100 protein-coding genes and 1 tRNA gene (2 of these 101 only partly in view) are annotated in these 115343 nt (G+C 37.9%); 48 read left to right on the top strand and 53 right to left on the bottom strand.

Features of this window, described 5'->3' with window-relative positions:
• The 5 genes from paaZ to IPK35_01395 form a co-directional block, all read right to left on the bottom strand.
• Positions 1-1644: the 5' portion of a phenylacetic acid degradation bifunctional protein PaaZ gene (gene paaZ / locus IPK35_01415; GenBank protein ID MBK8051956.1), read on the bottom strand. 396 nt of this gene lie to the left of the window's left edge; the window shows 1644 of its 2040 coding nt (coding positions 1-1644); it begins with the start codon at positions 1642-1644; its stop codon lies off the left edge, out of view.
• Positions 1645-1890: 246 nt separating this feature from the next.
• Positions 1891-2286 carry a hypothetical protein gene (locus IPK35_01410; GenBank protein MBK8051955.1) on the bottom strand — a complete coding sequence of 132 codons (396 nt, stop codon included), beginning with the start codon at positions 2284-2286 and terminating at the stop codon, positions 1891-1893.
• A 3-nt stretch (positions 2287-2289) separates the two neighbouring features.
• A complete protein-coding gene (locus IPK35_01405) occupies positions 2290-2745 on the bottom strand; it encodes a DUF1801 domain-containing protein (GenBank protein ID MBK8051954.1) in 456 nt (151 codons plus the stop codon).
• 59 nt (positions 2746-2804) lie between these two features.
• Positions 2805-3317, bottom strand: coding sequence for a DUF4199 domain-containing protein (locus tag IPK35_01400; protein MBK8051953.1), 513 nt, complete (start codon positions 3315-3317; stop codon positions 2805-2807).
• A 122-nt stretch (positions 3318-3439) separates the two neighbouring features.
• Complete coding sequence (locus IPK35_01395) at positions 3440-3916, bottom strand: response regulator transcription factor (protein MBK8051952.1); 477 nt, start codon at positions 3914-3916, stop codon at positions 3440-3442.
• Positions 3917-4209: 293 nt separating this feature from the next.
• On the opposite strand from IPK35_01395, the gene IPK35_01390 reads away from it, so the two are divergent.
• From IPK35_01390 to IPK35_01375, 4 genes are read left to right on the top strand one after another with little or no spacing between them, the layout of a single operon-like run.
• A complete protein-coding gene (locus tag IPK35_01390) occupies positions 4210-5031 on the top strand; it encodes a DUF3108 domain-containing protein (protein MBK8051951.1) in 822 nt (273 codons plus the stop codon).
• 26 nt (positions 5032-5057) lie between these two features.
• The gene (gene rsmA / locus IPK35_01385; protein ID MBK8051950.1) at positions 5058-5846 is read left to right on the top strand and encodes a ribosomal RNA small subunit methyltransferase A; all 789 of its coding nucleotides are present in this window, start codon (positions 5058-5060) and stop codon (positions 5844-5846) included.
• Entirely contained in the window at positions 5843-6289 is a 447-nt protein-coding gene (locus tag IPK35_01380) for a GatB/YqeY domain-containing protein (GenBank protein MBK8051949.1), read from the top strand. The genes rsmA and IPK35_01380 overlap by 4 nt, the downstream gene beginning before the upstream one ends.
• A gap of 18 nt (positions 6290-6307) precedes the next feature.
• Positions 6308-7090, top strand: coding sequence for a class I SAM-dependent methyltransferase (locus IPK35_01375; GenBank protein ID MBK8051948.1), 783 nt, complete (start codon positions 6308-6310; stop codon positions 7088-7090).
• 21 nt (positions 7091-7111) lie between these two features.
• Here IPK35_01375 and IPK35_01370 read toward each other — a convergent pair whose 3' ends face one another.
• Together IPK35_01370 and IPK35_01365 are read right to left on the bottom strand one after the other, a co-directional pair.
• Positions 7112-8290 (bottom strand): ImmA/IrrE family metallo-endopeptidase, encoded by a 1179-nt coding sequence (locus IPK35_01370; GenBank protein MBK8051947.1) that lies wholly within the window; start codon positions 8288-8290, stop codon positions 7112-7114.
• Complete coding sequence (locus tag IPK35_01365; protein ID MBK8051946.1) at positions 8278-8577, bottom strand: helix-turn-helix transcriptional regulator; 300 nt, start codon at positions 8575-8577, stop codon at positions 8278-8280. The genes IPK35_01370 and IPK35_01365 overlap by 13 nt, the downstream gene beginning before the upstream one ends.
• Positions 8578-8774: 197 nt before the next feature.
• On the opposite strand from IPK35_01365, the gene aceB reads away from it, so the two are divergent.
• The 3 genes from aceB (at position 8775) to IPK35_01350 (ending at position 13760) form a co-directional block, all read left to right on the top strand.
• Complete coding sequence (gene aceB, locus IPK35_01360) at positions 8775-10367, top strand: malate synthase A (protein ID MBK8051945.1); 1593 nt, start codon at positions 8775-8777, stop codon at positions 10365-10367.
• A 55-nt stretch (positions 10368-10422) separates the two neighbouring features.
• The gene (gene aceA, locus IPK35_01355; protein MBK8051944.1) at positions 10423-11691 is read left to right on the top strand and encodes an isocitrate lyase; all 1269 of its coding nucleotides are present in this window, start codon (positions 10423-10425) and stop codon (positions 11689-11691) included.
• Positions 11692-11936: 245 nt separating this feature from the next.
• Positions 11937-13760: a wax ester/triacylglycerol synthase family O-acyltransferase gene (locus IPK35_01350; GenBank protein MBK8051943.1), complete on the top strand. Its 1824-nt coding sequence runs from the start codon at positions 11937-11939 to the stop codon at positions 13758-13760.
• On the opposite strand, the gene hutH is transcribed toward IPK35_01350, so the two are convergent.
• Positions 13761-15269 carry a histidine ammonia-lyase gene (hutH, locus tag IPK35_01345; GenBank protein MBK8051942.1) on the bottom strand — a complete coding sequence of 503 codons (1509 nt, stop codon included), beginning with the start codon at positions 15267-15269 and terminating at the stop codon, positions 13761-13763.
• A 668-nt stretch (positions 15270-15937) separates the two neighbouring features.
• Here hutH and IPK35_01340 point away from each other — a divergent pair.
• On the top strand, positions 15938-16456 hold the full coding sequence (locus IPK35_01340) for an OmpH family outer membrane protein (protein MBK8051941.1): 519 nt from the start codon (positions 15938-15940) through the stop codon (positions 16454-16456).
• A gap of 38 nt (positions 16457-16494) precedes the next feature.
• On the top strand, positions 16495-17022 hold the full coding sequence (locus IPK35_01335; protein ID MBK8051940.1) for an OmpH family outer membrane protein: 528 nt from the start codon (positions 16495-16497) through the stop codon (positions 17020-17022).
• Between the two features lie 146 nt (positions 17023-17168).
• Here the strand turns inward: IPK35_01335 and metF are convergent, their stop codons facing one another.
• A complete protein-coding gene (metF, locus tag IPK35_01330; protein ID MBK8051939.1) occupies positions 17169-18119 on the bottom strand; it encodes a methylenetetrahydrofolate reductase [NAD(P)H] in 951 nt (316 codons plus the stop codon).
• 285 nt (positions 18120-18404) lie between these two features.
• Complete coding sequence (locus tag IPK35_01325) at positions 18405-19064, bottom strand: carboxypeptidase-like regulatory domain-containing protein (protein MBK8051938.1); 660 nt, start codon at positions 19062-19064, stop codon at positions 18405-18407.
• Positions 19065-20175: 1111 nt separating this feature from the next.
• Here IPK35_01325 and IPK35_01320 point away from each other — a divergent pair.
• Positions 20176-20249: transfer RNA gene (locus IPK35_01320), tRNA-Ile, on the top strand.
• Between the two features lie 72 nt (positions 20250-20321).
• Positions 20322-21389 carry a peptide chain release factor 1 gene (gene prfA, locus IPK35_01315; protein MBK8051937.1) on the top strand — a complete coding sequence of 356 codons (1068 nt, stop codon included), beginning with the start codon at positions 20322-20324 and terminating at the stop codon, positions 21387-21389.
• An 8-nt stretch (positions 21390-21397) separates the two neighbouring features.
• Here prfA and trmB read toward each other — a convergent pair whose 3' ends face one another.
• Positions 21398-22087 carry a tRNA (guanosine(46)-N7)-methyltransferase TrmB gene (trmB, locus tag IPK35_01310; GenBank protein ID MBK8051936.1) on the bottom strand — a complete coding sequence of 230 codons (690 nt, stop codon included), beginning with the start codon at positions 22085-22087 and terminating at the stop codon, positions 21398-21400.
• A 197-nt stretch (positions 22088-22284) separates the two neighbouring features.
• Here trmB and IPK35_01305 point away from each other — a divergent pair, with 197 nt between their 5' ends.
• Positions 22285-23139, top strand: coding sequence for a PorT family protein (locus tag IPK35_01305; protein MBK8051935.1), 855 nt, complete (start codon positions 22285-22287; stop codon positions 23137-23139).
• A 16-nt stretch (positions 23140-23155) separates the two neighbouring features.
• Here the strand turns inward: IPK35_01305 and ligA are convergent, their stop codons facing one another.
• The 12 genes from ligA to IPK35_01245 all read right to left on the bottom strand — a co-directional run bounded on the left by ligA (position 23156) and on the right by IPK35_01245 (position 34517).
• A complete protein-coding gene (gene ligA / locus IPK35_01300) occupies positions 23156-25279 on the bottom strand; it encodes an NAD-dependent DNA ligase LigA (protein MBK8051934.1) in 2124 nt (707 codons plus the stop codon).
• A gap of 489 nt (positions 25280-25768) precedes the next feature.
• Positions 25769-26047 (bottom strand): hypothetical protein, encoded by a 279-nt coding sequence (locus tag IPK35_01295; GenBank protein ID MBK8051933.1) that lies wholly within the window; start codon positions 26045-26047, stop codon positions 25769-25771.
• A complete protein-coding gene (locus IPK35_01290) occupies positions 26035-26232 on the bottom strand; it encodes a hypothetical protein (GenBank protein ID MBK8051932.1) in 198 nt (65 codons plus the stop codon). Before IPK35_01290 ends, IPK35_01295 begins: the two co-directional genes overlap by 13 nt.
• Before the next feature lie 240 nt (positions 26233-26472).
• Complete coding sequence (gene atpG / locus IPK35_01285; GenBank protein MBK8051931.1) at positions 26473-27372, bottom strand: ATP synthase F1 subunit gamma; 900 nt, start codon at positions 27370-27372, stop codon at positions 26473-26475.
• Positions 27373-27416: 44 nt separating this feature from the next.
• Positions 27417-29000 carry a F0F1 ATP synthase subunit alpha gene (locus tag IPK35_01280; GenBank protein ID MBK8051930.1) on the bottom strand — a complete coding sequence of 528 codons (1584 nt, stop codon included), beginning with the start codon at positions 28998-29000 and terminating at the stop codon, positions 27417-27419.
• Between the two features lie 24 nt (positions 29001-29024).
• Positions 29025-29585: an ATP synthase F1 subunit delta gene (atpH, locus tag IPK35_01275; GenBank protein ID MBK8051929.1), complete on the bottom strand. Its 561-nt coding sequence runs from the start codon at positions 29583-29585 to the stop codon at positions 29025-29027.
• 30 nt (positions 29586-29615) lie between these two features.
• Positions 29616-30128 (bottom strand): F0F1 ATP synthase subunit B, encoded by a 513-nt coding sequence (gene atpF, locus IPK35_01270; GenBank protein ID MBK8051928.1) that lies wholly within the window; start codon positions 30126-30128, stop codon positions 29616-29618.
• Between the two features lie 115 nt (positions 30129-30243).
• Positions 30244-30453 carry an ATP synthase F0 subunit C gene (atpE, locus tag IPK35_01265; GenBank protein MBK8051927.1) on the bottom strand — a complete coding sequence of 70 codons (210 nt, stop codon included), beginning with the start codon at positions 30451-30453 and terminating at the stop codon, positions 30244-30246.
• A 58-nt stretch (positions 30454-30511) separates the two neighbouring features.
• A complete protein-coding gene (gene atpB, locus IPK35_01260) occupies positions 30512-31813 on the bottom strand; it encodes a F0F1 ATP synthase subunit A (protein ID MBK8051926.1) in 1302 nt (433 codons plus the stop codon).
• 136 nt (positions 31814-31949) lie between these two features.
• On the bottom strand, positions 31950-32720 hold the full coding sequence (locus IPK35_01255; protein ID MBK8051925.1) for a glycosyltransferase family 2 protein: 771 nt from the start codon (positions 32718-32720) through the stop codon (positions 31950-31952).
• A complete protein-coding gene (cysQ, locus tag IPK35_01250) occupies positions 32717-33526 on the bottom strand; it encodes a 3'(2'),5'-bisphosphate nucleotidase CysQ (protein ID MBK8051924.1) in 810 nt (269 codons plus the stop codon). The genes IPK35_01255 and cysQ overlap by 4 nt, the downstream gene beginning before the upstream one ends.
• 64 nt (positions 33527-33590) lie before the next feature.
• Positions 33591-34517, bottom strand: coding sequence for a hypothetical protein (locus IPK35_01245; protein ID MBK8051923.1), 927 nt, complete (start codon positions 34515-34517; stop codon positions 33591-33593).
• Between the two features lie 492 nt (positions 34518-35009).
• Between IPK35_01245 and IPK35_01240 the strand changes: the two genes are divergently transcribed.
• Complete coding sequence (locus tag IPK35_01240; protein MBK8051922.1) at positions 35010-35192, top strand: hypothetical protein; 183 nt, start codon at positions 35010-35012, stop codon at positions 35190-35192.
• Between the two features lie 262 nt (positions 35193-35454).
• Here IPK35_01240 and IPK35_01235 read toward each other — a convergent pair whose 3' ends face one another.
• Complete coding sequence (locus tag IPK35_01235; GenBank protein ID MBK8051921.1) at positions 35455-35619, bottom strand: hypothetical protein; 165 nt, start codon at positions 35617-35619, stop codon at positions 35455-35457.
• Between the two features lie 373 nt (positions 35620-35992).
• Complete coding sequence (rpsA, locus tag IPK35_01230; protein ID MBK8051920.1) at positions 35993-38302, bottom strand: 30S ribosomal protein S1; 2310 nt, start codon at positions 38300-38302, stop codon at positions 35993-35995.
• A gap of 743 nt (positions 38303-39045) precedes the next feature.
• Here rpsA and IPK35_01225 point away from each other — a divergent pair.
• The 7 genes from IPK35_01225 to IPK35_01195 all read left to right on the top strand — a co-directional run bounded on the left by IPK35_01225 (position 39046) and on the right by IPK35_01195 (position 45701).
• Positions 39046-40206, top strand: coding sequence for a hypothetical protein (locus IPK35_01225; protein ID MBK8051919.1), 1161 nt, complete (start codon positions 39046-39048; stop codon positions 40204-40206).
• A gap of 252 nt (positions 40207-40458) precedes the next feature.
• On the top strand, positions 40459-41820 hold the full coding sequence (locus IPK35_01220) for an FAD-dependent oxidoreductase (GenBank protein MBK8051918.1): 1362 nt from the start codon (positions 40459-40461) through the stop codon (positions 41818-41820).
• Positions 41821-42382: 562 nt separating this feature from the next.
• Positions 42383-42859: a TonB family protein gene (locus IPK35_01215; protein ID MBK8051917.1), complete on the top strand. Its 477-nt coding sequence runs from the start codon at positions 42383-42385 to the stop codon at positions 42857-42859.
• A gap of 51 nt (positions 42860-42910) precedes the next feature.
• Positions 42911-44158, top strand: coding sequence for a competence/damage-inducible protein A (locus tag IPK35_01210; protein ID MBK8051916.1), 1248 nt, complete (start codon positions 42911-42913; stop codon positions 44156-44158).
• Positions 44159-44443: 285 nt separating this feature from the next.
• Positions 44444-44935 (top strand): 30S ribosomal protein S6, encoded by a 492-nt coding sequence (gene rpsF / locus IPK35_01205; GenBank protein MBK8051915.1) that lies wholly within the window; start codon positions 44444-44446, stop codon positions 44933-44935.
• Positions 44936-44965: 30 nt separating this feature from the next.
• Complete coding sequence (locus IPK35_01200; GenBank protein MBK8051914.1) at positions 44966-45235, top strand: 30S ribosomal protein S18; 270 nt, start codon at positions 44966-44968, stop codon at positions 45233-45235.
• 19 nt (positions 45236-45254) lie between these two features.
• Positions 45255-45701: a 50S ribosomal protein L9 gene (locus tag IPK35_01195; protein ID MBK8051913.1), complete on the top strand. Its 447-nt coding sequence runs from the start codon at positions 45255-45257 to the stop codon at positions 45699-45701.
• Positions 45702-46233: 532 nt separating this feature from the next.
• Here the strand turns inward: IPK35_01195 and IPK35_01190 are convergent.
• From IPK35_01190 to IPK35_01170, 5 genes are all read right to left on the bottom strand, one after another.
• Complete coding sequence (locus tag IPK35_01190; GenBank protein ID MBK8051912.1) at positions 46234-46785, bottom strand: hypothetical protein; 552 nt, start codon at positions 46783-46785, stop codon at positions 46234-46236.
• 37 nt (positions 46786-46822) lie between these two features.
• A complete protein-coding gene (locus tag IPK35_01185; GenBank protein ID MBK8051911.1) occupies positions 46823-48055 on the bottom strand; it encodes an alanine dehydrogenase in 1233 nt (410 codons plus the stop codon).
• An 81-nt stretch (positions 48056-48136) separates the two neighbouring features.
• Entirely contained in the window at positions 48137-48589 is a 453-nt protein-coding gene (gene tsaE, locus IPK35_01180) for a tRNA (adenosine(37)-N6)-threonylcarbamoyltransferase complex ATPase subunit type 1 TsaE (protein MBK8051910.1), read from the bottom strand.
• A 193-nt stretch (positions 48590-48782) separates the two neighbouring features.
• Complete coding sequence (locus IPK35_01175; GenBank protein MBK8051909.1) at positions 48783-49487, bottom strand: gluconate 2-dehydrogenase subunit 3 family protein; 705 nt, start codon at positions 49485-49487, stop codon at positions 48783-48785.
• A 2-nt stretch (positions 49488-49489) separates the two neighbouring features.
• The gene (locus tag IPK35_01170) at positions 49490-51229 is read right to left on the bottom strand and encodes a GMC family oxidoreductase (GenBank protein ID MBK8051908.1); all 1740 of its coding nucleotides are present in this window, start codon (positions 51227-51229) and stop codon (positions 49490-49492) included.
• 271 nt (positions 51230-51500) lie between these two features.
• On the opposite strand from IPK35_01170, the gene IPK35_01165 reads away from it, so the two are divergent.
• The 3 genes from IPK35_01165 to IPK35_01155 all read left to right on the top strand — a co-directional run bounded on the left by IPK35_01165 (position 51501) and on the right by IPK35_01155 (position 54330).
• Positions 51501-51992: a dihydrofolate reductase gene (locus IPK35_01165; protein MBK8051907.1), complete on the top strand. Its 492-nt coding sequence runs from the start codon at positions 51501-51503 to the stop codon at positions 51990-51992.
• Positions 51989-53290 carry a DUF2851 family protein gene (locus IPK35_01160; protein MBK8051906.1) on the top strand — a complete coding sequence of 434 codons (1302 nt, stop codon included), beginning with the start codon at positions 51989-51991 and terminating at the stop codon, positions 53288-53290. Before IPK35_01165 ends, IPK35_01160 begins: the two co-directional genes overlap by 4 nt.
• A 92-nt stretch (positions 53291-53382) precedes the next feature.
• Entirely contained in the window at positions 53383-54330 is a 948-nt protein-coding gene (locus IPK35_01155; protein MBK8051905.1) for a beta-lactamase family protein, read from the top strand.
• A gap of 250 nt (positions 54331-54580) precedes the next feature.
• Here IPK35_01155 and IPK35_01150 read toward each other — a convergent pair whose 3' ends face one another.
• From IPK35_01150 to IPK35_01135, 4 genes are all read right to left on the bottom strand, one after another.
• Complete coding sequence (locus tag IPK35_01150; GenBank protein MBK8051904.1) at positions 54581-56137, bottom strand: serine hydrolase; 1557 nt, start codon at positions 56135-56137, stop codon at positions 54581-54583.
• 32 nt (positions 56138-56169) lie between these two features.
• Positions 56170-57102 carry a metallophosphoesterase gene (locus tag IPK35_01145; GenBank protein MBK8051903.1) on the bottom strand — a complete coding sequence of 311 codons (933 nt, stop codon included), beginning with the start codon at positions 57100-57102 and terminating at the stop codon, positions 56170-56172.
• 79 nt (positions 57103-57181) lie between these two features.
• Positions 57182-58264, bottom strand: a complete 1083-nt coding sequence (locus IPK35_01140) for a LacI family DNA-binding transcriptional regulator (protein ID MBK8051902.1) — start codon at positions 58262-58264, stop codon at positions 57182-57184.
• A gap of 100 nt (positions 58265-58364) precedes the next feature.
• Positions 58365-59048 (bottom strand): hypothetical protein, encoded by a 684-nt coding sequence (locus tag IPK35_01135; protein MBK8051901.1) that lies wholly within the window; start codon positions 59046-59048, stop codon positions 58365-58367.
• Positions 59049-59396: 348 nt separating this feature from the next.
• Between IPK35_01135 and rlmF the strand changes: the two genes are divergently transcribed.
• Positions 59397-60395: a 23S rRNA (adenine(1618)-N(6))-methyltransferase RlmF gene (gene rlmF, locus IPK35_01130; GenBank protein ID MBK8051900.1), complete on the top strand. Its 999-nt coding sequence runs from the start codon at positions 59397-59399 to the stop codon at positions 60393-60395.
• A gap of 1029 nt (positions 60396-61424) precedes the next feature.
• Here the strand turns inward: rlmF and IPK35_01125 are convergent.
• On the bottom strand, positions 61425-63041 hold the full coding sequence (locus IPK35_01125; protein ID MBK8051899.1) for a hypothetical protein: 1617 nt from the start codon (positions 63039-63041) through the stop codon (positions 61425-61427).
• A 229-nt stretch (positions 63042-63270) separates the two neighbouring features.
• On the opposite strand from IPK35_01125, the gene IPK35_01120 reads away from it, so the two are divergent.
• Positions 63271-63822 carry a DUF2075 domain-containing protein gene (locus tag IPK35_01120; GenBank protein MBK8051898.1) on the top strand — a complete coding sequence of 184 codons (552 nt, stop codon included), beginning with the start codon at positions 63271-63273 and terminating at the stop codon, positions 63820-63822.
• Between the two features lie 537 nt (positions 63823-64359).
• Here IPK35_01120 and IPK35_01115 read toward each other — a convergent pair.
• From IPK35_01115 to scpB, 5 genes are read right to left on the bottom strand one after another with little or no spacing between them, the layout of a single operon-like run.
• Positions 64360-65466 carry an NADH:flavin oxidoreductase gene (locus tag IPK35_01115; protein MBK8051897.1) on the bottom strand — a complete coding sequence of 369 codons (1107 nt, stop codon included), beginning with the start codon at positions 65464-65466 and terminating at the stop codon, positions 64360-64362.
• A 40-nt stretch (positions 65467-65506) separates the two neighbouring features.
• Positions 65507-66847 carry an alpha-L-fucosidase gene (locus tag IPK35_01110; GenBank protein MBK8051896.1) on the bottom strand — a complete coding sequence of 447 codons (1341 nt, stop codon included), beginning with the start codon at positions 66845-66847 and terminating at the stop codon, positions 65507-65509.
• 52 nt (positions 66848-66899) lie between these two features.
• Positions 66900-67814 carry a lytic transglycosylase domain-containing protein gene (locus tag IPK35_01105; protein MBK8051895.1) on the bottom strand — a complete coding sequence of 305 codons (915 nt, stop codon included), beginning with the start codon at positions 67812-67814 and terminating at the stop codon, positions 66900-66902.
• Positions 67815-67843: 29 nt separating this feature from the next.
• Positions 67844-68365: a DUF2480 family protein gene (locus IPK35_01100; protein MBK8051894.1), complete on the bottom strand. Its 522-nt coding sequence runs from the start codon at positions 68363-68365 to the stop codon at positions 67844-67846.
• A 7-nt stretch (positions 68366-68372) separates the two neighbouring features.
• Positions 68373-68987: an SMC-Scp complex subunit ScpB gene (scpB, locus tag IPK35_01095; protein MBK8051893.1), complete on the bottom strand. Its 615-nt coding sequence runs from the start codon at positions 68985-68987 to the stop codon at positions 68373-68375.
• 811 nt (positions 68988-69798) lie between these two features.
• Here scpB and ruvA point away from each other — a divergent pair.
• Positions 69799-70392 carry a Holliday junction branch migration protein RuvA gene (gene ruvA, locus IPK35_01090; protein ID MBK8051892.1) on the top strand — a complete coding sequence of 198 codons (594 nt, stop codon included), beginning with the start codon at positions 69799-69801 and terminating at the stop codon, positions 70390-70392.
• A 191-nt stretch (positions 70393-70583) separates the two neighbouring features.
• On the top strand, positions 70584-77948 hold the full coding sequence (sprA, locus tag IPK35_01085; GenBank protein MBK8051891.1) for a cell surface protein SprA: 7365 nt from the start codon (positions 70584-70586) through the stop codon (positions 77946-77948).
• Between the two features lie 65 nt (positions 77949-78013).
• Here sprA and IPK35_01080 read toward each other — a convergent pair whose 3' ends face one another.
• Positions 78014-78493: a peroxiredoxin gene (locus tag IPK35_01080; GenBank protein ID MBK8051890.1), complete on the bottom strand. Its 480-nt coding sequence runs from the start codon at positions 78491-78493 to the stop codon at positions 78014-78016.
• Positions 78494-78708: 215 nt separating this feature from the next.
• Here IPK35_01080 and clpB point away from each other — a divergent pair, with 215 nt between their 5' ends.
• The 5 genes from clpB (at position 78709) to IPK35_01055 (ending at position 86568) form a co-directional block, all read left to right on the top strand.
• Complete coding sequence (clpB, locus tag IPK35_01075) at positions 78709-81438, top strand: ATP-dependent chaperone ClpB (protein MBK8051889.1); 2730 nt, start codon at positions 78709-78711, stop codon at positions 81436-81438.
• 392 nt (positions 81439-81830) lie between these two features.
• Positions 81831-83186: a Gfo/Idh/MocA family oxidoreductase gene (locus tag IPK35_01070; protein ID MBK8051888.1), complete on the top strand. Its 1356-nt coding sequence runs from the start codon at positions 81831-81833 to the stop codon at positions 83184-83186.
• A gap of 28 nt (positions 83187-83214) precedes the next feature.
• On the top strand, positions 83215-83955 hold the full coding sequence (locus IPK35_01065) for a DUF1080 domain-containing protein (protein ID MBK8051887.1): 741 nt from the start codon (positions 83215-83217) through the stop codon (positions 83953-83955).
• Between the two features lie 103 nt (positions 83956-84058).
• Entirely contained in the window at positions 84059-85420 is a 1362-nt protein-coding gene (locus IPK35_01060; GenBank protein MBK8051886.1) for a transglycosylase domain-containing protein, read from the top strand.
• On the top strand, positions 85366-86568 hold the full coding sequence (locus IPK35_01055) for a hypothetical protein (GenBank protein MBK8051885.1): 1203 nt from the start codon (positions 85366-85368) through the stop codon (positions 86566-86568). The genes IPK35_01060 and IPK35_01055 overlap by 55 nt, the downstream gene beginning before the upstream one ends.
• 6 nt (positions 86569-86574) lie before the next feature.
• Here the strand turns inward: IPK35_01055 and IPK35_01050 are convergent, their stop codons facing one another.
• The 6 genes from IPK35_01050 to IPK35_01025 all read right to left on the bottom strand — a co-directional run bounded on the left by IPK35_01050 (position 86575) and on the right by IPK35_01025 (position 94032).
• A complete protein-coding gene (locus IPK35_01050; GenBank protein MBK8051884.1) occupies positions 86575-87201 on the bottom strand; it encodes a VOC family protein in 627 nt (208 codons plus the stop codon).
• The gene (locus tag IPK35_01045; GenBank protein ID MBK8051883.1) at positions 87198-88235 is read right to left on the bottom strand and encodes an LLM class flavin-dependent oxidoreductase; all 1038 of its coding nucleotides are present in this window, start codon (positions 88233-88235) and stop codon (positions 87198-87200) included. Before IPK35_01045 ends, IPK35_01050 begins: the two co-directional genes overlap by 4 nt.
• 108 nt (positions 88236-88343) lie before the next feature.
• Entirely contained in the window at positions 88344-90041 is a 1698-nt protein-coding gene (locus IPK35_01040; protein MBK8051882.1) for a DUF885 domain-containing protein, read from the bottom strand.
• A 3-nt stretch (positions 90042-90044) separates the two neighbouring features.
• Positions 90045-91205, bottom strand: a complete 1161-nt coding sequence (locus IPK35_01035; GenBank protein ID MBK8051881.1) for a hypothetical protein — start codon at positions 91203-91205, stop codon at positions 90045-90047.
• A 16-nt stretch (positions 91206-91221) separates the two neighbouring features.
• On the bottom strand, positions 91222-92454 hold the full coding sequence (locus tag IPK35_01030; protein ID MBK8051880.1) for an MFS transporter: 1233 nt from the start codon (positions 92452-92454) through the stop codon (positions 91222-91224).
• 225 nt (positions 92455-92679) lie between these two features.
• Positions 92680-94032, bottom strand: coding sequence for a histidine--tRNA ligase (locus IPK35_01025; GenBank protein MBK8051879.1), 1353 nt, complete (start codon positions 94030-94032; stop codon positions 92680-92682).
• A 554-nt stretch (positions 94033-94586) separates the two neighbouring features.
• Here IPK35_01025 and IPK35_01020 point away from each other — a divergent pair.
• From IPK35_01020 to IPK35_01000, 5 genes are all read left to right on the top strand, one after another.
• Complete coding sequence (locus IPK35_01020) at positions 94587-96083, top strand: hypothetical protein (protein ID MBK8051878.1); 1497 nt, start codon at positions 94587-94589, stop codon at positions 96081-96083.
• Positions 96080-97384 (top strand): hypothetical protein, encoded by a 1305-nt coding sequence (locus tag IPK35_01015; protein ID MBK8051877.1) that lies wholly within the window; start codon positions 96080-96082, stop codon positions 97382-97384. The genes IPK35_01020 and IPK35_01015 overlap by 4 nt, the downstream gene beginning before the upstream one ends.
• Positions 97385-97412: 28 nt before the next feature.
• A complete protein-coding gene (locus tag IPK35_01010) occupies positions 97413-98456 on the top strand; it encodes a tetratricopeptide repeat protein (GenBank protein ID MBK8051876.1) in 1044 nt (347 codons plus the stop codon).
• Between the two features lie 21 nt (positions 98457-98477).
• A complete protein-coding gene (locus IPK35_01005) occupies positions 98478-99350 on the top strand; it encodes an aldo/keto reductase (GenBank protein ID MBK8051875.1) in 873 nt (290 codons plus the stop codon).
• Between the two features lie 255 nt (positions 99351-99605).
• Positions 99606-100283 carry a hypothetical protein gene (locus tag IPK35_01000; protein MBK8051874.1) on the top strand — a complete coding sequence of 226 codons (678 nt, stop codon included), beginning with the start codon at positions 99606-99608 and terminating at the stop codon, positions 100281-100283.
• Between the two features lie 80 nt (positions 100284-100363).
• Here IPK35_01000 and IPK35_00995 read toward each other — a convergent pair whose 3' ends face one another.
• Together IPK35_00995 and mdh are read right to left on the bottom strand one after the other, a co-directional pair.
• On the bottom strand, positions 100364-100891 hold the full coding sequence (locus IPK35_00995; GenBank protein MBK8051873.1) for an AhpC/TSA family protein: 528 nt from the start codon (positions 100889-100891) through the stop codon (positions 100364-100366).
• A 113-nt stretch (positions 100892-101004) separates the two neighbouring features.
• The gene (gene mdh / locus IPK35_00990) at positions 101005-101931 is read right to left on the bottom strand and encodes a malate dehydrogenase (protein ID MBK8051872.1); all 927 of its coding nucleotides are present in this window, start codon (positions 101929-101931) and stop codon (positions 101005-101007) included.
• A 456-nt stretch (positions 101932-102387) separates the two neighbouring features.
• Here mdh and mce point away from each other — a divergent pair, with 456 nt between their 5' ends.
• The 8 genes from mce to IPK35_00950 all read left to right on the top strand — a co-directional run bounded on the left by mce (position 102388) and on the right by IPK35_00950 (position 108617).
• Positions 102388-102792, top strand: a complete 405-nt coding sequence (gene mce, locus IPK35_00985) for a methylmalonyl-CoA epimerase (protein MBK8051871.1) — start codon at positions 102388-102390, stop codon at positions 102790-102792.
• 48 nt (positions 102793-102840) lie between these two features.
• Entirely contained in the window at positions 102841-103575 is a 735-nt protein-coding gene (locus tag IPK35_00980) for a sulfite exporter TauE/SafE family protein (GenBank protein ID MBK8051870.1), read from the top strand.
• Between the two features lie 65 nt (positions 103576-103640).
• Complete coding sequence (locus IPK35_00975) at positions 103641-104843, top strand: serine hydrolase (protein MBK8051869.1); 1203 nt, start codon at positions 103641-103643, stop codon at positions 104841-104843.
• 27 nt (positions 104844-104870) lie between these two features.
• Entirely contained in the window at positions 104871-105692 is an 822-nt protein-coding gene (locus IPK35_00970; GenBank protein MBK8051868.1) for a sterol desaturase family protein, read from the top strand.
• 180 nt (positions 105693-105872) lie between these two features.
• Entirely contained in the window at positions 105873-106529 is a 657-nt protein-coding gene (locus IPK35_00965; GenBank protein MBK8051867.1) for a hypothetical protein, read from the top strand.
• 3 nt (positions 106530-106532) lie between these two features.
• Complete coding sequence (locus tag IPK35_00960) at positions 106533-107084, top strand: hypothetical protein (protein MBK8051866.1); 552 nt, start codon at positions 106533-106535, stop codon at positions 107082-107084.
• Between the two features lie 3 nt (positions 107085-107087).
• Complete coding sequence (locus tag IPK35_00955; protein ID MBK8051865.1) at positions 107088-108197, top strand: hypothetical protein; 1110 nt, start codon at positions 107088-107090, stop codon at positions 108195-108197.
• A 90-nt stretch (positions 108198-108287) separates the two neighbouring features.
• Positions 108288-108617 carry a tRNA-binding protein gene (locus tag IPK35_00950; GenBank protein ID MBK8051864.1) on the top strand — a complete coding sequence of 110 codons (330 nt, stop codon included), beginning with the start codon at positions 108288-108290 and terminating at the stop codon, positions 108615-108617.
• Between the two features lie 38 nt (positions 108618-108655).
• Here IPK35_00950 and IPK35_00945 read toward each other — a convergent pair whose 3' ends face one another.
• The 4 genes from IPK35_00945 to IPK35_00930 form a co-directional block, all read right to left on the bottom strand.
• Positions 108656-109930 carry an HlyC/CorC family transporter gene (locus tag IPK35_00945; GenBank protein ID MBK8051863.1) on the bottom strand — a complete coding sequence of 425 codons (1275 nt, stop codon included), beginning with the start codon at positions 109928-109930 and terminating at the stop codon, positions 108656-108658.
• Between the two features lie 72 nt (positions 109931-110002).
• Positions 110003-110203 (bottom strand): LPS export ABC transporter periplasmic protein LptC, encoded by a 201-nt coding sequence (gene lptC / locus IPK35_00940; GenBank protein ID MBK8051862.1) that lies wholly within the window; start codon positions 110201-110203, stop codon positions 110003-110005.
• A complete protein-coding gene (locus tag IPK35_00935; protein MBK8051861.1) occupies positions 110185-110580 on the bottom strand; it encodes a hypothetical protein in 396 nt (131 codons plus the stop codon). The genes lptC and IPK35_00935 overlap by 19 nt, the downstream gene beginning before the upstream one ends.
• Entirely contained in the window at positions 110580-112733 is a 2154-nt protein-coding gene (locus tag IPK35_00930) for a gliding motility-associated C-terminal domain-containing protein (protein MBK8051860.1), read from the bottom strand. Before IPK35_00930 ends, IPK35_00935 begins: the two co-directional genes overlap by 1 nt.
• A gap of 210 nt (positions 112734-112943) precedes the next feature.
• Between IPK35_00930 and rsmI the strand changes: the two genes are divergently transcribed.
• The 3 genes from rsmI to IPK35_00915 form a co-directional block, all read left to right on the top strand.
• Positions 112944-113648, top strand: coding sequence for a 16S rRNA (cytidine(1402)-2'-O)-methyltransferase (rsmI, locus tag IPK35_00925; protein MBK8051859.1), 705 nt, complete (start codon positions 112944-112946; stop codon positions 113646-113648).
• Entirely contained in the window at positions 113638-114882 is a 1245-nt protein-coding gene (locus IPK35_00920) for an insulinase family protein (GenBank protein ID MBK8051858.1), read from the top strand. Before rsmI ends, IPK35_00920 begins: the two co-directional genes overlap by 11 nt.
• A 208-nt stretch (positions 114883-115090) precedes the next feature.
• Positions 115091-115343, top strand: the 5' portion of a protein-coding gene (locus IPK35_00915) for a glycogen/starch synthase (protein ID MBK8051857.1). The gene runs 566 nt beyond the window's last position; only the first 253 of its 819 coding nucleotides appear in the window; it begins with the start codon at positions 115091-115093; the stop codon falls past the right edge of the window.

Raw genomic sequence — 115343 nt, 5'->3', positions numbered from 1 at the left:
ACGTTTGTGCGTGATGAGCGTTTCGCCGATTTCCAGCTCTTCAAAATATTTTTTAAATGGGTGTTTGTTGTCCTCAATGTACCTGGCACCGTACTGATACTGGCAAGTTACAGTTGTAATACTCGAAGGAGTACCCTGGATGGCACATCGTTGCATGTAGTGTTTGACCCCGCGCAATCCTCCCATCTCCTCGCCACCACCGGCACGTCCCGGTCCACCATGTACAAGCAAAGGCATCGGTGATCCATGACCGGTGCTTTCTTTGGCAGATTCCCGATTTAGTACAAGGATTCTCCCGTGATGGGTGGCCGCATTGACTACATATTCACGAGCAATATTATCATCAAACGTTACGATAGAGCTACACAATGATCCTTTACCTTTCCTTGCAAGTTCCACCGCTTCATCCATATCCTGATAAGGCATCAAGGTAGAAACAGGGCCAAAAGCTTCAATTTCATGCGTGGATGTTTGTTCAAAAGGTCGGTCATTTCTCAACAAAACAGGAGCCATGTAAGCTCCTTTTTCTTTCGAACCATGCGTGACTTCAAATCCTTCAGGATCGCCATACACCAACTGAGAATCAGACATAAGTTCTTTCAGCTTATCTTTGACTTCTGTGACCTGATCCTGGCCTGCCAGCGCACCCATACGTACACCTTCTGTCCGAGGATCACCGATAGCAATTCCCGTCAATGCTTTTCCAATTGCGATTTGCAAATCATCCATATAGTCAGCAGGGACAATAATCCTTCGTACAGCAGTACATTTTTGCCCGCATTTTACGGTCATTTCTTTGCGGACTTCTTTTACAAATAAGTCGAACTCAGGAGTGCCCGGGGCAGCATCACGGCCCAAAATGATACTATTCAGTGAGTCAGCTTCCATGTTGAAGGGCACTGATTCTCTCAGAATATTAGGATGTGATTTTAATTTCAATCCGGTAGATGCTGAACCAGTAAAAGTGACCACATCCTGGTAGTTGACATGGTCCAGGAGGTCGCCGGCACTACCACAAATGAGTTGAAGGGCTCCTGCGGGTAAAATACCTGAATCTATGATATCTTTTGCTACTGCCTCAGTAAGATAACTGGTCAGTGTGGCTGGTTTGACGATGGCAGGAACACCTGCAAGCCAGTTGACTGCACATTTTTCAAGCATACCCCAAACCGGAAAATTGAAGGCATTAATATGTACCGCAACACCTTCTTTGGGTACCAGGATATGATGCCCCATAAATGTACCTCCTTTGCTGAGACCGATGGGCTCTCCTTCGGCAAAATATGGCAGATCAGGTAATTTTTTCCTGAGACTGGCATATGCAAACAGATTGCCTATCCCTCCTTCGATATCTATCCAGGAGTCTGATCTGGTTGCCCCTGTTTTGTAACTGACGTCATAATATTTTTCTTTTCGCTCCATGAGATACATTGCCAGAGACTTTATCATTCTCCCTCGTTCCTGGAACGTCAGTTTGCGCAGGTTTTTATTGCCCGTTTTCCGGCCATAATCGAGCATGTGAGCGAAATCCAATCCCTTACTTGTAGCGATGGCAACTTCTTGTCCGGTACTGGCATCCACTAACAATTGGCCTGTACCTTCTCCTTCCATCCACCTTCCGGCAGCATAATTTTTAAGTTTCATATTGAGCTGGGTTAGTACATGCGAAGGTAGGGATTATTGGATATTATTAGTATATTATTTGATATAAGATACCAAATTTTATGGTTGATAAAATTTATTAGTGCCTCATAATAAACAAATTTTAATCTGAATTTTTATAATTAATCGACCTTCAAATTTCCGTGAATTCGATGATTTTTTAACAAGATCGAAGATCTCTATGAAGTGATTTATGTGCATGTTTTTAAATCACAACACAGTTTGCTATCATTTTGTAAGCTTATAACCCAAAAAACAGCCAAGAAATTTAGCACTGTTTGCTATTAAGAAAATTACTAAAAAGTCAGCCCATTTAACATCTGCCAGTACTAAAACTATGATGTCTATCAAAACATATGTTAATGGGAAAAGGAAAACTAAACTAGCAATATTATCGTACTTCTTTTGATTCCAAAACCTGGCGACTAAAAAGAAAATAATAAAACCAAATATACCTGAAACATACGGCGCAGACTGACTTGCGTGGGTTTCATAAACAGTTATTTCCTGGCCTGGGTTTATGAGATGAGAATAAACTGCTACTTCAAGAATGGAAATACTGACCAGGATTATCATCGTCAATATTGCCAGTCCGATTAATTTAGGTATCAAATATTTTTTCATAGTTTACTTCTTTAATTTTGTTTCATAAATATTGATCCACTCATTGACACTCAATCTTTTCATTAATTCGCCTATGAGTTCATAGGGTATTTCGTCAAATTTTTTGAATCTGATACAACTTTTACCCATATCTAATTTCTGCTTGGTGTGCTTCGGATATTCAGATATAAACCATTGCAGCAAGGCATCATCAGCATAAATACCCATATGATAAAAGTTTATTGTATGCTTTTGAGAAGCTATCGCTGCAAAAGGAAGAGGTTCAGTTGGTTTACAATGATAACCTGCAGGATATATGGAATGTGGAACAACATAACTTAAGGCACCATAACTTATTGTTGGTTCAAAACCTTTTGGGAGATTATTTAATATAACATCATGTAATTTGTTAAATGGTTCTACCCTGTCCGGAGGGAGGTTTGTCAGAATTTCATTGACTGTCGTGCCAAGCGATTTCATATAATAAAATATTTTGGTGTCATTTAAATTTGTTTTATACTATTACATTTGTGTTTTGATTATTTTCTTTTTAATATCGCGGCACTAATCAAAGTAACAATTAATCCAACAGGAAGGATTTCAGCAAAAGTAATCATCGCATTGAAAAAAGGGTTTTTATACATCTCTGCAAAACTGGCCATATCTCTAGTCGTTGTATCGATGATTTCCTGAGCGGCACCTTCGTTCTTCAGTTTTGTGATGGTTTGTTCTGCATATTTTTCCATAAAGTCGGGCATAAAATAATAATAATCGATGAGCCATGTGATCACATAAATCGTGGGGGCTATCAGGGTAATTAGAAAACCCATCTTAAAAGCCGTTCCAAAAGTAATTTTGCCTTCACTGTTTTGGTCTCTGTATTTTTTAATTCCAAAAAATATCAAAGAAAACGCCAATAACATGCTGGCATATCCATAAATGGCTCCTCCTTCTATATTGCCGGATTGATGATATATTGTGGTGGTGATGATCAACATTAATGCCACCACCAATCCTGCGATGATTCCATAAGTAAGTACTAACTTTTTCATTCTAATATTTATTTAATTGGTGAATTAATGTCGCAAAATTGAATAATTCGACTTTATCGGCGGTCATACTTTTGTGTGATTTTGGTTTTTTGACAGATATTCACCCTTTAGAATGATAAAATCTACTGTATCACGCGAAGTCTTTTTGCTTTTTCAATAGCTTGTGTTCTCCTTTTTACATCCAATTTTTCAAACACCCGCGAAGTATGCGTTTTGATAGTATTCAATGAGACGTATAATCTTTCAGCTACTTCTTCATTACTCAACCCTTCAGCCATCAGTTGCAGCACTTCCAGTTCTCTTTTACTCAATCCGGTTTTTTCTATCTCTTCCTGATTGAGCATTAAATTGGGTTCATTCTCCAAATAAACCGTTTTTTCAACTATTCTGGTTTCAGTATTACGATTTATCAATTTAAATGAAAGCCAAATTCCCAAGCCTGTAAAGATCAGAGCTATAGCACCCACATAGATTTCCAAAGCATGGTCTATAATAATAAATCTTATCTCCAGCCACCTTAGAATAAATAACAAAATAGCCAGACTCAATGAGTATAAAATCACGTCTTTATAATAAGAAAACTTTGTTAAGATACCCATGTGCTGAAATGATGAAATTTATTGCCAGTGTTATTCGGCACAAGATAAAAATTGATGGGTACATTGGACAAAAATATTTTGTTTTTCAATGAATAGGTAAGATGACAAATTATTTTTAAACTATGGTACCCGGGAGCTGTTAATAGAACTTATCTTATAGTGAACAGAAAATATTCTCGAAAATATTAATCATAATGTATTGTAAATTTAATATTTAGGTAACAGATCAATTCCATCACTCCAATGCCTAGTGAATTTTGAAGATATAAAAACAAGTAAAAAGACAGATAAAAATGCTTTTAACCACATGGATAGTACTTTTATCAATGGCATTAAAACCTGATTTTAATACCATTGATCATGTTCATCAGCCATCTGATCACTGTTATATCCACAATTCAGCCATTGCTGCCGGAGAAAAACTGGTATTTAAAGCTTATTACAACTGGAAATTTATATGGATTCCGGCTGGTGAAGCTGAGTTTTTATTTACAGAAACGGATGATTCTTTTGAAATAACTGTCAAAGGAAAAACATATAAAAGCTATGACCCTTTTTTTAAGGTACGTGATTATTTTCATAGTGAAATAGACAAAAAGACCATGTATCCCCGTCGGTTTACCCGTATCGTGGAAGAAGGAAATTACAGGAGATTTGACAGTTTGGTTTTTGATCAGATCAAAAGGAAAGGAGTAAGTTTTAATGGACCGACACGTGCTACAGCAGTCAGAAAAAGTATCACCCTTCATGATTGTACACACGATTTACTTTCTGTCTTGTATTTTTTACGCAATATTGATATCTCACGGTATCATCCAGGGGACTTCATCCCGACAAAGATACTTTTTGACGAAACGATCTATCCGATAAAAGTACGCTATGACGGAGTTTATGACAATTTTCATGTAAAAGGATTAGGTACATTTAATACTATAAAAGTCGTACCTGATCTGGTCACAGGCAATGTATTTAAAGATGGTAACCGTATGAATATTTGGGTGACCAATGACGGAAACAAACTTCCTGTACTCATCGAATCTCCGCTATCTGTAGGCAGTGCAAAGGCTGTTTTGAAGTCTTACAAAGGATTGCGACATCATTTACCGGGAAAATAGATACCTTTGGGTTTTGAATTCAACCAATGAAAGCTAAAAAGTCATTTGGACAACATTTTCTGGTCAACGAGCATATAGCTGAACAAATAACAGAAGGCTTCACTAAGGTCACTGCAAATGCTAATGTACTGGAAATTGGTCCGGGGAAAGGCGTCCTGACCAAATATTTAAGTAAAAAGGGGTTCCATCTTAAAGTAGTGGAAGCCGATCAGGATATGGTTTCATACCTGATAAAAAATAAAATTGTACATGAAGACGACATCATCTTTCTGGATTTTCTTAAGCTCAATCTTTCCAAAGTATTTGACCATCAGGAGTTGTTTTTAATAGGCAATTACCCCTACAATATATCTTCGCAGATTTTGATAAAAATGATCAATTCGAGGGAGTTGGTACCCGAGATGGTAGGTATGTTTCAGAAGGAGGTAGCTGACAGAGTTGTTGCGCCGCCGGGTTCAAAGACTTACGGAGTCATCAGTGTATTGGTGCAGGCACACTATGATGGGGTCACTATAATAGATGTACCACCACACAACTTCAGCCCTCCACCGAAGGTCAATTCAAGTGTGATCAGATTGGTCAGAAAGGAAAATTATGAGTTGCCATGTGATGAAAGACTTTTCAGAAATGTCGTGAAAACATCCTTCAACGGACGAAGAAAAATGTTGCGGAATACATTGAAACCACTATTCAAACAGTCAGATATCCTTGAAGATGTATTTTTTACCCAACGACCGGAGCAACTCTCTGTCAGTGATTTTGTTGATATCACTATAAAATTGTCTAACATAAATAATAATAATTCAGAAATATGAGCCTTGAAGTAAAAATCACCAATGACCTCAAAGAAGCCATGAAAAATAAAGATCAGGCTACCCTTCGTTCTGTTCGTGCTATAAAAGCAGCTATTCTATTGTTCAAAACCGATGGTAGCGGCAATGCGCTGGATGAAACTGCTGAAATCAAAATCCTGCAAAAATTAGTCAAACAACGTCAGGATTCTCTGGATATTTACACTAAACAAGGAAGAGAAGATCTGGCAGTGACAGAAAGAGAAGAAATTGCTGTCATACAAAAGTATCTTCCTGCACAGATGAGTGTGGAAGAGATGAAAACAACAATTCAAGCCATCATAGCAGAAACAGGAGCCACATCAGCCAAAGAAATGGGCAAAGTCATAGGCCTTGCCAATCAAAGACTTGCAGGAAAAGCGGAAGGCAAGGTCATCGCCGGCATGGTAAAGGAATTGTTAAGCTGATTTCGCCTCTCTTCTTTTATGGACATAAATGATATACCGCACACACGGGGAAATGCGATCAAATTTTTCAAGGCTCTGACAGATACCAGGAAAGATACACTGAGAGGTAAAAAAGTGTATGATCTTTCTGCCGGAAGCGGATATATAGCCAACCTTTTTTATGAGTGTGGCAGCATCGTCAAAGCATTGGATTTATTTCCTGAGCACAATCAGTACAAACATTTGGATGCAGGAAATATAGATTTGAGTAAAGATTTTGATATTGGCGATGGGATGGCCGATATTGTAATTCTTTCGGAAACATTTGAACACTTACCCGATCAATACCACTTCTTTAGGGAAGTATCCCGAATTCTTGATAAAAATGGATTGTTCATTCTGACTACTCCAAATCCTTCATCTTTGAGGAGCAGATTTTCTCAGTTTGTAACAGAGAGTGAGCACTACTCCAATCCCTTGCCGGATGAAACCAATGCTTATGTGCAGTGGCCGGGAACCGGCAACGGATATTTCAACAAAATCTTTATTTCAGGTATTCTGAGAATCAGGGTACTGGCTGCCATCAATGGTTTAAAAATCAAAACTATCCATCAGTCAGAAGCGACCAGTACGTCTGCTCTATTGATGATATTCTACCCTTTGATCTGGTTTTTTAGCTGGAAAAACTATCGTAAACAGATAAAACAGCACATTGAAAATAAGCATATTTATCGACAAATCTATGATATCAATACGTCTGTAAAGATACTGCTCTCAAAACATTTGATCATAGAGTTTGAAAAAAACGAAGTGAATAATTAATTAGGAAAATCAAACATAACACTAGCATAGATTAGACACTGCTTTGAGGAGCGTGTCATTTTTCTCCTTATTAAAAATGATGGTGGGTGGCACTACACGTTCTGTACAATCCATAATATTGCAACGCTCGCATGTAGTATGCACTATCTTTTGCTGAACCTTTGGGTCGTCTACCATCTTAAAGTGGGCTCTCAGATGATTGTCCATATAAAAACCAATAGTGATGCTCGTATAATCGAAAACCGGATTTCTTTGCTCCTTATATGCTACCGTAATACAAAAGTATGAATTCGGGGTGTCGTTGTATTGCGATATCTGCGCATCTATCAATATGTCGTGATCAGCACCTTTTTGTTTCAATTCTTCAACCAGTCCTACCGAAAGCCATCTCCTGCAATAGTGTTCATCCATCTCACTGCTGTATGGATTGTGCAATCGGGACAAGTGGATTTCTTTGCTCATTCTGTAATACTTTCTTTCAGTATTGTGGTGCAAGCGTATAAAAAACAGAGAATTGATGCCAAAGTGACCTGAAACAATGTTGGTTATCCTTTGCATCAGCATTTCCGGTGTGACCTTGTACTTTTTCAGCATTTCGAAAAAAAGATCAGGAGACCATCTGGATTGTGTTGTCACTTTACGAATGTCACTGATCATGTTTTTTTCCGGCATCAGGCATGCAGAAGCAAAATAAGAAGATTTAAAATTGTTCAATATCTTTTCAAAATTGTCGGTTTCCAAAATAGTAGTAAAATATGGCCGGGTTTTTATTTGTAAATACTGAAAGGCGATCTCCCTCAATAATAGAAACATAATTCTTTCATCAGACAGTTCATTATTGATATATAGTTTATTGTATTTTACACTATAATATGAACGCAATCCTTTCAGATCGACATATGCATTGATCTGGTCCATGTCAGTGCTCACTCCATAATTATCATAAAGGAACTGCTTAAGAACATTTGTTGACATTTCTTCCTGATCAAGATTTTTTATAAAATTTGTGGCTGCTATTTCCAGTTCGCCAAAATAATTATCATAAAAGTCCTGATAAGAACGTAGTGCCGCAACATAAAAATTTTCTTTTGATACAGAGTATGTACGCGCTATTTTAAACAAGGTACTTATGAATGCATTGATTTTATCAGGCATTTCAGTAAATAAGTCAAAGAGGGCCGACGGTGTCAGTCCAAACATCTCCATGGGAAAATCTGAAAAAAATCACTGGCGATCAAATCAACAATAGGTTGCAATCTCTTATCTACTGTCGTGGATACAAGTTCGTCATAAGGCATACCCAAAGCACTCGCCAATGCATTTATCTTAGAAGGAGTTGGATATTTTTTAGCTTTTTCAATATCATGAAGGTAAGAAAGTGAAATACCGGACTTTTCTGACAACTCCTGATAAGAAGCATTTTTGATGGTCCGATAATACTTTACCTTAAATGCAAAAATCAATTTTATAATCCGGTCTTGTTCCATGTTGATCAAAAATATGTAAAAAAATAGTTACAAAATTAACAAAATATCTGTAAAAAGCGTAAAAAACACAACTTTAAAAGTAATATTCTAAAAAAGAAATAATTTTTATCAGCGAAAAATACGCTAATAAAATATTATTCGTACATTGCGCAATATTTGCTAAATACATGTTTTTATAATCAATAAAAAGTACTATCATGTTACTGGAAACACAACAAATTGAAATTTGCAACAGCACCAATGACCAATACATGGCTGTTCTGACTGATGAAGCATTGGAATTTTTATCCCTGCTTCATCAAAAATTTAATCATCAAAGGGTCGAACTACTCAACCAAAGAAAGAGAAAACAAAAAGAAATTGACTCAGGTATTATGCCTAACTTCTCAGATACTACAAAAAAGATCCGTGAATCTGAGTGGTATATTGCACCGCTGCCCCATGATTTGCAGGATCGAAGAGTAGAAATCACCGGACCTGTAGACCGAAAAATGATCATCAATGCCCTAAATTCCGGCGCAAAAGTATTTATGGCTGACTTTGAAGATGCAAATAGTCCTGTATGGTCCAATGTCATAGAAGGTCAAATCAATCTCTACGACGCCATAAGACGCCAGATTTCGTACACAGACCCTGTATCCAATAAAGCATATACCTTAAATGAAAAGACTGCCACATTATTGGTTCGTCCCCGAGGATGGCATCTCGAAGAGAAAAATTTGTACATTGCTGGTCAGCCATTGAGTGGAAGTCTTGTGGATTTTGGCCTGTACTTTTTCCATAATGCTGCCGAACTGATCAAAAGGCTTTCGGGCCCGTATTTTTATTTGCCAAAGCTCGAGAGTCACCTGGAAGCCCGACTTTGGAATGATGTCTTTGTATTTGCACAGGATTATCTCAGGATACCACAAGGAACTATAAAAGCTACCGTCCTTATTGAGACAATACTGGCTTCATTTGAAATGGATGAAATCTTATATGAATTAAAAAATCACTCTGCAGGGCTTAACTGTGGGCGTTGGGATTACATATTTTCTTTTATTAAAAAATTTAAAAACTTTGAAGGTTTTGTACTTCCTGATAGGAGCCAGGTTACTATGGCCACACCATTTATGGAATCCTACTCAAAACTGGTCATCGACACCTGTCATAGCAGAAAAGCACCTGCTATAGGTGGTATGGCAGCATTTATACCTATAAAAAGTGATGAAAAAGCCAATAATGCAGTCATAGAAAACATCATTCAGGACAAGCTCAGAGAAGTCAAAAATGGCCATGATGGCACATGGGTAGCTCATCCGGGACTTGTGCCTGTGGCTATGAAAGTATTTGATGAACACATGACTTGTCCGAATCAAATCCATATCAGACATAAAATTGACCCCATCACTTCCAAACACTTACTCGAAATTCCGAAAGGAACCATCACAGAAAAGGGATTGAGAACAAATATCTATGTCGGAATAAGATACCTGGAGAGTTGGTTGAGAGGAAACGGAGCAGTAGCCATACGCAATCTGATGGAAGATGCTGCTACAGCAGAAATTTCCAGAACACAACTATGGCAATGGATAAAAAATAAATCTCACCTTGACGACGGGCGCATTATCACAAGAGAGTTGTACCAACAATTAAAGAAAGAAGAAATCGAATCTATCAAAGTTGAGTTTGGAGTAGATCAGTACCCCAATTTCAAATTTAAAGATGCCATTGAAATTTTTGACAACTTAGTGCTTGATGAAGAGTACAAAGACTTCCTTACACTACCTGCGTATAGTTATATTTCTTAATTATAAAATTTCCAAACTAAATATTATCTTATCTAACCATTAAAATTATTTCATAATGAATGCACAACGAATAGAAAAAATCAAACAAGATTGGGCAACTAACATCAGATGGACGGGTATCAAAAGACCATATACAGCTGAAGAAGTACTTGCCCTGAGAGGGTCATATGACATTGAGTACACCATTGCAAAAATGGGAGCTGAAAAGTTATGGCATAAACTCCACCATGAGCCTTATGTCGCCGGATTGGGTGCGCTTACAGGCAATCAAGCCATTCAGGAAGCTATGGCAGGGCTCAATGCTATCTATTTGTCAGGATGGCAAGTAGCAGCTGACGCAAACCTCAATGAGGATATGTTTCCTGACCAGTCAATATATCCTGCCAACTCAGTTCCGTCAGTAGTACGCAGAATAAATAACGCGCTTCTCAGACGTGATCAGATCGAAAGCACAAGAGGTAAGGTCAATATCGACTATATGTTGCCTATCGTGGCAGATGCAGAAGCCGGATTTGGAGGAAATTTGAACGCTTATCAGTTGATGAAGCAAATGATCGAAGCCGGTGCATCAGGAGTACATTTTGAAGACCAACTTTCATCAGCAAAAAAATGCGGTCACTTGGGCGGAAAAGTACTGGTACCCACTCAGGAGGCTATAGACAAACTCATAGCGGCCAGACTTGCTTCTGATGTATGTGGTGTACCCACAGTACTTATTGCACGAACGGATGCTGAAGCTGCAGACCTGCTTACCACTGATGCTGACCCGAGAGATCATGCATTTATCACAGGAGAAAGAACTTCTGAAGGTTTCTTCAGAGTGAAAAATGGTTTGGAGCAATGTATTTCCAGGGCACACTCCTATGCACCTTATGCTGACCTTATCTGGATGGAGACTTCCAATCCGGACATTGGACTTGCAAAAGAATTTGCAGAAGCTGTCCACGAAAAATTCCCCGGTAAATTGCTGGCTTACAATTGCTCTCCTTCCTTCAACTGGGCAAAATATCTCAATGAAGAACGTATGCTGTTGTTCAGAGACAATCTGGCAAAATTAGGGTATAAGTTCCAGTTTATCACATTGGCAGGCTTCCATGCACTGAATCTATCGATGTTCGAATTGGCAAGAAATTACAAAGAAAGGGGCATGCTGGGGTATTCAGAATTACAGCAGAGAGAGTTCAAAATGCAGGAATCCGGATTTGAAGCCATCAAACATCAGGGATTTGTAGGTACAGGTTACTGGGATTATCTTCAAAATGTGGTCAGAAAAGATTCTTCTACTACTGCCCTTGCAGAAAGTACAGAAACTGCGCAGTTCTAATAATTAGTCTTAAAATCCTTTAAACTAAAGTCCCGGATGAGATTTCAACATCTTGTCCGGAACTTTTTATGTATAAACTTATGTTTAAAAAACATTTCGCAAACATAAAAATCTTAAAACAACTCTCCGTAAGATTTTAGGATAATGCAATTTTTAAAAATTTAATTCAATTTAGTTCCAATCCTGCAATTTGATATACACTTTTACTTATTTTTACAGTTTTATAGGATTGTAAATTATTATTTATGCTAGACAAAATATTAGAAGGGTTGGCAAAAGAAACACTCACTCCCATTTCGGGAATGGATGCCACTTTCCTATATACAGAGACACCTACGAGTCCGATGAATATAGGTTCAGTTATAGTCATTGAAGGATCTATTGATTTTCAGACATTTAAAGATACGGTGCATTCCAGAATTCATCAGTTTCCGAAATTGCATCAACGGCTCATCTACGTACCTATGTCGATCGATTACCCATATTGGGTGGATGATCCTAATTTTGATATAGACCTTCATATAAAACATATTGCCTTACCTAAACCAGGTAGCTGGAAGGAACTCCGTAAGATAGCTTCACAGATATTCAGCGAACCGTTTGATCAAAACAGACCACTGTGGTCTATGGTTTTTGTAGAAGGTTTGGACAATATGCCTCAGGTTCCTCCCGGCTCAGTGGCAATTATATCCACCATTCATCATGTGGCTATAGATGGAGTGGGTGGCGCCGGATTGATGAGCCTGTTTCTGGACTTTACCCCTGAAAAAAAAGAAATTCCACCTCCAAAACCTTATAAGCCATCTCCACTACCCAATCACATCGAACTGCTCATCAACAGTACCATGAGCTTTGCCCGGGATCCTTTTAAGTTTCCAAAGATCATCACTGATGCACTCAAAGCAACTGTGAGGGCTGGTGTGTTATCAAGAATGCAGGGAAGCGAATTGCCAACTGCACCTTTCACAGCGCCTGCTACTCCTTTAAATGGTATTATATCGGGAGTCAGAAAATGGAATTCAGCTATTTTGTCACTACCTCGCGTCCAGAATATCAAAAACATCATGGGCACTACGCTCAATGATGTATTGCTGGCTATTTGTTCCGGGGCATTGAGACGATATCTAGATGAAAAAGGAAAACTTCCTGAAAAATCATTGGTTTCATTAGTACCGATTTCCACTAGAAAAAAAGATGAAGGAAGTACAGATAACCAGATTTCTGCTATGTTGGTGCAAATTGCGACCAATGTAGAAGATCCGATCGAAAGACTTGAAACCATCCACGAAAACAATAACAGAGGCAAAAACTATCAGGGAGCCATCGGGGCCAAAACACTCTCTCAGATGGCGAACGCCATTCCATTTGGCATTGCCAATCAGGCAGCACGACTTTACTCCCGCTACAAAATCTCTGAATTCCATAAACCGATGTTTAATGTGACCATCACCAATGTACCGGGACCTCAGATGCCGCTATATGTCAGTGGCCACAAGATGATCACGATCATGGGATCTGCACCCATCATAGACGGAATGGGCCTGATCATCACTATCCTCAGTTATGATGGTCATATCACCATTAGCCCTGTATCTGATACCAACTCTATGCCGGATTTGGATCAGTTTACTGTGTATCTGCGCGAATCTGCCAATGAACTTGAAGCTGCAGCTCTTGAATATCAAAAGAAAAAGAAAAAAATTGTCAGAAAAAAAGCAGTCAAACCGGAATCTGATAAATTGTTTGAAAGTCTGGGCACATTTTTAAAATCTCTTCCTGACAATGGAAAACCCAAAAGTGGCAAATTTCAATTTATCATCAATGGCGAAGAATCAACAGAGTGGGTGGTCGATATCAGTGTCTATCCCGGCAAGGTGACAAAAGGAAAAGATGAAAGTGTGGATGCCACATTTACCGTCAATGAAGAATATCTCCAGAGAATAGCATCAGGTAATCTGGATGTACAAACCGCCTTTATTCAGGGTAGGTTGAAAATCGATGGTGACTTCGAACAGGCTATGCGCATGGGTAAGTTGTTGGGCAAGATGCTGGCTGCTCAGGCCAAATAATTATTGGTGGTTTAGACAATATTGTACTATCCAGTTTTGGATGATATTTTCAGCGATAATTATATCATCATGCATTAATCTGTCCTCTTCGAGAATAGGTACCTTACTTCTCACCTCTGTCATCACTGCTTCAAGTGGTTCTGATGATTTTAAAGGCCTTCTGTATTCAAATGCCTGTACGGCTACAAGCAGTTCTATCGCCATTATTGTTTTTACATTGTTGAGTACTTTGAAGGCTTTGGTCGCAGCATTTGCTGCCATGCTGACATGGTCTTCCTGACCTTTGCTGGACACTATGGAGTCCACTGATGCCGGCGTACAGTATTGTTTATTTTGAGATACAATAGAAGCAGCGGTATATTGCGCAATCATAAAACCTGAATCCAGACCCGGATATTTTGTCAGAAATTCAGGAAGACCTCGCTCACCGTTGATCAGTTGATAGATTCTTCTTTCAGAAATACTTCCAAATTCAGCGATGGCGATACAAATATAATCCAAAACCAATGCCAGCGGTTGAGCATGGAAGTTGCCGCCACTGAGAATTTTGTCATCATCGTCAAAAATATTGGGATTGTCGGTCACTGCATTTATTTCGGTATTGATCACATCGCTGGCATGCAATATAGCGTTTAAGCCCGCTCCATGCACTTGCGGTACACATCGGAACGAGTAAGGGTCCTGAACACTATATCTTTTTTTCTTTCTTATCCCGCTCCGGACCAGATAACTAAATATTTCTTCTGCTGCAACTATTTGTCCTTGGTGAGGCCTTATGTGATGTATCAATGGATCAAATGGTGAGATATCACATACAAATGCATCCATAGATAAAGCTGCTATCTTATTGGCAATATGAAAAATCGCTTTTGCTTCTGCAGCAATCACTCCGGCGTATGCCAATGAAAACTGCGTTCCGTTCAGCAGTGCCAATCCTTCTTTGGATTTTAGAGTGATTCCTGAGATTCCACACTTATCCATAACTAATCGGGAAGGCTGTATATTTCCTTCAAAATACACCGTGCCCTGACCGATCAGAGGAAGCGAAAGATGTGCCAGAGGAGCCAGATCGCCGGATGCCCCAAGTGATCCCAATTGAAAAATAACAGGATAAATGCCGGCATTATACAACTCAATCAACTTTTCAATGAGTTCAGGCCTGATACCCGAATACCCAAAAGATAGATTGATGATTTTGAGCAATAATATCATTTTGCAAATCTCTTGAGGCACCAACTCGCCTACACCACATGCATGTGACAGAACCAGATTTTCCTGTAGTTTTTCCAGATTAGCATCAGATATTTTGACATTGCACAAAGCACCAAATCCAGTATTGATTCCATAAATGATCTGATTTGGGTCTTCAAGTACCGTCTCAAGATACCTACGGTTTTTTGATATCTTTTCTCTCACTTCCTCAGATAAGGTAAGCTTTATGTCACCGGAAGCAAGCAGATATATATCTTCAATTTTCAGTTTTGTACCGTCGATAACAAATCGGGGCATACATTATAGCATTTAATGATTTGGCTGCAAATATAATTCTTTTACAAGAAGTTCATGATGTTGTAAAAACTATTGTGTGTATAACACATTGCACAATTACTTATTCACCGCTACCCCTGCCTAAGTAGGCCTAAGCAGGCAGGCTTATTCCCAAAAAGGACGCCTCACCCAATAACTCTTCCTTCAGCGGGCTGATCTCCCCTTTAGGGCTGGGGGTATGTGGAGGGAAATGGCGAAAACTAATTTCATTTCGTGGTTAACATAACAGTAATTATCTTTTTACAAAAAAGTGCAATTTGTTACATTCACAAACTATTAGAGCCATTTACTGTGATGAATGTCAAAAAAAAACTTTGATTTGGCTTATTTTTAGAGCGCTCTTATTTTTTCAATACTCAAATGATTTTTATAACTTCCACACTAAAAAAATCATTTTGCGTATAACAAAATACATAAATCGGTCGTTAAACTAAAGTTAAATATAGTTATACAGCATCAATATAATCGTATTTAATATGTTGTATTACAGTATTTTATATAGTTTTAAATAAAGCTTAAAGTTTTATATTATGTAACTTTTACAGCATCGGAATTGTCTTAAATGCAGTAACATTGTGATAATGTTGTACTTTTGGCAAAATTTTTTAAAAATCTTTCAATTATTCAAAATGAAAACAAAAAATTTTATATTTTCAATATTAATTATTCTGGTTGCGTCGATGAGTGTACATGCTCAAAAAATAGCTTTGGTAGATATTAATGATGTTCTATCAGCTATGCCGGAGTACCAGAATGCTCAGACAGAATTAGACAAAATAGCTGCAGGGTGGAGACAAGAGATTGCTCAGGAATTTGATAAAGTAAAAAGTATGTACAATAAGTTCCAGGCAGAACAAGTGCTCCTGAGTATGGATGATAAGACAAGAAGGGAAGAGGAAATCATCAAAAAGGAAAATGAAGTACGTGAAATGCAAAAAGCAAAATTTGGACCCGAAGGTGCATTATTTAAAAAAAGACAAGAGATGGTAGCACCTATTCAGGAAAAAGTATTTGCTGCTATAGAATCTTATGCTGCTGACAGGGGATATGATATCATATTTGATAAGGGCGGAGCAACAGGACTTTTATTTTCAAATGCCGAGTATGACAAAACAGCGGATCTTAAGAAGAGACTCAATATTAAATAACAATATTTTTTAAAACAAACCAATCAACTTTTCATCAAATGAACAGAATTTATTCCATTATGTCTTTCCTGTTTTTAACCTTGGCAGCTACAAATGCCCAAAAAATAGGATACATCAATTCGCAGGAAATATTGGCGTCCCTGCCCGAAGTAAAACAAGCCAATTCAGATATTGAAGTGATGAAAACCATGTTTCAGAAAAAAGGTGAAGACATGGTCAAAGAACTTCAAACTAAGTATCAGGACTTACAGAAAAAACAACAATCCGGCGAACTCGCTCCTGTAGAAATCGAAAAACAATCTGCTCTTCTAAAACTCGAAGAGGCAAAGCTCGGTGAATTTGAGAAATCAAGTCAGGACAAAATTTACGCTAAAACAGAAGAGTTACTAAAGCCTATTCAGGATAGGGTCAACAAAGCCATCAAGGATGTGGCTACAGAAAATGGATTTTTGTATATCTTTGATTCCGGTATGGGAGTTATCCTTTACTCAGATCCTGCATCTGATGCTACAAAGATGGTTAAAGATAAGCTAGGAATTACAACGACGGCCGTCGCACCTAAGTAAGTAATTTTGATCAGGTAAATCTGATTAAAGTGTAATAGAGAGAAGCCATTTCAAAGATCTGAAATGGCTTCTCTCTATTTTGAGTAAGTTCAAACTTTTATTCCTGAACGAGATTTTTTTTGCGCAAACCTTTACTCTTATCTGCCTTATATCTTCTCCACTATCTTATATGTGGTGTCTGCATCTCCCATAGTATAAAAATGGATGCATGGTACACCTGATGCTTTCAGTTCCTTACACTGTGCGATGCACCATTCGATGCCAATCTTTTTTATATCTTTATCTTCAGTTTTATTGACTTCTTTGACAAGATCTTCTGGAAAATTGATAAAAAATTTCCTGGGGATAGATGATAACTGATATTTGCGGGTGATGGGTTTTAAACCCGGTACGATGGGTACGGTGATACCCGCTTCGATGCATGCATCTCTGAATTTGAAAAAATTGGCATTGTCAAAAAACATTTGAGTCACTATATAGCTGGCACCTGCATCTATTTTTTTCTTCAGATATTCTATATCCATAGCAAAATTAGGAGCTTCAAAGTGTTTTTCCGGATATCCTGCCACACCAATACAAAAATCAGTAGGAGTTCCTTTTTCAATATTACTGTCCAAATAGATGCCTTGATTCATATGTTGTACCTGTTTTACAAGATCAACGGCATATTTGTGTCCATTTGGCTCAGCTATAAATTTGTCCTCAAACTGACGGGCGTCTCCTCTAAGTGCCAATACATTATTGATACCAAGAAAATTCAGATCTATCAGGGCATTTTCTGTCTCTTCTATACTGAATCCTCCGCAGATAAGATGGGGAATGGCGTCGATACCATATCTGTGCATAATGGAGGCACAGATGCCAACTGTTCCTGGTCTTTTTCTGATTGCAGTTTTTTCGTAGTACCCGCTTTCTCTTTTATTGTAGACGAATTCTTCTCTATGATAGGTTACGTCTATAAAAGGAGGCTTGAATTCCATCAATGGGTCAAGTGTATTAAAAATATCAGACATGCTGCCGCCTTTCAGAGGTGGCAATACTTCAAACGATACAAGGGTATTTCCTTTAGATTTATTAAAATATTCTGTAATTTTCAATTTTTCCTGTTTTAATTTGGCGGCAAAGGTAAGGAATCTGGTTACATATATCCAAATCAGAAAAGTAGGATTAACTGGCTATTTTCCTGAATGGACAAGTAAACATGTATAGGTTATACTGACGAGAATTTATTTTTCTAAAGACGATGGTACTCATGTCTTTATTTTAAAAATAATTCTATCGCCATTTTCCTCAAAATGAATACAATAGTAGATGAATTTTTCGCAAACCAATTTATTTTGAGTATATATATTGAAAGACCCTTAAAATGGGAAAAGAAAAATTTACTTTTTATCTTTCTTTTTGAAATCTCCTCTTCTCCAGGCATCTATAAATTTTTTCCAGGCAAGTGGATTAAATATATTTTGAGGTCTCATCTGACCAGTGTAGACATAATCATTTGCCTGCTGCTTGATGACCATAGACGATGCTTCTTTGCCATCAACAGGTACTGAATATCTGAGTTCTCTCATTTTTTCTTCAGCAAGATTAGCGATGGCATTTTCTCTTAATTCATTGGTGATATCGATTTCCAAAAACTCCTGTTTAAAGTGCTCTTTACTCGGCCAAGGAAAAATCACCGCTTCAGGCAGAAGAATGTTGTCCTCAGACATGGGTTGCATCCACTTATATTTTTCTGAATTGAGAGTGTCAGGAACTATGACTTCTACTGTTTTATACCCTATCCTGGAAAACACAATCGTTTCTCCGGCAAGGGCAACAAATGAGAAAAAGCCATTATTGTCTGCTGATGCACCTCTGCTTGTACCTTTCACAGCAACGTTGGTATAAGGAAGAGGTATGGGAGTGCCGTTTTTATCTTCTTCAAATACAATCCCGGAAAACTCAATCACCTTGATGGGTTCAGTTTTTTTCTGGGCGGAAATATGTAGTACGCTCAAAAATATAATTGAAACTAATATGGATAGAGTTCTAAGATTCATTTTAGTCGGTTGATATGAATTTTTAATTTGATCCTTTCAGGACATTATTTTATAACCCAAAACGAAAAAACCTGCACAAAAATAATCTATTTTCTATATTTAACATCGTTTTAACGCCTTATGTGTTATACTTTTTACCCAATAATATCACCTAACACTTCATAAATTAAAAAAAAGAAACAATTACTCTTGAAATAATAATAAATCTTCCTACTTTTGCATCCGCAAATCCTGAAAGCAGGATGCAAAAATAAAAAATCGGGCCTATAGCTCAGTTGGTTAGAGCATGAAGCTAATCTTGATGGTCCCAGGAGCGGTGGCAGATTAAAAAACTCCTGAAAGCAGGATGCAAAAATAAAAAATCGGGCCTATAGCTCAGTTGGTTAGAGCATCAAGCTAATCTTGATGGTCCCAGGAGCGGTGGCAGATTAAAAAACTCCTGAAAGCAGGATGATAAAAAAGTAAAAAATCGGGCCTATAGCTCAGTTGGTTAGAGCATCAAGCTAATCTTGATGGTCCCAGGAGCGGTGGCAGATTAAAAAACTCCTGAAAGCAGGATGATAAAAAGTAAAAAATCGGGCCTATAGCTCAGTTGGTTAGAGCATCAAGCTAATCTTGATGGTCCCAGGAGCGGTGGCAGATTAAAAAACTCCTGAAAGCAGGATGATAAAAAGTAAAAAATCGGGCCTATAGCTCAGTTGGTTAGAGCATCAAGCTAATCTTGATGGTCCCAGGAGCGGTGGCAGATTAAAAAACTCCTGAAAGCAGGATGATAAAAAAGTAAAAAATCGGGCCTATAGCTCAGTTGGTTAGAGCATCAAGCTAATCTTGATGGTCCCAGGAGCGGTGGCAGATTAAAAAACTCCTGAAAGCAGGATGATAAAAAGTAAAAAATCGGGCCTATAGCTCAGTTGGTTAGAGCATCAAGCTAATCTTGATGGTCCCAGGAGCGGTGGCAGATTAAAAAAACTCCTGAAAGCAGGATGATAAAAAAGTAAAAAATCGGGCCTATAGCTCAGTTGGTTAGAGCATCAAGCTAATCTTGATGGTCCCAGGAGCGGTGGCAGATTAAAAAACTCCTGAAAGCAGGATGATAAAAAAGTAAAAAATCGGGCCTATAGCTCAGTTGGTTAGAGCACCTGACTCATAATCAGGTGGTCCCAGGTTCAAGTCCTGGTGGGCCCACAAGTTTCCTAAAACCCTTGTAGTTTTTTACAGGGGTTTTTTGTTAATAATACATCTCTTTATTATTCAAAAATGCTGGACAAACTCGAAACAATACAGGACAGGTACTACTATCTGGAAGAAAAACTTTCAGACCCTGAAGTATTGGCAGACATGAAGCAGTTTGCCAAAATCAATAAAGAATATAAAGACCTCACTGAAATCATAGAGACTTACAGAGAGTATAAAATGATTGTTGAGCATATCAGCAATGCCAGGGAGATGCTCAAGGATGCTGATCCTGAAATGCGTGAAATGGCTGAATCGGAGCTTTCAGACCTTAACCCACAACTTGAAGAACTTCAGGAAAAAATCAATTATCTACTCATTCCAAAAGACCCCGAAGATAGCAAGGATGTAGTTTTTGAAATTCGCTCAGGAACAGGTGGAGATGAAGCCAGTATTTTCGCAGGAGACCTTTTCAGGATGTATTCCAAATATTTTGAAAGTCAGGGCTGGAAAACAGAAGTCATCGACGAAAATCCCGGGTCTGTAGGTGGCTACAATAAAATAGTGATGGAAGTCTATGGAGCTGATGTCTATGGCAAACTGAAATTTGAATCAGGCGCACATAGAGTTCAGAGAGTGCCAAAGACCGAATCACAAGGTCGCGTCCATACATCAGCAGCGACCGTCGCCGTAATGCCAAAATTTGAAGAGGAAGAAATCGACATCAGAAAAGATGATTTGAAGACAGATACATTCAGGGCACAGGGTGCAGGTGGACAGCACGTCAACAAAACTGAATCCGGAGTAAGATTTACCCATATCCCTACAGGAATAGTGGCAGAAAGTACGGATTCGAGGTCCCAACACAAAAACCGCGAAATCGCCCTCCAAAGACTCTACGTAAAAATCCAGGATGCCGCCAAAGAAAAAAGTTATCTGGAACAAAAAGATAAAAGAAAATCTCTGGTCGGTACAGGTGATCGCTCAGATAAAATCAGGACATACAATTATCCTCAAAACAGAATCACCGATCATAGAATTAATCTGACGATATATAATCTGGATTCTGTAGTGGAAGGTGATCTTGAAGAAATTATCCTTGCACTACAGCGTGCAGAAAATGCAGAAAAAATGGGAGTTGGCACCGAGTAAAATTGAGGTTAATTGATAGTAAATCTCACATATTTAATTTTCCTTCCATCAGCCAAATGACTTTTTTCATAGTAGGTTTTGTAAGCAAGTTCAGGATATGGTAGCTGAGCTGAATAAATGTCTTCATTATGGTAAAGTACACGAGCTCCCTGATAAGTTGATAAAGTATCCAACGTAAACTGATAAAGTGTAGGGTCATCCGTTTTGAGATGCAAGATACCTCCTGGTTTCAGAATGTTTTTATACATATTGAGAAATCTTGGCGATGTTAGCCTTTTGTTTTCTTTGCTTTCTCTGAGAAACGGATCTGGAAATGTAATCCATATGCTATCCACCTCATCTTTTCCCATAAAAAGGTCTAATTGCTCAATTCTGGTTCTGAGAAAGGCAGCGTTCTTTAAACCTTTATTCAATGTATTGGTAGCCCCTTTCCAGATTCTGGCTCCTTTTACATCCACTCCTATAAAGTTGATGTCCGGATACGCCTCTGCTAATGCTTCTGTATACTCACCTCTACCGCATGCAAGCTCCAGGATGATAGGCTGCCCATTTTTAAAATGTCCCTGATTCCAATTATTTTTTAAGTCTACAACTTCGTCTTTTGAACGGATTAATTTGGGATGTTTTGGGTCATAATTTTCATAAACATGAGGAAAATCCAATATAGCTTCAAATTTTTTTAATTTATTTTTGCTCATATAACCTTCAGCGAATGATTTAGGTCGCAAAACTACATATTTATACCTCAAATAAAAAATGATCAACATTTAACATTTTTTTGTGAAAACTTAGGCTTGCATTTACTAATAAGTTTCGTTTTATTTCTGAGTATCTCCTGTAATTGGTGTATTATTAATACCTTTGTAGCCATTTTAAGTATAATAGGCAGTTTTGTATGAACAAAATATTCGTTTTAGCATGTTTTTTATTGACCTTTCAATTTGGATTCAGCCAGAGTTTTGGCATCCGTGCGGGTCTTAACTATACCAAGTTTTCAGGACCACTTGAGACCGGGGTCAATGAAGAATTTAAGCTCGCCAATGGGTTTCATTTTGGAGTCAATTATGCTTATAATTTTGCTGACAGACTTGCTATCAGGGGAGAGTTTTTATATTCACAAGTAGGCTCAAAGTATAACTATGACGGAGATTCATTTTATAAGATACCCTTGGGTAATGCATTTATTTATGAAAAAGGAAAGTCCACTATTGAAATGAAAATTTCTAATGCCTATCTTACTATTCCGGTAACTTTACAATGGCAAGCTACAAAAAAAATTGAGATATCAGCGGGATTATATGCTTCATATCTGATAGGGCCAAGAGGCAACGGCACTATATATTTCGAAAAAAATAAGGACAGTCTTTTCTTCAAACAGTCCTTGGTGCACAATTACTACAAGGATGAGGCAGGCGGAATAGCAAACAATGCATCGGGAGCTTCTGTTTGGGTAGACGGTATAGTCGTTACATTGGCAAGGGATGCAGGTGCTTATTATAATTATGCGTCTACAGAAATGGATGGCAAATTGTACAATAGATGGGATTTCGGGCTTACCGGCGGTATTTCATATTTTATCAACAGAGGATTCTATTTTGGTTTGAGGTACGATTTTGGGCTTAGGGATATTTCAAATAATAAAATGGATTACTTGAGAAAAGAAATAGACAAAACCACTGGAAAAGGTATCCTGAGTAACCACTTTGACCGCAATGTAGGATTTCAGGCCTCTTTTGGCTTCAGATTTTAGAAATATCCACCTATCCTCAGGTTAATTTCACTTTTGCCAAAAACTCCTCTTCTGTTAATATTTCAACAGTACCGAGTTGTTGCGCTTTTTTAAGTTTAGATCCTGCATTTTCTCCCACTACGAGTATATTGAGATTTGAACTGACAGCTGAAATGTTTTTTGCACCTGATTTTGCCGCGAGTTCTTCAGCTTCTTTTCTACCCATAGTCTGCAGTGTGCCGGTAAATAGTATGGTTTTACCATAAAATACACCTTCTTCAGATACCTTCAATGGTTTGTCCTCTTCGGTTTGGGTGAGATTCACACCGGATGCTTCCATTCTCCTCAGCATTTCCACATTTTTCTGTACTGAAAACCAGGCTTTTACATTTTCAGCGACAACAGGTCCGATGTCTTTTATTTCAAGAAATCGCTCGACTTCCCAATGGATCAAATCCAACACATGATCAATTTGCTCTGCAATGAGTTTACTGGCTTTTTTACCCAAATGATGGATGCTCAGTGAGTGCAGCAACCTTTGGATAGGGTTCTGTTTTGCTTTCTCGATAGAGTTTTTGATATTTTCAGCTGATTTTCTTCCAAAACCATCGAGCGTGGCTATCTTATCATAATCCAGATTGTAGATGTCACTGATGTCTCGTAACCATCCCAATTCAAAAAATCTTTCTACATATGACTTTCCAAACCCGTCAATTTCCATGGCATCTTTAGAGACATGAAATATCATTTTCTGTAAATCCTGTGCTCCACAAACACAATCAGGGCATCTCCAGGCTGCTTCTCCCTCTTCTCTCAAAAGTTTTACAGGAACACCGGTCTGATTTGACGGGCAAAACTCCGGAAATTCTATCACGACTTCATTACCACTACGAAGCTCAGGAAAGGATTTTACGATGTAAGGGATGACATCTCCCGCCCGTTCTACCAATACAGTATCACCAAGCCGCAAATCTTTCGACTTGATAAATTCTTCATTATGGAGAGAAATGGACGACACTGTAACTCCTGCCAGATAGACGGGTTCAATTTTGGCGACCGGAGTAATGGATCCTATTTTCCCTACTTGATATTCGACTGACAATAGTTTGCTGGTCGCTTGTTTGGCTTTAAATTTAAAAGCAATTGCCCACCTTGGATGATGTGCTGTCGATCCGCACCTTTCCTGGAGCAGAAGGTCATTGACCTTGATCACCATACCATCTATTTCATACTCATAGTCATCTCTTTTCTTTTCCCAGTATCTTACAAACTGATGCACTTCCTGTATATTGGCACAAACTGACTTTTCATCCTTTGGAGTCTTAAATCCGATGTTTTCAAGCATTTCTATTCCTGAAAAGTGAGATTTCAAAGTGGGCAATACAGAATTGCCATCCTTATCTACAGCATAAGCCAATTGGTAAACAAAGGCTTCAAGTCCTCTTTTTCGGGTTTCGTTGGCATCTTTGGTCCTGAGTCCACCAGTCGCTGCATTTCTTGGATTGGCAAATAGTGTCAAACCTTCCTTCTCTCTTTCCCTGTTGATGCGTTCAAAATTGTCTTTTCTGATCAATGCCTCTCCTCTTACTTCTGCTTTGACGATACCTTTGGCTGAAAATGATGCTCTGAGCGGAATACTTGGAAGCGTGCGGGCATTGGGAGTCATTTCTTCACCATATGTACCGTTGCCTCTCGTGGCCGCTCTGACTAACACATCATTTTCATATACAAGTGCGATGCTACCACCATCATATTTGGGTTCTACGCAGTATGCAATATCTGCATCTGCCGAAAGTCCACACAGTTTCTTGACAGCAGCATCAAAATCATTGAGGTCGTCTTCATTGTAGGAGTTGTCCAGAGACAACATCGGTACAGTGTGTGGTACGGACTGAAATTCCCCGGACAAATCTGTACTGACCCTCTGAGTGGGCGAATCAGCCGTAATGAGGTCCGGATGATCTTCTTCGATTTGAACCAACTGTTTGTATAGTTGGTCGTATTCAAAATCCGAAATCAGAGGATTGTCTTCGATGTAATATTTTCTTTCATGAAAAGTAAGTACATCTCTGAGTTCTGTGAGATCTTTAACAGTAGCCTGTTTTTGGAGAAAAATTTTGGATTGATCTATATAGTATTGTTGTTTCTCAGGTGTGTACATCGGAGCAAAAGATTAAAATTTTTATGAAATGACAAATTTAATGATTCCGGATAATAATTGTAGTGAAACTGGCTACTGGTTTACCCTAATCAACTCAACCCGCTCTTCAGGGTAGTCTTTGAATCATGTATTGAAAAATGGTCAAAGGCTTGCCATCTATGGATGACAAGCCTTTGTGATTTTTATAAGCAACACATTAATAAGTGCTTATAAAATTAATTTTTGATACTTTAAAATTCATTAACAACTTTACTAAAACGATTGTTCATCAGGTTTATTGTGAAATTGAAAATATTTTTTGAAGTTTCCAAAATCAAATATTTATTCAAACAAAAATGCCAGTATAGATTTTGAATTCCATACCGGCATTTCTGTTTGTTACTTATTTTGATTAACTGTTGGTAGAAAGATATCAAACTTAAGTTATAAAAGCGGTCTATTCGTTGAGTACGTTAATATCCTGCATATGATTGTTGGTAATATGTGTGATCAAAATAAGATTTTCTTGTGTGGTAAAAAAAATATACCAAGTGGTTCGCTTATTGGCTTTGTAACAAACATATTTTTTGATCCAAAATTTTTTATTTTGTGTGGGGTTGTTTTATGAGGAAGATTATATAATTCAAATTCAATAAAATCATATATATCTTTAACACAAAGCTGTGCAGATTCCTCAAAACTAAAGTATTCTTTTTCAAAAAGAATTTTGATCAGTTCATTAAGATATCCAATAACTTCTATGGAAATTTCAATTTTTACTTTTTCCAAGGTAAATTTTCTACAAATTCTTTAGATCTTTTACGAGCTTCTTGAATAGATACAACTTTTGAGATTTCCGTATCAAAGGTTATCTTTTCTTTCCTTTTAATGGCTAAAACTTCTTCCAAAGTTGATTCGTCGGCTAACATTGTAATCCAATTAATTAATTCCAATTTTTGAGATGCTACGTCCATAAAGTTTAACTATTTCATAATAACATAATATAAATTAAAATCGTTTAAAAATTTATGGCAGACTATAACTTTTTCACTTATTTACTTCTTATTTGGTAATTCCAGTCTCGCTTTACAGGGAGACTCATTGCCTGAAAAGAGAAAAATTAATTTGATGGAGAATCAAATATTAAACAAAAATGCCGGTATAGATTTTGAATTCCATACCGGCATTTTTTATGATTACTTATTTTATGTCGATTATCCGTTTAAGGCTGCAGCCCCTCCGACGATCTCAGAAAGCTCTTTGGTGATGGCTTCCTGCCTTGCTTTGTTGTAATTGATTTTTAGTTCTTTCATCAATTCTTCAGCGTTGGTGGTCGCATTGTCCATCGCAGTCATCCTGGCCCCATGTTCTGAAGCGTGGTTGTCCAGTACAAATTTTTGAAACGAAGTCTGGAGGATGCTTGGAATCAATTCTTCCAATAGCGTTTCTTTATTCGGTTCAAACAAATAATCAGCTTTGGATGATTTTTTTACTGTACTTTCTTTTTTTTCTATCGACTGTACCGGAAGATATCTCACTGCTATCGCTTCCTGGACAGCAGCATTTCTAAACTGTCCGTAACATACATCAATGATATCATAATCTCTGCTGTTGAACTTATCCATCAGCATTTGAGAGACTTTAGATACGTTTTCAAAACTCAAGTCAGAAAAAAGATCTACATACTCTGCATTAATGGTACAATCAGAAAAACGCTTTTTCAGTACATCATAGCCTTTTTTACCTACAAAAATTAATGAAAGGTTTTTGTCAGCCCTCTGTGATCCATATACACCTTCGACTTTCAGGATGGTCTCTTTGATGATATTGGTATTGAATGCACCGCACAAACCTCTGTTGGAAGTAATGACTACGATAGCTACTTTTTTAGCCTCCCTTACTTTTACATAAGGAGAGTTGATATCACCTTCCAGATTGGCAACGATGTTTTTCATCATTTTATCCAATCTGTTGGCGTAGGGTCGCATCTCAGTAATAGCTTGCTGCGCTCTCCGGAGCTTTGAAGCAGACACCATTTTCATAGCTTTGGTGATCTGCTGAGTGGATTGCACTGACTTTATCCTTTCTCGTACTTCTTTTAGTTTACCGGACATGTGCTTTTATAATTGTGATGATATCTTAATTAAGATGGAATAATTTATTTAAACTGAGCGGACACTTCAGCACCCACTCTTTTTAAAGTGGCTAATACTTCATCAGAAAGATTTCCTTTTCTGATAGCATCCAGTGTCGCTGCATCTGTTCTTTCAAGGGTTGTCAGGAATATATCCTCAAACTCCCTGACTTTGTTTACCGGCACATTTCTGAGCAAGCCTTGATTACCTAGATAAATGATAGCTACCTGCTTCTCCACTGATACAGGAGAGTACTGTGGTTGTTTAAGGATTTCAACATTTCTTTTACCTTTTTCAAGCACTGATTGAGTAGCAGCGTCAAGATCCGAACCAAATTTTGCAAAAGCCTCCAATTCTCTGTACTGAGCCTGATCCAGTTTCAATGTACCGGCTACTTTTTTCATGGATTTGATCTGCGCATTTCCTCCTACCCTTGATACAGATATACCAACGTTGATAGCAGGTCTGATACCGGCATTAAACAAGTTGGATTCGAGGAAGATCTGACCGTCAGTGATCGATATTACGTTGGTAGGGATATACGCTGATACGTCACCTGCCTGTGTCTCGATGATAGGTAGTGCTGTCAATGATCCACCACCTTTTACTTTTCCTGATTTTCTGAGCGACTCGGGAAGGTCATTCATATTACGTGCTATATCATCGTTGTTGATGATTTTAGCCGCTCTTTCGAGTAGTCTGGAGTGAAGGTAGAATACATCGCCCGGATAAGCCTCTCTTCCGGGTGGTCTCTTGAGAAGCAATGATACTTCCCTGTAGGCCACAGCTTGTTTGGAGAGGTCATCATATATGATCAATGCCGGCCTGCCTGTATCTCTGAAAAACTCACCTATAGAAGCTCCTGCAAATGGCGCATAAAACTGCAATGGTGCAGGATCAGAAGCTGATGCTGATACAATGGTAGTATAGGCCATAGCACCTCCATCTTCCAGTGATTTCATCACTTGCGCTACAGTAGATGCTTTTTGACCTGAAGCTACATATATACAATATACAGGTTCTCCTCGGTCATAAAATTCTTTTTGGTTGATGATGGTGTCGATGGCTATGGCCGTCTTACCTGTCTGTCTGTCACCGATGATCAACTCTCTCTGACCTCTTCCGATCGGAATCATAGAGTCGATGGCTTTGATACCTGTTTGGAGTGGTTCGTTTACAGGTTGTCTGTAGATAACACCAGGTGCTTTTCTTTCGATAGGCATCTCATATACCTCTCCGGTGATAGGACCTTTACCATCTATAGGAAGACCAAGTGGATTCACTACACGACCTATAAAACCTTCTCCTACTTTGATGGAAGCGATTCGGGCTGTACGCTTTACAGTTGAGCCCTCTTTGATACCGTCACCTGAACCGAGCAATACCACACCCACATTATCTTCTTCCAGGTTCAGTACTATGGCCTGAACACCATTATCAAATTCTACAAGCTCTCCTGCCTGTGCTTTTGTCAGACCATACACTCTGGCTATACCGTCTCCCACCTGAAGCACGGTTCCTACTTCTTCGAGTTCTGTTTCTGTTTTAAATCCCGATAACTGTTGTTTCAGTATTGCGGATATTTCATCAGGTTTTACATCAACCATAACTATATTTATTTATAATTTTTATTAAAATGTTTTTACAAATTGATTACCAGAAAGGTTCTTTTTCATCTCTTCGAGCTTGTGGGCGATGGACGCATCATATAACTTATCTCCTGCTTCTATGATAAATCCACCGATAATGGACGGGTCAACTTTTTCTGTAACTTCCAGTTTTTCCATAGTGATATTACTTGCGAGAAGTTTTGATTTGATATCATTCATTGCATCTTGCGATAATGGAGAAGCTGTTGTGATTTTTATCGTGGATATTTTGTTGTATAATTTATACTGGCCTATAAAATCTGCAGCAATTTCAGGAAGGTACATTTCTCTGCCCTTTTTGATGATAATTTCAAAAAAAGCCATGGTCGTGCTACCCACTTTATTTCCAAAAACAGTTTTGATAATGCTAAGTTTTTTACCTGCATTGATAATAGGGCTCTTGAGCAAAAGATATAAGTCTCTGTTGCGCATGGCGTCAGTAAAATATAAAATGTCTTTTTTAATAGCTTCAAGCTCATTTCTGTCCAATGCCAATTCCATGAGTGACTTGGCGTATCTGGATGATATTCTGCTTACGGACATGATTTAATTTTTAAATGATTATAAAGCAGATTAGTTTAAGTTTACTTCTTTTACAAGAGCATTGACAAAAGCTTGATGGTCGGCATTGCTTTTCAATTCTTTTCTTATCACTTTTTCAGCAATATCGAGAGCAATAGTTCCTAATTCATTTTTTACTTCAGTAATCGCTGCTTTTTTCTGATTTTCGATATCATGCATAGCATTACTGATCACTTTAGAAGCCTCTTCCTTGGCTTTTTCCTTAGCTTCGGCGATCATTTCATTTTTGATTTCTTTCGCTTCCTGGAGAATCTTTGATCTCTCCTCTCTTGCCTGAGCCAATAATTTTTCATTTTCAGCTTTCATATTTGCCATTTCTTCTCTCGTTTTTTTGGCCTGATCTATAGCATCCTGAATATCATTTTCTCGTTTGTAAAGAGCTTCAGCTATCGGTTTGAATGCCACTTTTCCTATTATAACCCAAAATAGCACAAAGATGATGACCCCCCAGATTGCCAGACCCGGAGAAGGAATAAAAGGATTAAAACTTAGAAGTGAAAACATATTTTTTGGTTGTTTATTATTTTAATGATTTTAATCTACAATTTTTGTTGCTGAAAAAACAGCCATGCTCCGCCAACCGCATTGCGATGGCTGTTTTTCGTTTTGTCTGTCAGTATTATCCGGCCATGAATATGGAAAGAAGGATAGCAATAAGTGCTGCACCTTCCACAAAGGCTGCCATAAGAATCATACCTGATCTGATATCTCCAGATGCTTCAGGTTGTCTTGCTATAGCTTCCATTGCTTTTCCACCTACCATTCCGATACCGATACCAGCTCCGATTACGGCCAATCCCGCTCCTACTGCTGCTAATGTTCCAGTCATGATGTTAGTGTTATTATATGGATTAAAAAATATATTTACAAAAATAATTATTTACCTATCAATGGTGTCCTTCGGCATGGTGATCAGCATGGTGATGCTCCTCAATAGCTGCACCAATATATGAAGCTGTCAATATAGTAAACACAAATGCCTGAACAAATGCCACTATCAATTCTATAGCCATCATAAAAAGAGTCAATGGAACAGCCATCATCGTACCAATTGCGCTGCCGCCCATACTTGCACCCGATTTGCCAAATATGAATATCAAACCTATAAAACTGAGGATAGCTATATGGCCTGCTGAGATATTTCCGGCAAGACGCAGCATCAGTGTGAGAGGTTTGATAAACATGCCCATCACCTCGACAGGGGTAAGGATCACTTTTACAAAAGCCGGCACATCAGGCATCCAGAATATGTGTTTCCAGTAATCTTTTTTACCGTTGAAATTAACCACAAAAAATACAATAAGTGCCAGAACCATGGTCAGAGTCAGGTTTCCTGTCACGTTGGTGCTGCCAAAAAATGGAACTTGCCCAAAAAGATTTAAGCCTAAGATGAAGAAGAATATACTCATCAGCAAAGGCAAAAACTTCATATACTTATCTTTACCTATAAATGGTATTGCTACTTCATCTCTTATGAACAGGAATATGGGCTCCAATATGGCTTGCACACCTTTTGGTGCCCGATTGGGATTGGTTTTATAAGCATTGGCAGCTTTTCTGAATATCCAGAACAAAAAGAGAGATACCAGAATCATGGCTAATACGTTTTTCGAAATAGAAAAATCGTAAAAAGAGGTAATCCCGCCTCCAAGAATACCTCCGTCCAGTGTTGATCTGGCATCTAATCTATATTCTTTACCTTGATAGGTAACATATTTTACTTCGGTTTTTTTGCCATTTACTTCTTCATCTTTATGAGAAAATGCATGATGGCCAAGATCGACACTACCTTCCTGTGGGAACGAAGGGTCCACAACTCTGTGAACACTTCCGTGATTCAATACATATCCGTTGTAGGCATAATGACCATCTTCATGATGTCCGGCATGAAATTTTCCTGAGCTGAAAAAATCCCATCCTTTGTCAGGAGCATATAGCATCATTGGTAACGGTATTCTTACTGCGTCAAGAATGGAATATACATTGGCATCACTAATGTGGTGTATGGCTGTGGCAGCAGGATCATAGGGTTCCTGTGCGCCATGATCGTCATGAGATGCGCTGTGATCATGCCCTTCATGAACTGTTGACTCTACCGAATGAGTGCTGTCGGTAGATGTTTCATTTGCAAAAGAAGGCAAACAAAGGATTTGGAAAAGTATATAGGCAATTAAAATTCTGTTTATCATCTAAAACGGTATTACCTGTTTTTAAAAATTTGGCGCAAAGGTAACAAAACCTTAAATTATGTCAAATTATTGATAGTCTTTTATTTAATAGGAGTGTAAGATTTTTCCAATTCTTTGGACTTTTCTGTCCGATCTTTCAGTTTTTTATCTTTATCTTTTGTTTTTGGTAATAACCGAGCTCTTTTCTTTTAAGGAGATACTCGTTTTTTGCTATGGTATAACCTATCATTCCATCCAGAAAACCCAGCTTAATGATATAAGTCCTGAAAAATCTGAAAGAAGGCCCAAAAACAGATTTAAGCATTGAAGGTGTTTTATTCGCAGATACCCATTCACTTGCCCTCATTTGTGCATAATGGTCAAATTTTCTGATCATATGGGCTTCATCCACAAAGCTAAAGTGTTCTATGATACCATCGACCCTCTTGACTTTCAGGGGATGGACAGACTCCAGTTTTTCGTGTACCTGATTACCATTCCAGGACATGGTTTTTTTATTGTACAGCCTGATATTCCAGTCAGGAAACCATCCGCAATGTTTTACAGGATAATCTCCAAACCATGTACGTATATTCATTTCATAAACGGAGTTTTCATCCGGATGAAGAGATCTAATATTATGAATCAGTACATCATTCAGTATTTCATCAGCATCAGGGCAAAGGATCCAGTCATTCTGCGCCTTTTCAACTCCAAAATTTTTATTGGCAGAAAATCCTTCCCATTTTTTTTTGTAAATGATCGCACCCAATTTCTCAGCTATCACATAAGTATCGTCATCTGATCTGTCATCCAGCACTACGATGATATCATCAGTAATTTTTTTAAGTGCTTCAATACATTTTCGTATGGTTCTGGCTTCATTCCGTGCAATGACGACAGCACTGTATGTGGCTCTTGAGTTCATTGGACGATTCCTGAAGCTATAAAATATGGATTTATAAGAGATTGTTTGTTGTATTCAAGTGGTTTGCCTGTAAGCGCATCTTCAAGTTTTCCACCTGCTTCTTCGATGAGGATTTGACCTGCAGCAGTATCCCATTCCATGATGTGAATCATACGAGGATAATAATCAGCTTCTCCACTCGCAATACTTATAAACTTTAAAGCACTTCCCAGCGCTATTTTTTGTGGTTGGCGCAGTCTTTCGATTTCAAATCTGGTCAGTGGGTCCATATGGCTTCTACTTACAACCACTTTCAAACCCACATCCTGCAGGCCGAATTTACTGCAATTCAATTTTACTGATCCTTCTGGTGTCCATTCGTAAGACCCTTTACCTGCATAGGCATAGTATAGTTTTTCTTTTGCAGGAAGATATATATATCCGGCTACAGGCTTCCTATGATGTATAAGCGCCAGATTAATGCAAAATTCACCGGTTTTGGCAAGAAACTCTTTGGTGCCATCCAGTGGATCAAGTATCCAGTTGTATTGAAATGTTTTTCTCACCTGATATGGAGGAAGATCATCTTCTTCTGAAATCACCGGTATGTCAGGAAAAAGACGCAATAAACCTTCTTTAACGATACTGTTTGAATCCAAATCAGCCGCGGTCACTGGACTGTTATCAGACTTGTAATTGATGTCAGTCTTTGAAATCGTATGGTAATGCCGCATAATTGCATCCCCTGCATTTCGCAAAATACTGAAGATCTGATTTTCAGCATCGCCCACCGATAAAGTCTCTGTTGTTTTGTTTTCTATACTCAATGATTTCTTTTATTTTTACTTTTATACTTACGTTTACTTTTTTTCGAGGCTTTTGTTTAGCTTATCACTCAAATCTTTCACAATACTTTTTCAAATTATAATCCTTCAGCATGTTACTATTTGGTGCATCAGATTGAAAATAACACAACATCATCCCTCCTCCACCTGCTCCACATAGTTTTATATAGTAATCATCCGATTTCAATCCATCTTCCCATAAATGTATAACATCTTCAGGTATCATTTCCCTGAAGTGTTTAAACTCTAAAGCACTGATCACTTTTATATCCTTGGTAAGTGCTGACATATCATGATGTATCAAATGAAAGATGGCATTTTGATTGGCTTTTCCCAATAAATCGATGTTGACTTTAAAATCAGGATCTTTATCCATTTTATCTTTGAAAATCCTTACCAAAGGGGCTGTTTTTCTCTCCCTGCCAGTATCTAAAAGGTGAAATCCAAAATCTGCAATATTCAATTTCATAGTTGAAATGATATGCCCATCATCCATCTTTATGGCACTATTAAGATAGGATACTGTCGGGTCGATACCTGAACTGGAACCATGAAAAGCACTTTCTGTCTGTGCTAAAATGTTTTTAAGTTCTTTAATGTTCTTAGATTTGCTAATCGCAAACCGATCATAAAATGCAGCCACCAAAGCACCGCTGCTCCCAAGTCCGTAACCTTCAGGTATGTCGGAATCAAAAAACAAGCCTTTATCCAGATCATCCCTGAAATTGTCTGTATTATACACCGAACGAAGTAGTTTTTCTGACTCAATATATTGTAAAAGATGTTTCAGTCCGTGAATATGTTTTGCTTCAACATTTGTTCCATACATCCATTGACCACCATACCCCATATAAGGTACTGCTAATGCACTATACCCTGCAGTAACAGTGTATTCACCAATTAAAAGTACTTTTGAATAATATTTTTTTGTGATTTCAGGCAAAGTATTGGATACAATTATTGGAATTTTCATATCTAAAATCCTACATTTGCAGGGCAATTTAGATTTGAAAACACAAAATTAATTAATTGAAATGACAAGTTCTTCCGATTCTGTTAGAATATATTGGATTTACACCCTTTTATCTTTAGTTGGGATATTTTTATTCCTGTTGTTCAAGCCTGAATGGTTTTGGGTGATGCTGCCTCCGTTTTGCACTTATTTTGTCAAAGCTATGCGTTGGATGTAAAATCGATCCTGTAGCACTTATAAAAAATGACTTGTATTTCTTGGGCAGACCCAACCTTAATGAATACAAAAAGTCTGTCGTTTGAATAAAATGGCAGGCTTTTCTTTTTAAATGTCAGCCACAAAATCTTTGATACATAATTAGCTTGCACTACTTAGGGTCTGCTGAATGCTTATTAAATTATTGATTATCAATTTAATTTAAATGCAAATCCACCTGCTTTGCAGGTGGTAATGTCCTGAGGGCTATGCCATAAAAAGAATTATCTTTGCAGAATGAGCCAAAATAAAGAGCAAGCGCATGTAGTATATAAATGTGATTATCACATAGTTTGGACGCTAAAATATCTCAAAGGGCAACGATTTGTTCAACAACAACGAACAGAAGGATTGAAAAACGATGGGGGCTATGCCCCTAAATTTATAATAAATCCACCTGCTTTGCAGGTGGATGTTTAATATAAATTTATTTAGGATTACCAGTGCGCGGTTTTTTGTGCATTTTTATAAAACCATTTGCACTTGATCTTGGCTTGCCCTATGCGGGCAGCAGTTACTTTTTTGCATCTTTTGCTCTCACATATTCCTTTGGAATGCTTACCCAGAAAAAAGTAACCAAAAACGCTAGTTCAAAAAAAGGTAACTGAATGGTGCGGCTTCGCTGCATTTGAGTGATACGAAATCACTCAAAAATGAAGGCACTGATTTAAACTTAAATCAGCTAGGTGTCATAATGTTCATTTCCGACCTGCCCACCCCTTTCGGGTTCCTTCACTTCTCGCATTGTCATGGCCCACCCATCCGTTTCACGGTTCTCTACGTCAAAGGCACATGCCTTTGGTACTTTGTACTTTACTTCGTTCAGCTTACAGGATCGTTCAGTCATGCATTATTCTATCGCCTTAATTCTCAATCGTTTAACTTTAATGTTCTACTTTGGCGATAGACGCACTTTTCCTGCCCATCCGCAAGCGGTTCACTCCGTCAAAGGCTCATTGCCTTTGGTGCCATGCACTTCACTCCGTTCATATTCACTATCGCTTGTTTTTTGAACGGATCCATTGCTCACCACATTTCTAAAATTAGTCAATTTTGACATATTCAGCAGACCCTACTTAGGACTTAATGATTATTTTGAAGTCAGGTTTATAATATATTGATTTTAGGGCAATAAAAATTTAAATACTCTTAAACAAAAAAGCCCCTGATATTTAAATGTATCAGGGGCTTTTTAACGTTTTATAATCAATAGGGAAATATTAATCCTCTATTTTTCCGCCTTTAGCATTATCTTGCCACTCTTTCAGCTTATCCCAATCACCATTTGCAGCCATTTCTGATTGCATAGGCCAGCTGGAAGGATCGTGCATCTGATATCTTGAACCGGCAGCATGAAGTATTTCTTTTAATACAGCAACATCAGCTTTTGCAAGATCAGAAAAAGTAACTATACCTGCATTGTGAAGCAACTCTTCAATTTTAGGCCCTATACCTTCAATCTTTTTAAGATCATCTCCTTTTGCAGACTTTTTCTGTGGTTCTGCTTTTACTTCCGGTATCACTGCAATCACCTCTTCTTCAACTTCTACTACAGCAGGTGCTTCAACTGATGACTCTACAGGAGCTTCTGCAGGCGTCTCAACTTGTGTTTCAACTTTTACTTCTACTGCTTTTTTAGGAGCTGACTCCGGTGATTTTGTGGCTGCCATCTGTTCCTTCAGTTCAGAAAATCCTGCTATATCTCCAAAGGTTGATAGTTCGACTTTGGACTGAGTAGCTTTGATGGTCTTTTTGACTTCATCCCTTTCTTTATTCTTTTCGGCATCAACAAGTTGATCTGCTTCTTTTTTAATATCTTCAAGGTATCTGCTGTGTGACACTATGATTCTCTTATCATCTCTGTTGAATTCTATCACTTTAAATGTAAGAGTTTCTTCATTACCTGCTGTTGAACCATCTTCTTTTTTGATATGTTTCAACGGCGCGTAAGCTTCAAGACCATAAGGAAGTTGTACTACTGCACCTCTATCGTCTTTTTTCACGATTGTGGCTTCATGGTATGATCCTACAGGGAAGACATTTTCAAAAGTATCCCATGGATTTTCTTCCAGTTGCTTGTGACCGAGTGAAAGTTTTCTTGTTTCTTCATCTACTTCAAGGATAGAAACATCTATTTTTTCACCTACTTTGGTAAATTCTGATGGGTGTGAGTATCTCTTGGTCCATGAAAGGTCAGAAATGTGTACCATACCTCCGATACCGTTTTCAAGTTCGACAAAAACACCATATGGAGTAAGATTTTTCACTTCACCTACGTGTTTTGTGCCCACTTTATATTTTGCAGCAACGATGCTCCAAGGGTCTTCAGTGAGTTGTTTGATACTCAAAGACATTTTTCTCTCGTCTCTGTCTATGGTCACTACTTTGGCATCCAGTTCCTGACCCAACGTAAAGAAGTCTCGTGCATTGACAGGCTGACTGCTCCAGTTAACTTCAGATACGTGTATCAAACCTTCTACACCAGGTATGATCTCAAGGAATGCTCCATAGTCTTCTATGTTTACTATTTTGCCCGTGATAGTGCTTCCTTCAGCTATAGTATTGTCGAGTACTTCCCATGGGTGAGGAGTAAGTTGCTTAAGACCAAGTGAGATCCTTTTCTTATCTTCTCCGAAGTCAAGTACAACAACATTGATCTTCTGATTGAGAGAAAGCACTTCATTAGGATGATTGATTCTACCCCAGCTGATATCAGTGATATAAAGTAAACCATCAACACCTCCTAAATCCATAAATGCACCAAAGTCAGTAATATTTTTGACCACACCCTCGAGTACCTGACCTTTTTCAAGTCCTGAGATGATTGTTTCTCTTTGTTCAGCAAGGTCGCTTTCAATAAGAGCCTTGTGCGAAACAACAGCATTTTTGATGGCCTCATTGACTTTTACTACTTTGAATTCCATGGTTTTACCTACGTACACATCATAATCTGTGATAGGTTTCACATCGATCTGAGAACCAGGAAGGAATGTTTCTAGGCCTAAACAATCGACGATAAGTCCACCTTTTGTTTTGCTCACTACGAGACCTTTGATGATAGTACCGTTTTTGTATGATTCTACCAGATTGTCCCAGGCTTTCAGTAACTTGGCTTTTCTTCTTGATAAGATCAACTGACCTCTGATGTCTTCTTTGTTTTCAACATATACATCCACGTAGTCACCAATTTTGAGATCAGGCGTGTCTCTGAATTCTGATAAAGATACCAGACCATCAGATTTATAGTTGATGTCCAAAACCACATCGCCGCTGTGTATAGCTGTAACTCTGCCTTTTACAACTTCAAGTTCAGATACTGAATTAAGGGAATTGTCGTACTGTTCGAAGTACTTTTTATGTTCGGAATCATCATACTTCACAGTATTTCTTTTTCCTATATTCCAGTCGAAATCATCATGTGCAGAGGAAAGTGATTCCTGAACCGGTTCTAGTTGAATATCAGAGATATCTTCGACATCTACTACGATTTCATCTTTTTGGTCTTGTTCAAGACCTTGATCTTCTATCATTTGTGTTAAAATTTGTATGTTGATTACTGTAAATCAACAGAGGTTAATTAATGAAATTTTTAAAAATGGCTGCAAAGGTAAGGTTTTAAATAATAATTAAGTGTTTTCAAACAAAATAAATTTACTGCTTGTGCCTTTAAGCCAGAATACGTCATCAAAATCATAATTATTTAATTTGCTATAAAGTATGATTTAAATTTTTTGCAGAATATTTTCTGTTTACTATAAGTATATTGAAAAGTTAAATTTGCTTTAAAGAACCTCAAAAAGTGTTACTTTTGTAGATACATTTTAGTTTTGGAATTAAGATGTTTAAATTTTTATGTTTGAATGAAAGTAAGAAAATTTAATTTTGGACAAGATGACTGAGTGGTCTCGTCAATGATGAGGATCGAGTAAAAAACTTTACTCGATAACGAAGGAACTGCAATAGCCACCCATCCAATCAAATGTGAATAGGGTGGGTCGTTTCAAGCATAGCTTGACACGCACTTTAGGGAATGAGGGTAGCGGGTTTGATTGGTTCCTTTCATTAAATCGTGATTTCTATCACGATTTTGCGTCGCATCATTCAGTAAGGCTCGCAGCGAATACTTAATATAGCCGGAAGTTCAAGCGTAGCTTGACGCGGTACGGCGAAAAATATAACGCTGGATAAAATTAAATTTGCCGCTTGGAGCCAAATGATAAAAGTTTAAACATACTCTAAGAGCATATTTTTCAAAACATCAAAAACCAATATTATGAAAACATTATTTTACACACTGATCATTGTTGCTACGTTTTCTTCTTGCCGGTCCGTTGAAAAAATGGTGGATAAAGGAGAGTATGACAGGGCTTTCAATTATTCCATCTCGAAGCTGCAAGGCGAAAAAAACAAAAAAACGGAGTATGTAAAAGCACTTGAGAAGGCTTATTTTAAACTTAACAGTGCATCTGCCAGAGAAATCGAAAGGCTGAATGCTCCGATAAAACCAGAAAACTGGAGTAAAGTACTTCATCTGTATCAAGCCATGGAAGATCGTCAGGAAAGACTGGAACCTCTTTTGCCTTTGGTGAGCGAAGACAGATACAAGGCTACTTTTGATTTCAAAAATTATAGAAATGAAATAAGTAATGCTGAAGAAAATACCTGCCTGTATTATTATAACAATGCCTTAGGACTCTTGGAGAGAACAGAAAGAACAGGAGCTAAGGTTTATGCAAGAGAAGCTTATGATGACCTTCGAAAAATAGATACTTACATCAGAAATTACAAAGATACAGACAGACTAAAAGAAAAAGCTCTGAAGCTTGGCCTGAACAGGATATATGTTGACATCTTTAATGATTTGAGAGATTTTCAAAGTAACAATATTGAGCAGGAATTGCGCAATCTGCCTGTAGCAAGGCTGAATGATGTATGGAATGAATACAGCATCAATTTTGATAGAAATAACGCAGACTATGTGCTCATCATAGAACTTAACCAAACTTTTTTCAGTCCCGAAAGAGAGAGAGTCAATACATACTCTGAGTCTAAAGAGATTCTTGTAAGAAAAGACAAAATCAAAGAAAGAAGAGACTCAGTGGATGTATGGGTAGAAAAAGAAGTGTATGAGAGGGTAAGGGCCGATATTTCTGAAATATTCAGAGAAAAACAATCAGAATTGAGAGGTATGATCAAATTGATGGACACCGGAACGAAAGAATATATCAAAATAGTACCAGTCAATGCATTTCATAACTTCAATGGATATGGATGCAAGTATATAGGAGATGAAAGGGCTCTGACAGATGCCACAAGAAAAAAGATGGACAATTTTTGTGAGATATTTCCTACTGATTTCGACATGGCTTATGATTTGGCAGAGGTGTTTAAAAACGTTGTGATAGATGAGGCAAGGAAGATAAAATTGAGGTAATGAAGCAGTATTTTCCCTTCGCTAATATCATCATTTGTTAAAATTCATCATAAAATCACGGGAACAAAAATATAAAAATGAATTTTCTGTTACATCATAAGGATGAAAATGTAAACATGCCTTTAGATAATTAAAGAAAAACAAAATTGTTTAGGCAAATTAAGGTCACAACTGTTGGGTTAAACCAACAGTTTCCAAACAATTGGAAAGTCCGCATAATTTTACAAAGAATTAAGTACGAATAAACAAAATATGCAAAGAAGAATCTTCATTAAGGACACCATAACCGGATTACCGGCACTGATGTTGATGCCATCACTACTGTCTTTATCATGCAATAATAATGGCGGCAGCGAACCGAACGGAAAAACTGTTATTGTCATTGGTGCCGGGATTTCCGGACTTTCAGCAGCCAAAAAACTCAAACAAAAAGGTTTTAATGTCATCATTTTGGAATCTCAGGAAAAAGCAGGCGGGCGATTAAGAACCAACAGAAGTTTAGGTGTTGCATTTGATGAAGGTGCAAGTTGGATACATGGAGTAAATGGCAATCCCATAACAAATCTGGCTCAGCAAGCCGGAATGAACACTTTTGAAACTTTGGATGAAAGCAGGAAATCTTATGACGTGGGAGGCAAATTGAGAAGTAGTTCAGTTTATGACAATGCAGAAGATGAACTGTACGCCATTCTAAATAAGATGATGAAAAGCGGAAAATCAGATCAAAGTTTTCAAACTGTATTCAATACATTATATCCGGAAAAGGTCAACGACAGATTATGGAAATTTTTACTTTCGACCTATGTAACTTTTGACTTGGGTGATTTGGACAAACTATCATCATTATTGTACAACGAAGGAGAAGTGTTCGGAGGAGCAGAAAAAATTGCAACAAATGGATATGATACGATCGCCAATTATCTGGCCAAAGATCTGGACGTCCAACTCAATCAAAAAGTTTCGAAAGTTGATTATTCAGGTCCAAGAGTAAAAGTGACACACAACGGAACTATAAGTGAAGCTGACTATGTCATTGTCACGGTACCATTAGGGGTGTTAAAAGCCAATGTGATTCAGTTTTTACCGGATCTGCCTGCTGCCAAAACAACAGCTATTCAAAAGGTAGGAATGAATTGTGTAAATAAGTTTTTACTGACCTGGAATACAGCATTTTGGGACGATGTACAATACATTTCGTACACACCGGAGATTAGGGATAAATTTAATTACTTTGTAAATGTGAAGAAGTTTCACCCTACGGTAAATGCATTGATGACATTTGCTTATGCAGACTATGGCAGACAAACAGAAACGATGACAGATACTCAAATTGTGGACGAAATCATGTTGCACTTAAGAGACATTTATGGCAACAATATCCCGAACCCAACCAACATTCTGAGAACTAAATGGCAATCCAATGAAAATTCGTTTGGTGCATATTCATTCACAGCCGTGGGTACAGAAATGCGACACTTTGATGATTTAGCAAAAGAAGTCAGTGACAAATTATTTTTTGCAGGCGAACACACTGAAGCAGATTATTTTTCGACTGTACACGGAGCATATCTGAGCGGCATCAGAGAAGCTGATAAGATAATTGATTTAGGATGACATGATATTAAATGTGGTTCTTTTTCCAAATATCTGCGTTAAAGATCCTAGTGTTATATTAAACCTAAAAATCTAAAATGAATTTCCTATTACAGCCCAAAATTACTGCAAAATCATTCACTGCGTACACCTTTGACTTCGCACCAAAGTGATGACTACAGCATAGCTGCACACAGTATGATTTGTCGTCAAAAGTGTTGATTTTATTGTAATTTTGGCCTTCATAACGGAATCATTTTAGATATTTAGGTTAAAGTTAAATTGACAGATATACCAAAAAGAAAATTAATAAATTTACAATCATAATTATTTAATTTACAAGACATTATGATTTAAATTTTTAGCAGAATATTTTCTGTTTACTATAACTTATTGTATCATTTCCATTTACTCTTCGTAGACGAACCCCTTCCTTATCAACGGCTAAGGTCGGGAACCTTGATCAAAAGAAAAATCTACTAATAATTGATCCGCAATTCAACACTTCACATAACATTGGAAGTATTCGTAAACATAGATCAATATATCATGTTTATTTTCAAATGCTAAGAAGTATATTTAAATGAAAAGGAAAAAAGCTGAAGACAATTTTATCAAACAACCCTTTTATGAAGGTGGCGACAAAGCGATGAAAGAATTTATATCAAGCCACCTCAGATATCCGGAAATATCTGCTAATCTTGGAGTGGAAGGTGATGTTCATCTAAGATATGATATTGATTATAAAGGTAGTGTCACTGATGTAAAGATTATTGGGGGCCTCGATACATTCTGTAACGAAGAGGCTGTCAGAGTCGTTAAATTACTTCGATTTGTGGTGCCAAAGATACCCAGGCACTTAAAAGTGACTTTCCATAAAAATATCACCATACATTTCAGAACAAAGGGTGCATTGCCATTTGCATCATTTGAAGAAGACAGCACAAAATCAGAATCTGGAAATCAAAGTGCCTTAAAATTATCTTATACCATAATCCCGTCATCTGGCGCCGAAGTCAAAAAGAATGAAATTACCTATTCTTACACCTTAAAAACATAACTCCTAATCCCCAATCCGAATCATTTTAAAATACACTTTTTAGAAAATTTTATGGAAGCAATCATATTGACGATAGGTGATGAAATACTCATCGGGCAGGTAGTAGATACAAACTCAGCCTGGCTTGGTCAAAAGCTATCAGAAGCTGGTATAAGGGTAAAAAAAATATTGTCTATCAGTGATGATTACCACGAAATTATTTCCACACTTCAAAAAACAACCGAAGAAGCAGACCTGATTATCACTACCGGTGGACTTGGACCTACCAAAGATGACATTACAAAAAAAGCCATTGCCGATTTTTTAGGTACAAAACTATACTTTCACGAGCCTACTTATGAAAGGATAAAAAAAATATTTGAAAAGCTGGGAAGGCCTATGTCTCCTGCTCACAATGATCAGTGTCTCATGCCGGAAGGCGCAGAAATACTTCGTAACTCTATGGGTACTGCGCCAGGTATGCTGTTCAATTTTCAAGGTACAAAAATCATATCACTTCCGGGAGTACCTTATGAAATGAAAGCCATCATGGAGGAAGAAGTGCTTCCAAAAATATATGAATCATCACTGATTACCATAGTGCATAAAACAATCCTGACATGCGGTAATGGTGAGACGGTAATAGAAAATCAAATATCTGAAATTATTGACGAATTTCCTGAGAATATCAAAATAGCATATCTTCCTGCATTAGCTCAGGTGAGACTCAGGATTACAGGCACAGGTTCAGAAAAAACAGGAGTAGAACAATTAGTTGCATCTTTTACAGACCGCATTGCAAAAAGATTGGACGATATGGTCTATGGATATGATGACTCATCACTGCCAAAAGAGCTGTTTACACTATGTAGCACAAAAAGCATCAAAGTAGCCACTGCAGAAAGTTGTACCGGCGGGCTGATAGCATCAAAAATAGTTGCTGTACCGGGATCTTCCAGTTACTTTCAAGGTGGCATTGTAGCATATTCCAATGAAATTAAAACAAATATCCTGAATGTAAAAGCAGAAACTTTGCTAAACAGCGGTGCAGTCAGTGAGACAACGGTGATAGAGATGGTAGACGGTGCCATTGACGTATTGGGAGTGGATGTAGCTGTAGCTGTTTCGGGCATTGCCGGACCGGATGGAGGGACTCCCGAAAAACCGGTAGGTACGATCTGGATATGTGCAGGAAATAAAGACAGCAAGTCCACATTTTTATTACGGGCAGGCAAAGACAGAACAAAAAACATTGAAATTGCAACTATCTATGCGCTTGATTTGCTCAGAAAATTTATATTAAAACATTATAATCAATGATGAAAGTAAAAGCGTATTTTTATAAATATCAACACATATTTGATTAAAAATCAGATAAAGATATTTGCTTTATTAGTTAAAATAGATGTGGGAAGGTAAAAAATTATGCCTATTGTTTTGAAAATCAAACTTTTGTATTACCTTTGCAGCCCGAAATTGTATAAGGGTATTTTTACTGGTTAAGATATTAATTTAATCTATTAATTTTCAACTGGTTAAAGTAGTCATGTATATTTTCGTTTTTGAAAAATTTATTATTTAATCCAAATTACTTCAGTAAAAAATATGAATCATTATGAAGTTACTTTCATCATCGATCCCGTACTGTCAGGTGATGAAATAAAATCGACAGCAAGCACATATGAGTCACTGCTCAAAGACCAGGGGTGTACCATCGTGCATGTACATGAAATGGGGTTGAAGCAACTTGCTTATCCTATTAACAAAAAATCTTCAGGCGTCTATTATTGTATTGAGTTTACTTCACCATCAGGTGTTGTGATCACAAAGTTGGAGTTGTCTTTGAGAAGAGATGAAAGAATCATGCGATTTCTTTCTATCAAATTGGACAAATACGGCATCAAATACAATGAAGACAGACGTTCAGGTAAAATCAGTCCTTACAAGAAAAAGGAGGCAAAGAAAAAAACTTTTGACACAGGTGCTCCTGTAACGCCTGCAGCTCCGATAGCTCCGGTAGCGCCAGTAGTTAAAGAGGAGGTAGCTATAGTGGAAGAAGAAATCATTGCACCGGTGATAGTTCAGGAAGAAGAATAAATCAAATTGTTAAACCCATAAAAAAGAAAAATAATGGCATCAAGAGACGATATAAAATTTCTTAGCAATCCTTCCATTGGGCAGCAAAGAAAAAAATATTGCCGATTCAAAAAATACGGCATAAAGTACATAGACTATAAAGATTCTGAGTTTTTACTACAGTTTATCAATGAGCAGGGTAAACTTCTACCAAGAAGGATAACCGGTAACTCACTGAAATATCAAAAACTCGTGGCTGTGGCAGTAAAAAGATCCAGACACCTGGCTATCTTGCCTTATGTTGCAGACTTATTAAAATAATCTTTAAAAATTTTAAAAAATGGAAATTATTCTTTTAAAAGATATAGATACACTGGGCGATAAACACGAAATCGTCAAAGTAAAGCCGGGATATGGCCGCAATTACCTTATTCCACAGGGATTGGCAGTCAATGCCAATGCAGTAAACCGCAAAAAAAGGGATGCCATCATATCAGAAGAAGATGCTAAAGAATCGGCAAGACTTGACGAATACAGAGAAATGGCCGCTAAACTTGAAGGACAAACTCTAAAAATTGCTGTAAAAGCAGGTACTTCCGGCAAAATCTTTGGAAGTGTTACTAATGTTCAGATCTCACAGGCACTTAAAGATCAGTTGGATATGGAAGTGGAACGTAAGAAGATACATCTGCCTGAAGAGGTAAAAGAGATGGGTATTTATACTGCTGATCTTCACCTTCACAAAGAGTTGCATGCCAAGGTACAGTTTGAGTTGGTTCAGGACTAATTAGTTTTTTTAGTGGATAAATAGAAATAAAAGGAGCCTTGTGAGAAATAAGGCTCCTTTTTTTATAAAGAGAATTTGATAAAACGTTACCGATAAACTATTCATTCGAAAGAAAAAACTACTTATTTAACATGAATTCGGGATAAGGTATTTTATCGTACTTTTTTTACTGATTTAAATAAATAGGGGCGTAGCTCTGTTATCTTTGTAATCGGAGTGCCAAAACTTAAAATCAGGGGCGTTAGCCCTGTAATCTTAAAACAATTTCAGTATCATTAAAGATGTCAAGGCTACGCCCCTTATTATCAATTAGTTAGTTCTTTTTACAAAGATATCAGAGCTAACGCTCCTTCTTTTAATAAAACTACTTAATAAATTAACTCGCTACCTTAATTTTTCTCTAATAGACTTGAGAATATACCACATTTGCTTCAATTCTCTTAACCCGAATTCTCGTTATTTAAAGAAGCAGAAGAACCATAAAAATCAATTATCAAAAAAATCTTCAAAAAACTGTCAGCGGTTTCATTCTCTAACCTGCATTAGATTGTTCAGCTGCATTGAAGCCAATAGGATTAAATCCAATGGCGGCAGGTTTCTGCTCTTCATCATCAAAGTCTTCCCAGTCAGTGATATCTTTTATAAATGTCTCCATATGACGAATGATAAATGGTGCCTTGATCTCATCAGGTCTCAATATTTCAAGAGTCAAAGGAGGTTTGGGTTGTCCGTATCCTTCTATATGAGGACTCAGCAGCATAACCATGATTTTACCGTTAAATAGTTGCTGATACATCAGAGAACCATTGGATTTTATCATGGTCCTTTTTACACCGGAGTCCTCTACATTCTCAGAAATACCGCTACTAGACCTTCCCAAATCAAGGATGACAGCTTCTAAATTTTCTATGTTATCCCTGACTATCACCTCTGCTTTGGGTAAGTCGGCTTGTTGTAATATTTCATTGATTGTTTTAGTGAGCATTGGTTTCACTTCATCATGCCATGCCTTTCTGTATTTCTGGGTATTGTCAAGCACTTGTTTGTACTTGTTGACTTTTGATATGAGTGTACCTGTATCCATGATGTTTTTGTTGATCTTAATTTGGTTTGATATAATACTATGATTTGCTGGTCATGAGGAGGTCGAGACTAGTGTATTTGAGTCCGAAACGTCGGCTCAGGTATTCGTTGGTAATACATCCTTTGTAGGTATAGCATCCGTTTCTTATACCTTTGTGCTCATAAAGCAGATTGTCAAAATGAAGGTTTGCGCTCATCTTCAACAATAGAGGTGTTATGATATTGCTGACTGCAAGAGATGAGGTCCGACTCACTTTAGATGCAATATTTGGAACACAGTAATGTATCACTACGTGTTTAATAAAACTGGGATCATCCAGTGTGGTCATATGTGATGTTTCGATACATCCGCCCTGATCAATGCTGATATCTACTATAACGGCACCGTTTTTCATTTTTGACACCATCTCTTCTGTCACGATAATAGGTGTCCTACCGCTCTTGGAGTGTATAGCACCGATCACTACATCGGCACTTGTAAGCTGATATGCCAGATAAACGGGATTGATGGAAGATGTGTGTAAATGCCTGCCAACAGCGGTCTGGAGTCGCATCAGTTTTGTTATGTTATTGTCAAATACCCGAATGGACGCACCCAGACTTAACGCTACTTTTATGGCTGATTCGGCTACAACTCCGGCTCCTAAAATAACTATCTTGGCAGGAGGAACACCTGAAACTCCACCCAAAAGTAGTCCTCGACCACCTTCCCGGGTATTGTTGAGATATTCTGCAGCTGTAAGAACGGCACTCATTCCGGCAATTTCACTCATGATCCTTACTATCGGGTAACTTCCGTCTTCTGATTGAAGATATTCCATAGCCAGTGCGGTGATCCTTTTTTTCTTCAATTTTTCCAAATAGTCATCATTCAGGACCGGAAGTTGTAATGGTGAGATCAATATCTGTTCAGGCTGCATAAGGTCAATCTCTTCAGAGGTAGGAGGCGCAATTTTTACAAGTACCTGAGATTTAAAAACCTCCTCTTTGCTATGCGAGATATGAGCTCCGGCTTCTGAAAAATGGTGATCAGTGAAACTGGATTTTATGCCTGCACCCGACTCAATGACAACTTTATGCCCGTAGCCGCAAAGTGTTCTGATGGATTGGGGAGCTAAAGATACTCTGTGCTCACTCAGGATGATTTCTTTGGGCACACCAATAGTGAGGCTTTTTTTACTTTCGCTGACTGCAAGTGTTTCTACCTCAGTTTGATATTGTCCTTCCGTAAAAAAATCTGAAAAAATAATAGGTTTGGCAGGATTACTCATAAATTGGAGTTAATAGAATTTTTGAACTTGAGCAAAAGAATACAAAACTAAAAAATTATATTAGAACTTTTATTGTAATTATCAATATTTTGAATTTAGTTTTTCTGCTCCCAACTCTGACATTAGATTTATTTCAATATTTCTGCTTCCTGATGGTCCTATATGTATTGTAATGGAGTAGTAACTGATATCAAGCAATGGTAAGGCAATCTCGGGCCATTCTATAAAACAGAAATTTCCACTGAACAAATACTCCTCAATTCCGAAATCTAATGCTTCTTCAATACTATTGATTCTATACAGGTCCATATGATAGACCGGTCCCTGAGACGATAAATACTCGTTTACTATCGAAAAAGTCGGACTGTTGATATCATCCTGATTACATCCTAAGGATTTACAGAGAAATTTTACAAATGTCGTTTTTCCGGCTCCCAGATGACCTGTGAACGTAAATATTCTGCTCTGTGTATATTGTGCCAGGACTCTTTTTGCCAGGTTCTGGAGTTCAGCAAGGGTATTTATCTCATACATCACATTCCAAGGATTTTACCTAAATATCTAAAATGAGATTCGTAGTGAGAGCTTCAAATACAAGAAAATAAGCACTTTTAGCGACAAATCATAGTCACCACTCTGGTGCGAAGCTAAAAGTGAGCAAAGCGACTGATTTTGAAGTATTTGGAGGTCGTAATAGATTATCATTTTAGATTTTTAGGTTTTACACTTATCCGATAATATTTCCTTCTGCATCCCATTGTATGATTTTATGCTGATCTTCTATTTTCAGACATTGAGTAAGTGTCTTTTCGTCATATGAAAAGCCATATTTTTGCATTACTTCCGGAGGTACTCCATCCCATTGGTTGGGTCTGTTGCCCAGATAACCAATGTCTTTTATACCTTCTTTTGAAGTAAAGAATCCTGTACAAGTCAGATTTCTCATCACATTAAAAAATTTGACTCCGGGCTTCATAGCAGCTTCGGCTTTATCCGGCCAGGCTATCTGGTCGATGAGTACTATTCGCTGATCCGGAGTTATTTCATCAAAGGATTTGTCAAAAGTGGCCAATGAAAAGTTTTCCAACCACATCAACCCACCTCGCACTGGCACCTGAAGCTTTTTGTCATCTTTCATCATAAACTCTATAAAATCGGGAACTCCGGCTTCATTAGCGCTACAGGATACATCGTCCGCAGGAATGATGATGTCTGATAAGATTTCCACCATTTTCCGTTCTTTTTCGGTAAAAAATGTTTCTGACAAAAGTTTTTTATCCACTGCCTCTTCTTCTGGTGTCCTTCCATACAAATACGTTTGAGTAGTGGATTGGTTTGTTACCTCTTTGTCATCTTTGCAGCCAGTGCTGATGAGCAAACCGGTGGCTACCGTTCCTGTGATGAGTACTTTAAGGTTTTCTCTTCTGTCCATGGTCAGATGTTTTGTTTTTTGAGTTGATCTATGATATAATCAGATGTACGCCATGCGAGTGCCAGAATCGTCCACGTAGGGTTTTTGTCGGCTTGGGACACAAATGATCCGGCATCAGTCACAAAAAGATTTTTACACTCATGTGCCTGTGCGTATTTATTCAAAACTGAAGTTTGGGGATTGTCACCCATACGGGATGTACCCACTTCATGGATGATACGACCCGGGGAATGCAAGCCGTTTTGTGTGCTTTCGTCAGGTTTTTTGCCCAGGATGATTGCGCCCATGCCGGTCAGGATCTCTTCAAATGTATCATGCATATGTTTGGACTGCTTTAATTCATGATCAGTCCATTTGTAATGAAACTTGAGCACTGGAATGCCATATTTATCCACAATTTCCGGATCAATCTCGCAGAAATTGTCATATTGGGGTATACTTTCACCCCGACCGGACATACCGACAGTTGTCCCATATATTCTCCTGATGTCTTTCTTTAGACCTGCTCCAAAACCACCATTGGGAGAAGGATTGCCGAACTCATCTTTGATATATGATCTCATAGTTTCCATACCAAACCCAAATCCATAAGAAGGCATAGACATGCCGCCCCAATACTCCAGATGATATCCACGAGGAAAGTTCAGTTTTTTGTTGTCGAGCCACCAGGGAGAATACACATGCATACCACCGACACCATCTTCGTTGTACCTTGGTCTGTCTATCAGCTCAGGCAGTATTCCCATTCTGTCAGCACCGGTACTGTCGTGCAGATATCTTCCCAATACCCCGGAACTGTTTGACAGACCATTCGGATGTATTTTTGACTTGGAGTTGAGCATAATTCTGGCGGTCTCACATGCTGAAGCTGCGAGTACGACCACTTTTGCACCTATCCTGTACTCTTTAAGGTCTTTTTTGTCAATATAGATAAGCCCTGTTGCTTTGCCCGATGTATCAGTGATCACTTCTCTGACCATAGCCAAAGTATATAAATCCACTGATCCGTTTTTCATAGCCGGTTGTATCAGACAGGTACCGGAAGAAAAATCAGCATATACCTGACAAGCCCGATTACATTGTTTACAGAAGAAACAAACTCCCCTGTCATTATTAATTTTTCGTGTCAGTATAGACAATCTGGCAGGGATGACCGGAACTTTGGCTTTTGCAGCACCTTTTTGAACAAATAATTCGTGCAGTCTTGGTTTGGGTGGTGGCAGGAAAAACCCGTCAGGATCATTGGGCAAACCTTCATTAGTGCCAAAGACACCTATGAGCTTATCGACTTTATCATAATAAGGTTTTACGTCTTCATAAGTTATCGGCCAGTTATCTCCCAAGCCATCAATGTCTTTTCGTTTAAAATCTTTGGGTCCGAATCTTAATGAAATCCTGCCCCAGTGATTGGTCCTTCCACCGAGCATCCGAGATCTGAACCAATCAAATTTTGTACCTTCGGCCCTTACATAGGGTTCGCCATCTATCTCCCATCCTCCCCAGGCAGCATCAAAATCGCCAAATGCCCGCTGAGTATTTGCTCCTCTTCTTGGTGACTCCCACGGCCATTTTAGTTGAGTCCGAAACTCTTCCTTGGCAGGATCAAAATCGCCGCCGGCTTCAACTACAGCGACTGACAGCCCAGCCTCCGAGAGTACTTTGGCGGTCATGCCACCTCCTGCTCCCGAACCTACTATGACGACATCATATTTTTTATCTTGTTCTCTGATCTGAAAGCTCATACAGTGTTTACCATTTTGTGTGGTAAATATAGCAGAATATCACCCATGAAAATAAATTTTGTGAATTTTTTACCTAATTCGATTACTTTTGTACTATTAAGAGTATGTTTAAAATTTTTCTTAGTTGTAAATCAAGAGATTATGGTTCTGGCAATAAAATAATCAACGCATTTAGCGAGCTAAATAAGGCGATTATTTTGAAGTCAGGTTCATAATACATTGATTTTAAGGCAATAAAAATTTAAACATACTCTAACTTCAACAATTTGATATGATCATTTCGTGTATAGTGGCATTGGCTAAAAACAGAGTCATAGGTAAAGACAATGATATTCCGTGGTATCTTCCTGCAGACCTGCAATATTTTAAAAAAACCACTATAGAACACACGGTGATCATGGGCAGAAATTGTTATGTTTCTATTGGAAAACCACTACCAAAGAGGACAAATATCATCGTCACGAGAGATCCGTTTTTTATTTCGTCCAACTGTCTGATAGCAAGATCGATACCTGAAGCATTGCATATGGCTCATCAGGCAGGAGAGAAGGAAGTATTTATCATAGGCGGTGGTCAGATTTATGAGCAAACTACTGAACTATGGGATAAGATATACATTACTGAAGTCGATACGGATGTAGAAGGAGATGTGTTTTTTCCTGATATTGACATGACTGAATGGCGTCTTGTGTCTTTATCAGAACATAAAAAGGATGATAAAAATCTGTTTGATTATACCTTTAAAGTATTTGAAAAAGTATGATGCTTACGCCTATAAAAGAAGACTTTCTGCACTATCTCTGGAGAACAAAAAAGGTGCCTCTCCATCATTTTGAAACAACTGATGGCAGGAGTGTCGAAGTCATCGACTACGGGATGTACAATGTAGATTCAGGACCGGATTTTTTTAATGCAAAAATCAGGATCGGTGATACCATCTGGGCAGGAAATATAGAGATGCACGTATTCAGTTCTGACTGGAATAAACATCGGCACCAACATGACAAAGCCTATGAAAATGTAATCTTACATGTAGTGTATGAAAATGACAAGGAAATAAAACCGGCAAATAGTGATTTTGACATACCTACCATAGAGCTAAAAGGTAAAATACCGGGTATTTTTCTGAATCAATATTTGTATCTGATGCAATCTCAGGACGAAATTCCCTGTGCAAGACTCCTGAAAAATGTGGATCACGAAAAAATACACTTTTGGAAATACGGCTTAGTTGTGGAGCGATTATTTCAAAAATCAAATGTCGTAAATATCATTCTGGAACATACGCAAAACGACTGGGAAGAAACCTTATACATCCTGCTGGCAAGATATTTTGGTGCAAAGGTCAATGCCGAACCTTTTGAAAGAGTAGCCAAAAGTCTGCCTTCATCCATACTTGCCAAAAACAAAGATAAACCATTGGCTATCGAAGCATTGATTTTCGGGCAGTCCGGTATGCTTCTGGCTGACTATAAAGATGAGTATTTTCAGAGCCTGAAAAGAGAATATACTTTTCTAAAACATAAGTACCAGCTTCAAAACATCGATGCTGTATCCTGGAAATTCAGTAAATTGCGACCTGTAAATTTTCCAACTATCCGCCTTGCTCAGTTTGCTTCATTGATAGCCGGCAATTCGGGGATTTTCAGTATGATAAAAGAAACTGAAAGTCCTGCCGAAATAAAACGCATTTTGAAATCCACTGCAAGCGCATATTGGGATACCCACTATAAATTTGATTCTGAATCCAAATATCAGAAAAAAGTAACAGGAAGCGACTTTGAAGACATTTTACTGATCAATGCCGTTTGTCCTATCCTGTATTTTTACGGAAAGTTGAATGATGAAGAAAAGTATATCGAAAAAGCCATCAATATCCTGGAACACCTTGCGTCAGAAAACAATAATATCACAGATATGTGGAAGTCTTACGGCCTGCATTGTAAGTCTTCATTTGACTCTCAGGCACTGATACATCTGAAAACTCAATATTGTAAAGAGTTCAGGTGTCTTCAGTGTACCATAGGAAATGAAATCATCAATAAATCCAAAATAACATGAAGCTGACGATTAATACTGTGTTTTTTATGCTGTTTTTATTAATCCGCCTCTGTGGACAAACTGACAGTATAGATATAATTATCAAAAATCATATGGAAAAGCAAAAAATTCCGGGACTTTCTATCGCCATCATCCAAAATGGTAAAACTATCGTAAATAAAGGTTTTGGTTACTCCAATCTCGAGCATAGTGTACCTGCGACTGAAAAAACGGTATTCAGACTTGCTTCCATCAGCAAACAGTTTTTCGGAACCGCGATCATCAAACTTGCGCAAGATGGAAAATTATCGCCGGATGATCATTTGAAAAAGTATTTTGTTGATGCACCTGAATTCTGGAGAGGAATCACGATCAAACATTTGCTGACCCATACTTCCGGGCTGGTACGGGAAGCACCCGGATATGAAAATTTTATGGTAAAAAGTGAACTTGATGTGATCAAATCTGCATATAGTGCGCCATTGGAATTTCCTACCGGCACAAAATACCAATACTGCAACCTGGGTTACTTTATTATAGCTGAAATCATCACTCAGGTGAGTAAGATGCCATGGCAGGAGTATATCAAAAAAGAATTGTTCGACCCTGCGGGCATGCAGGAAACGTATCTGACCGAATACTACCCTGTGATACCTCATCGTGCAGACGGATATGTGTATAACAATGGAACATATGTCAATGCAGAGCCGATGATAGCCATCCGGCCATCCGGTGGTTTTCTGTCCACCACATCAGATATGGTCAAATGGGAGCAAGTCCTGCTTCAAAAAAACATCATTCTAAGTCCTGAAAACTGGGATAAACTCTGGTATCCACATTTCAGGACTTCAGAGAAACAAGAGACCTTTTATGGATTTGGTTGGGTTATAGATACGATAGATGGTCATAAAACGATAGGTCATAGTGGCGGCAATATTGGTTTCAGGACGCATTATCTACGGTATGTGGACAAGGGATTATCGATCATCGTCCTCACCAATTCCAACAATGCTGCTCCAATCGATATTATTAAGGAGGTGGGTAGGTATATGTTAAAGTGATTTATTATTTTTGATACTTAAAATTGCTTTGACAGATAAATTTTATCTATTAGTTTTTTTTATTAGTGCAAAATATAATATCATCCATCCAAAACCTGCTATGAGCCAAATATGTACTGGACTAGTAATTTTAATAAGTTCATTATTGATGTAATATTTGCTGAACATTTCGAAGACCCAAATCAAAAATGAAACAATCATTAAATTCTTTACATATTTTGGTTCCATTTTTGAAAATTTATCTATTTAATCAATTTCTAACCCTCACCGGATCAAGGTCGTGAAAATCAAAACTGAAATCAATATTGGGTGAAATGCCATTGATCTTCATTCGGTTGGCGATGCCGGTTTTGTTCTTTAAAAATGTTACCAAAGCATCAGCATTCATATCCTGATATTCCCATTTGACGGCAAAGGTATCAGTATCATAGTATTGGAGTTCCCCATTGAGTTTAGGAGATCTCAGACATTGGATATACAACTTGCCTTCTTTATGAAAAACTTCTATTTTTCCAAACCATTTGTCTTCATACATTCCAGTAAAGGTGGGTATTTGGGGGTTGATATTTTTTGAAGATGCAACTTTTTGCCATACTGCAGTAGTGACAGAGTCTCCGGTGTGAAGCATGGTTTTCATCCGGGATATGTAATAAGACTGCCAGTCGAATTGATCAAGTTTGAGATACTTGTCCATAATCGTTTGTGTAATTGTTGAAAACATGGCTGCCCCACCTGGTTCGGTATTGGTAAGCACCACAACACCTGCATTAAGGTCTGGCAACAAAAGTGTTTTGGACAACATGCCAGGCAAACCACCTGTATGTTCTACTACCATTTTTCCAACCTTGTCTGAGAGAAACCAGCCTAGACCATAGCCACTAAAATGGGAATTGTATCTTTTGTTTCTGGATGCGGGTATAGTGGTGTGAATCTGCCACATATCCCGATGACTATTTTCGGAAAAGAGTGTTTTACTTTTATCTTCTCCATATTTGCCTTGTTGCAATTGTGTGATCATCCATTTTGACAAATCACTGACATTGGAAAGTATCCCGCCTGCTGCCCCATTGGCAGTATGGTGAAAATGTGGAAGAGCTTTGAGCTGACCATCAGCAATACCATGCGGAAAAGCAATGTTTTCATCCTTAAATCCACGTATTTCGTCACAAAAAGTATGCTCCATACCCAGCGGTAAAATGATCTTTTCATGTAAAAATTCATGCCATTTTTTACCTGAGATTCTCGCTATCACTTCTCCTGCCACAAGATAAAGCATGTTGTCATAGTCATACTGAGTTCTGAATGCAGACACAGGTTTGAAGTGCTGAAAAGAAGTAGCGATATCTTTTATAGTAAAGTCAGTCCCATCAGGAAACATCATCAGGTCTCCCACTCCCAACCCAAGTCCACTCCTGTGAGTCAGTAAGTCTTTGATATTGAAATTTTTAGTCACATAATCGTCGTACATCTTAAACTCAGGTATGTATGTGATCACTCTGTCTTCCCACTTTAGCTTGCCTTCTTCTATCAATATCGCAAGGGCGGCGGCTGTAAATGCTTTGGTGTTGGAAGCGATGGCAAAGTTGGTATGCTCATTGACGGGTTCTTTGGATTGAATATTTTTATATCCATATCCTTTAGAATGGATCACTTTGCCATCCTGTACCACTGCAATTGCAGCACCTGCTACATTGAACGATTTCAGGCATGATTCTGCAAGTGAATCTATAAATCCTGAAGTTACCTGAGCATTCAGATGATATCCGGATATCGAAATGTAGAAAATAAAAATGTAAATAAATCTCATGCCTTTCAATTTTAAAACAGTTTTAATGCTAATTATGGTTTATCATACTCAATGATTTCTCTTCTGATGGTTCCGTCTTTATGAAACTCAAATAGCGCATAGGCAGGCTCAAAGTCCTGAAATTCCCCTTTCCACCATTTTCCGCTGATGGCGCCATTGCAAAAATATTGAACTCCCAGGTATGTCACATGATCCTGTAGATGGATATGACCACTCAGACATGCTTTAATGTTGGAATGTTTTTTAAATAAATTTTTTAAACGACGCGCATCGGTATGGAGTAATGCCCTGGATAATTTCCAGTCGCCATTGGGCAGCATATCATCAAAAAACATGGCACTGCAAAATGAAACTATCGGTATATGCGATATGATACAAATGTGTTTATTTGCCGGGATACTGTTTAGTTCCGTTTCCAGCCATGTGTATTGTGCATCATCTAATCTGGCGATATAACCACCATTGTTTTCCTGAGCACTGTCCAAAACGATAAAATGCCATTCAGATTTTTCAAAACTGTAATATCGCCCGGGCATATTCAGTACCTTGATGGCCCAGTTTTTATCGTAAAGCGGGTCAGATTTGATGCTTTCGTCCTTCACTTGCCAACCCCAAACATCATGGTTGCCTATACAGTGATACACCGGCAGTTTGTTGTGTGCAGAGAGGATTTCAGTCCAGATTTCCCACTGTTTGGCAGTTTTGGTTTTATCAGCTGCCAGCGCATCCATGATACTGTCTCCACCATTGATGATAAACGAAGGTTTGGTTTTCAGTTGATTGATATGAGTCAGCGCTTTTGCCATACCAGCCTTTGATATTTCATCATCTTTCACATGAACATCACTCATGAACACGGCTCTGAATGATGGCTTTTTATTTTTGGAGAGAACATCTTGCTCAGGCCTCAGGGCTGAAAAAGCAGATATAACGGCGCCGCTTTTAATAAATTTTCTTCGATCCATGTTTTTAAAGTCTTTGGTCTATGGCAAAGTTTGACTTCATTTGGTTGGTTTGAGCTATAAAATTATTCGACTGAAAAAATTAGCCCTTAACCATAGAGCCATTATGAAAATTATCAATGTAAAAATCCACATTTTCCTTCAAAACGATATCCAAAGGCAGGTATTGGGTTTTTTTAACTTCTTTTTTGAGTACAAAGTGATTGACAAAATTCATGATGCCTGTGTATCCCTGCAAAATTGGGTTTTGATTGATGATAAAGTCTATCTTATCTTCTTTGAGATATTGGATATTTGGCCCGATCATATCGAATCCTACTACATCATATTTTTTAACATCATCTGTGGTAAAAAACTGTGCGATTCTGTATGCTCTTGAATTGGTGAAGAATATTCCTTTCATTTTTGGATGTTGGCTTCTGACTCTTTCCCAGAAATCTCTTAATTTTACTTCATCCAAAAACTGATCAAATTCATACCAGATAACAGGATTTTCAAACATATTATGTTCTGCAAAATATGCTTTGAGTCCTTCAACTTTATCAGAATAATGTTGAGCGTTAGTAAGGGTGTGCCCCAAATTGAAGGCGATGATTTCATCCCCTTTTTTTAACCTAAGGTGAAAAAGTCTGGCTGCCAGATAGCCACTGTTGTATGAATTTTGTCCTACATAACAGAGTATGCCGGGATGTTCTATCTCTGTATTGATTGTGATGAAGGGAATTCCCAATTTTTCTGCCGCTTCAAGATGTTCAAGGGATTCAGTGGTAAATGCAGGGGCAGTAAGGATAGCATCAGGTCTTGATTTGATAGCATTGTCCATTTGCATATTAAATTCATCTTTCCTGAAAAGATCAAAATCGTAATACTCTACCTGAATTCCATAATGTCTTACGAGTTCGAGTGCATTGATCATACCCTCACGCGGTTGCTCCCAAAAGATGTCACTGTTGGGATCCGGGCTGACTATTGCAATTTTATAGACCTTACTGGAAGCAAGTGCACTGGCCATGAGGTTTTTTTCATACCCAAGCTCATCGGCAATTTTTATAATTTTTTTTTCAACGTCTTCGGCAACATTGCCTCGTTCATTGATCACTCGATCCACAGTACCTCTGGAGACACCTGCGATTCTGGCTATATCTTTTATTGTTACCTTCTTCATCAAGACAACAAATATATTATGCTTTGATTAAATATAGAAATTAAAATGCAAATTATTTGTGTGTACGGGCACGAATTTTTAAAGATCGAAATCTGCTCCGTCAGACATTTTGAACAATAGCATCTAAAACGGACGGATTTGCACCCATTCCAAAATGGCTGCTTCTTATTTCTACATTGAGATGGTGTTCATCTGTAATTTTATCCATACAGGCTTCCCAAGGCACAATTCCATCTTTTTTGGAATAAAAAGCGACAGATGGCATACTTACAGGCGATGACAGTCGCAGCACCAAAGTATGGTCAACATCGTAATCATCATTCAATAGTTCGAAAACCCACTTTGCATTGTTGGGAGCCTGTATATCTCCGAAAGGACTACCCAATGTCATGACTTTGGATATAAGGTCTGGTCGCTGGTGGCTCACTTCGCGGCTGAACAAGCCCCCCATACTCCAGCCAATGAGAATAATGGGCTGATTGTGTCTGATTTTTATAGCTTCAATTTTTGAAATGAGTTCAGGTAATTTTTCCATTCGACCCAGATTGGTGCCCATTTCCCAGCCATATACCTGAAATCCTTTTTTAGACAGATATTTCCTCAGAATTACTGTCCAGAAATCAGATGTCAACAGTCCCGGGACCACCATTACAACTTTGCCCTGCCCTATATTTTCCTTTTTTGCAAAAAGCAGGTAAAAGAAGCCCCTGATAGTTTCAATCAGTGATCTGAAAATCTCAGTAAGATGAAGAAGTTGAGATGGTTTTTTGATGTTGTTTTCCATAATAGGTATAAGTCATTCCATAAAATCTGAAAGTTATTAAATCTGAAAGTTGAGCACAAATGTAAACAATAGTAACCAAATTGCTTTTATAATAACAATAAGAATCATCTTTATTGTACTCTGGGTTAAAGTAATACCATGAAGGATGTATTGAAATTTTTTGTTTTTAGAAAAGGTAAAATAGAAATACGGGTTATTTCAGAAGACCATCTCTCATAGAATGACATGAGAAGGAGTTATCTTTGCGAGATATTAATAAAGGAAATTCGGTAATCCCTTATGACAACTATGTCTTCAAAAATTTTATTCGCCAATTCTAATTTTACATTCGTAATTTTTTAAAAAAAAATGCACATTAATCAACCAAAATCTCATGCAGACAAGCGGGAACACCCGGCTGAAAAAACGAGACTGCACCATCGCAACATACACCGTGAGCGATATGATTTCGATGCACTGAAGGTATCATATCCGCCGCTTTGCCCATTTATCACTAAAAATATATATGGGGATGATTCTATTGAATTTGCTAATCCCAAAGCAGTTCGTGCACTTAATACATCCCTGATGATGCATTATTATGGTATACAATCATGGGATATACCCGAGGGATATCTATGTCCTCCCATACCGGGCCGAGCTGATTATATACATCATACCGCCACCTTGCTGTCTCAATCCAATTATGGAAAGATAACCAAAGGAGAACACATCACGGTGCTGGACATAGGGGTGGGTGCTAGTTGTGTCTACCCTGTCATCGGCGTAAGTGAATATGGATGGACGTTTATAGGCAGTGAGATAGACACTGCTGCTGTCACTTCAGCACAAGCCATCATTGATAAAAATCCGCATTTGGCTGGAAAGGTTATCTTACGCTTCAATCCGGACGCCGGAGATATCTTCACCCACATTATTAAACCTGATGAATATATAGACATGACGATTTGCAATCCTCCATTTCATACATCTGCTGCAGAGGCTCGGTCAGGAACAATGCGAAAGTTGAAAAATCTTAATCCTACGAAGCCACCTGTGCAGGTATTAAATTTTGGTGGGACATCTACAGAATTATGGTGTGATGGCGGCGAAGAGCGATTTGTTAAAGATATGATCACACAAAGCAAAGCATTCGGGGACAGAGTATTGTGGTTTACTACACTGATATCAAAGCAATCCCTTGTAAGAAGAACACAAACAGCGCTCAGAGATATCGGTGCCAAAGACATCCGGATCATCCCTATGGGACAAGGCAACAAGACCAGCAGGATATTGGCCTGGACATATCTCAATCCGGGACAACAACGAGAATGGACCGGAAAAAGATTTGGAGAAGCGAAGAAGTAGGCAGGGTATTGGCATCATTAGTTTTGGAATATCCAACATTATCCGAGTGCTATAATGGGAAATAAATGCCCATATAGTAGTTATAATGGAAAATAAGCGACTATTTTGGTCAATAAAGACCGTTTTATGGAAAATGAGTAAACATTCGACCAGATGATGAAATTTTACGCCCATGATAATTTTCATTAAGAAAAATTATGTCTTCATAATGCTCAAAATCAGGATGTTGGTTAAGCTATTTTTCGCAAACTAATATATTTTGAAATATACTTAAAATACTCTTAATGGCATTGGCTATGTTAAAGTATATATATGATAAGAAAAATGTAGGTAAGTGCGCTCAGTTACCTGTTATAATTCGAAGACGGTGGTTGAGCGCATCCGCCGCGGCGGAGAAGCCGAAACCACTTGAGGAAGCTTATTTTCGGAGACAGGTTTCATGAAGTATAGAGGATTTATACTCAAAATAAATTGGTTTGCGAAAATTTAATTTATCAATTTATTCATTTTCAGTAAGGACGAAGCGAAGCTTGTCTTTAAAGACATTTATCGTCTTTATAATGGCGACAGAATTATTTGCAAAATAAATTCTCGTCGGTATAAGTCAACTAATACCTAAATATCTAAAATGAGATTCGTAGTGAGAGCTTCAAATACAAGAAAATCAGCACTTTTAGCGACAAATCATAGTCACCATTATGGTGCGAAGCTAAAAGTGATCCGCCGCGGCGGAGACTGATTTTGAAGTATTTGGAGGTCGTAATAGATTATCATTTTAGATTTTTAGGTAATAGTAAAAATCTAAGTTCAAATCTCCTCTATTTGTATCTAAATATCAGAATTATTACTATTAATCATATATTAAAAATAACACAGCCATGGTATTTTAATCTCTGCATAAAATCATAAAGATTCGAGTTTTTATTGGAAGTTTATATCTTCACCTGGATTAATTCCATAAACTGTCTTTATTATATACAGATAACATTTTTAAATGTACTTCAAATTTTTAAATTTTAAGCTTTGACACTACCATTGGCACCACCTATTGGCATATTCTGCCATATTGTTACGTATGGAAACAACTGATGAATAAGCCTGATTTACTGTCATTCTTCTTCTGAGATTTTTAAGTAGGATATCAAATGATACAATTGGAAAACCGCAATTGGAAGCATTTAGGCGCGCCGGCTCAAGTACGTTATTGATTAAATAGTATTTATCTCCATTCTGCCAGCTATGGACTTCAGCAAAACCAAGTTGGTATCCAAGCATATAAGCATACCATGGATTGGTAAGTACTCCACCACAGTTGCAGTTTTTACTTATAAACCGACCTGTATTTTCCCTGGTCACAGATATTTTTGAATATAATAGTCCTGATGCAGGATATTTTTGAATTTCATTTAGAACATCGTCAAAACCGTCTGTAGCTAAACCAATAGAAATTGCATATTGTCTGGCAGAGTTTACGTTATCTGATATATAATTGACGTCCCCGCGTTTGTAGGCGACATACTCTGCATAGCCAAGATAAAGGCCCAGATAAAATATGTTTTGCATATAAACCGGATTTATCAAGCCTGCTGATCCCTTTTGCTTTACTGTAATTGGTAGTACCATTGAAGCAGATTTACATCCTTCTTGACTTACATGTACTTGAAGAGGGAGTTGCTGTGGTTGTGCAGTAATTCTTGCTGAAAAATATAACGCAAATCCGTGTTCGGGCCGGTTCATGTTGGGAGGCCACGCACTTCCATCATTTACAACTACAATGCCTCCGGGTACCGATCCCCAATTATCTGTGACTTGTGGTAAGGTGAGAAATACCCTTTTATCGGAATAATTCCAACCCTTTACATAAAAGTTACAAATCTTACTTACTTCTCCTGGTATCAGTTCAAGTGAAGCACAATCACTGCGAATGCTCAATTGACAGTTCTCATCAGCAGGGTTATTATTGTTGTTATTCTGATCTATGATATTACACGAGTAATTTTGAAGAGAAGTGATAAAGATTTGAGCTATCTCCAATGCCCATTTTTCTCCTGCAGCTCTGCATGCTTCAATCACATCGGGCTTAACTCTGGCACCATGTGCACCACTCGCATAAATTGATATTCCAGCGCGAACGGTTATGGTAGCACAAGGAAGCACCACAAAAACCCTTCCAGTACCTTCATACGGGTCTCCGCTCACATTAGGATCCCAGGTTCCTGGATTTGCATCCGATCCTACACAGGAATTATTTCCCATAGCACCAACCCTTAGATTATTTTTGCCAACAGCAAACAAAACATTATTATCGTATTCTTGGCGCATTACTTCTTCAGAGCGTGTTCTGGAAAATAATTCAATTTCCCAGCTTGTATTAAAATCGATTCTTGCAGGCTCACTAAAATTAACGGATCCATTGGCCTTCATGTTACCATAGTTAAACTTAAGAGGATCTCCAATTGCCTTTCCTTCCTTGTTCGATTGTGCAAAAAAAGGCAAAGTTGGAATCACTTCCCGCAAATTTTGTTTTGCTTTTTCAAATCTTTCCTGGTAAGGATTTTGAACTTGTGTGAAGGATAAAAAGGATATTGACCATAATAAACTAAACAATATAATTTTTAACTTTAAAATAAAATTTATTATTTTCATGGCATATAATTATGTAAATCAAATATACTGAAAATAAATAAAAGTATAAGTGATCATTATCATATAGTACTATGATATTGCTTATCTCAGTCAGACCCTATGAGTTGAAGAAAATAAGTGCTTTGAAAACATTGCTTACGGCGCCAGATCGTCGCAGCATCCGCTTGCTAAAGCGGAAGAATTTTTAGAACTTTGCCTCAAGCATAAAAATAGCCAACTAAAATGTTGAATTATTACTATAAACAAGATATTAACATTAAAAGGAAAGTACCCAATTGTACTTACTAGAAATCTGCAAGCAGTAAAAAAATGGTTAAAAGAAAAAGCCCGAGGTTCCAAAAGGTATGGCAAAGTAGTATCTTCACAAGCTTATAGACTTAAACCCTACGCCATAGATGTAAAATCTCCCATGAATCCAGTAAACTGGTTTTTGGATGGTAAAGATGATATTAGATCTTCATATTTTTTGGAAGATGTTGCTACAGAATTCCAGGTTCAAGGCCTAGAACTTGATTGGACTTGCGTTATGTGGGACGGTGATTTACGTTATACAGAAAATGGCTGGAAATCTTTTTCTTTTGTGGGTAACAAATGGCAAAATATAAAGAAAGAAGGGCGAAAAAAATACCTAATTAATGCATATCGAGTTTTACTAACCAGAGCAAGGCAAGGAATGATTATTGCAATACCAGAAGGTGATTTTGAAGATCATACAAGAAAACCAGAATTTTATGACCTTACTTATGAATTTCTAAGCAAAATAGGCTTTGAAGTTATCTAACGCATAAAAAGAAAAAGAAATCATGAGCGTTTCAATTGAGTATATGTATCGGGATAGAGCAAAATATAAGCAATATTCTATTTTAGTTATTCCAAATAAAACCGATTGATACACTGAATTTATTAAAAAACCGATTTATCAATCTTTATTGGATGGTAAATATTTTATTCCGAGCCAATGGGGCTTCCAAGTTTACATAAATTTGAATATGATCCTGAACTTGACCATGAATTCCATGAAATTGTTGATATAAAATACTCAAATGGAACACCTGAGATTGAAAAAGATATTTTTGAAATACTGCAAAAAATTAATCATAGGTAATATAAAGGAAAGATCATCTTTTTCTGAAATGTTCATTAAAACCTACGTCAATACCCTCCTACTCCCGCACCCAAAAAACCCTTTCATTGACGCCCATCGATTGGACAAATCCCGGGATGTCCTTGCGTAAGGAGCGGCTATATTTTTGTCATAATATGATCAATGTCGTAAATATATCATCCTTACCTTATTTCCTCTATCCTCTCTACCAAATTATCCGACAAAACCCTGCCATCTCCTCATGTAATCAATAAAAGTGTCACTCAGGTCACAGGCTCGAAGATACTCAGGTGTATATGGGGGATATCCGGGAACAAATGCCTGATCCCGAGCTCTGGCAGGCCAGTCAGGGATGCCAATAGCAGCTCTGCCCAGTGCTATAAAATCCGCCCCTAAATCCATAGCTTTTGCACCATCATCTGAACTCCAAATCTCTCCGGCCACCATCACAGGCACATCCACAGGCAGAGTATCCCTAAACCACGTAATCAATGCTTTGTCACCTGATGGATATTTGTCCGGTTTTTTAAAAGCATTCCATGGAGAGAGATGAATATAGTCCGCACCCAGTTTGGCCAGTCTGGAAGCCAGTGCCACACTTTCGTCAAAGTCTATGCCTTTAAACGTATATTTGTCTTCAGGAGATATTCTGACTCCTACTATGAAGCGATCATCCACCTGATCTCTTATACCCGTAAGAATATCCTCAAGAAACCGGCTTCGGTTTTCGGCACTTCCACCGTATCGGTCAGTGCGGGTAATGGTCTCAGCACTTAAAAACTGATGAATCAGATAACCGTGAGCGCCATGCAATTCAACACCATCCATACCAGCTTCCTTAGCCCTGACTGCCGCCCTGATAAAATCTTTTGTAACACGCAAAATGTCATGTTCTGTTGCTCCCCTGACATCGATGTTTTTGCTACCTGTGGTATAGATGAGTGGTGATGCACTCCAGGGTTGTGTACCGGTAAGATGTTCGGGCGACCGTGCTCCACCATGAAAGATTTGAACCAGAGCCAATGACCCGTATTCGTGTAATCCGTTTGCAAGTCGTTTGATGCCTGAAATATGACTATCGTCCCAAATCCCGAGTTCTCCCGGCCATCCCTGACCATCTGCCGAAACATGAGCCGCGCAAGTGATGATGACACCAAAATCTTCTTTGGCCCGTCTTATGAGCCATCTGTATTCATCATCTCCCAGGGTACCATCAGCATGACTCTGGCCATTGGTCATAGGTGCGAGTGTGATTCGGTTTTTAGCGGTAAGTCCTGACCTGGTAAATGTATACGGTTGAAAAATATTTGTATCTTTCATGAAGCATTAAAATAGATATTTGGGGTAAATATTGTGAAAGCTATATGCCCAATCCTCCTGATCCTCTGTACAATCTTACAGGTTTTTTTAGCTCTATCTTGAGTACAGTCAGATATTTGTCATGACTCGTTGCCGGCACATTGATATATACGAGGCCGGGAACCTGACTCCAGGAGATTTTGCCGACTATCTTCCAGGGTAGAGCAGTATTGCTTCCTACGACACTGATACTTTTTATATCATCAAACAATCCTTTTACAACGGTCTGCTCTTTGGGATTGCCCTGCAAAAAAAGGTAAATACTGGTACTGTCTTTGGATAAGGTGGTCGGGCCATAAAAATGACCTTGTGGCAATCCTGCCGTAGTGCCGAAGATGGCTTCGCTGTGTTTTTTATTCCATGCACCCAGTTCTTTCAATACATTGATCTGTTCAGGAGGTATGGTACCATCTTCTTTTGGTCCGATGTCAAGAAGCAGATTTCCACCGTGTGAGATGGCATCAGCAAAAATGGTAATCACTTCATAAGGTGTCTTCCAGCTTTTGTCGTGTATCTGAAATCCCCAGCTATCATTGATCGTCATGCAAAGTTCCCACCAGGGGTATTTAGGTTTGGTCACAGGAAAATTCTGTTCTGGAGTATCATAATCGCCATAACCCTGCAACCTGCCATTGATGATGGATTGAGGATTGCGGGATAAGATCATTTGCCGTACTTTTTCAGATTCCCATCTTTCGGCACTGTGTTCCCAGTCGCCATCAAACCACCATAAATCAGGATTAAATTGCTTAGAAATTTCAGAAATCTGTCCCTGAAAAAATGTCCTGAAACGATTCCATCTGGCATAATCATTTTCCACTTTGTATCGCGAACTATCTTTCAAAAATCCGGGATAGTCATCATATGTCCAGTCGATCAGCGAATAATATGCACCACATTTGATATTTCGTTTTCTCAGAGCACTAAAAAAGGGTGTGATCATATCCTTTTTTGAAGGGGTGGCTTTTACTGTGCTAAGATTATTGAGTGTCGTATTGTAGGTAGCTACTCCATCATGGTGTTTTGTAGTAATGACAGCATACCGGGCACCGGATTCTGCTATAAGATCAGCCCAAAATTCAGGGTTGTAATTTTTCAAAGTGAAGCCATTCAGTTGCTTCATGTAGTCGGTATGGCTTATCTTTTTGTTATGGAAGCTCCACGACTCATCGATGCCGTTGACTGCATAAATACCAGTGTGAATAAAAATACCAAGCTTAGCATCTGAAAACCATTGCATTTTGTCCCTGATTTCTTCAGGTTTTATTTTAGTCTGCGCGTGACTGCTCCATTGGATATTCAATAGTGCTATACAAAATAAAATAAATCTTATGGTGTTCATTTGTTTGTGTTTTGAAAAGTTCAGTGTATCCTTATGTTGAAAATAGTTTTTTCTATTTTTCAGGTACTTTAATAGTATACTCTTTGCCCGGGGTGATAGTCAGTTTTTTACTGATGAGCCATGGGTTGTAGTATTTGAGCAGTCTGTAAGTGGTACCATGCTGATGTGCGAAATCAGCGAGGTCGGGAATGGAAGACGTCATCTTTAAAGTTTTCAGATTACCTGCATGATTGTACTTATGATGATCCTCAAGAAAATAACCAAAATCACCCGGGTTTTTGACTATTTCCTTGATAGCTATGATTCTGAAAAGATATCTTGATGTCTCCTCATTGATATTTACATCGTAGTAGCTGTTTTCTTTTTGTTCGGCAAGGGTCTTTGCAAAAGAAGTCGGTCCTACATTGTAAGCTCCTGCTACATTGGTCCAGGTGCCAAATCTTCTGTAGAGTTGTTTGATGTATTTGGCAGCTGCCAGCGTCGATTTTTCAATATTCATTCTTTCGTCCACATCTTCAGTGATCTCAAGGCCCATTTCACCACCGGCTAGTTTCATAAATTGCCAGTAACCCTTTGCCGATGCAGGAGATGTCAGATTTCTTAGTCCGCTTTCTGCGACTGCCAGATATTTGAAGTCATCAGGTATACCATTTTCCTGCAGAATTTTTTCTACTAAAGGAAAATGTTTGTGTGCCATTTTCAGATTCAGGAGCGTAGTAGATTGCCAGTAAGCATTGACACTCAACTCCCGATCCAGCCTTTCTCTGGTATCTTCATTCATTGGTACAGGCTCACCTGCAAAATCAAACTCTTTATCCAAATTGACGGAACGCACTTGCTGCGGCAGGTTAAAAAACCTCGCAACTTTTGCCTGCTTCTCAGTACTATACGATAAGAATATGAGCATGGTAAAAATGATGCCAGTCAGGAATCCGAATAAAGGAAAAAGTTTTTGATATCTGTTCATCTTATTTTGGGTTATACTATTTTATTAAATTAGTCCAATTTTCTGGGTCTTTTAAATATGGGAACTGTACTGCAAGGTTCTCCAAACATGATGCTTTGTGCATACGGTTTGAGCAAGCTTGTGATGTAGCCATAGGCATAAGCAGGTACAGGCTTGTGACTACACCCTTTTATAACGATACGCTGATCAATATATTTTTCAAAATCCATTTTGTTCAATACATTTTTGTAATACATGCGCAGGTAATCTTCTTCTGTTCCGTGATAAGTATCCGCAGCAATGCCATAAAGATAGGATTCGATGAGCATATATGCCCATAATGGTATAATGGCATCAACAGAACAAATGATAAGAACTATCTTATCCTGATACTTTGTCCATTCCTCTGTCTTTAAAGCATCTCTGAATTCTTTTTCTTTCAGGATAAGACCGTGAAAAAGGTGATCTTTCAAATCAAATACTTCAAAATCATGCTGAGGAAAATAATTTTCCAGATTGATGGTGATCAGACCGCTTTCTGCCACTTTATTGACTAAAACCGTATTTTCCATGTATTTACTATTCTTCTTCTTCGTGTTTATCAACACTATGACCCAATTTTAGTTCAGTCTCAATAGGTGCAGGCTCGCCGATTTGATTTTCTACAGGTTCGATTTCCTTCAGTTTTGGTAGGTCCTGTATACTTTTTAATCCAAAATAATCAGTAAACTTTGGCGATGTAATGTACAATAATGGCCTGCCTGGACCATCACTTCTTCCCGATATTTCGACAAGGTCTTTTTCCAGCAATTTCTGAATAGAATAATCACTATTGACCCCACGGATAGACTCTATTTCTGTTTTAGTGACCGGCTGCTTGTATGCTATGATGGATAGTGTCTCCAATGCAGGTTTGCTGAGTTTTTTATTGGTGGTTTGTTTCAGGAAAGTTCCTACAGTATGGTGGTAGGCACCTTTTGTCATAAATCGGAAGCCACCTGCCATTTCGACGACTTCAAAAGAAAAATTGTCATTATTGTACTTTTCTACCAATGCTGCAATGCCTGAGGAAATAGTTTCATCAGAGATTTCCTGACCCAATTGCTCTTCCATGACGCTCCTGATGTCATCAAAACTGATGGCCGGTGCAGCTGAAAAAATAAGGCTTTCAATATGAAGGTTCAATTTTTCCAATGATTTAATTATTTGGTTTAATGACAAATTTAGCTTTTATTTTTAAAAAACCAACTTATTGTGAAGAAATTTGAATTTCAGAAAACATCCAGAAGGCCGAATCAAAGGTTATACTGACGAGAATTTATTTTTCTAAAGACGATGGGACTCATGTCTTTATTATAAAAATAATTCTATCGCCATTAAGAGTATGTTTAAATTTTTATTGCCTTAAAATCAATATATTATGAACCTGACTTCAAAATAATCGCCTTATTTAGTTCACTAAATGCGTTGATTATTTTATCGCCAGAACCATAATCTATTGATTTACAACTAAGAAAAATTTTAAACATATTCTAAACTCAAAATGAATACAATAGAAGATGAATTTTTGCAAACCAATTTATTTGAGTATAAACATCCTTTATTAAATCCAATCGGAGACGTCTTTGATGAAGATGATTAGAAAAATACTGATTTCTACTTCATAGATAATCAAACGATTACATTTATAACAATGGTGAAAAAATTTGATTATCATAACATCTATGTTTTCGTCGAATACTCTAAACAGGTATTATAAGTTAAAGCATCGAAGTGCACATAGCTTTCTGGTTTTTCACAGGGAGCAGAAAATTTCATTTTTAGAATTTTAATAAAATGTCGTTTAGTTAAGACCTCTTTATGAAGTCTTTCCCTTGCAAGGGAAAGATTTAGATAGGGTAAAAACAAAGAAAAATTCCTTATCTAAACGACATTGGTTTTAAATATTATAATAATTTGCAATATATTTGCGTTTCGATATTTGCAACATTAAAACATCTAACCATTGATAGCTTATCTTCAGGGAACAATAACCCACAAGACACCAACATATATTTACGTCGATTGTAACGGCGTAGGATACCATGTAAATATCAGCTTGAACACGTACTCAAAACTTGAAAACCTCGAAAAAATAAAGATATTCACTTACCTAAGTATTAAGGAAGACGAACATTCAATATATGGTTTTTGTGATGACGAAGAGCGTGCATTATTTATATTATTGATATCCGTGTCAGGTATTGGGGTCAATACAGCCAGAGTCATCCTATCCTATATGACTCCCGAAGAAGTGCGTACAGCCATCATACATGAGAATGCCGTTGCCTTGGGAAAAGTGAAAGGCATAGGACCCAAGACCGCCAAACGTATCATACTTGACCTCAAGGATAAGGTCATCAAAGAAAGTGGTAAGGATCATGTGGTGCTGACAACAATGGAAGACAATTCCATCAAGCAGGAAGCCCTTTCTGCGCTGATTACTCTGGGATTTCCTAAGCCTGTGATAGAAAAACAAATCAAATTTATCACAGACAAACACCCGGAAATAGAACAGGTCGAAGATCTAATAAAACAGGTGCTTAAAAATATGAACTGATACAGGATTTTTTTACAAAAAAATATACGACAATTTGCCCGAATGACGTTAATTCCTGATGCAGGTATGTTTTCTTATGTAAAAAACAGAATCCAGTGCTATTCAATAAGTTTTGCAAAATTATGAATTATAAACAGTTTTTTTTAATATTTTGTTTGTGCTCGGGTGCGGTTTTTAATTTATTTGGAAAATTGCCATCCAGAATTCTTCCTGATCCATATACAGATAACTCTTTGATAGTCAGCGCTCCTACTGATACTATACCGTTTTCAGACAGAAAAGGTGATTTTATCACTGACAAACAAAACAACCCTTTTGACATCACTACCAAAGAGATAGAGCAAAAAGTTGAGTATGACCCCAAAACGGGAAATTATGTCATCCTCGAAAAGGTAGGTGACCAATACTATCGTACACCTACGTTTATGACCTTTGAAGAGTATATGGATTATATTGCCAAAGAACAGGAAAAAAAATATTTCAACACACTCGCGGGTATCAAATCAGACAAAAAGACCAAAACCGGCAAGATCAATCCCATGGATAAGATTGATCTGAAAAACAGCCTCATCGATAGATTATTTGGTGGAACTGAAGTCAATATCAAACCGCAAGGAAGTGTTGACCTGAGCATCGGATGGCTATATAGCAGACGGGACGACCCACAGTTGCCTATCAGAGCCCAGAGACAGAGTCAGCCTGATTTTCCTACACCACTCATCAGGATGAATGTGGATGGCAAAATAGGTAAAAAACTTGATTTGGGATTCAATTATGATACCCAGTCGACGTTCGACTTTGACCGTCAAATAAAGTTTGCTTTCGACTCGGATGCATTTTCTGAGGATGATATCATCAAAAAAATTGAAGCTGGTAACGTCAGCCTTCCTCTGAGAGGTACATTGATACAAGGTGCCCAGAGTCTTTTCGGATTGAAAACAGAACTTCAGTTCGGAAGATCAAGGTTTACAATTCTGGCGTCCCAGCAACGCTCCAAAGCCAATAATATCCGGGTCGAAAATGGTGTGTCCGTCCAGGAATTTTCCATTACGCCCAATGAATATGATGAAAACAGACATTTTTTTCTCTCACACTACAACAGAGCAACGTATGAAAGAAACTTGTCCAATATGCCTTACATAGGCACACCACATCAGATAGCACAGATTGAAGTATGGATTTCAGATGACAGACCTGAGTACCAGGACAATTCCACGATGGTGACTGCCATTGCAGACATGGGGGAACCGGATATAACAAAATTTAGCTCTGTACCGGCATTCAACCCAGCCAATTGTCAGGCCAAAGATGACAATGGATTGTGCCTACCCAGAAATCAGGCCAATACTATCTACGATAAAATAATAAAGAGTAAGGACATCGTAGATATCGATGAAGTGGCCAAACAATTGATCGGACCTGCCTTCGGACTGAAGCGAACCAGGGATTTTGAAGTATTCAGAGGCAGAAGACTTTCTCCTTCTGAATTTACTTATCATCCCAAATTGGGTACACTCTCGCTAAATATCCGATTGAGACCCAATCAGGTGCTCGGCGTAGCCTACAATTACTACTATACATCCAATTGTGATACCTTATATCAGGTAGGTCAGCTTTCAGCCACTTCCACTCAACCGGGCAGTCAGACAGATACGACCAGAGTGGAGCCACCAAAAGTATTTTTTGTCAAGTTGCTCAAGTCCACCAATCAGGTGACTACATCTCCCATGTGGGACCTCATGATGAAAAACGTATATAACTTGCGGACCAACCAAGTCAATCAGCAGGATTTTGAATTCGATGTATTTTATGAAGACGACTTCAATGACGGCTCTATTAAAAAATATCTGCCTGAAAGAGACCTGAACAGGCTACCTTTGTTACAGTTTTTTAATCTCGACAGGCTCAACAGATTTGGTGATCCTCAGCCGGATGGTATATTTGATTATATCCCTGGTGTCACTGTGATCGAGCGCAGCGGAAGCATAGTGCTACCTATTTTGGAGCCATTTGGTGACCATTTGAGCATAAAGAATTTTGAAAAGGCCCTTGGCAAACCCATCACTGGTGTTGATGAAGAGTTGCTTCAGATCAAATATAAGTATCAGGAACTATATGATACTACCATCAGTATTGCTGCCCAAAACCTGACGAAAAACAAATTTCGTATGAACGGAAGGGTGAAGTCCTCATCCAATAATGGTGAAATTCCACTTGGGCCATTTGTACCGCAGGGTTCAGTGCGTGTGTCTGCAGGCGGAAAACAACTTGTGGAAGGTCAGGATTATGAAATAGATTATTCTCTCGGTCGACTGCGGATCATCAATCCCACATATCTGGCTCAGGGTACACCCATAGATGTGCGGTTTGAAGACAACTCACTCTTCAGTCTCCAACAAAAAAATATGCTTGGGTTGAGATATGACTACCAGATCAATAAAAAATCCAGCTTTGGTATGACTTACCTGAGACTATATGAAAGGCCATTTACGCAAAAAGTCAACGTCGGAGATGATCCCATCAATAACCGAATTTTTGGAATTGACTTCAATTACAGTGACGAAGTACCTATAGTAACAAAACTCATAGATAAACTTCCCTTTTATAGCACAAAAGAAAAATCCAACATCAATATCACTGCAGAAGCCGCATATATTAAACCCGGTCACTCTAAAGCCATTAATACCCCTTTTGACAATACAGGTATAGCCAATATAGATGATTTTGAAGGTGCTATTACCAACCTCAATCTTGGTGGATTTAACTTTAATCAATGGTCACTCTCCAGCACGCCTTCTGCTACTGCGCTGTCTATCAATCAATTCAGAGAAGCAAACCTGGATAATGATCTGGCTTATGGAGCCAATAGAGCCAAACTCAACTGGTACGTGATGGATCTGGGAACCAATCGTACCAATCAGGACAATACCAATCCATATACAAGGATAATTCAACAGACTGAGCTGTTTACCAACAGACAGGTACAGCCGGGTCAGCAGCAATTATTCACATTTGATCTGAGTTATTATCCTGAGGAGCGTGGTCCTTACAATTTTGACAATAGAAACGGAATTTTTGGTGTGAGTAATGGTTTTTCAATCAGAAACAACAATATTGTACTCAACAGACCAGAAACAAGATGGGGCGGTATCATGAGATATTTCCAAAATTCGGATTTTGAAGCTGCCAACTACGAGAGCATAGAATTTTGGATGCTCAATCCTTTTATGGACAGACAGGATGGAACAAGTCATGCAGATAATGAAGAAGGAGAAATTATATTTAATCTGGGGAGCATTTCAGAAGACATCATCAAAGATAATTTTCTTTATTTTGAAAATGCGCTACCCACTACCCAGCGCAGAGTACCTGTGACTGGTACCAGATTTGGAAAGGCGACTGTGAGTATACCTATGGTCAATGGCTTTGATCTCAATGAAGGAAAAGCCCAGGACTTAGGATTTGATGGCTTGAATGACGCAGGAGAGTTGAAGCAGTTTGAATCCTGGTTGACGGCCAATAATGTCAATACGCTGGAGTCGGTAGCAAAAGACCCTGCAAATGATAACTTCATATTTTTTAATGATGAGTCATTAAGAAATGAACCAAGTCTTCTCAACAGAATGAAGTTTTTTAATGGTGCAGAGGGAAATGCTCCATTGGACAACAGCAATAGTAATGAATTTATTCGAGGTAACAGATTTCCGGATACAGAAGATATCAACAATAACAAATCCCTTGACCAAACGGAGGCTTTTTATGAGTATAAAATCAAGATAAAAAAACTTAGAGGGAGCAATGAACTGGACACAACGATTCTTGGTAATCATTACAGACAAACTACTTTAGTGACAGCGCCCAACGGTAATGTAGAAAAATGGTATAGATTTCAGGTACCTATCAATGAAGGCATTGCAGTCAATGGCATTTCCGGCTTCAGAGCCATTCAGTTTATGAGATTGTATCTCACTAATTTCAAATCTCCCAAAACATTCAGGCTTGCAGACTTTCAGTTGCAGAGAAGTCAGTGGCGTAAACAGCTATCTGTGTGTAAAACCGATGGCCCAAATCCCACTGAGTTTAGTATCGATGACGTGGGTATTGAAGAAAACTCAGGAAAATTACCCTTTAATTATGTCACTCCAAAAGGTGTAGTCAGAACACAGGCATTCAGTACATTTGCCAATTTGCTTCAGGACGAAAGGTCTATGGTGATGAAATTTAAAAATTTTCCTGATGACTGCGAGTTGAGTATGACTAAGCTCGCCAATGTCAATCTGGTTCAATACAAAAGATTACAAATGTTTGTTCACGCTGAATCAGCCCCTGAAGGTCCAAAGATTGAAGATGGAAAGTTAGCTATTGTTCTGAGATTGGGAAAAGATTTTGACAATAGCAACAACACCAACGTAAAAACAAAAGGAGCCAATAACTATTATGAGTATATCCTGCCGCTCACTATGTCAAAATCAGGTGTGCAAACACAGGACAATATATGGCCTGATAAAAATTACATCAATATACCTTTGGATAGCCTTTTAGAATTGAAAAGGTTTAGAATAAAAAACAACATCCATGTCAGAGATACTGTAGAGATGATCATCAATCCTGAGAAAGGTGATAAGATCAGGATGATTGGCAATCCCTCACTGGGAGCTGTAAAAGTTTTTCAGGTGGCCTTAAAAAACCTTGAATCAAATTCAGAATATAATGGAGAAGTATGGATCAATGAACTGCGGGTGACCGGATTCAATGAATCCGGTGGTGGAGCAGCAATAGGTAAGGTACAATTGCAAATGGCCGACCTTGGAGAGCTCAATTTTTCTGCCAACTATTCCAGCATAGGTTTTGGAGCATTGGACAAAAGGCTGATGGAACGAAACAGGGAAGAAACATTTCAATTTGACATCGCAGCCAATATTGATGCCGGTAAACTTTTGCCACCAGCGCTAAAGATATCCGCTCCTGTGTATGCACAACTTCAGAAGACTTATATCACACCGCAGTTTGATCCGTTTGATCAGGATTTAGAAGTAGGAGAAAAGTTAAACCTTATCGAAAACAGCACTAAAAGAGACTCTCTGAAAGAGATAGCAAGAGAACAAATTACCATCAGAACATTTAATGTGACCAATGTCAGGACGCAGGCAGGTGGCACAGGTAAGCCGTGGTCACCTGCCAATGTGGCTTTTTCTTATGCCTATACAGAAAATACCAAGTCAGACCCACTCATCAAACAAGACAAAGCAGTCAACCGGTCTATCGGACTGGATTATGTATTTGCCCGTCAGACAAAATATATCGAACCGCTTAAGTTTATCAAGATACCGGCCCTGAAATTGCTGTCAGAATTTAATTTCAGCTTGTTGCCCAGTAACTTTTCATTTACCAGCAGGATGATCAATCAGGATAATTCGAGGACCTTTAGGCTTCCCAATACTCCTGTGTTTATATTTGATGATAAGCGGTACAGATGGGAGAGAAACTATGTATTGGATTGGGATATCACTAAGTCTCTTAGATTTAATTTCAGAGCCACAAGCAATTCTATCATCGATCAGATAAGGCAGGCCGGAATAGCAGAATCAGCGGAAGAAAGAGAGTGGTTTGATCCGGAAGGTAGAAATGTGACACAAAATGTCATTGACGATCCCGAGTATCCTGGTCGATACAGAAATCAGAATATCCGTAATCTGGGTCGAAGTAAAAATTATACACATAATGCTTCACTCAATTACAGATTGCCTTTCAGAAGCGTCCCAATTTTGGACTGGATCAATGGTGCCGCTGATTACAAAGCAGAATACGGTTGGGATGGAGGCAGTCTTATTACAATTGATGATCTTGGGACCCCACTGGGCAATGTGATACGCAATAGTCAAAATGCCGGCTTTAATGTGACTTTTGATTTTAGCAAACTCTACAATAAGTTTTCCTATCTGAAAGCTATTGAATCTGGCAAGGCCACAAGGGCACCACGTAAAAGATCTACTCCTACTGACAGAAAGAGCTCTAATCCTTCGGATGTTTCCAAAGCTTCTGATCAGGTATCAGATGACACTGATGCCAAAACCCAATCCAAAAAGCAGGAGAAAGAAGATAAACCCAGAGATCCATCCATGGCTGAAAGAATCATACTCAGGCCGCTGATGCTGGTCAGGTCTGTCAAGTTTAATTATAAAGATGATAGAAGTACAATAATACCTGGATTTATGCCACAGACTCAATTGTTGGGTCAAAGCGAAGGATTTGCGTCTCCGGGATGGGATTTCATCGGTGGAGTGCAACCCAACCTTGCGGGTGATGATAACTGGCTGACCAGAAATAAATCATGGTTCAACCCAAGTTACAATTTTAATGACGCCCTCTCACAAACCAAAAGGCAGACTTTTGATGCAAAGTTACTGATCGAGCCATTCAAGGATTTCAGTATTGATGTATCTATGAAAAAAGGGTATCAGGAAAATCACACTGAGGTATTCAGAAATAAAAAAATGGATGGCAGTGACAAATATCTCCAGCTTGCTAAATATGATGTAGGGTCATTTGATGCGTCCTTTTTTGCTATGAATACCCTTTTTGATGAGAGTTTTGGGTTATACAATCAGTTCAAACAAAATAGAGAAATTATATCCCGAAGATTACCCAATATTTCAAATCCGGGAGTACACCCGGCTGATCCATCCTACGTGGAAGGTTATGGCCCTACTCACAATAGCGTCATTGTACCTGCATTCATTGCTGCTTATACAAGACAATCAGCATTTGATGTAGCTCTTGATCAGCAAAAAGTTTTTGCAAGCAATACTTATATCCCGAAACCCAACTGGCAGCTCAATTACAATGGACTTTCAAAATTGAAAATGTTTAAAAACATCTTTTCAAATATCGCCATCAAACATGGATATACATCGTCTATCAGAATAAACAACTTCCAGACTTCGCCGAATTTCAATTCAAAAGATCCTTTCATAGAACTCTCGCCAAACAACAATTACTACTCCCGGCTCGAAATACCGGCAGTAAGCATTCAGGAGCAATTTGTACCTATCATAGGTGTGAGTGTCAAGACTGTGAAGGATATGAAACTGGATTTTGAGTTCAAAATGACAAGAGCACTGGAACTGGGTATAACTCAACTGCGCGAGAATAAGAGCAAGGAAATAGTCTTGGGAGGTGGGTACATTATTAAAAATGTTAAAACAAGCAAAGCCAAAAAACCTAAAAAGGCTAAAAAAGGTGATGTGGCAGATGACTCACCTATAGACTCACCGACAAGAACATCAGTAGCTAAAAGCAGAGATATCCGTATCAACCTGAGCTATTCACTTAGAGATGATATTTCTCAAATATACGATTTGCTTACCGGGATAGACGCACAGGCTGACAGAGGCAGTAAAACAGTCACCTTGAATCCAACTATCGAATACGATGTCAACAAAAACCTGGCATTAAGATTTTACTTCGATTACTCTAAGATTACCCCGCGTACTACATTATCGTTTCCTGTGACGACAATCAGATCGGGTGTGACATTGAGGTTCAACATTAACTAAGAGCAAGTTGAAAAATAATTATTTGAGCTCAGGATTAAACTTGTGACCATAATCTAAGAATATCTTCAGATGCTCAGAGCAGTTTTCAATTGATTGGAATGATCTCCTGAAACCACATCTTCTATGATGTGCGTGATGATACCCTTTGCATCAGTGACTACAGTAGTTCTGTACACTCCATTGACTTCCTTGCCCATAAATATTTTTGGTCCGTAATATCCAAAAGCACCCATCATAGAGAGTTCTGTATCGGCGATCAGGGAGTAAGGAAGGTCGTATTTATTGATAAATTTCTGGTGTTTCTTTTCATTGTCTTTGCTTACACCATAGATTCGATAACCTTTTGAGTCAAATGTCTTAAAATTATCACGCAGATTGCATGCTTCTTTCGTACAGGTAGGGCTATCATCCTGCCCATAAAAAAAGATGATATTCTTGTGCCCTTTAAGAGTGTCAGGTGTGACCTTTTCTCCTTTTTCATTTACGGCTGCAAATGCAGGTACTGCATCCCCAACCTTTACATTTCCTTTTTTATCGATTGACATGTTTATTATATTTTGCAGGTGACCAACATCAGCACATAAAATAGGTTTAAAAAATATGTCGATATTTCATTAATTTTGAGATATTGGGTGACTGAATGACTATAAATTTAAATTATAAATGCCAAAATGTCAGTAATTTTGGATTTGGAAACATATTTGCAGTTGTATAGTATATTGAAATGAAAAATTGTACATCATTTAATAAATAACAGGCCATGACATACGAAAATTTTACAGTAAACGCACAGGAAGCTATATTGAAGTCACAGCAACTTGCGGGATCCCTTGACCAGCAAGGTGTTGATACTATACACCTCATCAAGGGTATCATAGAGACAGACGAAAAACTGGCTGAATTTTTACTCAATAAAGTTGGTGTCAACATCCCGATGCTAAAAAGAGATCTCAATGTGGAGTTGGAAAAATTTCCAAAAGTGCAGGGCGGTGACAAACAATATCTGACCAATGATGCCAACAAAGCTTTGGCAACTGCTAAAAAATTGCTAAAGGATTTTGGGGACGAATATATCTCCATTGAACTCATGCTCCTTGGAATCATCATGGGCAATGACAAAGCAGCGACCATCCTGAAAAATCAGGGTGTGACAGCGGACAAAATGAAAGCTGCCATCCTTGAACTTCGAAAGGGGAGGAAAGTAACGGATCAAAATGCCGAAAACCAATACAATTCACTCAAGAAGTTTGCTGTAGACCTCAATGAAAGAGCAGAAGCAGGCAAACTTGACCCTATCATAGGTCGGGATGAAGAGATACGACGCATCCTGCACATACTCTCAAGAAGGAAAAAGAACAACCCAATTCTGTTGGGTGATCCGGGAGTAGGCAAAACGGCAATCGTCGAGGGTATAGCATGGCGGATAGTAAAACATGACGTGCCTGAAAATCTCAAGACAAAAAGGATTTTTACACTCGATATGGCAGCATTAGTGGCAGGTGCCAAATATAAAGGAGAATTTGAAGAAAGACTCAAAGCCGTCATCAATGAAGTCATATCTTCTGATGGCGAAATCATCCTGTTTGTAGATGAGATACACACCCTGATAGGCACAGGAGGTGGTCAGGGGGCAATGGATGCTGCCAATATACTCAAACCAGCCCTGGCTCGTGGCGAACTCAGGACTATTGGTGCCACTACTTTGGATGAATACCAAAAATATTTTGAAAACGATAAAGCTCTGGTAAGAAGATTTCAGACGGTCAATATCGATGAACCCTCTGTAGAAGATACTATTTCTATCCTCAGAGGTATTCAGGAAAAATATGAAGTTTATCATAAAATCGGTATACTCGACGAGGCACTGATCGCAGCTGCTGAGTTGTCCCACAGATACATTTCAGAAAGAAAACTACCTGATAAAGCGATCGACCTGATAGATGAAGCATCTGCAAAACTACGGCTTGAACTCGACTCTGTTCCCGAAGATGTGGATGAACTGGACAGAAAAGTCCGTCAATTGGAGATAGAAAGGGAATTTATCAAAAAAGAAAAAGATGACAAAAAGCTTAAAGCCATAACGGAGCAGATTGCCAATACCAAAGAAAAACTGGATTCTGTGAAAGCAGCATGGCAATATGAAAAAGAGATAGTAGATACCATCCAGAATATCAGAAAACAAATAGAACAGTTGGAATATGAAGCCCAAAAAGCCGAAAGAGAGAGTGATTTTGAAAAAGTAGCCAAAATAAGATACGGTGACCTTAAAGAAAAAGAAGCTCAGCTTCAGGTGGCCAATGAAAAACTGGATAAACTACCGGAAGAAAGTCGGTTTACTAACGAAGTGGTGACAGCAAATGACATCGCAGACGTCATCAGTAAATGGACAGGTATTCCTGTATCTAAAATGATGCAAAGTGAAAAAACAAAACTTCTTTCTCTGGAAGAAGAAATTGGAAAACGACTTATAGGCCAGAATGAAGCCGTTGTGGCTGTTGCAGATGCTGTGAGAAGAAGCCGTGCAGGCCTTCAGGACGAAAAAAAACCTATTGGTTCATTCATTTTCCTGGGCCCTACCGGTGTAGGAAAGACAGAACTTGCCAAGGCACTTGCAGAAGTGTTGTTTGACGACGAAACCGCTATCACACGTATAGATATGAGCGAATATCAGGAAAAACACGCGGTCTCCAGATTGGTAGGCGCGCCTCCGGGATATGTTGGGTATGATGAAGGGGGACAATTGACGGAAGCCGTACGGAGAAGACCTTATTCTATCATCCTGCTGGACGAAATTGAAAAAGCACATCCTGATACTTTCAACATCCTGCTGCAGGTGCTCGATGACGGAAGGCTGACAGACAACAAAGGTCGGGTCGCTAACTTCAAAAATACGATCATCATCATGACATCCAACATGGGATCCGAAACCATTCTGGAAAACTTTGAAGATCTTGATGCCCTGGGTGATAAACATAAAGCAGACATCATCGAAACTACCAAAGTTGAAGTGTTTGATCTCCTCAAAGAAACACTAAGACCGGAATTTCTCAACAGGATAGATGAAAAAATCATGTTTTTACCTCTATCAAAATCAGAGATCAAACAGATAGCCCTGCTGATGATCAAAAAGCTGACAAAAAATCTTGCAAAGCAGGAGATAGGTATACAATTTGATGAGTCAGCGATGAATCTTTTGGCTGATTTGGGTTATGAGCCTCAGTTTGGAGCAAGGCCAATGGCCAGGGTTATACAAAAAGAAATCATCAATGAATTGGCCAAAAATGTGCTTTCTGGAAAATTCAGTGCCGGAGATACCATATATATAGGCACAGATGCCAAAGGTTTTGTATTTTCAGAATCACCGATTGACTCCAAAGCCGCTCCTCATATCAAAAAAGAAAAGGACCTTGACAAGCTAAAAAAAGCCACCAAAGATGTCAATGATCTTGTCAAAGATATCGATGATGAGGAGGATGAAGACCAGAAATAATATTTTGGAAAGTGGAACAAAAAAGGCCGGGAATTATTTCCGGCCTTTTTTATTGGTACGAAGGCAGGATTTCATCTTTATCTAATAAACATAGTTTCAGATATTAACACAAGAGGGTGCATTTCATTTTTTCGCCCTTTGCTCGATTTCTTATCAAGTTTCGTTTGTTCGTCGTAGCTTCCAGCTACGATGCAGTATAGACAGGCATCTTGCCTGAATCGCTAAATAATAAAATGGTGATTTTTAATGTGAAGCGAAAAAATGAAATACACCCACACAAGAAAAACAAACACCACTCAAACATTTTAAACAGATACAAATTATTATTTTACAAAATTTGTCAAAATCCCTTTTTAATCAATATATTTACTCAAAATTTAATAAATCAAATTATGGGCAATAAATCGAGACGTTCATTTATGAAACACATCTCAGCAAGTGCATTAGGTACAGCGATCATTCCTGAGCTGATAAAAAGATCAGATGAGTTTGCTGATCAGGAAGCTATGACGAGACAACAAAAATTTAGCACCAATGACCAGATCAATATCGCAGTGATCGGAGCAGGAGGAATGGGCCTGGCAGATACCAATACAGCCATCACAGTACCGGGAGTCCGAGTGGTGGCAGCATGTGATTTGTATGATGGCCGACTGGAAGATGCCAAAAGAATTTATGGCAAAGAAACCTTTACGACTCGTGACTATCGGGAGGTACTCTCGAGAAAAGACGTAGATGCTGTAATCATTGCAACACCTGATCACTGGCACAAAGACATATCCGTAGCCGCTATGAATGCCGGCAAATCAGTATACTGCGAAAAACCAATGACACAAAACGTATCAGAAGGCAGTGCAGTAGTAGAAGCTCAAAACCGCAACAAAGTCGTATTTCAGGTAGGAAGTCAGGGAGTCAGTTCATTGGGCAACGAAAAAGCCAAAGAACTTCTTGCTGCCGGAGCCATCGGTCAGCTCAACTATGCTGAAGGATTTTGGGCGCGAAATTCTCCGGAAGGTGCGTGGCAATACAGAATTCCTGCAGATGCATCTCCTGCCACAGTGGATTGGAAAGCATTTCTAAATAAAAATAAAGAAATCCCCTTTGATGCCAAAAGATTTTTCAGGTGGAGGTGCTACAAGGATTATGGAACAGGAGTGTCCGGAGACCTGTTTGTGCATCTTTTTTCAAGCCTGCATTTCATCACCAACTCCAAAGGACCTGACAAAATCATGGCTATGGGTGGTTTGAGATTCTGGAAAGATGGCAGGGAGGTGCCTGATTTGCTCATGGGTATGTTTGACTACGGAGATACGAAAGAACACCCGGGATTCAACCTGTCTCTTAGGGTCAACTTTACCGACGGCACTGCTGACAGTACTTACTTAAGGCTCGTAGGCAGTGAAGGTAGTATGAATGTAGAATGGGACAGAGTCACTTTGTTCAGAAATAAATCCTATGCTGCAGTAGATGATCCATTGATGGCCACCAAACTCGGAAAAGATAAGTCCACAGAAAGAAAAAAAATAGTGCCTCCTGCCAAGACAATCTTTACCGCAGAGGATGGATATAAAGGTGCACATTATGACCATTTCAATAATTTCTTTACGGCTATCAGAAATAAGTCGTCCGTGGTAGAAGATGCGCTTTTTGGTTATCGTGCAGCTGCGCCGGCGTTGCTGTGCAATGATAGTTACTATGAAGACAGAGCCATCAAATGGGATCCGACAAACCTGAAACTTGTGAAGTAAAACCTTTAAAATCAAAAATAATACGATAATGAATAGATATTTTTTCCTGGTGCTTATGGTACTTTTTACCATCTCCTCCTGTAAAAACCAAAAAACTGAAACTGTCTCAGAACCTGCTTCAACAGACAATGTGCTGACAGATCAGGAAAAAGCCGATGGCTGGAAATTACTGTTTGATGGTACCACACTCAATGGATGGAAAATGTACCAGGACAAGCCTGCAGATGCATGGGGTGTAAAGGATGGTATCATCTACTGTAAAGGAAGTGAGACTGATAAAAGTGACCTTAGAGCTGACCTGATCACAGTTGATTCGTTTACAAATTTTGAATTGACTGTCGACTGGAAAATCTCAGCTCAAGGCAATAGCGGTATTATGTACCATGTTTCAGAAGCATATGACGCTGCCTATCTTTCGGGGCCGGAGTATCAGCTGCTGGACGATGTAGGATTTCCTGATAAGCTCGAAGAATGGCAAAAAACAGGAGCAGATTATGGTATGTACACTACTACAACAAGGCCTACAAAACCTGTAGGTGAGTTTAACACCACAAAAATCGTCGTCAACGGTGCACATCGTGAACACTGGCTCAATGGTGTAAAAGTGCTCGAATTTGAAGCATGGACACCCGACTGGGAAAAAAGAAAGGCCGAAAGCAAGTGGAAAGAATATCCCCAGTATGGCACTATGAAATCAGGCAAAATATGTCTTCAGGATCACGGTGGAGGTATTTGGTTTAAAAATGTGAAGATCAAAACATTACAATAGTATCCTTTAGGGATTTTGTTTTTAGCTTTTTAACAAATTTCAGAGAAATTTTTATTTTATTACCTTTGGGGCTTTTATACTCAAATACTGATACAAGCCCTTCATGGTTCACAGTAATTTTAAGAAATATTTACTTCTGACGCTCAAATATCTTTTTAGGGCGGTTGGAGTGTTTTTAGTTTTATTGCTGGGTCTGATAGCATATATTTGGATCAAAGAAGTACCTTCAAATGAACTTTTAAAATATCCGGACATCAAGTTAGCTTCTACCTTGCTCGATACACGGGGCAAATTTATAGGGCTATACCAAGCTGAATTCAGGTCTGTCATTACATATGAAGAGCTCAATCCTTCGGTAAGAGAGTGTCTTCTGGCTGCTGAAGATATCCGTTTTTATGAACATAATGGTATTGACCTTAGGGCACTGGCTCGTGTTGGTTACAGGACGCTCCTACTGGGTGAAAAGTCTTCAGGAGGTGGCTCTACCATCACACAGCAACTTGCCAAGCAACTATTTCCCCGACCTTCGATGAAAAACCGAAGTTATCCTTTGAGAACCTTTCTATTGGTTAAATCAAAGATTAAAGAGTGGATTATCGCATTGAAGCTTGAAAAAATCTACTCAAAAGAAGATATTCTGACCATGTATCTCAACAAGTTTGAATTTATCAACGGAGCTCATGGTATTGATGCTGCAGCATTGACCTATTTTGGAAAAAATCAAAGCGATTTAACTATTGATGAAGCGGCCACTTTGGTAGGTATGCTGAAAAATCCAAGCCTGTACAATCCCGTGAGATTCCCAGAGTTGGTACAAAAAAGGAGGAATGAAGTACTGACAAAACTGGAAGAAAAAAATAAACTTTCACTAAAAGACATAAAAAAAATAAATACCAGCTTTTCAGCATTCAAGCGATATGAAAATTACGACACTATCGTACCATATTTCAAAAACTCGATGGAGAAATATATCAATGATCTGATCAAAAAAAACAATCTGGTAAAGTCTGACGGAAGTTTTTATGATATCTTCAGTGATGGCCTGACTATCGAATCCACCATCCATCTCGATATGCAGAAATATGCCGAAGACGCCACCATGGAACACATGGCATGGATACAAAAATGGTGGAATCTCGACTGGAAACATCGCGATCCATGGACATTTAAAGCCGGAACAGATGAAAAAAGAATGCGCTTAGAGTCCCTTAAACAGAAGGCTAAAGCCTCAGTAAGGTATGACCATTTATTCAAAAAATATATGTATCCTGTATTGAAAGAAACAGGAGAATCACTGAGTGAGCCGGAGATCAGCTTTTTACTTGAAGAAAATAAACAAAGTGTAAAGGACAAAAAAGACAAAAATACCTGCAATCTCTCGGTAAAAGCAAAAAATTTCAGAAAATCAAAATGGCATACAATAGCCTTCAGCAAGCATTTGAAAAGGAATTTGGTACAAAAGTAAAAATGAAAATTTTTGATCATATCCATGGGAGCCGCAATGTCCATATGTCCCCCAGAGATTCTGTGAAATATCATGCACAATTGCTTCAGACCGGATTGGTGGCTATTGATCCTCATAACGGGCATGTCAAATGCTGGAACGGCGGTCTGGATTATCAATATTTTCAATACGATCATGTACTTTCCAGGCGCTCTGTTGGTTCAACTTTAAAGCCCTTCCTTTATACGGTCGCAATGGCAAATAAAAGTATAAAACCATGTGATGAGTACCAGGATATATCTTACGCCATCCAACCCGGAGAGGGTGATTTCAGAAACAAGGCAGTATGGCAACCCGAAAATGCAACCCATATCAATACCAAACTGATGTACAATCTGTATCATGGACTGCTATACTCAAAAAACTCTATCACAGTAAAACTCCTCAAAGAAATAGGATCTGTCGAGCCACTAAGGGATTTGCTCCATGAAGTAGGGATCAGCAAGTACGAAAAATTACCTAACGGACGACTTGCAGTACCACAAGAGCCTTCAGTGAGCCTTGGGGCTGTGGATATCACCTTGCTGCACCTTACAGCAGCATACACCACTTTTGCTAATAATGGCGTCTTTACCAAACCCATCATGATCAAACGAATCAGGAATAAAGAAGGTAAAATCATCTATGAAGCACCAAAGATCACAAATCCTGCTATAAAACCACTGTATAACGCCATCATGGTAGATATGCTGCGCAATAATGAGTCCGGGATGTTCAGTATGCACCTGAAATCGCAAAACGGTGGAAAAACCGGAACAACTGATGACCAGTGTGATGGTTGGTTTGTAGGATTGACACCTGATCTTGTAGTGGGCATCTGGACAGGCGGCGATGACAAATGGATCAGATTTATACGTGAAGATGTGGGACAGGGATACTTTACAGCAAGGCCTGTTTTCGAAAAATTTATCAGAAAACTGGAAAAAGATAAGTCAGGTATCTTCAATCCTTCTGCAAAGTTCCCGACACCTCCTGAGGGTTTTAAGGCCTTGACAAATTGCCAAAAAATAAAAACAGAATTTCTTCTTGAGTTTTTAAAACCTAAAAAGTTGCCGGAAGACAGCATAAGATCCATAAAAATAGTAAGTGATAGTCTTTTGATAAATTGATCACAACTACAGGTCTACTAATCCATTTTTGCCGATGATACTCACTTCTATCTTTGGTAAAGGATGGTAAAGGACTTTTTTATTGATGGCCAAAGATAAAAAGAAGCCCTCCAACACTTCCGGCTGCGGATGATACAAAGCAATATCATATATTTCGCATTGATGTTCCATCCTGTCACATGGATGAAAGGCAGAAGCAGACCAATCCAGAAGAAACGGGACAATATCCACTTCAGGTGCCGCTGTAGGCAATGTCATCTTCCATTTTAAAAAGCTACCATCCGTTGTCAGCCGTTCACCGGAAGATATGTTACCCTGGTCAGATTGAAAATTTTTAAGGATAGCACTACCTTTATCGATATCCATAGATTTGACAGCCCATCGGGTGATCATGGGCTTAGTGATGAGATCTATACCCATCCACCTGGTGCCTTTGAAAGTGGTGTTTTCTTCATCTTTGGCCAGAATCTCGAGATAACACTGATTGCCAAGGTTGATGAGTGCATTTTTTGTACCATGAAGCAGATGTCGTCCTCCGATCACAGGTTTTACTCCCAGTTTCATTTCCAGATATGAAAGTGCCAGATCGAAATCCGGGACTGCGTAGACTATATGGTCAGGTAATAAGGTCATGAGTTTTCAAAAGTCTTTCTGATTTGTGGTAACACTTTGGTTCCAAAAAGTTCGATATTTTTCATCATGTCTTTTTGTGGAGGTCCACCTACATCCATATGAGCCACATATCTCGTAAGGCCAAACATTTCGATGGTCTCGATGATCTTTTCTGCTACCAGATTAGCCTCGCCCATATACAATGCACCATCTTTGGTCAATCCTCCTAAAAACTGCTGAATACTATACGGAGCCCATCCGCGTGATCTACCTACACGATCCATTTGTCCCGCATAGTAGGGAAAATATTTTTGGATCAACTGATCATCAGAATCAGTAACAAAAGTATGGGAATGAACACCTACTTGCATCTCATCAGGATTGTGACCGTGTTTCAAATATTCTTCTTTATAAAATTCAATCAGGGGCCTGAACTGTCTGGGTTGACCACCTATAATCGCAACTATCAGGGGCAAACCCAATCTGGCAGCCCGATAGACACTTTCTGGTGTGCCACCCACTGCAATCCAGACAGGTATAGGTCTTTGTGCCCTTGGATATACAGTTTGGTTGACAAGTGAAGCGCGATGTTTGCCAGACCAGGTGAGTTTTTCCGTAGTATTGATTTTAAGTAGTAAATCCAGTTTTTCTTCAAACAGGCTTTCGTAGTCTTTCAAATCATAACCAAATAATGGGTAGGACTCTATAAAACTACCTCTGCCTGCTATGATTTCAGCTCTTCCACCAGACAATAGATCCACGGTTGCAAAATCCTGATAAACCTTGACAGGATCCGATGAACTCAGCACGGTAACTCCACTGGCCAGTTTGATACGTTTAGTAACGGTCGATAATGCTGCAAGAATAACTTCAGGTGACGAAACAGAATAATCCTGTCTGTGGTGTTCGCCAATGGCAAATACATCTATTCCTAGCTCGTCAGCGAGTCTGACCTGCTCTACTATCTCATTTAATTTTTGGGATGTCGATTGAAATTTTTGTGACTCCTGATCAAAAGTCAGATCACCAAACATACCAATACCTATTTCTAACATAAACGTCTTAATTGAGATATAAATACAAATTTGAAGGGGATAAGTTGAAATTATTTTAAACAAAAATATGTCAATAATAGTATTAAAGGACGAAATACATTGGAATTTTCAACTCTTTTTTACAGAACTTATCCATGAATTCACCATGTATTCAAGTGTACTTAGTTTTACTGATCCTTTGCTTAGTACCAGGTCGTGAAATGCTTTGATATCGAACTTGTCGCCCAATTCATTTTCAGCTTTTTTCCTTAATTCCCTGATTTTTATTTCACCTATTTTGTACGAAACCGCCTGAGCTGGCCAACCAATGTATCTGTCTATTTCAGTGTTGACTTCATGCAGTGAGAGAGCTGTATTACCGGCCATAAATGATACAGCCTGCTCTCTTGACCAGCCTTTGTAATGCAGTCCTGCATCTACGACCAATCTGCAGGCGCGCCACATTTCGTATGTAAGTCTTCCAAAATCTTCATAAGACGTTTCATACATGCCTGTTTCGATACCCAGATATTCTGAATACAAACCCCAACCTTCTCCAAATGCGCTGATATAAAGGTTTTCCCTGAATTTTGGTACATTTTTAAGTTCTCTCGAAAGCATGATCTGAAGATGATGACCAGGCACGGCTTCATGCAATGTCAATGCCGGAAGTACGTACAGTGGCCTGCTTTCAAGTTTGTAAGTGTTGACCCAATAAGCTCCAGGCTTTCCGGTAGCATAGGATCCTTCAGAGTATCGGCCTCCTGTATAATTTGGAGCTATCGATGCAGGAACTTCTTCGACCGTAAATGGCATTCTTGGTAATGTATTGAAATACTGAGGCAATTTTCCTTCGATTTTTTTGGATAACCATGTAGCCCGATACAGCAATTCTTTTGGGGTCCTGGCATAAAATTGCGGATCACTTCTCAAAAAACTGATAAAATCATCAAACGATCCTTTGAATCCTGATGAATCTATTACAGCCATCATTTCTTTTTTGATCCTGTCAACCTCGTTGAGACCAGTGTTGTACACCTCTTCAGGTGTCATATTTAAAGTGGTGAAATATTTGGTTTTGTTTTCATAGTATGTTTTTCCGCCTTCCAATTTAGATATTCCCGGAGAATCGGTGGATGCCGGCAGATATTCATTTTTCAAAAATTGATGAAAATCCTTGTATGCCGGTATGATTTTTTCTTGGACGATTGACCTTACCACTGTTTTCAGGCTGTCATTTTCATGACATGGGTAAATAAATACATTATCATCAAGTGACATATTATAATACGGTTCGACAAAATCGATACATCTCTGTGTGATAATCTTGGGTGATACTTTCTTCTTTTGAATACCCTTTTTAAGGATATCTTTTTGTGTAGCCAGATAGGCAGGAAGACCTTTTAGTTTGTCAATATATTTTTGTCTTTGCTCTGCAGTTGCCGTAAGGGCATACTGGAGGTCATAGATGATACCTGCCAGAAATCCGCCTTCAGAATTTAGTGGAAGAAGATAACTCTCAAAGTTGATATCATTCAGTTCATTTTCCATTTCGAGCATCATCAGGTCTCTGTTGATCATATCGTCCTCGCTAAGCTCTTTATCATCCATTAATGACAGCTTGGTCACCATCTCTGTATAAAAAGTCTTTTTGGCTGCCCTGATACTATCGGTTTCCAACGGCCATAATTTTATTTGAGAATGGTAGATGGTATCCTGAAATGTTTGGTATTCAGAGATAAAACTATGCATTGTCTGCTTATTGCTGCATGATAAAGTCATACCTAAGGACGACAGGACAAAGAAGATTTTATACATCTTTCTCATAAGTTATTTTTGAATGACCAGGTGGCTGAATGCCCTTCTTTTTAAGAATAAATACCCTGACAACACTACTGCCAAGCCTGCGAAAGAAGCAAACTCCTTGACAATGGCCTGTCTCGCAGAAAGTACTAACACATCATCCGGCATTTCTATGGATTTGATAAAATCTATATGATTCTGTATGTAAAATCCACATATAAGTGATGACAATGCACAAATCAGCAAAACAACTGCTATCCTGTTTTTATCCCAAGTAAAAGAAAAAATCCTGTTGTGAATGAATAAAAGTGATGCTATACTGAAACTAAAGCCAAGGATAAAAGGTAGCGTAAAACTGAACGTATAAAACAACCCAATACTAAAAGTGAGTACCAATGTCAACACAAACATCCATCCCAGATCAGATATTTTGTCAATAAATTTATTTAATATCATTCTCCAAACAAATACCAGGATCATCGTTAAAGGAAATGTAAGTCCGGTTTTGATACCCTGGTTGTCATCGCATAAAATAAGTGACCAATATATAAATGATATTTCCAAAGTTACAAAGAGCATTGCCAGCACATACACAGCAAGTTTTATCCCTTTTTGTTGCATTTGGTCTTCATATGCTTTATAAGTATTTGCTTCTTTCTGAACCTTTCTGAAAAATTTAGTGACAATCAATAAAAAAATGAAAAGCACATGCAGATAAAAAACAAAATTATAGTTTGCTTCATTTTGTGCACTGAAAAATTCCTGCTGAATATAACCGGGAATGGCTACCAATGAAGTTTCCAACAAAATCACTTGTAAAAAATTTGTTTTAAACGCAGGTTGATACCAATTTGTCATGCAAGCAGAAACAATAAGACCTTGAAGTGACGAAATCAAAATCAATAACGGTAACCTGACAAAAACATCAGTACTTGAAAATAAGTGCAGTATCACGGTACAAGACAATAAAGCCAGTAGTCCAATAATGTAGACCCACTTCTTAGGCTGATAATTTAAATATATACTGATGGCCGCGGCACCAAAAAATACAAAACCCAACAGTCCTTCATGCCAGTATTCTGAAAGACCGGCGTCAACAGTCACAGGTATACTGAATCCATACCACCAAGACAGGTACAAAGAAAAAATAAGTGCCTGAACAAATAAAAGTGTCTTGTTATGCTTCATAAAATTTGAGCCCCCGTTAATGAGATGATGCTGTCTGACCAGCTGGCCTCAATTTTTTTCTCATAAAAAACAAAACTCCAAACACTATCACCAATATAGCCGGGAAAATAGCTATATTGTCAAGTGTAGCCTGGCCTGCTGCCAGCTCTGCAGCATCACCAGCTAATCCTGAAGCCAATGCTTTGCTTCTTTCAGTGTCCATCCACTTACCTATGATAGGATTGAATATAGAAATTCCCACCATGCCTACTCCACCAATCACTGACATCCCTAATGCTCCTGTATTTGGCAAATATTCTGCCACAAATGAAATCATGGTCGGCCAGAAGTAACATACCCCGATGGCAAATAATATGGCATAAACATATACTATATTTCCTGTACCCATACTCAGAAGTCCGATAGAAATGGCTGAAATAATAGCTGATGCAAACAAAACGCCTGTGATATCCAGTTTGTGTATGATTGGACCAGCATAATACCTGCCCAATGCCATCAATCCTGTAACTAAAAACAAAACGATCAGCGGCTGCGCACCACTATTTCCCAAAATTCTTTCTACCCAACCTGTTGTACCTAATTCTGTAGTTGCCGTCAGTGTCATACATGCCAGCATCAGCCAGTACAGTGGAGAGGTGAGACTTGCTTTAAGATTGTCCATGGTACTTGCTTTCCCCAATTCATTATCAGTTTTTGGAAAATTCTGACCCCAAAATAAATACCCATATATCGCTAAAGGAATAAACATCACAGATAACTTGATCTGCCAACCAAAGTCCATAGAAGCAATAATCATGGTAATGATCGTGCTTATGGCAATTCCTCCCGGAAACCATACATGAAACTTATTAAGCATTTTCGCTTTGTCTTCAGGATACATGTCTGCTATCATAGGATTATAAGCAGCTTCAACCATGCCATTGCCAAAACTGATAAAAAAAGTACTTATAAATAATGGTAAAAAACTACCTGATAAGATAGAAAATGTAATACCCACAAGATGTGACATAGAGGGAATATATCCTATTTTCTTGGGTCCAAAATGATTATACATCGAACCTCCCACTAAAGTCGCAATCGGAAAGCCAAATGTGCCCATAAAATTGATCCATCCCAACTGGGTGTCGCTGAGCTGCATATCTTTTACAAGGTCATTCATAATACCGGCACGAATACCAAATGCCATAGCGGTGGTTATCAATGCAAAACAACTTGCAATAAAAAGACGATTTCTGTTGATCTGTTCCATAAGAATTAATGTTGGATTTTAGGTGACAAACAATTGATGAGTTTAAAGAAAGACAATGATATAAAATTATTACATTTAATTTCTATTTTTAGAATGATATTGTGCTATTTCTCCGGCGCTTTTTAATACTCCCAGCAATCTCAATCCCACTGATAATAAACGATAGCTCAGACTATTGATTATTTCTGTCTCTGATGCAAAGAGTATTTTAAAGTCTGCATCACTTTATTTTTTAAAGCAATTAGGTAAATCTGAAATATTCACATCTTTTTGTTCACCGCTTGTCATATTTTTAAGACTAACTTTACCTGCTTCTCTTTCCGATTCGCCGATGATGGCTACATAAGGGACATTTCTGGCATTGGCATATGACATTTGTTTTTTCATTTTTACTGGTTCCGGATACAAATCACAAGCAATGCCAGCTTGTCTTAATATCGACACCTGCTTAAATGCATAGTTGTGGCTTTCTGCATCCAAAGCTACAAACAGTACTTCTATATCTTTTTGCACCTCATAAGGGAAAAGATTTAATTCTTCCATGACATCATAGATACGCTCGGCACCAAAAGAAATACCAACTCCAGAAACTCCGTTTAAGCCAAAAACTCCTGTAAGGTTGTCATATCGGCCACCACCACCGATACTACCCATGGTAAGATTTGGATAAGATATATTATCTGCCTTTACTTCAAAGATACAACCAGTATAATAATTCAGTCCCCTTGCCAGACTGACGTCGAAGCAAAGTTCAGGTATCTCTCCATCAAGATATTTAATTACAGTTTCTATTTCGTCAATGCCTTTTGTACCTTGTTCAAATCCTTCAAATTCTCTTTTCAAATCATCTACATTTGTTTTTTTGAGTAATTCCATAACATGATGTGCCTGTGCAGTAGTAATACCACGTTGCTCCATCTCGCTGATCACCCCATCATGGCCTATTTTATCTAGTTTATCTATGGCTATAGTCATATTTAAAAACTTTTCTTTGATACCTGCGGCTTCCGCTAAGCCAAAAAGGATTTTTCTGTTATTGATCATGATTTTTACTTTTACACCTAGTTTTCTGAAAACCATGGCATAAATCTGCACAAGTTCAGCTTCATACATCAATGAATCAGAGCCGACTACATCGACATCACACTGGTAGAACTCCTGGTATCTTCCTTTTTGAGGACGGTCTCCTCTCCATACTTGCTGGATTTGGTATCTTTTGAAGGGTAGCTGAATATCATTGAGATTCATCACTACGAATCTCGCAAAAGGTACAGTCAGATCATATCGCAATCCTCTTTTGGAGACGGAAGCCAGGAGTTTGGCTGAATCCTGAGTTTGCAGAGCTTGTTTATCTGCTCCTGCCAAAAAATCACCGTTATTTAAAATTTTAAAAAGTAAGCGGTCTCCTTCCTCACCATATTTGCCCGTAAGTGTGCTGAGGTTTTCCATCGCAGGTGTCTCTATAGGCAAGTAACCAAATGACTGAAACACAGACTCAATGACTGAAAAAATATATTTTCTCTTAAGTACCTGATCCGGTAAAAAGTCTCTTGTACCCTTCGGTATGGATGGTTTCATAAAAATGGATTATTAAGCTTGCTTGAGCAATTTATAATATGTTTAGAATACATCATTTGGCTGCAAGCGACAAATTTAAACAATTATTTGCCAACAAATAATTGAAGTATTTCAAAAAAAAATCGTGGCAAAGGTAATGAATATGTTCTTATTTATATATCGGAGTTTGGAAGAAGTGTGTATAACAAACTGCACAAATTCAAATTTTCTTCCTCGCTACCCTCATTCCCTGAAGTGACGACCTGCCCAATTCAACCATGTTTTTACCGTTTATTAAAAAAAACACTTAAAAAGTGTAATTTGTTATACACACTTGGAAGAAAGCTATGATCCATATTTAAAATTTATTTCTTGGGAAAGTGCAATATGTTAAACATACCAGTAATGATAAAAAAACATAAAGTTTGGATGGTTTTGCCGACATACAGAATAGAAAAATTGATGTACCTTGCATCCAAAATTAAATCGGGAAGAAATTTCTTCGCGAAAATGTTTTTAAAATGAATCAAAACCAGAGGTATATTTTTTGCTTAAAAGATTTTATTATTTACATTTTGTCATTTCTTTTTTTGACATCTTGTCTGGATAAAAATGAAACTTTTGAAGCAGGATGGGGCGATCAGCCATATGAGATGGCGATACCACTGATCAATTCGGAGATTTCAGTTTCCAGACTTATCAGTGCATCAGAAGGTACTACCGCGTTGGTAGTTGCTCCTGATGGAAAAGTCTCTGTTGTGTACAACAACGAAAATGTGCTGAGTAAAAATGTAACTGCCATATTTCCTCCTTTCCCGGGACTGTTTCCTTATGAGCTCAAAGATAGTGTATCAAGTGTACAGCTTCCTGTATCTGCTGGACAGCTTGTAAAAAAAGCGATATTCAAAAACACTAAAATTGGTTTTTTCTTTGAGTCCAATACTTCATCTGACATAAAAATCAATTTAAGAGTTCCCGAGCTTACAAAAAATAATGTCGTCTTTGAAAGAGAATTTACAATTAAAAGTACGGGAACATTACCATTAAGGCTTCAAACAGAAATGATATCTGTAGATGGATGGACATACAACAGTAATAACAATTTGATTACATTCAGGTACAATGCGGTCACTGCAAATGGTACAAGGTTAGTCCTTGACAAAGCTCTTATGAATTTTGATGTACTGAATTTTGCTTATATCGAAGGATACCTGGGATATCACAAATTTCCAATTGAAGGAAGTGTTATAAAGATAGGTCTTTTTGACCAATGGAAAAGCGGTGGGTTTGACTTTACCGATCCAAAATTATCAATCAGCGTAGACAATAGCTTTGGTGTACCCGTAAAATCAAAAATAAATAAACTGGATTTAAAACTTATCAGCGGAAGTGTCTTATCATTGCAAAGCCCATTTATCACATCAGGAATAGACTTCAATTATCCGCTTCTCGGCGAACCCGGTGGACTTAAGACCACTCGTTTTGAATTCAATAAATCCAATTCCAATATCAGAGATATATTTAATGAAAAAACATCTGAGATAATTTATGATTTAAACGCAATTGTAAACCCACTGCAGGATACCACCATCAAAGGTCATGTAACAGGAGATAGCTATTTTACAGTAAAAGTTGCGGTGGAAGTACCTTTATCGGGATCAGTCAATCAGGTGGTCATAGCAGATACGGTAGAAGTCAATCTTACAGATTTTGACAAAATACAATCAGCGGAGTTCAAAACCATCATTGCAAACGATTTTCCTGCAGATGTTCGGGTACAGGCAACTTTTATTGATGAAAAAAATATAGTCCTGGATCAATTATTTAATGGCACAGGTTTATTCATCCCCGCTGCAATAATAGCTGCAAATGGCATAACAATACCTGGTCAGGAGAAAACGGAGTTTATAACAATGGATGAAACCAGATTTGAAAAAATCAAAAAATCTAAAAAGATGGTCATCACCGGCACTATCAATACCACGGGAAGCGAAGCGAAAAGACCACTGTGGATTTATGATAAATATAACATAAAAGTAAAAGCAGGAGTAAAATTAAAGCTGAAATTATGAAGACCTGTAAGTTCCTGTTTTTTGTAATTTTAATAACCGTTTTGAATGGAAGCAGCATAGCTCAGGATGGAGGGCTATTATTTCTTAAAGGTAGTCTTCCTTCGACTTACTTGAATCCTTCTATCCCTTTAGAAAAAAAAATTCATATTTCGCTGGCAGGAATTAACACTTTTGCCGGAACAGACGGGCCTGCTATTGAAGACATTACAAGTAAAAACACTTCCGGAAAAAGGTTTATTGATGTCAATAATTTAAGGCAAAAACTGAATTCAGAAAATAATATTTTTGGAGGAGTGGACGTACATACTATTGATGTGGGTGTACGTATTGGAGATGCAACTCTTACAGCAGGGCACGCCTTCAAATCATTCGGAAATATAACCTATCCCGGAAAGTTAGCGGAGTTGCTTGCAAGAGGAAATGCCCCATTTATTGGTCAGACACTGGATATCGGGACATCGGTAGATTATTTTGGATATAATGAACTATACTTAGGTGGACAGTACAAAGCAGGCAATTTCATCATAGGCGTAAAATCTAAAGTACTTTTCGGCACAAACAACCTGTCTTCCGAAAGACATTTTACTACATTTACTACAAAGCCTGAGATATATCAGTGGGAACTGGAGACTGACTACATCGTCAGAAATACCGGTATTTTGAATTATCAGGCACTTGATAGCGTTTCTCTGGATCTCAAATCGTTCTCATTTGACAATTTGTTTGTTCATAATCGGGGACTTGGATTGGATATTGGCATTACATGGAAGCTGAGTGATAAATTGTTATTGATGGCAGGTGCTTCAGACATAGGTAGCATCACCTGGAACAGTGGTCCAAAAAAATATAGCAGCAGAGGAAAATTTACATTTGAAGGGGTAGACCTAATCAATCTTTTAGGTGAAAAAGAAAATATTTCTATAAGTGACACCTTACTTGATATCATTGAAGTAAAATCAGAGACAGAAACATATACTACAAAACTTAACAGCCGATTTCATGTAGGCGGAAGTTATGATTTAAATGATTTATTGTCATTCAATGCTTTATACTCATTTCAGGAGCGATTTGGTGCGTTTTCTCATCAGTTGTCATTGTCAGGCTTACTTAGATTTTCAGTATTTCAAACCGGACTTACTTATTCATTGTCAAAAAACAACTTTACGTCAGTCGGAATATTTGGAAGAGTAACAGCAGGTCCTTTTTCATTGTACTTACAAGGTGATAATATCCCGGGGTTACTAAATCCCTTAAAAAGCAAAAGCGCAGGATTACGTTTTGGTACAACTTTTAATTTTTAATTTTGTTATTGACCATGTTGATATTATAATGTTTCTAAGAAAAAACCTAAAACTTACATTTGGACTAAAGTCTGGTGTTAAGTGTTTGATTATACTATTTTATCTCGTGTCTGGTCCATCCTGTAAAGATCAAGACACTAGAGTCTCTATTGCCACTGATGGAGATGCATCCTTAGATAAGATAACAGCTGAAATAAGTAAAAATCCTGATAAAGCTGACCTTTACTTTGAGCGGGCAAAATTATATTACGATAAATCAGTCTATGATAATGCTATATATGATCTGCAGAAAGCAATGACGCTTGACTCTTTAAATCCTGATTTTTACCACCTGCTGTCTGATGCATATCTCGATTATTTCAATAGCAGAGGTGCTTTGAACACCATGAATAAAGTTTTATCAATATATCCTGAAAGGATTCCATCATTATTGAAAATGGCTGAATTGAAGCACATACTCAAAGACTTTGATGGCTCCATTATTACAATAAATGAAATCCTAAGATTAGATCCGCAAAATGCAGAAGGTTATTTTATGCTTGGGATGAATTTCAGAGCTATAGGAGACAAAGACAGAGCTATCAATGCTTATCAAACAGCTGTCGAAATGGACTCTGGTATGACTGATGCCTGGATCATATTGGGAGAAATGTATGAAGAGAAAAAGGATGCCAAAGCATTACAATACTACGAAAGTGCTATTTTGAGCAATCCTCAATCCATGCAAGCGCTGCACGCAAAAGCATATTATTTGCAAAATCATGGAAAAATACCTTTAGCCCAAAATATATATCAGCAAATCATTCTTAAAGATAAATCTTACAGCGATGCTTACCTGAACTCAGGACTTTTGTATATGGAAAGTGATTCACTGGACAAGGCCTTTGAACAATTTGATATATTGACAGGGGTAGCACCATCTTTTTATATGGGATATTATATGAGAGGTGTGGTGCATGAAAAAAAAGGTCGCAAAAAAGATGCTATCAAGGATTATGAATCAGCCCATAATCTAAACAAAGAAGATAAAGAAGTAAAAAAAGCACTGGAAACACTAAAAAACCATTTATAATCTAAAAAATCCTTTTTGAAAATGAACAGTTATTCTAAAGTAGTAGTAGGAGTAATCCGTTGGGGAAGTTGGGGCTCAAAATTGTCAGCCAATAAGATGGCTTCTCTTATCAACTCATGTATGGAGATGGGAGTCACCACATTTGATCACGCTGACATCTATGGAAATTATACGACAGAAAGAGAGTTTGGTGATGCAATGATACTGAGTGGTATACCCAGAGAAGAGATGCAGATTATCACCAAATGCGGGATCATAAAACCCTGTGCTGAAAAACCAGGATTTCAGATTACCCACTACAATACATCCAAACGCCACATTCTGGAGTCTGCTGATCAATCTCTGGAAAACCTCAACACAGAGTATTTGGATATGCTTATGATCAACAGACCCAGCCCGATTATGAACTATAGCGAAATTGCTGAAGCTTTCCATCAGTTGTATGAATCCGGCAAAGTCAAGGAGTTTGGACTCGTCAATTTTTCTCCGGATCAAATTCGCGCCATGCGGAAATTTTTTCCTGTCAGGTCCAATCAGATGGAAGTGAGTTTGACGCATCTTGGTCCCGTATTTGATGGCACCGTAGATACATGTGTCACCAATGACATGATACCGATGTCATGGTCTCCGATCGGAGGTGGTTCTATCTATACTAATACTAAAGCTGGGGCAAAACTTGAAGCAAGACTCATGAAACTGGCCGATAAATATCAGTGGACATTGACCGAAATGGCATTGCTATTTTTGATGCATCATCCGGCAGGTATCATACCTGTGATCAATCAGTCCAAACTCGATAAAATCAAGGAAGCGGTAGATCTTAGAGACATTACGCTGACAAATGAGCAATGGTTTGAAATACTGATCACTGTGCAAGGCCACGATCTTTCTTAGAAAGAGCTGTAAGAATGCTCTGTGGCAGTTTTGATGGTTATGGTATGTCAAAGGTATGTTTTAATTTTTGTTGCTTTAAAATCAATGCATGCTGAACCTGGTTTCAAAATAACCTCTTGATTTGCAACTAAGAAAAATTTTAAACATACTCTAATCTTCTGGTGACTAAAAACATATTATAGTTTGTTGGTATTATTAAAGGATTTAATAGTAATATTGCGTTGTTGATAATATTACAATCCAACACTTTTAAATATGGGACTTTCTTTTCATTACAGAGGCAAACTCAAGAATGCTCAGATGCTACCTTCATTTGTGGAGGAAATAGAGGATATCTGTCAGATTTTAAATTGGAAGACTTCTGTATTTGACACAGAATACCCTGATCATAAATTTACCAGTCCGCCCAATAATGAAGATTATGGTATCATTTTTACACCTCCGGAATGTGAACCGGTTTGTTTTGTCTTCGACAGTGAAGGAAATATCTATGTACCCTGGTTAAAAGACATTTTGAACAAAAACGAAAGCGGTGAAGTTAAAGTGATTACCGTGCAACTCAATCTTACTGATGATGGTTTGGAACCGGTAGTCTCCGAAAAGAGTGAGGGGTTTGACCCAAAATTATTGGTATATCAGGTGCATGTGAAAACACAGTTTGCAGGTGCAGAAACACATATCAAGGTGATAGAACTACTGAAATACCTCAGTGGCAAGTATCTGGATGATTTTGAGTTGATTGACGAATCCAAATATTATGAAACAGGCAATATCGAATTGTTGCAGGATAAGTTAAACGTTATCAATGAATTTCTGGACTCTTTTCAGGAAATGCTGAATGAAGCAACAATCAAATCACCAAAGGATTTTATAAGACTTTTGAAAAAGATCACCAGAAAACATAAAAATAATGATGACAATCCGGAAGAATAAGGAAACATCATTCTTGACTTCTATCTATTCAATATTCTTATCCTGACTGTTCAATAGGGGTTTTATGACACCGTCTGGGATCAGTTGATATGGCAAACCTCGATAAATGAATCATAATCGGGTTTGTCAGCTACTGAGTTATGTATGAAACTTTCGACTATAACTGCGTTTTTCAATAAAAATATGCCCGGCATCTGCAATCCGTCACCTATACGTTTGCTGTCAGGAAGCATTTGTTTTGTTGTAGCAATCTCAAATCCTCTAATCCAGGTTTTGAGTCCGAAAAGTTGACTGAATGAACCTTTTATAAGGCCAAAAGCAGCATAATATTTGCAATCAGGATCGCTGACATGCTCAATGTCAGCGAGATTAAATTTTTTGAAATAACCTTCTGCCGTATCAAAATCAGACATATGTACTAATACTACTTTGATACCTTCCTTGGAAAATTGTTGTTTTTTCTTTGATATATCAAACATGGACTCTTTGCAAAATACACATCCGAAATGCCTTAAAAATACGATTAATACAGGACTTTGGTCAGATAAGTCACTTAGGGTATTTCCTTTATTTGTTTTAATGATAGACAGTGTCTGTCGGTTTACCATAATTCTAAAAAGCTGAGTGCCTAATTAACCAATGGATGGCCGAAATGTTCAGTTTTTTTACCAATAAAAAAAAAGCCGGATAAATGATCAATTATCCGGCTTTTTCTGACTATTTACATTTTGTCAAAGACTTCCATTACTTCTTTGACTGCCGCTGCAGATTCGTGGAGAAGCTTCTTCTCTTCTTTATTCAGTTTTAACTCAATGATGCGCTCGATACCATTCTTACCCAATTTTGCAGGTACTCCTACAAAAATATCATTTAAACCATATTGACCTGTAAGGTGTGCACATACTGGGAATATCCTGTTTTCATTTTTGACAATAGCCTCTACCATCTGAGCAGCAGCAGCACCTGGTGCATACCATGCTGATGTACCCATAAGTTTCACTAATTCTCCGCCACCGGATTTAGTTCTTTCTATTATGGCATCCAGAGCTTTGGGTTTTACCAGTTCTGTGACCGGAATTCCACTTACTGTAGTATACCTTGGCAATGGCACCATAGTATCACCATGACCACCCATGAGCACTGCTTGAATATCTTTGGGAGACACATTGAGCTCAGTAGCAAGAAATGCTCTGTATCTTGCAGTATCTAAAATACCTGCCATACCAAAGACTCTAGAACTCTTGATTCCGGCCGCCTTGAATGCAGCGTATGTCATTACATCAAGTGGATTGGATACGACTATGATGATAGGGTTTTTTGAATGTTCCAAAACAGATTTGACCACCGAAGTCACGATATTTGCATTGGTAGAGATCAAATCGTCTCTGCTCATTCCTGGTTTACGGGGAATTCCGGCAGTAATCACAACGATATCCGAATTTTTGGTGTCTTTGTAATCACTTGTGCCAATAAGTTTTGTGCTGTAACTGTCTATAGGTGCTTGCTGCCAGGTATCAAGTGCTTTTCCTCTTGCGAGATCCCCTACGATATCTACAAGGACGATTTCATTAACAATGTCCCGATGTGCCAATACATTAGCCACAGTTGCTCCAACATTTCCAGCTCCGATTACGGTAACTTTACTCATGATTTTATATATTTAAAATTTGATAATAATCGATTTGATGTACAAATATATTAACTGACAAAACAAAATTTTATTTTAATTTTTAATGCAAATATAAGGCCGAATACTCAAATATTTTAATAAAAAACAAAATACGATAGATAATAATGCAGTGCCCGGACAAATATCAGATGCCTTTGGTCAGGCAAATACAACTAACCTTATTTTTCACAACTTTTTGCAATTGCAAATTTACAAAGCAATATGAAATATAAAAAATCTAAAAATGATAACACGTTGTTAATAACAATATGTTTTCGTGTTTGAGTGAAAGACAAAACAACCCGAAATATTATATAATATGCCACCAGTAGCCAAAGGGTATGTATTTAATGATACGATAAGGATACTAAATTTTGGTATGAAATAGGCAGGAAATATTTACCTTTGACGTCAAGTTACAAAAAATCAATTATTATGCTGAAAATAGAACATTTAGGCATTGCAGTCAGAGACCTTGAAGCAGCTGAAATCATTTATGAAAAACTGCTTAACACCAAATCTTACAAAAGAGAAGAAGTGGCGTCAGAACATGTGATCACATCTTTTTTCCAAAACGGACCAAATAAAGTGGAATTGCTGGTTGCCACTGATGAGCAAAGCGCCATTCATAAGTACATCGAAAAGAAAGGCGAAGGGATCCATCACGTTGCATTTGCAGTAGAGGATATATATGCAGAAATGGAAAGACTGCGGTCAGAGGGGTTCGTCCTGCTAAATGAACAACCAAAAAAAGGCGCTGACAATAAGCTGGTCTGTTTCGTGCACCCCAAAGGTACCAACGGTGTATTACTGGAATTGTGTCAGGATATAAAGCCCTAGAAATTATATCATTAGGTGCAATTAACATTCTTTGAATATGGTCTTGCTATGGCTGGTAGCTTTCTGGCAGGAGTTATTAATACACTTGCCGGAAATGGTTCTGTAATTACGCTTAGCTTGCTGACTGACCTTATAGGTTTGCCCGCAAATATGGCAAATGGAACTAACAGAGTAGGTGTTTTACTTCAGACCATAGGAAGTAGTTCCGGATTTGCAAAAAATCAATTAATAGACTATTCTAAATCAAAGACAATCATTATTATTACCATTGTTGGCGCTATAGGCGGTGTGGTAGCTGCTATCATGGTATCCAATGAACAATTTTTATTTTTTTTTAAGTACCTGATGTTGGTGATGTTGCTGGTTATCCTTGTGAAGCCTGAAAGGTGGCTCAAGCCTACTCACCTGAAGCATGTTTCAAAGTGGATTTCTATTCCTGCATTTTTACTTTTGGGTTTTTATGGGGGATTCATTCAGATGGGTATGGGTATATTTTTTCTTGCAGTGACGGTTTTGATTTCAGGGTATAGTATTATGGAAGCCAACGCAATAAAAACATTAGTAACTGCGATATATACTTCAATTGTGCTGGCCATTTTTCACTTTAAAGGCATGGTCAATTGGGAAACAGGGCTAATTATGGCAATAGGCCAGACATTAGGAGGATATCTCACAGCAGCATATGCATCTAAATGGAAAGATATCAATATTTGGGCATACAGGTTGCTTATTATTATTATTATCTTTGCCATTCTGATGCAATTTAAAATTATAAAACTTTAAACTTACATGTAGTATAAATAAAACCATATTAGCTTTTAATCAATTAAATAAATCAAACAGAAATAATGACATACAAAAATTTAGTCTTTAAATTCGGAATATTAGCCGTTCTGGTACTTTCATCATGTGCCGGTGGTAAAAATCTTATAAATAAACAATTTTTGAAAGATGAATACCTGAAAAGTATCGCTTCAAATCCGGACCATGAAGTACAAATCATATATACAAGTGTCAACAAAAAGAATAAAATATTTACATCATATACCTACAATGTTGACCCTTCAAAATACTTCTATCCGGCAAGTACTGTAAAAATGCCCATAGCTATACTTGCATTGCAAAAAATCAACGAAATAAAAGGTACCGGAATTGACATCAACAGGAAAGACAATATGCTGACCGGTGCTTTCAGGCCCAATCAGACGCCATCATTCGTTGATGAGACCACAGAAAGTAAGCAGCCAAATATTGAGAGGTATATCCAAAAGTTATTTGCCGTCAGTGATAACAATGCTTACAATCGACTATATGAGTTTTTGGGTCAGGATTATATCAATCAAACACTCAGATCAAAAGGCGCATTTACCAGTTCTGTTATCAATCACAGGCTAAGCATTCCAAATCTTACTCCTGAAGATAACAGGCATACCAATGATATACGTTTTTTCAGAAATAATAGTATGCTATATGATAATAAAGGAACTTCAACAGAGATAGTATGGAAGCATGCTGCGCAAAATGCTGTAAAAGGAGTAGGATATCTCGATGCAAAAGATAGTTTGGTCAGCCAACCATTTGACTTTACTATGAAAAATTTTTACAATCTGAAAGACATGGAAGGCACGTTGCAACGTATCATCTTTCCGGATTTTTTCCCTGCAAATCAAAGATTTGACATTACTGCTGACGACTATGCATTTTTGAAAAAAAGTATGTCTGACTTACCTAAAACCTATAAGTTTTATCAAAACGATACCACTTATTATGACAGTTATGTGAAGTTTTTAATGTTTGGTGATAGTAAGGCTCCCATGCCTGAAAACATCAAAATTTACAACAAAGTGGGCAATGCATACGGATACCTGATTGATTGTGCATACATCGAAGATACATCAAAAGATATAGGCTTTTTCCTTACGGCTGTGATCCATGTAAATAAAAACAAAATCTACAATGACGGAAAGTATGAGTACAATGAGATAGGATTGCCATTTTTAGCGAAATTGGGGCAGGCTGTATATGAATATGAATTAAAAAATAAAAAATGATTTAACTCATAAAACAATCATCGTCATATGTTATCTTCTGTCATTGACTTTTTTGAAAACCTATCGTCTTTACATAAATTTCTGTGGATAGTCGGATGTTTGTCCCTTTTTTGGATTTTGGAAGGTATTTATCCGCTCGTTCAGTTCAAATATGACAAATGGAAACACAGTAGAGTGAATCTCATACTCTTAGTGACCACCATTATTATAAATTTATTATTTGGGATAGCTACAACCGGTATTTTTGAATGGACAAAAGAAACACAATTTGGGGTATTATACCTCGTTGACTGGCCACTATGGTTGGAGTTGCTGATTGCGGTGATGGCCCTGGACCTCATCGCCCAATATCTGGCTCATTTTCTATTGCATAAGGTAAGCTTTATGTGGAGATTTCATATGGTACATCATAGCGATACCGCTGTGGATGTGACCACCGGCACACGTCATCATCCTGGTGATTACGTGATCAGAGAGTTGTTTTCATTGGTTACTATTCTCATCGTGGGTATGCCGGTAGCATTTTATCTGATTTACAGGATATCAACGGTGTTTTTTACTTATTTGACTCATGCTAATATCAACATACCCGTAAGCGTTGACAAGGTGATCAGTTTGGTTTTCATCTCGCCCCATATGCACAAATTTCATCATCACTTTGAGCGGCCATGGACAGATACCAATTATGGAAATATCTTTTCGTTTTGGGATCGCATTTTTGGTACTTTGGTGTATGATGATCCAAGAAAAATCATTTATGGCCTTGATGTCACTGACGGAAGTAAGTCGCAGAATCTCACCTATCAGTTGAAGGTTCCATTTGACAAAAGTATCAAAACTGATTATTAAAATGCAGTATAAACTTACCTGGTCAGAATTTGAAAAAGTAGAAATGCATGTCGGTACTATCCTGACTGCGGAAGATTTTTTAGTGAAGTAATTAAGATCAATCAAATTTTGAAAATATGATAGAAAAAGCGACATTTGCGTCAATTTTGGAGCTTATTTTCAAAAAATCATCAAATAATCATGCCGAAGTACAATCCAGAAGAAAAACATCTAGATATTGTTTTGATTGGAAATTTCAATCCAAGGATATTTCAGCCGCAATGGTTTTCAAATCACAACATTATTTCTGCATCCGATCATAATTATATTATAGAAAATGATAATGTTTTAATTCACAAACAAATTACTCAATTCAAGTCAAGTTGGTTTCGATTAGAAATAACTGAAACTAGAATGCACATCAGTTGTACCCAAGAAGCTTACTTTGAAGCAATTATAGATTTACTATTTGCTACTTTTACAGTTTTAAGTCATACTCCAGTAAGTCAATTTGGTATAAATCTTACTATAATACAAAAATTTGACCACACTGAAGATTCAGAAAAATTCGAAAAAGATTATTTCCCAACCAATGCGTTGTCAAAGTTAGATGCTAATGTGACAACTTTTAACACTAAATCTGCGTTAAATAATGGCAATATAAAAATAGGTAAAAGTTGTCAAATAGAATTTAGCAAACAACAGATCTTGAATAGTTATCTTATAAATATCAATCAACATTTTGAATTGGACTTAAATTCAGATGGCGCAGAATTTATTAAGATTTTTGGAAAAGAAGCAAGGAATGCTGTGGGTGCTAGTGAGTTCGTTTTAAAGTCAATTATTGAAAATAAATAATCTATGAATACTAAATATTCAAAAATCAGCGAAAACAGTGATTTTGTTTTATTAGATGTAGTTATAAAAAACGAACCTGATTATCAAAACAATATAAATGACTCTACAATAAGTGGGCGTATCGCTTACATGGAAAATAATCAATTAAGTGTGTATAACGACTTCATCGAAAATAATCAATTACTGCATCATAGTATGGGTTATAAACTTAGACATCAAAGCTCTAGACAAAAGTTTCAAGTTTTGCAAAAATGGGAAGGAACTGTTGAAGAAATTGATGGAGAAACTATTCATGTTTCATTAAAAGATCTTTCACATAAAGGGCTTGACGAAGAAGCCTGTCTAGATTTTAATGATATTAGTCAAGACGATTTACCTTTGGTTAAACCTGGAGCTATGTTTTACTGGAGTTTGGGCTATGAAACTTACCTGGACAAACAAGTTAGAAAATCATCATTAATTAAATTTAAACGATTAGCAAACATCAACTCATCTGAATTTGATGCTATCCATGATAGAGCTAAAGAAATAGAGAATATGATTTTATTTGAATAAATTATGAATTATAATGCCCCGTTACCAAATCAAATTGAGATTAATCTTTTTGGTGGTGGAAATGCATATGGAGAAACAGTTTTAATTCATTTAGGATTCAATACTTGGATTGTTGTTGACTCAATATTAAACCCATATTCAAATATTCCAGTTGTATTGGAGTATTTTGAAAGTATTGGAGAAAATCCCAGTAATATTAAGCTTATAATCGCAACACATTGGCATGATGACCATATAAAAGGTATACATGATATTTATACTAAATCAGGTTCAGATTTTGTAATATCAGAAGCACTTTCTAAACCTTATTTGGCAAAATTGATCACTTTAGATGAGTATAAACAATCACAAAATTCAGGTTTAAAGGAATTTGGTAAAATAATTTCAACATCTTATTCTCGTAAAAATACTCTAAAAAAGGCTGTACAAGATAGAGTTTTATACAGTTCTGTTGTTAATAATACTACAATAAAAGTAACGGCTTTATCTCCATCAGATAGAGCAATTGAGTTGTTTCAACAAGAAATGACAGGAATAATAAATGAAGCCTATAATTTAAACTTAACTTTTAAGAAAAATAATCAAAATCATTCTTCTATAGTGATTTTAGTTGAAGTTGGTACCACAAAAATTTTACTTGGTGGTGACCTTGAAGTAACATCAGATTTTAAGACAGGATGGCATCAAGTTTGTAATTCGATTTTATCACCAAAAGACAAAAGCGTTGAAATCTTTAAAATCCCACATCATGGTTCTGTAAACGGCCATCATGATAATGTTTGGGAGACTATAATTTGCGATGATCACGTTGCTATTTTAACTCCTTACGGATTTGGTAAAAAGAAATTGCCATCTGCAGATGATAAGGCTAGATTATTGGAACGTTCTAATGAAAGTTACATAACATCTACAGATTTAACTTTAAAAAAGTCTAAGAAAAAAGATACAACTGTTAATAGAATTATAAAAGAATTTAATTATAATATTTTTGAAAAAAAATTTGATTTTGGTCAAATTCAATTAAGAAGAGATATTGATGCTGATGTTGGAGTAAAATTTGAAGTTGTATTATATGGAGAAGCTTCTAAACTTGCTGATTTAGTTCATGAATAGCCGATTAATTCAGAAGAAAAGAAGAAGGTTTTGGGGTTACCTTATTATCTTTTCGCTTTAGGGGCAAAAACCCACAATAAAATATACCATATGCTTACCTGGTCAGAATTTGAAAAAGTAGAAATGCATGTCGGTACTATCCTGACTGCGGAAGATTTTCCTAAAGCTAAAAGTCCGGCATATAAACTCACTATAGATTTTGGACCACTGGGTATTAAAAAAAGTTCGGCACAAATCACAAAACTGTACCGCAAAGAAGAGTTGCCTGGCAAACAGATCATCGCTGTTACCAATTTCCCACCCAAACAGATTGCCGATTTTATGTCAGAATGTCTGGTGCTTGGCGCTGTAGGGCCTGACAAGGAAGTGACACTGTTGAGTGCAGACAAAGTTGTGGAAAATGGATTGAGAATTGGATAGCTTTTTCGGATGGTCTCGACCGTCACTATTTCAATGTACTATCCATTGGATGCATTGATTTCATGTTTTGTACCGGTTTTGACTACTCTCACTTCATCAATTTTGGTTTCTGTACGGGAGATGATCTCAAAGCAGAAATTTTCCAGCTCTATACTTTCACCCACTTCAGGAATACTTCCATGTGTCATAACGATGTATCCTGATAGTGTTACATACTCTTCTTCAGGAAAGTCAAGATTTTCATATTTACTGTTGAGATAAGATAACTCAAGACGACCTGAAAATATATACTCATTTTCGGATATCATTTTTTCCGTAAAATCTTCCTCATCGTGCTCGTCGGCTATTTCTCCAAAGATTTCTTCAAGGATGTCTTCCAGGGTGATGATACCGGCAGTGCCCCCAAATTCGTCGACAACACAGGCAACGTTTGAACCATCTTTAATAAATTTATACATCAGGTCCTGCACATTCATCACATCAGGGACAAAGTCTAAGTCCATGATATTTCTTTTGAGTGATGAGATATTTTTAAAGAGTTGCTGATGATGGAAATACCCAATGATATTTTCGACATCTCCGTCAGCTACAATAAGACGCGAGTGTTTTGAGCTGATAAAGACTTCCTTAACCGTATTGAGGTCGTCATTTTTATCTACATAGACAATTTCATTTCGAGGTACCATACAGTCTCTGACCTTGAGTTGATTCAGGTTAAGTGCATTGGTCAATATCTCTTTATCAATTTCTTTTTCTTCATTTACATTGGTATTGATATAGTGTTCCAGATCCAGCTTGGTGATATTATTATCATCGTCAGTCTGAACTTTACCAAAAACGATCCGTATGATCAGATTGGATATTTTAGTAAGTATCCAACTGGGTATCAATAAGATCCAACTGAAAAATTTCAGCAGAGGCGCAAGTCTGTAAATCAGTTCATTGGCATACAGTCTGAATATAGTTTTAGGAATAAACTCACCTAATATCAATATGATGATAGTGAGAATGATCGTAGTGACAAATGTAACTGCAAATACACTACCCGGTATGATCATCGCAATCAAAGGAGAAATAATAGAACTGAGCAGCATCGTATATAGCACTAAGACTATATTGTTTCCGACCAGCATAGTGCTTAAAAATGATTTGGGATCTTTGTATAGATTGGTCAGCATCTGACCACGTTTTGACCCTTTGTTTTTTAGTACTTCTATCCCGAGTTTATTAGCAGACAGGTAGGCGATCTCTGATCCTGAAAAGAAAGCAGACAGAATAATGGTGATCAAAACAAGAACAATAGTAATGAACATAACTGTTTATTTCGCTGCAAAGTTAGTTATGTTGGGGTTTATTATGGAGAAATTGCCGTTTATTTTTTATCGTCAGTCCAGTACGGGAACTATTTCTGAGACATTAATTTTTCCCTGCACTTTTTTCTTGATTTCAAAACGCGTGAAATCCTGATTTGCTTTAAACCCAAAGCCATAGGTAGTATCTCCCTTTATTGGATTGGTGATACGTACTAGTTTTTCTGTGTATACTATGCGTTCTATCTCATCAAATATTAATTCTGATGTTTCAATTTTTTATTTTCATTGTCATAACATGTGACATTACCTTTGGCTATGATTTTTTTGATTTTATCATCTCTCACAGCTGATTCTGCTTTTATCCAGCTCTTGACCACCTTATTTTTTTCAAGAAACTCAAGTAAAATACCTTTAGGAAATACATCTTTAGAGTTGCCGGGCTCGTTGTATCTTTCCATCACAGGGGCATGGATGATGGCTTTGACCACGGCAGAGTCACTGTATATGATTCGAATATTTTTACCTCTTTCGATTCCGGAACGAATATCTGCGGCAAGGAGTTCGTCAATTTCTTCGGGCTTGTTGCTACAGGAATACAATGAAAGCATGGTCAAACTAAGTAAAAAGGCAGTTTTTACAACATACTTCATTATCTGACTAGAGTTAAGTCACCAGCAAAATTTTTCACTTCGTCATCTATAAACCTTACACGCGCTCTCCAGGCATATACTCCTGTCACAGCATCCTGGCCAGGATTAGTCTCGTTACTATCTCTACGCATTACAGTACCATCCCAACCGCTTTTAGTGTCATTTGTTATCAGCATACCCGGGATTGGTGCCTTGATATCTTTCCCCTGAAAGACCAGATTGCCCCATCGATCATATACTTCCAGCAGTTCAACATACTTCACAGCACGAGTTGTCCATATATTGAAAAACTCATTAGTTCCCGATCCATTGGGTGAAAAGATATTGGGAGCATGAATCATATAACTTTTATTGACACGAATGAGAACAGTATCTTGTTTTTTACATCCGTTTTTGTCCGTTAGTGTAAAAAGATATGGGGTGTCATCCTTAGGAAATACTTCAGGATTAGTAATGCCATTGATCCAAAAATCAGCTGCAGGTGTCCATAAAAGTGTGTCCACGCCATTGAAAGATACATATGATCCATTGAGTCTGGTAGAATCTCCAAATTCAATAGCCTGGTCATCACCTGCATCAATAAATATCTCAGGTGGCTCTGTAATCGATCGTATTAATGTGTCAGCACAGCCTTTGGAGTCCTGGACTATCAAACTATATATACCAGTATCTAACCTTGAAAACATAGGGTTGATGGTAAATGCGCCATTGTTGAGTCTGAATCTGTAATCAGGTGCACCTCCTGTGGGCTGAGCCAATATCGAACCCTCGGGAATATCATAGCACTTTAAATCCACTTTTGTAGCATTGAGACTCAAGGTACTTGTATCTCTACAGCACGGCTGAACAAAAAATTCTTTAATTTTGGTGACTACACAACCTCGCGATGTTTCAACTGTCAAAGCTGCTATCTTATCTCCAAAAGATTGGTAAGTGGTGTTATGAGGGCCTTTACCTGATTGTCTGTCAGGTACGGCTCTGTCACCCATATTCCATGTGTATGTGGTTATAGGATCTGTAGATGAGGTCGACTTATCAGTAAATACGATAGATTTGTCACATTCAAATGCAAGATTGGCATTGATGTCAAAATCCGGCTTAGGGCCGAGAAATGTTCCTGTTCCTCCAAATTGGATGCCGAAACCTAAGCCTGATCTGCTGTAATTGTTTATTACCAATACATAAGACTTACCCACTTCCATATTCAGTGCAGACACAAAGTTATTGTTTCCTGGTTGGCAACCGGGAGCTTCTGAAATATCATTATCACCAATCATAAGGCCAGTTGGGCCATTGCAGTTGATCCATGTTGATAAGGGATCTGTCGCACCTCCGGTACCATTAGCTCCGGATGCCATACATCTTACCAATCGTTTTGTTCTGCAATCATTGATGCCATTGGGCAATTCATACAAAGCAAAGTCAAGATCATCAGAAATCGTGTTTCTATCCCGATGATTGTTTGGAGTAAGTGTAAAAGTCAGGGGACCGGCTACATCACAAGTCCACTTGTACCAGGCCGATTGAAATTCAGCTTCCATACAGTTGCCGGCTTCAATTTCATTTCTGTCATTTCCAATTCCTGTAAGACTTTGCACTGAAAATGAAGATTTGTCACAAAGTACTACTGCTTGACTACAATCCGCTTCTGGTGATGGTACAGGAGTGAAATCATTTATACACAACTTAAATGTACCTTCACCACCAACGGGTGATTCGATCATAAAATAATATGTCTGTCCGATATTGAGATTATCGATGAGTAATTCATCATTGCCTATTGTTTTACCCGGAGAACATTGCAGATATACCCCGCATCTTTGAAACACTACGATTTTTGGGTTTCTGATAGTACCTCCCTGACCCAATCCAAAAACTCTTATTAAGGCCGCAGGTTTTTTTGGAACAAAACTAAACCATACTCCATTTTGCCATAAAAGCTGTACACATGTATTTGGAAAAACCGGATCTGTTTTGGCTCCTACATTACTAAACTGACCATCTGCAGAGCAATAATTGTCAGTAGAAGGTATCGGTGTAGCAAATTGACAATTGTCATTCAGTACCTGACCATAGATAGTAAATCCACATATCAGTGTGATAGTAGTTAATAATATTCGGTAAGCATTCAGCTTTGGTATATATTGCTCCATTTGGATTACCCTTCTAAACATCATAATAACGATCAAAAACTTATAACAGTTGTTTATAAGACCGCAATCAGATATCATTTTGACAACAAAAGTATGATTTTAACGGAATTTTAATGTTTTTATCCTTACTAAAAAGGTAATCATTACTTTTGTGCATCGATAAACCCCCAAAATGGAGATGATAGATTGTAAAAGTTCTTACTTAATGACATGCTGTATATAGTACCTACCCCTGTGGGCAATCTTGAGGATATGACTTTCAGGGCCATCACCGTCCTGAAAAGCTGTGATGTGATACTATCGGAAGACACCAGAACCAGTGGAGTCCTGCTCAAACATTTTATGATAGACAGACCACTTTGGGCCTTTCATGCATTCAATGAGCATCGTGCTCTGACCAATATCATAGATCATCTCCGGCAAGGGAAAAATATTGCCCTCATTTCCGATGCAGGAACGCCAGGTATATCGGACCCGGGATTTCTGCTGGTGCGCGCATGTGTCATTGAGGGAATAAAAGTAAGTTGTCTGCCGGGTGCCACAGCATTTGTGCCTGCATTGGTTTCCTCAGGAATGACGACTGATAAGTTTTATTTTGAAGGATTTTTGCCCCATAAAAAAGGAAGACAGACCAGACTGAAATACTTAGCAACCCTTGATGTCACTATCATTCTCTACGAGTCTCCGCATCGGCTGATGAAGTGTCTTGAAGAAATCAGGGAATATCTTGGGGAAGACAGAATGGTATGTGTAGCACGAGAGATTAGCAAAAAATTTGAAGAATTTAATACCTTGACCGTCGTAAATTCCATCTTGTATTATAAAAATCACCCGCCAAAAGGTGAAATCGTGATAGTAGTAGAAGGACAAAAAAATACAAAAGCAAATAAAAAGCAGGAAGATGATCGGGTATGAAAAAAGGGTATTGGAAAATGGTTTGAAAGTGATCATTCACGAAGACCCATCTACACCTATGGTAGCTGTAAATGTAGCCTACAATGTAGGATCAAAGGATGAAGACGTTGAAAAAACAGGATTTGCACATTTGTTCGAGCACCTAATGTTTGGAGGGTCCACCAATATTCCTGATTTTGATACACCCATACAGGAAGCAGGAGGGGAGAATAATGCTTTTACCAATAGTGATATCACCAATTTTTATGAATTGGTTCCTGCTCAAAATATTGAAACCGCACTTTGGCTTGAATCGGACCGGATGCTCCAACTCCGTTTCAGTAAAAAATCGCTGAATACTCAGAAAAAAGTGGTTATTGAGGAATTTAAAGAAACTTGTCTGAACGAACCATATGGAGATATGTGGCACCATCTGAGTGCGTTGTCGTATACCAAGCACCCATATCAATGGCCCACTATAGGTAAAGGAATGAATCATATAGCCAATGCAACCATCGAAGATGTCAAATCCTTTTTTTACCACTTTTACAGACCTGATAATGCTGTCTTAGTGATAGCCGGAAATATTACATCAGCGGAAGGGTTTTTTCTGGCACACAAATGGTTTGGAAGCATCCCTCCTGGTAAAAATCAAAAAAAACTACTTCCACAAGAACCCGAACAAATATCATCAAGGAAAAAAATCATCCATCAGGATACGATACCTCATGACGCTATTTACAGAGCCTATCACATGGATGGCAGGCTTACAGATGAATATTTTATCTGTGACCTTATATCTGATGTATTGGCCAATGGTCGCTCATCCAGATTTTATCAAAAACTATACAAAGAGCAGCAACTTTTCAGCACCATCGATGCATTTATATCAGGTTCATCTGATCCGGGGTTGTTCATTATAGAAGGAAAAACAATGCCTGGTGTGAGTATAGAACAAGCTTCTGAAGCCATAGATAGAGAACTGGGATTGCTCATGGAAGAAAATCTAACAGAAAGAGAACTCACTAAACTCAAAAACAGCCTTGAAAGCAGCCTTATTTTCTCTGAGATCAGTGTGCTCAACAAAGCGATAAGTCTTGCATATTTTGAGACTTTGGGAGATGCCGGTTTTATCAATGAAGAAGCTGAAAGATATCAAAAAATTACAGCTGGCGATATCCGAAATACCGCAAAAAAGATATTCAGAGTGGAAAACTGTAATGAGTTGATTTACTATAAAAAAGTCGGAATTTAGGCATCAAATTTGACTTATGTGTTTTAGAAACACACAAAATTTCATTGATAAATCGTAATTCTAAGCGTTTTTAACCAACTTCGGCCGCTGTATTTTGTTGATTTTCAGTATATTTTAATTTTTTAACTTCATTTTAGTGAATTTATCCTAAAATTTGTATTATCTTTGCACACTTTTTATAAAACTTCTTTAGACAACAAACTTCCTTATGAGCAGGAAAAAGGTATTGTTCGTAACTCAGGAACTCAACCCTTACACTGAAATTTCGATTATTTCTGATATAGCGAGGAGAATTCCTCATTATGCAGCCAATGATTATGAATTCAGGATATTGATGCCAAAATTTGGAATCATCAACGAAAGAAGGCACAGATTGCACGAAGTGGTTAGATTGTCAGGGATGAACATCATCGTAGATGACGAAGATTACCCGCTGATCATCAAAGTAGCTTCTCTACCAG

Source organism: Saprospiraceae bacterium (assembly GCA_016713025.1).
In the GTDB taxonomy this organism is placed as follows: Bacteria; Bacteroidota; Bacteroidia; order Chitinophagales; family Saprospiraceae; genus OLB9.
The sequence above is the reverse complement of the archived record's forward strand: the minus strand, read 5'-3'. Positions and strand labels throughout refer to the sequence as shown.

What these genes read in the sequence shown, in the direction of transcription:
- IPK35_01410 (MBK8051955.1), bottom strand. Translation starts at nt 2,286, where the DNA reads ATGAAAAAATATTTGATACCTAAATTAATCGGACTGGCAATATTGACG.
- IPK35_01405 (MBK8051954.1), bottom strand. Translation starts at nt 2,745, where the DNA reads ATGAAATCGCTTGGCACGACAGTCAATGAAATTCTGACAAACCTCCCT.
- IPK35_01400 (MBK8051953.1), bottom strand. Translation starts at nt 3,317, where the DNA reads ATGAAAAAGTTAGTACTTACTTATGGAATCATCGCAGGATTGGTGGTG.
- IPK35_01395 (MBK8051952.1), bottom strand. Translation starts at nt 3,916, where the DNA reads ATGGGTATCTTAACAAAGTTTTCTTATTATAAAGACGTGATTTTATAC.
- IPK35_01390 (MBK8051951.1), top strand. Translation starts at nt 4,210, where the DNA reads ATGCTTTTAACCACATGGATAGTACTTTTATCAATGGCATTAAAACCT.
- rsmA (MBK8051950.1), top strand. Translation starts at nt 5,058, where the DNA reads ATGAAAGCTAAAAAGTCATTTGGACAACATTTTCTGGTCAACGAGCAT.
- IPK35_01380 (MBK8051949.1), top strand. Translation starts at nt 5,843, where the DNA reads ATGAGCCTTGAAGTAAAAATCACCAATGACCTCAAAGAAGCCATGAAA.
- IPK35_01375 (MBK8051948.1), top strand. Translation starts at nt 6,308, where the DNA reads ATGGACATAAATGATATACCGCACACACGGGGAAATGCGATCAAATTT.
- IPK35_01370 (MBK8051947.1), bottom strand. Translation starts at nt 8,290, where the DNA reads ATGTTTGGACTGACACCGTCGGCCCTCTTTGACTTATTTACTGAAATG.
- IPK35_01365 (MBK8051946.1), bottom strand. Translation starts at nt 8,577, where the DNA reads ATGGAACAAGACCGGATTATAAAATTGATTTTTGCATTTAAGGTAAAG.
- aceB (MBK8051945.1), top strand. Translation starts at nt 8,775, where the DNA reads ATGTTACTGGAAACACAACAAATTGAAATTTGCAACAGCACCAATGAC.
- aceA (MBK8051944.1), top strand. Translation starts at nt 10,423, where the DNA reads ATGAATGCACAACGAATAGAAAAAATCAAACAAGATTGGGCAACTAAC.
- IPK35_01350 (MBK8051943.1), top strand. Translation starts at nt 11,937, where the DNA reads ATGCTAGACAAAATATTAGAAGGGTTGGCAAAAGAAACACTCACTCCC.
- hutH (MBK8051942.1), bottom strand. Translation starts at nt 15,269, where the DNA reads ATGCCCCGATTTGTTATCGACGGTACAAAACTGAAAATTGAAGATATA.
- IPK35_01340 (MBK8051941.1), top strand. Translation starts at nt 15,938, where the DNA reads ATGAAAACAAAAAATTTTATATTTTCAATATTAATTATTCTGGTTGCG.
- IPK35_01335 (MBK8051940.1), top strand. Translation starts at nt 16,495, where the DNA reads ATGAACAGAATTTATTCCATTATGTCTTTCCTGTTTTTAACCTTGGCA.
- IPK35_01325 (MBK8051938.1), bottom strand. Translation starts at nt 19,064, where the DNA reads ATGAATCTTAGAACTCTATCCATATTAGTTTCAATTATATTTTTGAGC.
- prfA (MBK8051937.1), top strand. Translation starts at nt 20,322, where the DNA reads ATGCTGGACAAACTCGAAACAATACAGGACAGGTACTACTATCTGGAA.
- trmB (MBK8051936.1), bottom strand. Translation starts at nt 22,087, where the DNA reads ATGAGCAAAAATAAATTAAAAAAATTTGAAGCTATATTGGATTTTCCT.
- IPK35_01305 (MBK8051935.1), top strand. Translation starts at nt 22,285, where the DNA reads ATGAACAAAATATTCGTTTTAGCATGTTTTTTATTGACCTTTCAATTT.
- ligA (MBK8051934.1), bottom strand. Translation starts at nt 25,279, where the DNA reads ATGTACACACCTGAGAAACAACAATACTATATAGATCAATCCAAAATT.
- IPK35_01290 (MBK8051932.1), bottom strand. Translation starts at nt 26,232, where the DNA reads ATGGACGTAGCATCTCAAAAATTGGAATTAATTAATTGGATTACAATG.
- atpG (MBK8051931.1), bottom strand. Translation starts at nt 27,372, where the DNA reads ATGTCCGGTAAACTAAAAGAAGTACGAGAAAGGATAAAGTCAGTGCAA.
- IPK35_01280 (MBK8051930.1), bottom strand. Translation starts at nt 29,000, where the DNA reads ATGGTTGATGTAAAACCTGATGAAATATCCGCAATACTGAAACAACAG.
- atpH (MBK8051929.1), bottom strand. Translation starts at nt 29,585, where the DNA reads ATGTCCGTAAGCAGAATATCATCCAGATACGCCAAGTCACTCATGGAA.
- atpF (MBK8051928.1), bottom strand. Translation starts at nt 30,128, where the DNA reads ATGTTTTCACTTCTAAGTTTTAATCCTTTTATTCCTTCTCCGGGTCTG.
- atpE (MBK8051927.1), bottom strand. Translation starts at nt 30,453, where the DNA reads ATGACTGGAACATTAGCAGCAGTAGGAGCGGGATTGGCCGTAATCGGA.
- atpB (MBK8051926.1), bottom strand. Translation starts at nt 31,813, where the DNA reads ATGATAAACAGAATTTTAATTGCCTATATACTTTTCCAAATCCTTTGT.
- IPK35_01255 (MBK8051925.1), bottom strand. Translation starts at nt 32,720, where the DNA reads ATGAACTCAAGAGCCACATACAGTGCTGTCGTCATTGCACGGAATGAA.
- IPK35_01245 (MBK8051923.1), bottom strand. Translation starts at nt 34,517, where the DNA reads ATGAAAATTCCAATAATTGTATCCAATACTTTGCCTGAAATCACAAAA.
- IPK35_01240 (MBK8051922.1), top strand. Translation starts at nt 35,010, where the DNA reads ATGAGCCAAAATAAAGAGCAAGCGCATGTAGTATATAAATGTGATTAT.
- IPK35_01235 (MBK8051921.1), bottom strand. Translation starts at nt 35,619, where the DNA reads ATGACTGAACGATCCTGTAAGCTGAACGAAGTAAAGTACAAAGTACCA.
- rpsA (MBK8051920.1), bottom strand. Translation starts at nt 38,302, where the DNA reads ATGATAGAAGATCAAGGTCTTGAACAAGACCAAAAAGATGAAATCGTA.
- IPK35_01225 (MBK8051919.1), top strand. Translation starts at nt 39,046, where the DNA reads ATGAAAACATTATTTTACACACTGATCATTGTTGCTACGTTTTCTTCT.
- IPK35_01220 (MBK8051918.1), top strand. Translation starts at nt 40,459, where the DNA reads ATGCAAAGAAGAATCTTCATTAAGGACACCATAACCGGATTACCGGCA.
- IPK35_01215 (MBK8051917.1), top strand. Translation starts at nt 42,383, where the DNA reads ATGAAAAGGAAAAAAGCTGAAGACAATTTTATCAAACAACCCTTTTAT.
- IPK35_01210 (MBK8051916.1), top strand. Translation starts at nt 42,911, where the DNA reads ATGGAAGCAATCATATTGACGATAGGTGATGAAATACTCATCGGGCAG.
- rpsF (MBK8051915.1), top strand. Translation starts at nt 44,444, where the DNA reads ATGAATCATTATGAAGTTACTTTCATCATCGATCCCGTACTGTCAGGT.
- IPK35_01195 (MBK8051913.1), top strand. Translation starts at nt 45,255, where the DNA reads ATGGAAATTATTCTTTTAAAAGATATAGATACACTGGGCGATAAACAC.
- IPK35_01190 (MBK8051912.1), bottom strand. Translation starts at nt 46,785, where the DNA reads ATGGATACAGGTACACTCATATCAAAAGTCAACAAGTACAAACAAGTG.
- IPK35_01185 (MBK8051911.1), bottom strand. Translation starts at nt 48,055, where the DNA reads ATGAGTAATCCTGCCAAACCTATTATTTTTTCAGATTTTTTTACGGAA.
- tsaE (MBK8051910.1), bottom strand. Translation starts at nt 48,589, where the DNA reads ATGTATGAGATAAATACCCTTGCTGAACTCCAGAACCTGGCAAAAAGA.
- IPK35_01175 (MBK8051909.1), bottom strand. Translation starts at nt 49,487, where the DNA reads ATGGACAGAAGAGAAAACCTTAAAGTACTCATCACAGGAACGGTAGCC.
- IPK35_01170 (MBK8051908.1), bottom strand. Translation starts at nt 51,229, where the DNA reads ATGAGCTTTCAGATCAGAGAACAAGATAAAAAATATGATGTCGTCATA.
- IPK35_01165 (MBK8051907.1), top strand. Translation starts at nt 51,501, where the DNA reads ATGATCATTTCGTGTATAGTGGCATTGGCTAAAAACAGAGTCATAGGT.
- IPK35_01160 (MBK8051906.1), top strand. Translation starts at nt 51,989, where the DNA reads ATGATGCTTACGCCTATAAAAGAAGACTTTCTGCACTATCTCTGGAGA.
- IPK35_01155 (MBK8051905.1), top strand. Translation starts at nt 53,383, where the DNA reads ATGGAAAAGCAAAAAATTCCGGGACTTTCTATCGCCATCATCCAAAAT.
- IPK35_01150 (MBK8051904.1), bottom strand. Translation starts at nt 56,137, where the DNA reads ATGAGATTTATTTACATTTTTATTTTCTACATTTCGATATCCGGATAT.
- IPK35_01145 (MBK8051903.1), bottom strand. Translation starts at nt 57,102, where the DNA reads ATGGATCGAAGAAAATTTATTAAAAGCGGCGCCGTTATATCTGCTTTT.
- IPK35_01140 (MBK8051902.1), bottom strand. Translation starts at nt 58,264, where the DNA reads ATGAAGAAGGTAACAATAAAAGATATAGCCAGAATCGCAGGTGTCTCC.
- IPK35_01135 (MBK8051901.1), bottom strand. Translation starts at nt 59,048, where the DNA reads ATGGAAAACAACATCAAAAAACCATCTCAACTTCTTCATCTTACTGAG.
- rlmF (MBK8051900.1), top strand. Translation starts at nt 59,397, where the DNA reads ATGCACATTAATCAACCAAAATCTCATGCAGACAAGCGGGAACACCCG.
- IPK35_01125 (MBK8051899.1), bottom strand. Translation starts at nt 63,041, where the DNA reads ATGAAAATAATAAATTTTATTTTAAAGTTAAAAATTATATTGTTTAGT.
- IPK35_01115 (MBK8051897.1), bottom strand. Translation starts at nt 65,466, where the DNA reads ATGAAAGATACAAATATTTTTCAACCGTATACATTTACCAGGTCAGGA.
- IPK35_01110 (MBK8051896.1), bottom strand. Translation starts at nt 66,847, where the DNA reads ATGAACACCATAAGATTTATTTTATTTTGTATAGCACTATTGAATATC.
- IPK35_01105 (MBK8051895.1), bottom strand. Translation starts at nt 67,814, where the DNA reads ATGAACAGATATCAAAAACTTTTTCCTTTATTCGGATTCCTGACTGGC.
- IPK35_01100 (MBK8051894.1), bottom strand. Translation starts at nt 68,365, where the DNA reads ATGGAAAATACGGTTTTAGTCAATAAAGTGGCAGAAAGCGGTCTGATC.
- IPK35_01080 (MBK8051890.1), bottom strand. Translation starts at nt 78,493, where the DNA reads ATGTCAATCGATAAAAAAGGAAATGTAAAGGTTGGGGATGCAGTACCT.
- clpB (MBK8051889.1), top strand. Translation starts at nt 78,709, where the DNA reads ATGACATACGAAAATTTTACAGTAAACGCACAGGAAGCTATATTGAAG.
- IPK35_01070 (MBK8051888.1), top strand. Translation starts at nt 81,831, where the DNA reads ATGGGCAATAAATCGAGACGTTCATTTATGAAACACATCTCAGCAAGT.
- IPK35_01065 (MBK8051887.1), top strand. Translation starts at nt 83,215, where the DNA reads ATGAATAGATATTTTTTCCTGGTGCTTATGGTACTTTTTACCATCTCC.
- IPK35_01060 (MBK8051886.1), top strand. Translation starts at nt 84,059, where the DNA reads ATGGTTCACAGTAATTTTAAGAAATATTTACTTCTGACGCTCAAATAT.
- IPK35_01055 (MBK8051885.1), top strand. Translation starts at nt 85,366, where the DNA reads ATGGCATACAATAGCCTTCAGCAAGCATTTGAAAAGGAATTTGGTACA.
- IPK35_01050 (MBK8051884.1), bottom strand. Translation starts at nt 87,201, where the DNA reads ATGACCTTATTACCTGACCATATAGTCTACGCAGTCCCGGATTTCGAT.
- IPK35_01045 (MBK8051883.1), bottom strand. Translation starts at nt 88,235, where the DNA reads ATGTTAGAAATAGGTATTGGTATGTTTGGTGATCTGACTTTTGATCAG.
- IPK35_01040 (MBK8051882.1), bottom strand. Translation starts at nt 90,041, where the DNA reads ATGAGAAAGATGTATAAAATCTTCTTTGTCCTGTCGTCCTTAGGTATG.
- IPK35_01035 (MBK8051881.1), bottom strand. Translation starts at nt 91,205, where the DNA reads ATGAAGCATAACAAGACACTTTTATTTGTTCAGGCACTTATTTTTTCT.
- IPK35_01030 (MBK8051880.1), bottom strand. Translation starts at nt 92,454, where the DNA reads ATGGAACAGATCAACAGAAATCGTCTTTTTATTGCAAGTTGTTTTGCA.
- IPK35_01025 (MBK8051879.1), bottom strand. Translation starts at nt 94,032, where the DNA reads ATGAAACCATCCATACCGAAGGGTACAAGAGACTTTTTACCGGATCAG.
- IPK35_01015 (MBK8051877.1), top strand. Translation starts at nt 96,080, where the DNA reads ATGAAGACCTGTAAGTTCCTGTTTTTTGTAATTTTAATAACCGTTTTG.
- IPK35_01010 (MBK8051876.1), top strand. Translation starts at nt 97,413, where the DNA reads ATGTTTCTAAGAAAAAACCTAAAACTTACATTTGGACTAAAGTCTGGT.
- IPK35_01005 (MBK8051875.1), top strand. Translation starts at nt 98,478, where the DNA reads ATGAACAGTTATTCTAAAGTAGTAGTAGGAGTAATCCGTTGGGGAAGT.
- IPK35_01000 (MBK8051874.1), top strand. Translation starts at nt 99,606, where the DNA reads ATGGGACTTTCTTTTCATTACAGAGGCAAACTCAAGAATGCTCAGATG.
- IPK35_00995 (MBK8051873.1), bottom strand. Translation starts at nt 100,891, where the DNA reads ATGGTAAACCGACAGACACTGTCTATCATTAAAACAAATAAAGGAAAT.
- mdh (MBK8051872.1), bottom strand. Translation starts at nt 101,931, where the DNA reads ATGAGTAAAGTTACCGTAATCGGAGCTGGAAATGTTGGAGCAACTGTG.
- mce (MBK8051871.1), top strand. Translation starts at nt 102,388, where the DNA reads ATGCTGAAAATAGAACATTTAGGCATTGCAGTCAGAGACCTTGAAGCA.
- IPK35_00980 (MBK8051870.1), top strand. Translation starts at nt 102,841, where the DNA reads ATGGCTGGTAGCTTTCTGGCAGGAGTTATTAATACACTTGCCGGAAAT.
- IPK35_00975 (MBK8051869.1), top strand. Translation starts at nt 103,641, where the DNA reads ATGACATACAAAAATTTAGTCTTTAAATTCGGAATATTAGCCGTTCTG.
- IPK35_00970 (MBK8051868.1), top strand. Translation starts at nt 104,871, where the DNA reads ATGTTATCTTCTGTCATTGACTTTTTTGAAAACCTATCGTCTTTACAT.
- IPK35_00965 (MBK8051867.1), top strand. Translation starts at nt 105,873, where the DNA reads ATGCCGAAGTACAATCCAGAAGAAAAACATCTAGATATTGTTTTGATT.
- IPK35_00960 (MBK8051866.1), top strand. Translation starts at nt 106,533, where the DNA reads ATGAATACTAAATATTCAAAAATCAGCGAAAACAGTGATTTTGTTTTA.
- IPK35_00955 (MBK8051865.1), top strand. Translation starts at nt 107,088, where the DNA reads ATGAATTATAATGCCCCGTTACCAAATCAAATTGAGATTAATCTTTTT.
- IPK35_00950 (MBK8051864.1), top strand. Translation starts at nt 108,288, where the DNA reads ATGCTTACCTGGTCAGAATTTGAAAAAGTAGAAATGCATGTCGGTACT.
- IPK35_00945 (MBK8051863.1), bottom strand. Translation starts at nt 109,930, where the DNA reads ATGTTCATTACTATTGTTCTTGTTTTGATCACCATTATTCTGTCTGCT.
- IPK35_00935 (MBK8051861.1), bottom strand. Translation starts at nt 110,580, where the DNA reads ATGAAGTATGTTGTAAAAACTGCCTTTTTACTTAGTTTGACCATGCTT.
- IPK35_00930 (MBK8051860.1), bottom strand. Translation starts at nt 112,733, where the DNA reads ATGGAGCAATATATACCAAAGCTGAATGCTTACCGAATATTATTAACT.
- rsmI (MBK8051859.1), top strand. Translation starts at nt 112,944, where the DNA reads ATGCTGTATATAGTACCTACCCCTGTGGGCAATCTTGAGGATATGACT.